Raw genomic sequence first — 113,240 nt, forward strand, 5'->3', positions numbered from 1 at the left:
AGCAGAACCAGAAGAGGACAAGGACTGATGAGTACCGCCACCACCGCATCGGTGTCCACGCACATCCTCGACACCAGCATCGGGCGCCCCGCCGAGGGCGTCGCCATCTCGCTCTCGGCCCGCTCGGGCCGCGACGCCGGGTGGGTGGCGCTCGGCGGCTCCGCGACCGACGCGGACGGGCGCTGCAAGGACCTGCCGGCGCTGCCGGAGGGAACGACCCACGTACGGCTCGACTTCGCCGTTGAGACGTACTTCGAAAAGAAGCAAGCCGAGGCGCAGCAGGACGCCCCCCGCGTAAGGGACAGCGGTGCGTTCTTCCCGGAGGTGGCGATCACGTTCGCCGTCGTGCCGGGCGAGCACTTCCACGTACCGCTGCTGCTCAACCCGTTCGGCTACTCCGTTTACCGAGGGAGCTAGCAGACATGCCCACGATTCTCGGCCAGAACCAGTACGGCAAAGCAGAGAACCGCGTCGTCAAGATCACGCGGGACGGCGACACCCACCACATCAAGGACCTGAACGTCTCGGTCGCCCTCTCCGGCGACATGGACGACGTCCACTACTCCGGCTCGAACGCGAACGTCCTGCCGACGGACACCACCAAGAACACGGTGTACGCGTTCGCCAAGGAGTACGGCATCGAGTCCGCCGAGCAGTTCGGCATCCACCTCGCCCGTCACTTCGTGACGTCGCAGGAGCCGATCCACCGGGCGCGCATCCGCATCGAGGAGTACTCCTGGGAGCGCATCGCGACCTCGGACAACAACTCCAGGTTCATCGGCTCGGACGAGGTCAACCACTCCTTCGCCCGCAAGGGCCAGGAGCTGCGCACCACCCAGATCACCTTCGACGGTGAGAACTGGGAGGTCGTCTCCGGCCTCAAGGACCTCACGGTCATGAACTCCACCAACTCGGAGTTCTGGGGTTACGTCAAGGACAAGTACACGACGCTGAAGGAGGCGTACGACCGCATCCTGTGCACCGACGTCTCCGCCGCCTGGCGTTACAACTGGACCAGCGACGAAGACCGGATGCCCAACTGGGAGAAGTCGTACGAGCAGGCCAAGAAGCACATCCTGCAGGCCTTCGCCGAGACGTACTCCCTCTCGCTCCAGCAGACCCTGTACCAGATGGGTTCGCGGGTGATCAACAGCCGCAGCGAGATCGACGAGATCCGCTTCTCGCTGCCGAACAACCACCACTTCCTGGTCGACCTCGAACCGTTCGGGCTCAAGAACGACAACGAGGTCTACTTCGCGGCCGACCGCCCCTACGGTCTGATCGAGGCCACCATCCTGCGGGACGGCGTCGAGCCGCGGATCCCGGTCGACATGACCAACCTCTGACGCGGAGCGCCCCCGGACTCCGCCGCCCGGGGGCGCTTTCCCTACTCGGCACCCGTGGGCCTCCCGGCCCCGGCACTCAAATCCTCTAGGGTCCTGCCGTGCCCACTCTCGTTTTCCAGTGAAAGAAGAGGAAGCACGATGGCACCATCGGCAGCCCAGCGCATCGTCATCGAGAACTGCGCGATCGCGACCGTAGACGCCGACGACACCGAGTACGCCTCGGGGTACCTCGTCGTCGCCGACAACACGATCGAGTCGATCGGCGCGGGCAGGGCCCCGGAGGGCCTTACGAACGTGGTCCGCCGCATCGACGGCACCGGTCACCTGGTGACCCCCGGTCTGGTCAACACGCACCACCACTTCTACCAGTGGATCACGCGCGGCCTGGCCACCGACCACAACCTCTTCAACTGGCTCGTGGCGCTCTACCCCACCTGGGCGCGCATCGACGAGCAGATGGGCCGCGTCGCCGCGCAGGGCTCGCTCGCCATGATGGCCCGCGGCGGTGTCACCACCGCGATGGACCACCACTACGTGTATCCGCAGAACGCGGGCGACCTCTCGGGCGCCATCATCGGTGCCGCGAGCGAGATGGGCGTACGGTTCACCCTCGCCCGCGGCTCCATGGACCGCAGCAAGAAGGACGGCGGACTGCCGCCGGACTTCGCCGTGGAGACCCTGGACGGAGCGCTCTCGGCGACCGCCGAGACCGTCGACCGGTTCCACGACGCCTCCTTCGGCTCGATGACCCAGGTCGCCGTCGCCCCCTGCTCGCCGTTCTCGGTCTCCACCGAACTCATGAAGCAGGGCGCCGAGTTGGCCCGCTCCAAGGGCGTACGGCTGCACACCCACGGGTCGGAGACCGTGGAGGAGGAGCAGTTCTGCAAGGAGCTGTTCGGCATGGGCCCCACCGACTACTTCGAGTCGACCGGCTGGCTCGGCCAGGACGTGTGGATGGCGCACTGCGTCCACATGAACGACTCCGACATCGCCGCGTTCGCCCGCACCGGCACCGGCGTCGCGCACTGTCCGTCCTCCAACGCACGCCTCGCGGCCGGCATCGCCCGCGTCCCCGACATGCTGAAGGCGGGTGTCCCGGTCGGTCTCGGTGTCGACGGAACCGCCTCCAACGAGTCCGGCGAGCTCCACACCGAACTGCGCAACGCGCTCCTGATCAACCGCCTCGGCGCGCACCGCGAGGCCGCCCTCAACGCCCGCCAGGCGCTGCGGCTCGGTACGTACGGCGGCGCCCAGGTGCTCGGCCGCGCGGCCGAGATCGGCTCCCTCGAAGCGGGCAAGCTCGCCGACTTCGTGCTCTGGAAGCTCGACACCCTGGCCCACGCCTCCATCGCCGACCCGGTGACCGCCCTGGTCTTCGGCGCCGCCGCCCCGGTGACGGCGTCGTTCGTCAACGGCAAGCAGATCGTCGAGGACAACCGCCTCCTCAACGTCGACGAGGACGCCATCGCCCGCGCCACGCGGGACGAGGCGCAGCGCCTCGCGCGGATCGCCGCGCAGGGCTGATCCGGCCCGGGATTCCCGCCCAGGAGTCCGGCCGAGGGGGACGGCCCTCGGCCGGTCGCCGTGGACCCGAGCGGGGTCCGCGGCAGCCGCGCCCGGTGGGTGCGCACCACATGGACGTGCGCACCCACCGGGACGGTGACCCGTGCCCATCCCCGCACGGTGCACCGCCGTTCCACGCCGCACGTCGTACCCGTACGAGACCCTGCCGTACGCCGTACGTAACACCGCCGCATCACGCACGCGTCACACTGCACCACCTCCCTGACACCCGCGTCACCGCCGACGCGTAACCGACCGGAGGAACCGCCCGTGGCCCCGCAGCCCAGGTTTCGCAACGATGCAGTCACTCCCGACCCCGCCAGTCAGAAGCACCCGGTCGACGAGACCCTGCCCCCACTGAAGATGTTCACCAGCGGCCTCCAGCACGTGGCCGCGATGTACGCGGGTGTGGTGGCCCCGCCCATGGTCGTCGGGCCCGCCGTAGGGCTCACCCCCAAGGAGACCGCGTTCCTGATCGGCGCGAGTCTCTTCACCGCCGGGCTCGCCACCCTCCTCCAGACCCTCGGGTTCTGGAAGGTCGGCGCCCGCCTCCCGTTCGTCAACGGCGTCTCGTTCGCCGGTGTCACCCCGATGATCGCCATCGGCAAGGACCGCGGCCATGAGGGCATGGCCGTCATCTTCGGGGCGGTGATCGTCGCCAGTGTGCTCGGCTTCGTGCTCGCCCCGTACTTCAGCAGGCTGCTCCGCTTCTTCCCGCCCGTGGTCACCGGCACCGTGATCACCCTGATAGGCGTCTCGCTGCTGCCGGTCGCCTTTCGCTGGGCGCAGGGCGGCAACGAGGCCGCCCACGACTACGGTTCGACGAAGAACATCGGCATGGCCGCGCTCACCCTGGTGATCGTGCTCGCGCTGCGCAGGCTGCTGCGCGGGTTCCTCCAGCAGATCGCGATCCTGCTCGGCCTGGTCGTCGGCACCCTGGTCGCCGTGCCGTTCGGCATGACCAGTCTGGACGCGATCCGGGGCGCGGACGCGGTCGGCTTCCCCACGCCGTTCCACTTCGGCGCCCCGCACTTCGAGGCCGCCGCCATCGTCTCGATGTGCATCGTGATGCTGGTCTGCATGACCGAGTCGACCGCCGACATGCTGGCGCTCGGCAAGATCGTCGGACGGCCGGCCGACGAGCGGACCATCGAGGGCGGACTGCGCGCCGACACCCTCGGCAGCGCGGTCAGCCCGCTCTTCAACGGCTTCATGGCCAGCGCCTTCGCGCAGAACATCGGCCTGGTCGCGATGACCAAGGTGCGCAGCCGCTTCGTGGTCGCCACCGGCGGCGGCATCCTCATCCTGCTGGGCCTGTGCCCGGTGGCCGCGTCGGTGATCGCGCTGGTGCCGCTGCCGGTGCTCGGCGGCGCGGGCATCGTGCTCTTCGGGTCGGTCGCGGCCAGCGGCATCCAGACGCTGGCCACGGCGGCCCTGGAGCAGGGCGAGAACGCCCTGATCGTCGCCGCCGCCCTCGGCATCGGGTTGATCCCGATCGCCGCGCCGACCTTCTACGACGCCTTCCCGGAGAACGTCCGGGTGGTGCTCGACTCCGGCATCTCCACCGGCTGTGTGGTCGCGATCGTACTCAACCTGGCCTTCAACCACCTTGGCCGGAAGGCGAGTTCGGAGGAATCCGCCGTGCTCGTGGAACCCGTGGTGGCCGCGCACTGAGCCCGCCGGCCCGGCCCGCGCGCGAGCGGCGCGTACGACACCTACCCGTGTCGTACGCGCCGCTCTGTCATGAGGCCCGATCAGCCGATGTGGTACGGGTCGCCGTAGACCTTCCAGTCCAGCGGGGTGTTCAGGTTGAGGTTGCCCTTCTTCAGGAACACCCGCTGCTCGGTGTCGACGCGGCTGGTGTCGCTGTGCGCCTCCTCCTGCTTCATCGCCCAGACGCGGGCGTCGAGGAAGGCGCCCAGGTATTTCGTCTCGTCGCCGCCCTGGGACGGCGGCTTCGCCTTGGCCAGCGCCTTCTTGCGGATGCTGCTGAAGCTGGTGGGGTCGGTGCCGTCGCCGTGCATGACGATGGCGTCGTAGTACATGAACTGCCCGAGCGTGCCCACTCCGTCGGCCTTGCCCTGCTTGACGGCCGGGTCGAAGTAGACCCGGTCCCGCTCGTCGTTCTGGGCGTTCTTGAAGGCGGTCTCCGAAGAGGCCGTCTTCCAGTCCTTGGTGAAGTTGGGGTCGAGCCCGGCGTGCGAGTCGCTCCCGTTCACCTTGCGCAGCGCGGGCAGGTACTTCTGGAGCACGTTCCCCGGCTCGCGGTCGGCGTAGAGCTCGACGAGGTCGAGCATGTCGCCGGTGCCGGAACAGAACCCGATGATGCCGGCGGTGTAGCCCCGGCCGTCGCCGATGTCCTCGATGTACTTGTACTGGGCCTTCCAGTTCAGTGAGGAGTTCTCCGCGCTGGAGACGAGCTCCATCGCTATTTCCTTCTTGGCCGGGTCGTCGAGCCCGGTCGCCGCTGCTGCCATGGGGGCATTGTGGCTGGTCGCGGCGGTGGCCGTGGCCGCGGGTACGGCGATCACGGCGGCGCCGAGCACGGCGGACGCGGTGATCCTGAGACGACGTGCGAGGGCGCTGTGGTGGGGGGTGAGCACCAGACCTCCTGGGGGGAGTTCGTCGTTCACTGTTTTGTTAGGAAACTTTCCTACCACTGGCCGGGCGGAGGCGTACAGCCTTGTGTCACAAGGAAGTTGAAGAATCCGGCCGCGTCGGGTTCAGTTCACCCGGTGAATGAATCGAGCCGGGTCGAGGCGTTCAGCGACGGCGTTTTCGCCATCGCGATCACCCTCCTGATCCTGGAAATCAAGGTGCCCCCGCACGCGGGCGACCACCTCTGGAGCGATCTGGGCCACCAGTGGCCCTCGTACGCCGCCTATGTGGTGAGCTTCCTGGTCATCGGCATCATGTGGGTCAACCACCACACGCTCTTCAGCTACGTGGTACGCGTCGACCGCACGCTGATGTTCCTCAATCTGCTGCTGCTCATGACCGTCGCGGCGATCCCCTGGCCGGCAGGGCTGATGGCCGAATACCTCAGGGAGGACAACGCGTCACACGTGGCCGCCGCCGTCTACAGCGGACTCATGGTCGTCATGGCCATCAACTTCCAGGCGCTGTGGTGGCATGTGACGCGGACCGGCCATCTCTTCGACGACCGCGTCGACTCCGCGGCCGCCCGGGCCACCCGCGCCCGCTTCGCGCTCGGCTCGCTCGCCTACCCGGCGACGGTCCTGCTCGCCTTCGTCTCGGCGCCGCTGACGCTCGCCGCGCACGGGCTGCTCGCGGTGTACTACGGCTTCAACCAGCTCAGGATCCCCACGAAGGAGGCGCAGAAGACCGGTTGAGGTTGCCCGGCCGGGAGGCCGCGGGCACGAGCGGGCCCGCGGCCTTCACCGTGCGCGGCACCGGGCCGCCGGGCTCAGGCTGCCCAGCCCGGATCCCGCCCGCTGAGCCCGACCACCCGGTCCAGCAGTGGGGCGTTCTTCGGCACCTCGACGACCGGCCCGAACGCGGGGGCGCGCATCGCGTCGTCCCGGCTCGCGTCGAAGAAGCCGTGCACCACCTCCAGGCTCGCGGCGCCCGGGTCGTACGGCTGGCCGGTGGCCCGGGCCAGGTCCCAGCCGTGGACGACGAGTTCGTTGAGCGCGACGACGCCCGCGATCGCGGCGGGGAAGGTGATGCCGCCCGCCTGGGTGTCCCCGTCCCAGGCGTCCGGCGCGCGCCACGCCTCGGCCAGTGCCGCCAGCCGCCCGGGCAGCCCGGTGCGCCAGTCCTCGGGCAGTACGGGCGTGACGGACCCGGGGTCGGTGGCGGTCGAGGGCCCGAACTCCTTGCGGGCGGCCGAGTCGAAGGCGGTGGTGAGCCCGGCGATGTGCCCGAGGAGCTCGCGTACGGAGTACTTCGGGCAGGGCGTCGGCGCCCCGAGCTGCTCGTCCCGTACACCGTCGAGCAAGGCGGCCACGGCGCGGGCGGCGGGGCCGAGGTCGGGCCGGGGGGTCTGCGTCTGGGTATCCATGACAGTGCAGACCGGCCCGGCGGCCGGAACTCATCGCGTCCGGCGCGACTTCCTTTACGGGAACGGTGCGACCGGAGTCGTCCGCCCTCTTGCCGAGCGCCGCCACCTGTGCGATATAGGTCTGGACCATCTCGTACGGAGGAGGGCCCGACTGTGCGACGCCCCACCGGATACGCCGTGTTGGTCTGCGCCGTCCTCGTCCTCGCCGCCTGCTCGGCCACCGCCGACGAACGGGACGGGCGGGCGCCGACGGTGCCGGGCACCGTGACCGCGCAGGCGAGCAGCGCCACCTCCGTGCACGTCATGTGGGAGGCGTCGGCCGACGACAAGGGAGTCACCGGGTACGAGGTCCTCCAGCGGGGCACCCGGGCCAAGGCGGTGCCGGGCGAGAAGCACATGATCGACGTCGACGGGCTCGCCCCGGCGACCGCCTACAGCTTCACCGTGCGCGCCCGCGACGCCGCCGGGAACCTCTCCGCCCCCAGCGCCCCCGTGGCCGTCACCACGCCCGCGCCCGGCCCCGCCGACCACGGGCCGCCCACCGCGCCGGGGGCGCCGCGGGGCCGGGCCGACGGGAGCCGCGCGGCGACGCTGAGCTGGCGGCGAGCCACCGACGACGTGGGCGTCACCTCGTACGACATCTACCAGGAGGACGTGCGGATCCACAGCGTCTCCGGGCGCGAGAGCGGCGCCCGGGTCACCGGGCTGCGGCCCGGGACCGTCTACAGCTTCACCGTGCGGGCCCGCGACGCCGCCGACAACTCCTCGCCGGACAGCGCCGCCGTCGACCTCACCACGGCTTCGGCTCCGGGCGCGCCCGCCAGTACGGCGCCCACCGGGCTGAGCGCGCGCTACGGGGAGGCGGCGGGGGTGCCGACCGTCGAGCTGTCCTGGCGCCCGCCGGACACGGGCGGCCCGGTCACCTCGTACCAGCTCTTCCTCGACGGACGCCTCACCACCACGATCGTGTTCGGCGCGTCGCCGCCCCCGGGCCGGGTGTCGTACGGCCTCACCGTCTCGGCCGAGAAGCCGGGCACCCGCTACAGCGTCAAACTCCGCGCCCAGCTGCCCGACGGGAAGTGGGGCGACTTCTCGGCCCAGCGCACGGTCGTCATCGGAGGCTGAGGCTCTACGAGTTGAGCTGCCGTCCGCCGAACGCGCCCGAGCCATCGGCCTGTTGCCACCACTTCTCCAGGCCGCTCTGGTCCATCGCGCTCCAGTCCGGCGTTTGCTCCACGAGGCCGAGGCCGAGTTGCCGGCCCAGTTCGACCATGGACCGGCCGGTCGCAGCCCGGCCCGTGTCGTACGCACTCAGCGCCGCCCGCCAGTCCGGTGCGGTGGTGAGGCACGCCTCCAGGGCGGTGGCGTCCTGGAGCGCCTTGACCGCGCCGCCGCCGGTGTGCGGGCGGGCCACCGTCGCCGCGTCGCCCGCGAGGACCAGCCGGCCGGTGGCGTAGTGCGGCGCGGTGAAGTCGTACATCGGCTGGACGAAGAGCTCGTCGGCTGTGGTCGTGCGCACCAACTGACCCCAGTAGGGCGCCAGTTGCGTGTCCGCGATGTGGGCGAGCCGGGTGTGCAGGGTCGCGGCGAGGGTGCCGGGCGGCAGGCTGGTCGGATTGTCGAAGCGCAGGTCGAGGTCCGGGGGAGGTGCGGTGTACAGCACCCAGTTGACCCGCAGCCCGCCCCGGCCGTCGGGGATGCGGTAGATGATGACGTGCCCGCCGGGGAACACGGCGTACACGCAGTCCTCGTCCGGCCACAGCTCCGGGGCCAGCAGCCGCTCGGCCGCGAAGGCGCCCCGCCAGGCCAGATAGCCCGCGTACTTCGGACGCACCTCGGGGCACGCGGCCGTGCGCACCGCCGAACGGTACCCGTCGGCGCCGATCACCAGGTCGAACCGCTCGCTCCTGCCGTCGGACCCGGTCGCCAGCTCCACGCCGTCCGGGGTGACCTCCACCGCGGTGACAGCCGTCCCGGACCGGAAGTCGGCCGACTCGGGTACCCGGTCGCGCAGTTCGTGCCACAGCGGGCCCCAGTTGTACGTACGGAACGGGAACGGCAGCACCCCGATGCGCCGACCCAGCGGCGCCGAGCCGTCCTTCACGTACCAGCAGCGCCGGTTCAGCTGGAGCCACGGCATCGCGGCTGCCATGTAACCGGCCGCCTCCAGCTCCGCGTACCGGCCGTTGTGCATGGCGAGTCCCACGCCCCGGTCCGCGAGATGGCCCGAGGCCCGTTCGAACACGGTGACTTCCGCCGCGCCGCCCCGGTGTGCGGCCAGCGCCGCGGCACACCCGGCGATACTGCCGCCGACTACGGCGACCCTGCCTCCACGTAACATCCGCTCATTCTGGCAGGGCGGACCCGGCGCGGGGCCGGAGGCGAAGGATTCGCCCCGGCCCCGCGTGGAGTGACGTCGGGTCAGCCGACCAGCTGCTCGTACGCGGGCAGCGTCAGGAAGTCCGCGTAGTCCGCGTCGAGGGAGACCTTCAGGAGCAGGTCGTGGGCCTGCTGCCAGCGGCCGGCCGCGAAGGCCTCCTCGCCGATCTCGGCGCGGATCGCGGCCAGTTCCTCGGCCGCGACCTTGCGGGCGAGGTCGGCGGTGGCGAGCTCGCCGTTCTCGAACACCACACCCGCGTTGATCCACTGCCAGATCTGCGAGCGGGAGATCTCGGCGGTGGCCGCGTCCTCCATGAGGTTGAAGATGGCGACGGCGCCGAGGCCGCGCAGCCAGGCCTCGATGTAGCGGGTGCCGACCTGGACGGCGTTGCGCAGACCGTCGTAGGTGGGCTTCGCGTCCAGCGAGTCGATGGCGATCAGGTCGCCGGGCGCCACCGAGACGTCCTCGCGCAGCCGGTCCTTCTGGTTCGGCCGGTCGCCGAGGACCGCGTCGAAGGAGGCCATGGCGATCGGGACGAGGTCCGGGTGGGCGACCCAGGAGCCGTCGAAGCCGTCGCCCGCCTCGCGGTCCTTGTCGGCCTTGACCTTCTCGAACGCGACCTTGTTGACCTCGGCGTCCTTGCGGGACGGGATGAAGGCCGCCATGCCGCCGATGGCGTGCGCGCCGCGCTTGTGGCAGGTGCGGACGAGCAGTTCGGTGTACGCCCGCATGAAGGGCGCCGTCATCGTCACGAGGTTGCGGTCCGGCAGGACGAACTTGGCGCCGCCGTCACGGAAGTTCTTGACGATGGAGAAGAGGTAGTCCCAGCGGCCCGCGTTGAGCCCGGCGGCGTGGTCGCGCAGCTCGTAGAGGATCTCCTCCATCTCGTACGCGGCCGTGATCGTCTCGATCAGGACGGTCGCGCGGACCGTGCCCTGCGGGATGCCGACGTAGTCCTGGGCGAAGACGAAGACGTCGTTCCAGAGGCGGGCCTCCAGGTACGACTCGGTCTTGGGGAGGTAGAAGTACGGGCCCTTGCCGAGCTCGATGAGGCGCTTGGCGTTGTGGAAGAAGTAGAGGCCGAAGTCGACCAGGGCGCCGGGCACCGGGCGGCCGTCGAAGCGCAGGTGGCGCTCCTCCAGGTGCCAGCCGCGCGGGCGCATCACGACGGTGGCGAGCTGGTCGGCGTCCTTGAGCGCGTACGACTTGCCGGACCTCGGGTCGGTGAAGTCGATCCTGCGCTCGTACGCGTCGATCAGGTTGAGCTGGCCCGTGACGACGTTCTCCCAGGTGGGGGCGGAGGCGTCCTCGAAGTCGGCGAGCCAGACCTTGGCGCCCGAGTTGAGCGCGTTGATGGTCATCTTGCGGTCGGTCGGGCCGGTGATCTCGACCCGGCGGTCGTTGAGCGCGGCCGGGGCCGGGGCGACCTTCCAGTCGCCCTCGCGCACGGCGGCCGTCTCGGGGCGGAAGTCGAGCGTGGAGGTGCGGGCGATCTCCTCGCGGCGCTCCTGGCGGCGGAGCAGCAGCTCGTCACGGCGGGGCGTGAACAGCCGGTGCAGCTCGGCCACGAAGGCGAGGGCCGCGTCGGTGAGCACCTCGTCCTGCCGGGGCAGGGGCTCGGCGTCGACGATGGCCAGCGGGGACGGCGCTGGTGCGGACATGTGCTGTCACTCCTTCGCGGGCGGTGCCCTCACCGGCCGCCGGAAGTCAGAAAAGGCACTCAGTGCCAGGACCCCGGAATGCGACTGGGGGCGCCGTCTCAATCAATCGGGCGCTTCTGAACAGTGGATACTAGTTTCCTCATAGTGGAAGTTCAATGGTTTGTTGATATCGAGATTCTCCGGGTCGACAGACCGTGGCGCTCGGTGCCACCGCGTTCACTCCAGGTGTACCGGAGGATCAGTCCAGGCGCCCGAGATCCGCCTCCGTGTCGATGTCGTACGGCTCGGCCACGTCCCCGCACTCGACGAGCGTGATCTCCGGCTCGTGCGCCGCGAGGTAGGCGCGCGCCCCGCGGTCGCCCCGCGCGCTCGTCGCCACCGGCTGCCACCGGTCGGCGCCGAAGAGCACGGGATGGCCGCGCCTCCCCTCGTACGCGGCCGCCACGAGCGAGGCCGGTGAGCGGTACGCGGCCCTGACGCGGCCGATCGCCTCCGCGCCGATGCCGGGCTGGTCCACCAGGCTCACCAGGGCGGCCCCGGCTCCCGTCGCGGCCAGCGAGGCGAGGCCCGCGCGCAGGGAGGAGCCCATGCCCTCGGGCCACTCCGGGTTGTCGATCAGCACGCAGCCGTCCAGCAGGGCGCGGGCGCGCACCTCGTCCGCGGCGGCGCCGAGCACCACGTGCACGGTGGTGCAGCCGCCCTCGCGCAGCACCCGTACCGCGTGCTCCACCAGCGGGCGGCCCCGGTGCGTCAACAGGGCCTTGGGCCTGCCGCCGAGGCGGCGTCCGCCGCCCGCGGCCAGCAGCAGGCCCACGACCTGCGGTTCGTCCTTCGTCGGTTGTGTCATGGCACCACGTATACCGAATGCTCCCCCCGAATTCCGTCCACACGGTGGCGCGCGCCCGGCGCGATGGCGTTAACTGGCCCGCAACTCCCGTCAGTTGACCTTCGCTGACGGGCTGTGAGCACCGGCACGAAGATGTGCGTGGGGAAGGAATTTTGTTGCGACGCGTGGAGCAGTGGCCCGTGACCGGCAGTGCGGATCCCAGGGTGGCGGGGCTGCGCGTTGCCGTGGCGCGGCTGCGGCGGGAGCTGGCGGGGTATCCGGGGGAGTTCCCGGACCGGGCCGTCGCGGAGGACGAGCTCGCGGCGCTGGATGCGATGGCGGTGTCCGGGGCGCCGGAGGTTTTGCGGCTGCGCCGCTCGCTGTTGCTGATCGCGGGGTCCATCGGCTCGGTGAGCGCGCTCTCCGTGGCCGTGAAGGCGGTTCGGGAGGCGGTGGACTTATTCGGGGAGCCGCGACGCTAGCGCGTTGGCCCGGGATTCGTCTGCGGGTTGTCTGTGGCTGGTCGCGCAGTTCCCCGCGCCCCTAAGAATGCCGCTGCGCGGCAATCCCCTGGGCGCCCCGAAGGGGCGCTTCAGGGGCGCGGGGAACTGCGCGACCAGCCCCCCCACTCACCCGCAGACGAACACCGGGCCGGCTACGCCACCCAGTGCGGGCGGTCGAGTTCCCTCGGGGTCGCGGGCAGGCCCGCGGACAGGGTTGCCGCGAGGCGGCGGACCGCCTCCCGCGTCACATCCGGCGGCATGCAGTACGGGATCCGCAGGCGATGCTCGTGCGTGCCCGGGTCCGCCGCGAAGCGGGCGCCGCCCTGGAGGCGTACTCCGTGGGCCAGGGCCGCCTGGCACAGGGCGCCCGCGATCGGGCGGCCCAGGTCGACCCAGAGCGTCAGGCCGCCCGGCGGCAACTGCCAGCGCCACTCGGGCAGGTGGTGGGTCAGGGCGTCCGCCAGGGCCGTGCGGCGCTCGCGCATCTGGGCCAGCCGTGCCACCAGCACCGCGTCCATCCCGGGCAGCAGCTCCAGCGCCACCAGCTGGTCCAGGACCGAGGACGCCATGTCCCGGTGGATCCGGGTGGCCGCCAGTTCGGTGATCAGCCGCGAACTCGCCCGCACCCAGCCGATGCGCAGCCCGCCCCAGTGCGTCTTGCTCAGCGAGCCGACCGTCACGATCTGCTCCGCCTCGCCGTGCCGCGCCAGCGACGCGAGCGGGACGGGCGCCGGGACGTCCAGCGCCATCTCCGCCATCGTCTCGTCGACCAGCAGCCACGTCCCGGTGGCGCGCGCCGAGCGCAGCAGCCGGGCGCGCTGCTCGGGCCCCATCAGGGCGCCGGTCGGATTGTGGAAGTCCGGGATCAGATAGGCGAGCCGGGGCGCGGTCTGCCGCAGCGCGCACTCCATCAGCTCGCCGTCCCAGCCGTCGTCCGTCACCGGCACGGGCGTCATGCGCAGCCCGGCGTACCGGATCGCGTCCAGGCCGTTGGCGTACGACGGGCTCTCGACCAGGACGCGGTCGCCGGGGCGCCCGAGCAGCCCAAGCACCAGTGAGAGGGCCTGCTGGGCACCGGTGGTGATCAGGATCTGGTCGGGGAGCGTCGGCAGCCCGCGCCGGGTGTACCGCTCGGCGACGGCCGCGCGCAGCTCGGGCAGGCCGAGCGGGTGGTAGCCCGGGGTGCGCAGATGGCCGGTCAGCCGCGCCCCGGCGAGCGCCAGCGCCTCGGCGTACTCGGCCTCCGGCGCGGCGGGCGCCGCCATCGCCAGGTCGATGGTGTCCGCGCCGTCCGGGAAGCTGGCCACATTGGCCGGGCGCTGGCCGGCCGGCAGCTCGGTCCAGGTGCCCGCGCCCCGGCGGCTCAGCGCGTACCCGCCCTCGCGCAGCAGGTCGTACGCGGCGGTCACGGTGGCCCGGCTCACCGCGAGGGCGACGGCCAGCTCCCGCTCGGCGGGCAGCCTCGTGTGCAGCGGAATACGCCCGTCGAGCAGGAGCGTGCGGACGCCCTGGGCGAGTGCGCGATAGCCGGGGCGCTCCCCGGCGGTGGCGGCGACCAGGGTGGCCAGCTGACGGCTGCCCAGTGTCCGGCTGCTGTCGGCCACGCCGCCCAAGGAGTGGACCGTTCCCATCCCTGCCATACCAACTCCCTTGGATTGGCCCTGCTGTCCAGGCCAATCACCCTACAGACTCAGGAGGTGTCAACGCATTGGTCTGGTACGGCTGGAAAGGACGAGAACCATGCAGGGCGAGGCGACGGTCATGGGCACAGTGACAGGCACGGTGACGGACCGGTTCGAGCGGGAGATGCAGCGGCGCAGCGAGGAGCGGCCGAGGCCGGTCTCCCTCGGCCGGCTGCGGGCCCTTCGGCTGTGGAAGGGGCGGGACGAGTGAACGGGCGGCACGGCGGGCCGGGCGCGGGGCGGGTGGTCGTGGGCGTGAGCGGTTCGCTCGGCAGCCTGGCCGCCCTGCGCGCCGCCGCCGAGGAGGCGCGGCGCGGCGGCCGCACCCTGCTCGCGGTGATCGCGTGGGAGCCGCCCGAGGGCGAGTATCTGTATCTGCGCCGACCCGACCCGGCATGGGCGGCGCACTGGGAGCAGGACGCCCGGCAGCGCCTCGACGAGGCCTTCGCGGACGCGTTCGGCGGGCTGCCGCCGGGCGTCGAGGTCCGCGAAGCGGCGGTGCGCGGGCGGCCGGGGCCCGCGCTGTGCGCGGTCGCGCACCGCCCGGACGACCTGCTGGTGGTGGGCGCGCGGACGCGGGCCCGGCGGGCCCGGGTGCGCCGGTACGTGCTGCGGCACGCGCGGTGCCCGCTGCTGGCCGTGCCGGCGCCGCGCGCCCCCAAGGGCGGGGTCCGGGAGCTGCGCCGGGCGACGGCACAGGACTTCGCGCTGCGGGTGTGAGCCCCCGGCGGCAGGGGGCTCACGGGCGGGAGCCCGAAGGGCGTCAGCCCCCGCCCCGGTCAGCCCCCGCCCCGGTCGTCCTCCGCCTCCGGCGGCAGCACGTCCTGCGGCGCGTTCCGGGCGAGCAGCGCGAAGAGCTCCGCCACCGGATACGCGCGGTTCGCCTCGATGCCCGGCGGTGCCGGGGCCGCCGGGACCAGGGTGTCCGAGGCGGGCGAGTGCAGCCAGACGGCGATCAGATGGACGGCCGGCAGGTGCAGCAGCCGCACCTCCGCGTCGCCCGGCTCACGCCCGGCGGCCGCCAGCGCGCCCGCCGTCCCGGCCACGAACGGCCCGTAGTTGAGCTGGCTGAAGACATGGCCGCCCGCCTCGTCCCGTACCGTCTCGGCGAGCGCGACCGGCCCCGAGTCGTGCTGGACGAGATAGCGCCAGGCGACCGGTTGGGCCCGGTCCAGGCCGCCCGGCAGATCGCCGAGCCCGATCACGTACATCTGCAGCGGATGCGCCAGCCGGAGCTCGTCGGCCGCGGCGGGCAGCAGCATCGCGGTGCGGACCCGGCCGAGGCCCGCGAGGAGCTCGACCCCGGCCTCGGCGGCCGAGCGCGACTCCTGGGGTGGCTGCGGTACTTGAAGCGCCATGGTCCGTCCCTATGCCCGGGTGTAGTAGCTGTGGGTCCAGGTTCCGCTGCCCTGGTAGTTGGTCGCGAGCGTGTTGTAGACCTGGTCGGAGCGGCCGTAGATCGGGTCGTCGACGGCCACGATCGCGTCCGAGCCGCTCTGCGGCGCGTCCACGCCCATCGCGGTGAGGAAGTGGCCGCCGCCGGTCGACCAGCCGATCCGGACGCACAGCGGGCGGCCCGCCTTGATCTCGGACTCGACGGTTGCGAAGTCCACCCGGTTGGAGACCATCCGGTCGAAGTGGCCGACGATCCTGAGCGGATTGTCCAGCGGCTGCTGCGAGTTGCAGCCCGCCCCGCTCGCCCCGCCGCCGCAGCAGTCGGTGCGCCCGGTCTGCGAGTTGGCCACCGCGCACTGGGTCCAGGTGCTGCCCGCGTTGTAGAACAGCGCGATGCTGGTCGACACGGCGGCCCAGCACCAGTTGGTCTGCTGCTGGCGCTGCATCGCAAAGGCCAACCGGCCGCCGTCCCACAGCCGGTAGACCGGCTTGTCGTCCAGGACCGTGATGTCGGTGACGATGTGCAGCCGGGCGCCCCAGTCGACGGTGACCACGAAGGTCACCCCGTGGTTGGGGTCGTACGGCGGCGAGTGCGGGCTGATGTTGCTGACCCGCACCGGCGCCGCGCCGAGGAACCGGGGGCTGTGCTTGAGGTCGTTGGGGTCGACGCTGTACTCGGAGACCGTGACCACGACCGTCGAGTCGTGGTCGATGATGCCCCAGTTGAAGTTCAGCGCGGTGCGGCCCTGGAGGCCGGCCCAGTACTGGCGTGCGGTACGCGGCATCGGCCCCCCTCAGCCGTTCTGGTACTCGATGGCGACCGGCGGGCCGTCCAGGACCGTGATGTCGGTGACGATGTGCAGCGGCGCGCCCCACTCCACGTTGACCGTGAATGTGACGCCGTGGTTCGGGTCGTAGGGCGGCGAGTGCGGGCTGATGTTCTCCACCGTGATCGTGGCGGCGCCGACGAACCGGGGGCTGTGCCGGGGATCGTTGTTGTCCACGCTGTACTCGGACGCGGTGATGATCACGGTCGAGTCGTGGTTGATGATGCCCCAGTTGAAGTTGAGTCTGGTGCGCCCTTGCAGATTCCACCAGTACTGGCGGGCTGTCTGTGGCATACGGGCCTCCGCGCGGGGTCAGGCCGGACACATGCCGCATGCATGCCCGCCCGGGGCGCCCGGGACGCGTGGGCGTAGAGGAAATCAGCCCGGCTGCCGGATCAGCCGGCGCGCGCCGGCCGCCGCGACCGCCGCCGTGCGCGACTCCACTCCCAACTTGGCGTAGATATGCACGAGATGGGACTTGACGGTCGCCTGGCTGAGGAAGAGCCGCTTGCTGATCTGCAGGTTGGAGAGCCCGTCGCCGACCAGTTGCAGCACCTCCAGCTCCCGGCGGGTGAGCGCCTCGGCCGGGGTGCGCATCCGGTCCATCAGCCGGTGCGCCACCGCCGGGGCCAGCGCCGACTGACCGGCCGCCGCCGTCCGTACGGCCGCTGCCAGCTCCTCCGGCGGCGCGTCCTTCAGCAGATACCCGGCCGCGCCCGCCTCCACGGCCGCCAGGATGTCGGCGTCCGTGTCGTACGTGGTGAGGACGAGCACCCGGGGCGCGCCCGGCCGGGCGGTGATCGCGGCGGTGGCGGCCGAGCCGTGCATCCCGGCGCCGAACTGAAGGTCCATCAGCACCACGTCGAAGCCGCCCGAGGCCGCCAGCTCCACCGCCCGCTCGGCGGTCGCGGCCTCCCCGGCCACCGTGAAGTCCGGCTCGGTGCCGAGGACGGCCCGCAGCCCCGCCCGTACGATCGGGTGGTCGTCGGCGAGCAGCAGCCTGATCGGCGAGGTGGTCACACCGCACCCCGTTCCGGCACCGGCAGCGGCAGGGTGATCGCGACCGCCGTGCCCTGGCCCGGCGCCGACTCGACGCTCAGGGTGCCGCCGAGCGAACGGGCCCGCGACCGCATCGCCGGCAGCCCGAAGCCGCCGGTGCCGGACGGGCGCTCGCGGCCCGGGTCGAAGCCCTTGCCGTCGTCGACGACATCCAGTGCCACCGAGGTGTCCATGAAGCTCAGCGTGATCTCCGCGCGCTGTGCCGCCGCGTGCCGGACCGTGTTGGCGAGCGCCGACTGGGCGATCCGCAGCAGCGCGACCTCGTACGGCGTGGGCAGCTCGACCGGTGTGCCGCTCACCCCGAACTGCACGGCGGGACCGGGCGTCGAGGCGCACAGGCGCTCCAGGGCGCCGGGCAGCGAGGCCCGCTCCAGACCGGGCGGGGTCAGCGCCCGTACGAAACGGCGGGCCTCCGCCAGGTTGTCCTGGGCGGCCGCACGGGCCTGCTCGACATGGGTACGGGCCGGGTCGTCCGGCGCGAGCGCGCGCTCGGCGGCCCGCAGCAGGAGCTGGATGGAGGACAGGCCCTGCGCCAGCGTGTCGTGGATCTCCCGGGCGAGGCGTTCGCGCTCGGCCAGCGTGCCCGCCGCGCGCTCCGCCCCGGCGAGCTCGGCGCGGGTCGACACCAGCTCCTCGATCAGCTCGCGCCGCCGCTCGCTCTCCCGGTACAGCGCGTCGTAGCCGAGGACCGTCGCCACCGCCACGGCCGCGCCGAGCGGCGGCCCGATGAAGGTGCCGGGCGTGACCTGCTCGCCGTGGAGCAGGAAGCTCGCGATGGCCGCGCCCGCCGTCGCCGCCACGGCGGGCAGGCCCCAGCGCTGCGGCAGCAGGTGCAGCTGGAGGAAGTAGAGGGGGAAGGCCACCCACAGGGCGTCCGGCGAGAGGGTGAGCAGCACCAGCCAGACCGCGCAGAGCGCCCCGAGCCAGACGGCGCCCGCGCGGGTGCGGGGCCGCACGGCGGGCGTCAGCACCCCCGCCGCGTACACCGCCGCCATCGCGCCCACCGCCGCCAGGACCACCGCGTCGCCCACCGCCCGTGCCGCGACGAGCGCGAGCAGCCCGGCGAGCAGCGCGTGCAGACACAGGCGCAGCAGCCGGGCGACCGGGGTGTGGGGGCGGGAGTCCATAGGTCTTCCAGCGTAAGCGGGCCCGGCCCCGGCCCGGTCAACCGAAAGTTTGATGTGCGCATCCGTCCTTCGATCCGGTCGATGTGTGCTGTGGCGCGATGTCCCGGCGCCCCTGGGCCGGAAGGCTGGAGCCATGTTCGTCGCATGGAGAGACCTCCGGTTCGCCAAGGGCCGGTTCGCGCTGATGGGCACGGTGGTGGTGCTCATCACCCTGCTCGTCGGCCTGTTGTCCGGGCTGACCGCCGGGCTCGCCCGGGACAACACCTCGGCCGTGGTCGGGCTGCCCGCCGACCGGCTCGCCTTCGCGGCGCCGCCGGGCGGCCGGGCCGTGTCGTTCACGAGCTCGGTCCTTCGCCCGTCCGCCTGGGAGGGGTGGGGCCGGGCGCCCGGGGTGCGCGGCGCCGAACCGATCGCGATCTCCACGGTGAACGCGAAGGCGGGGGAGCGGACGGAGGCGGTGTCGGTGTTCGCCGTCCGCCCCGGCTCGGGTCTGGCTCCGGTACGGGAGGGGGCCGTGGTCCTCTCGCGGGGCGCGGCGGACAAGCTGCGGGCCGGGGCCGGCGACAAGGTCCTCGTCAACGGGCGCGCGCTGACGGTCTCGGCGGTGCGCGGTGAGGACTCGTACAGCCACACCCCGGTCGTCTGGACGGCGCTCGCGCCCGGGGCCCCGGCCACGGTGGTGGCCCTGACCCTCGGCGACGGTGTGGACCTGGCGGCGGCGGACCGGGCCCTGGGCACCACGACCCGCACCCCGGACGGCGCGCTCTCGGCGCTGCCGTCCTACCGCGCCGAGAACGGTTCGCTCCAGCTGATGCGCGGCTTCCTCTTCGTCATCTCGGCGCTGGTCGTGGGCGCGTTCTTCACCGTGTGGACGATCCAGCGCAGCGGGGACATCGCGGTCCTCAAGGCGCTCGGCGCGTCCACGCCCTACCTCCTGAGGGACGCGCTGGGGCAGGCCGTGCTGATGCTGTGCGCGGGGACGGCGACCGGGACGGGGCTGGCGGCGGCGGTCGGCGGGCTCGTCGAGGGCGCAGTGCCGTTCGTCCTCGACGTACGGACCACGCTGATCCCCGCGCTCGTCCTGATCGTCCTCGGCGTGCTCGGCGCCGCCCTGTCCATCCGGCGGATCACCGCCGTCGACCCGCTGACCGCGCTGGGGAGTGCCCGATGACCGCGCCGCTGTTCCTGGACTCCGTGACGCTGACCTACCCGGACGGCGACGGGCGGCTCACCGCGCTCGACGAGGTGTCGCTGGCCGTGCCGCCCGGCACCCTGACGGCGTGCGTCGGGCCGTCCGGTTCGGGCAAGTCCAGCCTGCTCGCGGTGGCGGCGACGCTGATCGCGCCCGACCGGGGCCGGGTGGTGCTCGCCGGGGCCGAGACGGGGGAGCTGAGCGCGGCCGAGCGGGCGGCGCTGCGGCGCGAGCACGTCGGGATCGTCTTCCAGCAGCCGAACCTGCTGCCCTCGCTGACGGCCGCCGAGCAGCTCCAGGTGATGGCGCACCTGGCGGGTCGGCGGCCCGGGGCGGCCCGGGCGCGGGCCCTCGACCTCCTGGACGCGGTCGGTCTCGCCGACCGGGCGGACCGGCGTCCGCACCAGCTGTCCGGGGGGCAGCGGCAGCGGGTGAACATCGCTCGGGCGCTGATGAACTCGCCGTCGGTGCTGCTGGTGGACGAGCCGACCAGTGCGCTCGACCATGCCCGGGGGGCTTCTGTACTGGACCTGTTGGTCCGGCTCACCCGGGAGCGTGGCACGGCGACTGTGCTCGTCACGCACGACGTGGCCCACCTGTCTCGGGTGGACCACGTGGTGGAGATGGCGGACGGGAGGCTCGGTGTGGGGCGCGTGGTCGGCTGACGGTCGGTGGGGGCTGGTCGCGCAGTTCCCCGCGCCCCTAGGAGGTGCGGCGCCCCGTTGCTTTTAAGGGGCGCGGGGAACTGCGCGACCAGCCCCCACCGGCCCGCACCCGAAATGCCTAGCCCTGGCCCGTGTTCGCCAGTGCTGCGGACAGCTCCTCCGCAACCCCCTGCAGGATCGGCACGATCCGATCCGTGGCCGCCTCCGTCACACGGCCCGCCGGGCCCGAGATGGAGATGGCGGCGGCCGTGGGGGAGTTCGGCACCGACACCGCGAGGCAGCGGACTCCTATTTCCTGCTCGTTGTCGTCGATCGCGTACCCCGCGTGCCGCACCTGCTCCAGCGCGTCGAGGAAGCCGTCCGGGGTGGTGATGGTCTTCTCGGTCGCGGCGGGCATGCCGGTGCGGGCGAGCAGCGCCCGGACCTCCTCCGGCGGGGTGTGCGCGAGGAGCGCCTTGCCCACGCCCGTGGAGTGCGGCAGCACCCGTCGGCCCACCTCGGTGAACATCCGCATCGAGTGCTTCGAGGGCACCTGCGCCACGTACACGATCTCGTCCCCGTCGAGCAGCGCCATGTTCGCCGTCTCGCCGGTCTCCTCGACCAGACGGGCCAGATACGGCCGCGCCCAGGTGCCGAGCAGCCGGGACGAGGACTCGCCGAGGCGGATCAGGCGCGGGCCGAGCGCGTACCGCCGGTTGGCCTGCTGGCGTACGTAGCCGCAGGCCACCAGGGTGCGCATCAGACGGTGGATGGTCGGCAGGGGGAGGCCGCTGCTGGCGGAGAGCTCGCTGAGGCCGACCTCGCCCCCGGCGTCGGCCATCCGCTCCAGAAGGTCGAAGGCGCGCTCAAGGGACTGGACGCCACCGCTCGCGGCGGATGGCTTGGAGGCGTCGGTGGTGCTGGCGCTGGACGTCGGCACGGGCGCGGTCCTTTCAGCTGGCAGGCGAGGCAGCAGCCTACCTGTGTGTTCTCCGCCGTACAGTGCGTACGTAGGGCGTCCTTGCCGGTCAGAGTGGGTTTGTCCGTTCCGGTGGGGCACCCCGTGGCGATAGCTACATTCTGGGAAGCGAAATTCTAATTCCATTCTGTGGAAACCTCCAGACCCACGCCGTTGGCCGTCACCCGGACCCGGAGCACCCTTGACGGCTCCCTGATCGGCGTGAAGACTCCTTCAACAGTTCGTTGAATTTTTGCCGGCTGTACTCCGCCGAGGGAACGGTTCCCCCGCGCGGGTGCACCCCACCGCGGAAGTGAGGGCTCGGGTGTCCGACGTCAACCTGGTACTGCGCTCGTCGCGCGTCATCACGCCCGACGGCACCCGCCCGGCCTCCGTCGCCGTCGCCGGCGGCGTGATCGCCGCGGTGCTGCCGTACGACGCCGAGGTGCCCGCCGGGGCGCGCCTGGAGGACTTTGGCGACGACGTGCTGCTGCCGGGCCTCGTCGACTGCCACGTGCACGTGAACGACCCGGGCCGCACCGAGTGGGAGGGCTTCTGGACCGCCACCCGGGCCGCGGCCGCGGGCGGCATCACCACCCTCGTCGACATGCCGCTCAACTCCCTGCCGCCGACCACCACGGTGGCCAACCTCCGCGTCAAGCAGGACGTCGCCCGCTCCAAGGCGCACGTGGACGTCGGCTTCTGGGGCGGCGCGCTGCCGGACAACGTCAAGGACCTGCGGCCGCTCCACGACGCCGGTGTCTTCGGCTTCAAGGCGTTCCTCTCGCCGTCCGGCGTGGCCGAGTTCCCCGAGCTCGCCCAGGACCAGCTGGCCCAGTCGCTCGCCGAGATCGCGGGCTTCGACGGGCTGCTGATCGTGCACGCCGAGGACCCGCACGAGCTGGCGGCCGCGCCGCAGACGCCCGGCCCCAAGTACGCCGACTTCCTGGCCAGCCGCCCGCGCGTCTCGGAGAACACCGCCATCGAGTCCCTGATCGCCGCCGCCAGGCGGGTCGGCGCCCGGGTGCACATCCTGCACCTGTCGTCGTCCGACGCACTGCCGGTGATCGCCGCCGCCAAGCGCGAGGGCGTCCGGCTCACCGTCGAGACCTGCCCGCACTACCTCACCCTCACCGCCGAGGAAGTCCCGGACGGCGCGAGCGAGTTCAAGTGCTGCCCGCCGATCCGCGAGGCCGCCAACCAGGACCTGCTGTGGGCGGCGCTCGCCGACGGCACCATCGACTGCGTCGTCACCGACCACTCGCCGTCCACCGCCGACCTCAAGACGGAGGACTTCGCCACCGCGTGGGGCGGGATCTCCGGCCTCCAGCTGAGCCTCTCGGCCGTCTGGACGGAGGCGCGCAGGCGCGGCCACACCCTGGAGGACGTGGTGCGCTGGATGTCCTCCGCCACCGCGGGCCTGGTCGGCCTGGGGCGCAAGGGCGCCATCGAGGCCGGCCGCGACGCCGACTTCGCCGTGCTCGCCCCCGACGCGACCTTCACCGTCGACCCCGTGGAACTCCAGCACCGCAACCGCGTCACCGCGTACGCGGGCAAGACCCTGCACGGTGTCGTCAAGTCGACCTGGCTGCGCGGCGAGCGCATCCAGGAGAACGGCACCCTCACCGAGCCCACCGGCCGCCTGCTCGAAAGGAACAACTGAAACCGTGAGCGAACTGCATTCCATTCCTCTGGCTTCTTTCACCGGTGACGCCAGCCCCTACGGTGGCGGCGACCCCTACGCGGACTACCGCACGGCCGACTTCCCGTTCACGCGGTACGCGGACCTCGCCGACCGGCGCCTGGGCGCGGGCGTCACCGCCGCCAACGACGAGTTCTTCGCCGAGCGCGAGAACCTCCTCAAGCCCGACGCCGCCGAGTTCGACCCCGAGCACTTCGGCCACAAGGGCAAGATCATGGACGGCTGGGAGACCCGCCGCCGCCGCGGTGTCTCGGCCGCTCAGCCGCACCCCACCGACGACGACCACGACTGGGCCCTGGTACGCCTGGGCGCCCCCGGCGTGGTGCGCGGCATCGTCGTCGACACCGCCCACTTCCGGGGCAACTACCCGCAGGCCGTCTCCGTGGAGGCCACCTCGGTGGCGGGCTCCCCGTCGCCCGAGGACCTGCTCGCCGACGACGTGAAGTGGGTGACCCTGGTACCCCGTACGGCGGTCGGCGGCCACGCGGCCAACGGGTTCGCCGTCGACGTCGAGCAGCGCTTCACGCACCTGCGCGTCAACCAGCACCCCGACGGCGGCATCGCCCGGCTGCGCGTGTACGGCGAGGTCGCCCCGGACCCGGAGTGGCTCGCCGTCCTCGGCACCTTCGACCTCGCGGCGCTGGAGAACGGCGGGCAGGTCGAGGACGCCTCCGACCGCTTCTACTCGCCCGCCACCAACACCATCCAGCCGGGCCGCTCACGCAAGATGGACGACGGCTGGGAGACCCGCCGCCGCCGCGACAAGGGCAACGACTGGATCCGCTACCAGCTGGCCGCCCAGTCCGAGATCCGCGCGGTCGAGATCGACACCGCCTACCTCAAGGGCAACTCGGCGGGCTGGGCGGCGCTCTCGGTGCGCGACGGCGAGGCGGGCGAGTGGCGCGAGATCCTGCCCCGCACCCGTCTGCAGCCCGACACCAACCACCGGTTCGTGCTGGACGCCCCCGCGGTCGCCACGCACGTGCGCGTCGACATCTTCCCCGACGGCGGCATCTCCCGCCTGCGTCTGTTCGGCTCGCTGACGAGCGACGGCGCGGCGCGGCTGAACGCCCGCCACCAGGAGCTGGGCGGCTGACGACACCCGCCCCTGCGCGGGGAGCTCCGCTGGAAGTGCGGTGATTCGTCTGCGGACCGTGCTGGGTTGCTCGCGCAGTTCCCCGCGCCCCTGGAAGCGCCCCTCCGGGGCGCCCAAGGGGATTGCCGCGCAGCGGCATTTTTAGGGGCGCGGGGCTGTGACATTTGCGGCTCCGCCGCGCGGGCGCGACCAGCCCACCACCGGTCCGCAGACGAATCACCGCACTTCCAACCGCACTTCCAGCGGAGCGCCGTCGGCCTTCCGGCTCGTCCGGCGCGGCGAAAGTCTCGACCCGTACGACTTTGGTAGCGCGCCCCGGGCGGAACCCGCCACGCCACCCCTGACCTGCGTAGCTTGGGTGGCATGACACGTGCTGGTCCCGAATACCGCTGGCTGCTGCCGTCCGCCGTCGTCGCCCCCGAACTGCCGGGCGACCGGTCCGAGGGGAGCCGGCCGCGCCGTACCGTACGGGACTGGATCGTCGACACCTGCGCCTTCGTCGGCGCCGTGGTCATCGGCATGCTCGCCGCCGACGCCATGAGCCAGGCGTCCGACTACTCCGGGCCCCTCCAGGCCGCCGACCAGCTGGTGGGGGCCCTCGCGTGCTGCGCCGTCTGGCTGCGCCGGAGCCGGCCGGTGGGGCTCGCCGCGGCGCTGGTCGTCGTGACCACCGTGGCGCCGGTCGCCGTCGGGGCGCTGCTCGTCGCCCTCTTCAGCCTGGCCGTGCACCGGCCGCTCAAGCCCGCCGTCGCGATCGTCGGCGCCGCCGCCGTGGCCGGCTCGGTGGTGCAGCCGGTGATCCGCCCCGACCCGAGCATGGGCCTGGTGGCCAATGTCGTCACCGGCACGGTGATGGTTCTCCTCGTCATGGGCTGGGGCATGCTCGTACGCGCCCGGCGCCAGCTCGTCGCGGCGTTGCGCGAGCGGGCCGTGCGCGCCGAGGCGGAGGCGGCGCTGCGGGCCGAGAACGCCCAGCGGCTGGCCCGCGAGGCCATCGCCCGCGAGATGCACGACGTGCTGGCCCACCGGCTCACCCTGCTCAGCGTGCACGCGGGCGCCCTGGAGTTCCGCCCGGACGCGCCCCCGGCCGAGGTCGCCCGCGCCGCCGGGGTCATCCGCGACAGCGCCCACGAGGCCCTCCAGGACCTGCGCCAGATCATCGGCGTACTGCGCAGCCCCGACGAGGGCGCCGAGGACCGCCCCCAGCCGACGCTCGCCACCCTGGAGGCGCTGGTGGCCGAGTCCCGCGAGGCCGGGATGAAGGTCACCCTGGACAGCCGGATCGGGGATCCCGCCACCGTCCCCGCGGCCACCGGGCGCAACGCCTACCGCATCGCCCAGGAGGCCCTCACCAACGCCCGCAAGCACGCCCCCGGCGCCGAGGTCACGGTGACCGTCAACGGCCGCCCGGGCGACGGGCTCACCGTCGAGGTGCGCAACCCGGCGCCTGTCGGCGACGTACCGGAGGTGCCCGGGTCGGGGCAGGGGCTGATCGGGCTGACCGAGCGCGCCACGCTCGCGGGCGGCCGCCTGGAGCACGGGTGCACGCCCGGTGGCGGGTTCGAGGTCCGCGCCTGGCTACCGTGGCCCTCATGACCATCCGGCTGCTCGTCGTCGACGACGACCCCCTCGTCCGCGCGGGACTCACCTTCATGTTCGGCGGCTCCGACGACCTGGAGATCGTGGGGGAGGCTCCGACGGCTCCCAGGTCGAGGAGCTCACCGACCGGCTGCGCCCGGACGTGGTCCTGATGGACATCCGGATGCCGAACGTCGACGGGCTCACCGCCACCGAGTCCCTGCGCGCCCGCCCCGACGCCCCCGAGGTCCTGGTCCTGACGACGTTCCACGCCGACGAGCAGGTGGTACGGGCGCTGCGTGCGGGGGCCGCCGGATTCGTTCTGAAGGACACGGCGCCCGCCGAGATCGTCGCCGCCGTACGCCGGGTGGCGGCGGGCGAGCCGGTGCTCTCCCCGGCCGTCACCCGCCAGCTGATGCACCAGGTCGCGGGCGTACCGGAGGGATCCGGCGACCGGGCGGCCCGGGCCCGGGCGAAGATCGGCCAACTCGCCGAGCGGGAGCGGGAGGTGGCGGTCGCCGTCGGCCGAGGCCAGTCGAACGCGGAGATCTCCGCCGCGCTCTTCCTCAGCGTGCCCACCGTGAAGACCCATGTCTCGCGCGTGCTGGCCAAGCTGGGCCTCAACAACCGTGTCCAGATCGCGCTGCTGGTCCACGACGCCGGACTTCTCGACGAGGACGGCGACGTACGCTGAATCGAACAACTGGAGGGGGAACAGCGCCATGCCGCTCGTCGATCTGCGCGAACACGAGGACTTCACCGCCAACCCGTATCCGTACTACGCGAAGCTGCGCGCGGAGGGGCCGGTGCACCGCGTCCGCACCCATGAGTCGGACGAGGTCTGGCTGATCGTCGGGCACGACGAGGCGCGGGCCGCGCTCGCCGACCCCCGTTTCTCCAAGGACTGGCGGGCGATCGCCGCGGGGGACTACGAGTTCACCGCGGTCAGCGCCAACATGCTGGACTCGGACGCGCCGCAGCACACCCGGCTGCGCAAGCTGGTGGCGCGCGAGTTCACGCCGCGCCGGATCGAGGCGCTGCGCCCGCGCGTGCAGGAGATCACCGACGGGCTGCTCGACACCATGCTGGCCGCCCCCGGCCGCACGGCCGACCTGGTCGACTCGTTCGCCTTCCCGCTGCCGATCACGGTCATCTGCGAACTCCTCGGTGTGCCGGACCTGGACCGGGAGACCTTCCGCAGACTCTCCAACGAGGCCGTCGCCCCCACCCAGAACGACGGAACGAACACCTCCGCGCTGGAGATGAGCGCCTATCTGGTGGAGCTCATCGAGGACAAGCGCGCCACCGCCCCCGCCGACGACCTGATGAGCGCCCTCATCCGCACCCGGCACGAGGACGGCGACAAACTGTCCCCGGACGAGCTCATCGGCATGGCCTTCCTGCTGCTCGTCGCGGGCCACGAGACCACCGTCAACCTCGTCTCCAACGGGGTACGGGCGCTGCTCGCGCACCCCGAGCAACTGGCCGCGCTGCGCGCCGACTTCGACGGGCTGATCGACGGGGCGATCGAGGAGATGCTGCGCTACGACGGCCCGGTGGAGACGGCCACGTACCGGTTCACGCGCGAGAGCGTCGAGTGCGGCGGCACGGTCATCCCGGCCGGGGCGCCCGTCCTCGTCGCCCTCGCCTCCGCCGGACGCGACCCCGCCCGCCACCCCGACCCGGACCGCTTCGACATCCGCCGCGCCCCGCAGAGCCACCTCGGCTTCGGGCACGGCATCCACTACTGCCTGGGCGCCCCGCTCGCCCGGATGGAGGGCCGCATCGCGGTCCGTACGCTCCTGGAGCGCGCCCCCGGCCTCGAACTCGCCCCGGACCAGGGCCCGTTGGAGTGGCTGCCGGGGATGCTCATCCGCGGAGTGCGTCATCTGCCGGTGCGCTGGTGAGCGGCGCTCACGCCTTGCGGGCGGCCGCCGCCCTGCGGCGGTGCTCGCCGCGCAGCACCAGGCCCGGCCACTCGTCCCCGTACGCGCCGCAGGCGGAGACCGACCACAGCGACCACTGCTGCGGCACCGAGTAGTACGGCACCAGCATCCGCGCGGTGCGCAGCCGCGACACCTTCACCGGGACGAGCGCGGGCAGCACGTCCGGCTGCTGGCCCGCCAGGATCGCCTTGCGGCAGGACGGGCAGGCGGGACGGCGGTCGGCCGCCGCCTCGCGCGGGCCGGTCCGGCGGCGGGCCCGCTGCCGGTGCTGTTTGCGCGCGGGCGGCCCGCCGCTCCCGGCCGCCGTGTGCAGCGGGTTGTAGTAGCAGCGCTCGGGCGGTCTCGGCGCCGACTGCCCCGCGCGGCGGGCGTGCAGTGCGGCGAACCGGACCAGGGCGCGCTCGGCCAGGACCGCGGCGGCGGCCAGGTCCGGCAGGTCGGCCGCCTCGTCCAGGAGCTTGCCCGCGGCCTGGAACGCGTCGAGCACCCACGAGTAGTCGCGCTCGTCCTGGGCGTCCCCGCCGGGCCGCGGCGCGTCCGCATCGCCCCGCCCGACCGGGAGTTCGGCCGCGCGCAGCACGTCACCGACGGCCGTGACCCGGGCCGACACCAGCCGCTCCAGGCGCTCGCGGGCCGTCTCCCACTCGTCGAGGACCCGCTGCTGCTCCTCCTTCGACGGTTCCCACGTCCGCTGTGCGGGCATGGCCGGACGGAGCACCCCCATGAACCACCAACGCCTCAGCACCGAGCCTCCCCTCGCTGCGCCCAGGGTAGAAGCCCCCGAAGCTACTGGAGAGTTAGGGTGAGCAGCTCCGTCACGACGCCGTGAAAGGAACCGCGTTGACCAGCGATGCCATAGAGGACGCCGTCGTCGATCTCGCCGCTCTCGGTGACGGCTTCACCCGCGACCCCTACCCCGTCTACGCCGACCTGCGCGAGCGCGGCCCCGTGCACCGCGTCCGGATGCCCGAGGGCGCCGACGCCTGGCTCGTCGTCGGCTACGAGGCGGGCCGCGCCGCGCTCGCCGACCCGCGCCTGTCCAAGGAGTGGCGCAACGCCGCCCCCGACCTCGGGGTGAAGGCGGTCGCCTCCGGCACCACCATGCTCAGCTCCGACGCCCCCTCCCACACCCGGCTGCGCAAGCTGGTGACCCGGGAGTTCACCCCGCGCCGGGTCGAGCTGCTCGCCCCGCGCGTCCAGGAGATGACCGACGCGCTGCTCGACGCCATGCTGGAGCGGCCGGATCGCAGGGCGGACCTCGTCGAGGCGCTCTCCTTCCCGCTGCCGATCACCGTCATCGGCGAGCTCCTCGGGGTGCCCGCCCTCGACCAGGACAGCTTCCGCGAGTGGTCCAACACCTCGGTCTCCGCGCCCGCCCTCGCGGACCGGATGGCGGCGGCCAAGGCCATGTCGGAGTATCTGACCGCGCTCCTGGAGAGCAAGCGCGAGCAGCCCGGCGACGACCTGATGAGCGCGCTGATCAGCACGGCCGACGAGGACGGCGACCGGCTCTCGGGCCCCGAACTGCTCGGCATGGCCTGGCTGCTTCTGGTCGCGGGCCACGAGACGACCGTCAACCTGATCTCCAACGGCGTTCTCGCACTGCTCGGCCACCCGGAGCAACTGGCCGATCTGCGCGCCGACTTCGACGGGCTGATCGACAACGCGGTGGAGGAGATGCTGCGGTACGACGGCCCGGTGGAGACCCCGACGTACCGCTTCACCACCGAGCCGGTCGACATCGCCGGGACGGTGGTCCCCGGCGGCGGCCGGCTCGTCCTGGTCGCCATGGCCGACGCCAACCGCGACCCGGCCAAGTACGCCGAGCCGTCCCGCTTCGACATCCGGCGCGACGCCCGCGGCCATGTGGCCTTCGGCCACGGCATCCACTACTGCCTGGGCGCGCCGCTGGCCCGCCTGGAGGCGCGGATCGCCATCCGCTCGCTCCTGGAGCGCTGCCCGGACCTGGCGCTCGACATCCATCCGGCGGCGCTGACCTGGCGTTCGGGGATGCTGGTGCGCGGCCCGGAGAGCCTGCCGGTCAGCTGGTGAACGCCACCTCGTGAGCGTCAGCCGGTGAACTCCGCGACGGCGACCGGCCGGCGCTCGTGCCGCGAGCGCTCGCACGCCTCCGCGACGCGCAGCGCGTGCAGCGCCTCCCGGCCGTCGCAGGGGTTCGCCAGCTCGCCCCGTACGACCCGTACAAAGGCGTCGAGCTCGGCCCGGTAGGCGGGGGCGAACCGCTCAAGGAAGCCGGGCCAGGGCTTCGCGGCGGGTGCCGGCGCCCCCGGCTCGGCCGAGGTGAGCGGTGTGCGCTCGCCGAGCCCCACGGCCAGCTGGTCGAGGTCCCCGGCCACTTCCATCCGTACGTCGTACCCGGCCCCGTTGCACCGGGTCGCCGTCGCCGTGGCGAGGGTGCCGTCGTCGAGGGTGAGGAGGGCCGCGGCCGTGGCGACGTCACCGGCCTCGCGGAACATCGCGGGCCCGGCGTCCGAGCCGGTCGCGTACACCTCGATGACCTCACGGCCGGTCACCCACCGCAGACTGTCGAAGTCATGGACCAGACAGTCCCGGTAGAGGCCGCCGGAGAGCGGCAGATACGCGGCGGGCGGCGGCGCCGGGTCCGAGGTGATCGCCCGTACGGTGTGCAGCCGCCCGAGCCCGCCGGCCCGTACGCGCTCGCGGGCCGCCGCGTACCCGGTGTCGAAGCGCCGCATGAACCCGATCTGCAGGACCGTCCCCGCGCTCTCCACCTCGTCGAGGGCCGCCAGCGTCCCGGCCAGGTCGAGGGCGATCGGCTTCTCGCAGAAGACGGGGAGACCGGCGCGGGCCGCGCGGGCGATCAGGCCGGCGTGCGCGGCGGTCGCCGAGGCGATCACCACCGCGTCCGGGCCGGCCGCGAAAAGCTCGTCGACCGTGGCGGCCGTGGCGCCGGTCCGCGCGGCGGCGTGGGCGGCCCGCGCGGGGTCGGCGTCGGCGACGACGAGCTCGGTGACCGAGGGATGGCGGGCCAGCACTTCCGCATGGAAGGAGCCGATACGTCCCGTTCCGATGAGTCCGATACGCATGGCCAAAAGGTGACGGTGCCCGGACGTCCTGTCAAGAGTTTGTCCTGACAATCAGACTTCACGACTTCCCGTCAACATGGCCTGAGCACTACGCTCACCCCGTGTCCAAGCAGCCCAGAACCGCGCCGGATCCCGCCGTGCCGCTCCAGCTCAGCGTGGACCGCACCAGCCCGGTCCCGCTCTACTTCCAGCTGTCCCAGCAGCTGGAGGCGGCCATCGAGCGGGGCACCCTCACGCCCGGCAGCCTCCTCGGCAACGAGATCGACCTCGCGGGCCGCCTCGGCCTGTCCCGCCCCACCGTCCGCCAGGCCATCCAGGCCCTGGTCGACAAGGGCCTCCTGGTGCGCCGCAGGGGCGTCGGCACCCAGGTGGTGCACAGCCAGGTCAAGCGCCCGCTGGAGCTGAGCAGCCTCTACGACGACCTGGAGGCGGCCGGGCAGAAACCCGCCACCAAGGTGCTGCGCAACACCGTGGAACCGGCCACCGCGGAGGTGGCGGCGGCGCTCGGCGTGCCCGAGGGCAGCGACGTCCATCTGGTGGAGCGGCTGCGGTACGCCCACGGCGAGCCGATGGCCGAGCTGCGCAACTACCTGCCGCCCGGGCTGCTCGCGCTCGACACCGCACATCTGGAGGCCACCGGCCTGTACCGGCTGATGCGCGGCGCGGGGATCACGCTGCACAGCGCCCGGCAGTCGGTGGGGGCGCGGGCCGCCACCGCCGCCGAGGCGGAGCTCCTCGCCGAGGCCGAGGGCGCGCCGCTGCTGACCATGCAGCGCACCACGTTCGACGACACCGGGCGGGCCGTGGAGTTCGGCACGCACGTCTACCGGGCGTCGCGGTACGCCTTCGAGTTCCAGCTGCTCGTACGGCCGTGAGCGTGCGGCTCGTACCCCGTGCTCGTACACCGCATTCGTACATCACGTAAGAATGTTCGGACAAAGTATTGACGGGTGCGCGCGCCCGCCGCTAGAACTCACGTGCCGCAACCGGGCGGCCGGGACGGAAGGCGGACCCCATGCGCATACCCCGCACGGCAGCCACGGCGACAGCGGTCGTCGCCGCGCTCGCACTCGCGGTCGCCGGATGCAGCAGCTCGGGCGGCAAGAGCTCGCAGGACAAGGCCGAGGACGGCGCCTCGGGAGGCAAGGGCGTCTCCACGCCCCGGATGAAGATCGCGATGATCACCCATTCGGGCGAGGGCGACACCTTCTGGGACATCGTCCAGAGCGGCGCGAAACAGGCCGCCGCCAAGGACAACGTCAACTTCCTCTATTCGGCCAACAAGGAGGGCCAGCAGCAGTCGCAGCTGGTCCAGGCGGCCATCGACCAGAAGGTCGACGGGATCGTGGTCACGCTGGCCAAGCCGGAGGCGGTCCAGGACGTCGTCAAGAAGGCGGTCGCGGCGGGCATTCCGGTCGTCACCATCAACTCCGGTGCCCAGTACTCCAAACAGCTCGGCGCGATCGGCCACATCGGGCAGGACGAGGGCGTCGCCGGCGAGGCCGTCGGCGAGCAGCTGAACGCGGGCGGCAAGAAGAAGGCCGTCTGTGTGATCCACGAGCAGGGCAACGTATCGCTGGAGGAGCGGTGCGCCGGGGTGAAGAAGACCTTCAAGGGCTCGGTCGAGAACCTGAACGTCGACGGGACCAACACGCCCGCCGCCACGTCCTCCATCGAGGCGAAACTCCAGACCGGCTCCTCGGGAACGGCCATCGACGCGGTGGTCACGCTCGGCGCGCCGATGGCGGCCGCGGCGGTCAAGGCCAAGGCCGGCGCGAAGAGCTCCGCCGAGGTCGACACCTTCGATCTCAACGCGGCCGTGATCAAGCAGTTCAAGGCCAAGGAGATCGGCTTCGCGGTCGACCAGCAGCCCTATCTCCAGGGGTATCTGGCGGTCGACGAGCTGTGGCTCCAGAAGACCAACGGCAATGTCGTCGGCGGCGGCAGGCCGGTCCTCACCGGCCCCGCGATCGTCACCGAGAAGGACGTGCCGGCGCTGGAGAAGTACACCGCTCGCGGTACCCGATGATCCGCCGCCGACCTCACGTGACCCATACTTGGGCGGCCGGGGCAGGTCCGCACCAGTCCCGGACGCACCTGGGAGTACAGCAAGAGGAGCACGGCGTCGTGGCAAGGGTTCGGACAGGGGTACGCGCGATCGGCGCGGTGCTGGCGGCGGTGCTCGGAGCTTCCCTGGTGGGATGCAGCAGCACCGGGGGCAAGCGCGCCGAGGATGCGCGCAAGGCCGCCTCGGCGCAGGGCAAGGCGGCGGTGAACACCCCCCGCTGGAAGATCGCCATGATCACCCACTCGGGCGACGGCGACACCTTCTGGGACATCGTCCAGAGCGGCGCCAAGCAGGCCGCCGTCAAGGACAACATCGACTTCCTGTACTCGCACAGCGACCAGGGCCAGCAGCAGGCGCAGTTCGTGCAGGCGGCCATCGACCAGAAGGTCGACGGCATCGTCGTCACCCTCGCGAAGCCGGACGCGATGAAGGACGTCGTCGCCAAGGCCGCCAAGGCCGGCATCCCGGTGATCACGGTGAACTCGGGCTCCGAGAAGTCCAAGGACTTCGGCGCGCTCACCCACATCGGGCAGGACGAGACCATCGCGGGCGAGGCCGTCGGCGAGGAGCTCAACAAGCGCGGCAGGAAGAAGGCGCTCTGCGTCCTGCACGAGCAGGGCAACGTCGGCCACGAGCAGCGCTGCGCCGGCACCAAGAAGGCCTTCAAGGGCGACCTGCAGAACCTCTACGTCACGGGCACCAACATGCCCGACGTCCAGTCCTCCATCGAGGCCAAGCTCCAGGCGGACAAGTCCATCGACTCCGTGGTCACCCTCGGCGCGCCGTTCGCGGACACCGCCGTCAAGGCCAAGGACTCCGCGGGCAGCTCCGCCGAGGTCGACACCTTCGACCTGAACGCCAAGGTCGCCGCCGAACTCAAGGACGGCACCCTCGGCTTCGCCGTCGACCAGCAGCCCTACCTCCAGGGGTACGAGGCCGTGGACCTGCTCTGGCTCTACAAGTACAACGGCGATGTGCTCGGCGGCGGGCTGCCGGTGCTGACCGGACCCCAGATCATCACCAAGGACGCGGCCGCCGAGCTGGAGGAATACACGAAGCGGGGGACCCGATGACCGCCACCGCACCAGCGCCGGCGTCCACGAAGGACGAGCGGCTGATCCACCGGTCCGTGCTGCGCAAGCTGCTCGGCCGCCCGGAGCTCGGCTCGGTCGTCGGCGCCATCGCCGTCTTCATCTTCTTCTCGATCGTCGCGGACAGCTTCCTCCGCGCCTCCAGCCTCTCGACGGTCCTGTACGCGGCGTCGACCATCGGCATCATGGCGGTGCCGGTGGCGCTGCTGATGATCGGCGGCGAGTTCGACCTGTCGGCCGGTGTGCTGGTGACGACGTCGGCGCTCGTCTCGTCGATGTTCAGCTACCAGATGACGGCGAACGTCTGGGTGGGCGTCGGCGTCTCGCTGCTGACCACGCTCGCCCTCGGCGCCTTCAACGGCTTCATGCTGACCCGTACCAAACTGCCCAGCTTCATCATCACGCTCGGCACCTTCCTCATGCTGACCGGGCTCAACCTCGGCTTCACCAAGCTGATCAGCGGCACGGTCTCCACGAAGTCCATCGCCGACATGGAGGGCTTCGTCTCCGCGAAGAAGGTGTTCGCCTCTCAGCTGACCGTCGGCCCGGTCGACCTCAAGGTCACCATCCTGTGGTGGTTCGGCCTGGTCGCGCTCGCCACCTGGATCCTGCTGCGCACCCGCTTCGGCAACTGGATCTTCGCGGTCGGCGGCGAGGCCGACGCGGCCCGCGCGGTCGGTGTGCCGGTCTACAAGACCAAGATCGGCCTGTACATGGGCGTGGGCTTCGCCGCCTGGATCTCCGGCCAGCACCTGCTCTTCTCGTTCGACGTGGTCCAGTCCGGCGAGGGCGTCGGCAACGAGCTGATCTACATCATCGCGGCCGTCATCGGCGGCTGCCTGATCACCGGCGGCTACGGCTCCGCGATCGGCTCCGCGGTCGGCGCGTTCATCTTCGGCATGACCAGCAAGGGCATCGTCTACGCCGAGTGGAACCCGGACTGGTTCAAGTTCTTCCTGGGAGCGATGCTCCTTCTGGCCACCCTGCTCAACGCATGGGTACGCAAGCGGGCGGAGGCGACGGCATGACGGACGCGACCCTGGCCAAGAGCACCGAGAGCGCCCTCGTGGAGCTCGACGACGTCAGTAAGTACTACGGCAACATCCGCGCCCTCGAAGGCGTCTCCCTTGAGGTCCACGGCGGCGAGATCACCTGTGTGCTCGGTGACAACGGCGCCGGCAAGTCCACCCTCATCAAGATCATCGCGGGGCTGCACCGGCACGACTCCGGCGCCTTCCGCATCGAGGGCGAGGACGTCTCGCTCAGCAACCCCCGCGAGGCGCTCGACCGGGGCATCGCCACCGTCTACCAGGACCTCGCGGTCGTCCCGCTGATGCCGGTGTGGCGCAACTTCTTCCTCGGCTCCGAGCCGACCAAGGGCGCGGGCCCCTTCAAGCGCCTCGACGTCGACCTGATGCGCCGCACCACCCGCGCGGAGCTGCTGCGCATGGGCATCGACCTGCGCGACGTGGACCAGCCCATCGGCACCCTCTCCGGCGGCGAGCGCCAGTGCGTGGCGATCGCCCGCGCCGTCTACTTCGGCGCCAAGGTCCTGGTCCTGGACGAGCCCACGGCGGCGCTCGGCGTCAAGCAGTCCGGCGTCGTGCTCAAGTACGTGGCGGCCGCCCGGGACGCGGGCCTCGGCGTGGTCCTGATCACGCACAACCCGCACCACGCCTACCTGGTCGGCGACCGCTTCGTCCTGCTCAAGCGCGGCACGATGACCGGCAGCCATCTGCGCACCCAGATCACCCTGGACGAGCTCACCCGCCAGATGGCGGGCGGCAGCGAGCTGGAGGAGCTCAGCCACGAGCTCCAGCGGGCCCCCGAGCCGCACCTCGGCGGCCGGCCCGCCGACACCGCCGGGTAACGGCCGGGGCCACGGGGGCGGCAAGGGCACACGAGGTCGGGTCCCGGCCGGGGTGGCAGAATCGGGCACGGCGGGCGCCGTCCGCCGCCGGTCACCCCGGCCCCCGAGACCCCCAGGGACGACACCAGTCGTGCGAGCACTCCAGGACACCCCTCTCCCTCCGCGAAGGGGTGCGGCCCGATGAACACCTACCGAGGCTCCGCCCGGGCCACCGTCCTGCGCACCGTCGGCACCCGCGAGCGCCGCTCGCACCTGACCGCACCCCGTGTCCCCACCGTCGGCATCGACATCGGCGGCACCAAGGTGATGGCGGGCGTCGTCGACGCCGACGGCAACATCCTGGAGAAGATCCGCGCCGAGACGCCGGACAAGTCCAAGAGCCCCAAGGTCGTCGAGGACACCATCACCGAGCTGGTCCTGGACCTCTCGGACCGCCACGACGTGCACGCCGTCGGCATCGGCGCGGCCGGCTGGGTCGACGCCGACCGCAGCACCATCCTCTTCGCCCCGCACCTCGCCTGGCGCAACGAGCCGCTGCGGGACGCCCTGCAGTCCCGGCTCGCCGTCCCGGTCATGGTCGACAACGACGCCAACACGGCCGCCTGGGCCGAATGGCGGTTCGGCGCGGGCCGCGGCGAGGACCACCTCGTCATGATCACGCTCGGCACCGGCATCGGCGGCGCGATCCTGGAGGACGGCCGGGTCAAGCGCGGCAAGTTCGGTGTGGCCGGCGAGTTCGGCCATATGCAGGTCGTGCCCGGCGGCCACCGCTGCCCGTGCGGCAACCGCGGCTGCTGGGAGCAGTACAGCTCGGGCAACGCCCTGGTCCGCGAGGCCCGCGAGCTGGCGCTCGCCGACTCCCCGGTCGCGTACAACATCCTGGAGCGGGTCAAGGGCAACATCCCGGACATCACCGGGCCGCTGATCACCGAGCTCGCCCGCGAGGGCGACGCCATGTGCGTCGAGCTCCTCCAGGACATCGGCCAGTGGCTCGGCGTCGGCATCGCCAACCTGGCGGCCGCCCTCGACCCGTCCTGCTTCGTCGTCGGCGGCGGCGTGAGCGCGGCCGACGACCTGCTGATCGGCCCGGCCAGGGACGCGTTCCGGCGCCATCTGACCGGCCGCGGCTACCGGCCCGAGGCCCGTATCGCCAAGGCGCAGCTGGGACCCGAGGCCGGTATGGTCGGCGCCGCCGATCTGGCCCGCCTCGTCGCCCGCCGCTTCCGCCGCGCCAACCGCCGCCGCGTCGAGCGCTACGAGCGGTACGCCCAGGTCGCCGAGGCCGTACGCAAGTCGAGCTCCGCCCGCACCACTCAGGGATCGCCGTGATGACCCCCGCAGACCGGCCCGCCGTGCCGCGCCAGTCCCCGTCCCCGGACCAGCCCCAGGCCCCGGAGGACCACCGCCACATGATCCGCCGCCGCTGGCTCACCGCGGTCATCATCGTGCTGCTCATCGGGGTCCCGGCCGGGTATCTGGCCATCTCCGCCGGGCAGAGCCGTGACAGCGGCCGCGACAAGGAGAGCGAGGCCTCCGCGACCGGCTTGCAGAATGACTGGCCGTCCAAGACCCAGCGCCGCATCTACGACGTGCCGGTCCCCTCCTCCGCCACGGACGTCAAGTACTACGAGACCAACACCTGGGCGGTCAGCAAGCTGTACGTGCAGTTCCGAACCACCGCGGCCGGTCTCGCCGAGTTCCTGAAGGACTCCGGCACCGGTACGGCGGCGCTGCGGCCCGGTTCGGTGGCGATCGGCGCGTCCGACGCGAAGAAGGTCGGCTGGTCGTTCCCGTCGGGCCACGACTGGGCGGGCACCCGGCACGCCCAGAAGGACCCGCTGCCCACGCAGGACATCACGGTGGACGAGAGCGACCCGGACAACCCGGCCGTCTTCGTGGTCTCCACGGCGACGCCGTAGGGCGGCGGCGCGACCGGAAGGGGGCCTATCGCGACCCCCTGACCGGAGTGCGCCGGTCCGCTCACTAGTCTGGAGCGAGTGAGCGACGTGACTGAGACGCCTGTGACCCAGCAGCCCGAGCCGGCGAAGGCCCCGACCCTGCAGTACCGGATCGACGGCCCCGACGACGCGCCGGTACTGGTGCTCGGCCCCTCGCTCGGCACCACCTGGCACATGTGGGACCGCCAGATACCCGAACTCGCCGGGAGCTGGCGGATCGTCCGGTTCGACCTGCCCGGCCACGGCGGCGCCCCGGCCCACCCGGCGGTCTCGGTCGCCGAGCTCGCCGACCGGCTGGTCGCCACCCTCGACGAGCTGGGCGTACAGCGCTTCGGCTACGCGGGCAGCGCGATCGGCGCGGCCGTCGGCGCGGACCTGGCCCTGCGCCATCCGCAGCGGCTCGCCTCGCTGGCGCTGATCGCCGCCTCGGCCCGGTTCGGCACCGCCGACGAGTTCCGCCAGCGGGGCGTGGTGGTGCGCAGCAACGGCATGGACCCGATCGCCCGCGGCGTGCCCGAGCGTTGGTTCACGCCCGCGTACGCCGCGGCCCAGCCCGCCATCGTGGAGTGGGCCGTCCAGATGGTCCGCACCACCGACCCCGGCTGCTACATCGCCGCCTGCGAGGCGCTGGCCGCCTTCGACATCCGCGCCGACCTGGCCCGTATCGGCGTCCCCACGCTGGTGCTGGCCGGCGCCGAGGACCGGGTGACCGGGCCCGGCGACGCGCGCACCCTGGTCGCCGGGGTGCCCGACGCCCGGCTCGCGGTGGTGCCCGGGGCCGCGCACCTGGCGCCGGTGGAGCAGCCCGCCGCGGTCACCGATCTGCTCGTCCACCACTTCTCGACGGCCTGGCACGAGACGCTCCCGGCGATCCCGGTACCGGCCGCGCCGCCGGTCGCCGCCCTGCCGCAGTCGCCGCAGACCCTGCACGTCCCCGTCCCCATGGCCGCCGAGCCTGCACCGTCCCCGGCGCCCGTGGACGCCGGGCGGCCCGACCCGTACGAGCGGGGCATGAAGCTGCGGCGCGAGGTCCTCGGGGACGCGCGCGTGGACGCCGAGATGGCCGACGCCGACGGCTTCACCGGCGACTTCCAGGAGCTCGCCACCCGCTATGCCTGGGGCGAGGTGTGGGCCCGCGACGGGCTCGACCGGCGCACCCGGGCCGTCGTCGCGCTCGCCGCGCTGGTGGCGGGCGGCCACCTCGACGAGGTCGCGGCCCACACCCGCGCCGCGCTGCGGGCCGGGCTCACCCCCGACGAGATCGGGGAAGTGCTGCTCCAGACGTCCGTGTACTGCGGCCTCCCGGCGGCGAACGCGGCCTTCCGGGCGGCCGCCGTGGTCATCCGCGAGGAGACCACCCCGCAGCCCTGAGCCGTCCGGGCGGTACGGCGTCCGCCGTAGCAGGATGGGGCCATGAGCCTGAAGCTGACCAAGAAGACCCACGCGTGCGTCCGGCTGGAGAAGGACGGCCGGACGCTGGTCATCGACCCCGGCGCCTTCAGCGAGGCGGACGCCGCGCTCGGCGCGGACGCCGTCCTCATCACCCACGAGCACCCGGACCACTTCGCCGAGGACCGGCTGCGGACCGCTCTGGAGGCCAACCCGGCGGCCGAGATCTGGACCCTGCGCAGTGTTGCGGAGAAGATCTCGGCGGCCTTCCCCGGCCGCGTCCACACCGTCGGGCACGGCGACGCCTTCAGCGCGGCCGGGTTCGACGTCCAGGTCCACGGCGAGCTGCACGCGGTGATCCACCCGGACCTGCCGAGGATCACCAACGTCGGCTTTCTGGTGGACGGTTCGCTCTTCCACCCCGGCGACGCGCTCACCGTCCCGGACCACCCGGTGGACACGCTGATGCTGCCGGTGCAGGCGCCGTGGAGCAAGATCTCCGAGGTGATCGAGTACGTACGGGAGGTCGGGCCGCGCCGCGCCATCGACATCCACGACGCGCTCCTGACCGACCTCGCCCGGCCGATCTACGACACCCACCTCGGCAATCTGGGCGGGGCCGACCACGCCCGGCTGAGCCCCGGGGACTCGACGGACCTGTGACGCCGGTGAGTGTCAGACCCCGCCGTTAGGCTGTCGGACATGCGCATCGCGACCTGGAACGTCAACTCGATCACCGCCCGGCTGCCCCGTCTCCTGGCCTGGCTGGAGAGCACCGGCACGGATGTGCTGTGCATCCAGGAGACCAAGACCACCCTGGAGGGCTTCCCCGCCGCCGAGCTCCGCGAACTGGGCTACGAGTCGGCGGTCCACGCGACGGGGAGGTGGAACGGAGTGGCGCTGGTCTCCCGGGTCGGCCTGGACGACGTGGTGCTCGGCCTGCCCGGCGACCCCGGCTTCGAGGACACCCTGGAGCCCCGCGCCGTCTCGGCGACCTGCGGCGGAGTCCGCCTGTGGTCGGTGTACGTGCCGAACGGCCGGGAGGTCGGCCACGGCCACTACGCGTACAAGCTGGCCTGGTTCGAGGCGCTGAAGGCGGCCGTCGCCCAGGACGCGGCGGGGGAGCGGCCGTTCGCGGTGCTCGGTGACTTCAACGTCGCCCCGACCGACGAGGACGTCTTCGACGTGGCGTTCTTCGAGGGCCAGACCCATGTCACCGCGCCCGAGCGGGCCGCGCTCGCCGCGCTGCGCGAGGCGGGCCTGTCGGACGTGGTGCCCCGCCCCCTGAAGTACGACCGGCCGTACACGTACTGGGACTACCGCCAGCTGTCCTTCCCCAAGAACCGGGGCATGCGCATCGACCTGGTGTACGGCAACGGGCCGTTCGCCGAGGCCGTCAAGGACAGTTACGTGGACCGCGAGGAGCGCAAGGGCAAGGGCGCCTCCGACCACGCCCCGGTCGTCGTCGACCTGGAGATCTGAGAATCGCACTCCGCGTGCCCTGTGGTGCGCAGGTCTGTGCGAATGGGACGCTTGACGCCATGAACATCCTGGACAACTGGCGCAAGCGGCACGGCTCGCAGCGGACGCCGGCGCTCGCCGACGCGGTGGAGACCGATCCGGCGGGCGTGGGCGAGCTCCTCGCGGAGTGCGAGCTGCTCCGGGTCAGGGCCCAGCAGGCCGGGCTCGAACTCGACGACAGCCCAGCGTCGTTGGCGGCGCTCGACCAGCTGCCGCCGCACTGGCGGGACGACCCGGAGGAGCTGCCCTGGCTGGGCAACGACGCGGGGCTGTATCTGGGGACCGTGCTCGTCCGGACGGTCGAGGGCGCGTCCTGGCAGGTGTGGCCGGGCGGGGAGCCGGTGGTGCGGCTCGCCTCGGGGCGCGAGATCGACGTGGTGGGCGCCGGGGTCGAGTGGGCGGCGAGCGGTACGCCCGAGCTCTCGCAGGTGTACGCGGAGGCCTCCGAGGTCTGACCGTTGCGCACGCGGCGGCCCACGCGTCGGTGACCCGACCCACCGGTAACCCAAAATACGGTTTATGTCCTGTTCGTGCGTGTCGAGGTGAAGTCCCTTTCCGGGCTGGATAGTTTGCGCTGACCTCGACACAGCGATGAGTGGGCAGGACAGCGTATGGCCGTCGATCCGTTGATCGAGCTGCGTGACGTCAACAAGCACTACGGGAAGTTGCACGTCCTCCAGGACATCAACCTCACCGTCGGACGCGGGGAGGTCGTGGTCGTCATCGGCCCGTCCGGCTCGGGCAAGTCGACGCTCTGCCGGACGATGAACCGCCTGGAGACGATCGAGTCGGGGTCGATCTCCATCGACGGCAGACCGCTGCCCGAGGAGGGCAAGGGGCTGGCGGCACTGCGTGCCGAAGTCGGCATGGTCTTCCAGTCCTTCAACCTCTTCGCCCACCGGACCGTCCTCGCCAACGTCTCGCTCGCCCAGATCAAGGTCCGGGGCCGCAAGAAGGAGGAGGCCGACCGGCGCTCGCACGAACTCCTCGACCGGGTCGGCCTCGCCTCCCAGGCGGACAAGCTGCCCGCGCAGCTCTCCGGCGGCCAGCAGCAGCGCGTAGCCATCGCCCGCGCGCTCGCCATGAGCCCCAAGGTCATGCTCTTCGACGAGCCCACCTCCGCGCTCGACCCGGAGATGATCAACGAGGTCCTCGAAGTCATGCAGCAGCTGGCGCGCGACGGCATGACGATGGTCGTCGTCACGCACGAGATGGGCTTCGCCCGCTCCGCCGCCAACCGCGTCGTCTTCATGGCCGACGGAAAGATCGTCGAGGACCGTACCCCCGACGAGTTCTTCACCAACCCGCACAGCGACCGGGCCAAGGACTTCCTCTCCAAGATCCTCAAGCACTGAACGGGGAGTGGACGCAACCATGACGCGTACGCGACGCGCGCTGGCCGCCCTTGCACTGGTCCTGGCCGCCGCCGGGTGCGGCAAGTCGGGCAGCCCGCCGGTCAAGGGGCCCCAGTCCGACCAACTGCCCCACTACCAGGTCATGACGGGCTTCTCGCTGCCCGACTCCCCGGTGTGGCGGCGGGCGAAGAACCGCGGTCACCTGGTGGTCGGTGCCAAGGAGGACCAGCCGTACATGGGCGAGAAGGACCCGGCCACCGGCGTCTACTCGGGCTTCGACATCGAGATCGCCAAGATGATGTCCGCCTCGCTCGGCTTCGACCCCAAGACGATCGCCTTCAAGACCATCGCCTCCGCCAACCGCGAGACCGCCCTGCAGAACGGCCAGGTCGACTACTACGTCGGCACCTACACCATCAACGACAACCGCAAGAAGCTGGTCGGCTTCGCCGGGCCGTACTACCTGGCCGGCCAGGGCCTGCTCGTGCGCACCGACGAGGACGACATCAACGGGCCGCAGGACCTGGGCGGCAAGCGCGTCTGCTCGGCCGCGGGCTCCACCCCGTACCAGCGCATCCAGAAGGACTACCCGAAGGCCGATCTCGTCGCGTACGACACGTACTCCGTCTGTGTGGACAACCTGCTCACCTACCAGGTCGCCGCCGTCACCACCGACGACACCATCCTCAGCGGGTACGCGGCCAAGGTGCCCGACGAGCTGAAGGTGGTCGGCAAGCCCTTCTCGAAGGAGCCGTACGGCGTCGGTGTGCCGCGCAGCGACAACGCCCTGCGCTTCGCCCTCGACAACGCCATCGAGACCCACGAGAAGAACGGCGACTGGCAGAAGGCGTACGACGCGACGCTCGGCCTGTCGGGACGCAAGGCCGCGCCCGCCCCGCCCATCGACCGCTACCCGGCGAGCTGAGGCCCCGCATGGACGTAATGACCAAGAACTTCTCGCTGTACGGCAAGGGCTTCCTCGGCACCGTCGAGCTCACCGTCTACGCCTCGGCCGTGGCCCTCGTGCTCGGCTTCCTGATGGCCTCCTTCCGGGTCTCGCCGGTCGGCTCGTTCCGGGCGCTCGGCACCGTCTGGGTGAACGTGCTCCGCAACACTCCGCTCACGCTGCTCTTCTTCGCGGTGCTGCTCGGGCTGCCGCGCTTCGGCCTGGTGCTTCCCTTCAAGCTGTTCGCGGTGATCGCGCTCGGCTGCTACACCTCGGCGTTCATCTGCGAGGCGCTGCGCTCGGGCATCAACACCGTGCCCACCGGCCAGGGCGAGGCGGCCCGGAGCCTGGGGATGACCTTCGGCCAGACGCTCTCCGCCGTGGTCCTGCCGCAGGCCTTCCGCTCGGTGATTCCGCCGGTCGGCTCCACGCTCATCGCGCTCGCCAAGAACTCCGCCATCGCGGGCGCGTTCAGCGTCACCGAGCTGCTCGGCACGTACAAGACGCTCAGCGAGCTCGGCTACGACATCATCTGGACGTTCATCTGGATCGCCGTCGGCTATCTGATCATCACGCTCACCATCAGCGCCGTCTTCAACCTCCTGGAGAAGTACTGGGGAGTCGCCCGATGACCGCACAGCTGTCCCCAGAAGCCACCGCCCTCTACGACATCCCCGGCCCCAGGACCCGCCAGCGGCACCTGCTCTACGGGATCGTCTCGACGGCCCTGATCCTCGCCCTGGTCGGCTGGATCCTCTATCTCCTGTTCGACACCGACCAGTTCACCTCCACCAAGTGGACGCCCTTCGAGTACGAGGGGATCCAGCGGCTGCTGCTGCGCGGGCTCGGCAACACGCTCAAGGCGTTCGGGTTCGCGGCGCTGTTCTCGCTGGTGCTCGGCGCGATCCTGGCGACCGGGCGGCTCTCCGACCACCGGGCGGTCCGCTGGCTCGCCACCCTGCTGGTCGAGTTCTTCCGCGCCATGCCCGTCCTGGTCATGATCTTCTTCATCTTCGTGGCGCTGAAGGTGCAGCCGTTGCCGGCGCTGGTGGCCGGACTGACGCTCTACAACGGCTCGGTGCTCGCCGAGGTGTTCCGCTCCGGCGTCAACTCCGTGGAACGCGGACAGAAGGAGGCGGCATTCTCGCTCGGGATGCGCAAGACGCAGGTCATGACGTACGTGCTGGTCCCCCAGGGGATCCGGGCGATGCTGCCGACCATCATCAGCCAGCTGGTGGTCGCGCTGAAGGACACCTCGCTCGGCTATCTGATCACCTATGAGGAGTTCCTGCACGCGGGGAAGCTCATCGCTTCGAATCTCGACTACGATTTGCCGTTCATCCCCGTGGTGATGGTGATCTCGCCGATCTACATCGGGATGTGCATGCTGCTCTCCTGGTTCGCCACCTGGATGGCCAGGAGACAGAAGCGCAATCCCAAGACGGAGGCCGTGGAAGTCGCCCCGGCTGAACCAGGGACGCTGCTGCCAGGTGCGCAGTAGCAAGGGGGCAAGGCCCACCCGGCAGCAGCCGGTGATCACTCCTCGCGGAGAGGGACCGTCAGATACGACGGGTCTGACGCGGGTGAGGAGAAGGTCAGCTGCGCGCCGGTCGGGTTGTGCTCGATGTAGAGCGGGTCGACGGTGTCCACCACCAGTGCCAGACGGTGGCCGGCCGGTACGTCGTACGACGTGGAGAACAGCTCCAGGTCGACGGCGAACGGGCGGCCGGGCGTACGGCCGTGGAAGGTGTAGGGGGCGTTGCTGACCAGCTTGCCGAGGCCGAGCGGGCCCACGTCGTACAGGTACGCGACGAGGGTGCCGCTCTCCTTGGTGGGAGTGACGGTGGTGTGCAGCGCGGCCGTGCCCCGGATGCGGCGGGGCGTGTCGTACCGCTCCGACTGCCAGACCGCCGCGAACGCGCGCGGCAGCAGCGGGATCGAGGCCATCGGCGGGAGCTTGGTGAACTGGTCCAGGATGTTCGACAGGAACAGGATGCCGCCGTCGGCGCCCGAGTCGACGTTGGCGAAGATCCGCTTCGAGCCGCCCAGCGGCAGCTTCTCCTTGGCCGCCCCGACCGCCTGCCAGCTCGGATAGCCCTCGTAGGACCCGTCGGTGCGGGACTTGAGCTGGACCGGCTGCTCCTTGTCGATGCCGTTGGCGTCGCCCTTGAGGTAGTGGTCGAACCAGCGGTGGGCGTCCGTCCAGACGTCGTTGGGCAGGCCGAGCAGGCCCGTGGCCTCGGCGGTGGCGTGGTCGCCGGGGCGGAACTCCAGCCGCTTGGGGCCGGTCAGCTTCGTGTAGAAGTCGGCGTACTGGTTGGGCGGGAAGAGCGTGTCGCCCCAGGCGTTGCCCAGCATGATGGCGGCGCCGTTGCGGTTGATGTCGTCCAGATAGGTGATCGGCGAGCGCTTGCGGCCCCACTCGATCATGTCCTGTTCCTTGGCCAGGTTCGAGCCGAGGAAGTCCTTGAGGGTCTGCTGGAGTTCGGCGCCGGGGCGGCCGGTGAGGGCGCCGCTGACGCCCAGCATCGCGGCGGCCTCGAGGTGCTGGGTGCGGCCGCTGTAGATCGACTGGATGAGGTCGGCCCAGCCGCTCATCGCGACGACGGCCTTGATGCGCTTGTCGTGCGCGGCGGCGAGGAGGCTGATGCCCGCGCCGTAGGAGACGCCGCCCAGGCCGACGCGGTCCGGGTCGGCGGGGGTGTGGGCCAGCGCCCAGTCGATGACGGCCGAGACGTCGGCGCTGTCCTTCGGGCCCGCGACCTCGATCTCGCCGCCGGAGAGCCAGAAGCCCCGGGAGGTGTAACTGACCACGGTGTAGCCCGCGTCGGCGAGCTTCTGGGCCTGGGCGATGTATTCGATCTGCGGCGAGGCCCAGCTGGCCGGGAAGACGATCAGCGGGTAGCGCTCACCGGCCCTGGCCCCGGCGGGCGTGAAGACGTTGCCCTTGAGGGTGATCCCGCCCGACCCGGGAATGTCGTGGAAGGAGACACCGGCGGCCGCCACCGGCGCCGCCTTCACCGGCGCGGCCTGGGCCGATGGGGCGAGGCCGAAGGCGGCGCCGGCGAAGAGGGCCGCCGCCGTGACGGCTGCGGCGGTGGCCTTGCGCGGATGTCCCATGAGTCGCTCCCCGTTGCGTCGTTGCAAAGTAAACCGACGCTAACCGGGAGCCTTACCGGAAGTAACTGGTCGGTAAGTTACGCGTGGGTAACGATTGTTGGACGAGTTGTCAGCTGCTCGCGGCACCAGCGGTGCTTGCGGTGCCCGCGGTAGAAGCGCCGGTCAGGGCGCTCTTCTTCTGCCACTGCTCCCAGCTGAGGTTCCACTCGCCGTAGCCGTTGTTGACCGCCTGCGGGCCCTTGGTGTCGTCGCCGACGATCTCGAACGGGTCGCCGACCTGCACCGTGCCGTACAGCTCCTTGGCGTTGGCGTCGCTCATGCCGATGCAGCCGGAGCTGTGGTTGGTGTTGCCGAAGTACGCGGCGTTCCAGGGCGCGGCGTGCGCGTACATCCCGGACCAGGTCAGGCGCATCGAGTAGTCGACCATCTTGTTGTAGGCGTCGCCGAGGCCGACCGTCTCGGAGTTCATGTTGATCGTGCCCTCCTTCGACATCAGGACGGCCTTGCCGCGCCAGGACCGCTTGTCGCCGCCCGGCGTGCCCCCCGACACCGGGATCTCCTTGACCACGGCCCCGTCGCGGTACAGCTTGAGGCGGTGGTTGTCGAGGTCGACCTTGACGACCTGGTTCTTGCCGACGGTGAAGCCGGTCTTGTAGTCCTTGACGAACCAGCCGCCGCCCGAGTCGACGCCGTTGAGGTCCGCTTCGAGGGTGACCTTCGTCCCGGCCTTCCAGTAGTCCTTGGGCCGCCAGTCGACCCGGGACTTGCCCGAGTAGTCCTCCATCCAGCCCCAGGACCCCACGGTGTTGTCCGAGGTGGTCACCTTGAGCTGCTTCTCCACCGCCGCCTTGTTCTTCACCGGGTGGTCGAAGACGATCGACAGCGGCTGGGCGACGCCGACCGTGGTGTCCTTGCCGGGCGCGAGCGACAGCTTGTTCACCTTGTCGGCGGCGACGGTCGCGAAGCCGGCCTTGGCGGTGGAGCCCTTGTCGTCCTTGGCCTCGATCGCGTACGTGCTGCCGGGTGCGGCCACCCGGTCCGAGGTCCAGGTCCTGCCGTCGGCGGCTATCTTCCCCGCCAGCTTCCCGCCCTTGGCGTCGGTGACCGTGACCTGCTGGAGCTTCCCGGAGGCCAGCGTGACCTTGACCGGCTCGCCCGCCTTCGCCTGCTGCCCCGTCAGGTTCACCGAGATCTGGGCCTTCTTGGCGCCCGCCAGGTCGGCGGCGCCCCCCTTGCCGTCGCCGGAGCCGCCCGAGCCGCCGGAGCAGGCGGTGAGAGCCGCGGCGAGGACCGCGGTGCCGGCGATCACGGCGTTACGGACGGGGCGGCGGCGGGGCGGGGTGTGGCGGCGTATGCGGCTCAACTGGAAAACCTCCGTAGCAATGCTTCTCCGTAGGAGAGAGTCGGTAACTCGACTCTAGGTTGCGGAAAACGCCGGGAATCTCGGGAATTCCTTTGTGACGAGGACCGCAGAGGAACTGTCACCGTCCGGTCACATGCGCCGCGCGGCTCGGTCATGGACCGCTGTGAGCATCCTGTGCATCCCCGCGGCACCGACGGCGGGGCGTACTTGGAGGTCACCCACGTGTCCGCACTGCTCGTGACCGGCGACCGCGACCGCGACCAGGATTTGCGGGTGCGCGGTCTCTCCGTCGCCGAGTACCGGTCCTATCTGGCGGGCCGGACCGGCGTGAGTTTTCTGCAGCACCCTTCCTGGGCCGAGGTGAAGGACCAATGGTCTGCGGAAAGGGTCGGCTGGCACCTTGACACGGGTGAATTGAAGGGTGCGGCGCTCGTGCTCTACCGGCAATTCCCGGGCACCCGGAAATACTTCGCCTACCTCCCCGAGGGACCGGTCGCGGACTGGGCCGACCCCGAAATCGACCGCTGGCTGGGGCCGTTGCTGCGCCATCTGCGCCGGTCGGGCGCCTTCGCCGTACGCATCGGACCCTCGCCCGCCTACCGGCGCTGGGACGCCGCCCTGCTGAAGTCCGCGACCGGGCCCGGCCGCAAGGTCGGCGATGTGCTGGCCACCGAGGTGGACCCGCTCGGCTCGGCCGTCGCCGAGCGGCTGCGGGCGCGCGGCTGGCGGCGCTGCGGGGGCGACGACGGCGACGCCGACGCCCAGCCGCGCCATGTCTTCCAGGTGCCGCTGGCCGGGCGGACTCCCGACCAGCTGTGGTCCGGGCTCAACCAGGAGTGGCGCCGCAATGTGCGCACCGCCAAGAAGGCGGGCGTCGAGGTCGTCACCGCGGGCGCGGCCGATCTGCCCGAGTTCTACCGGCTGCTGCGGGTCACCGAGGAGCGCGACGGCTTCCGGCTCGGCCGGTCGCTGGCGTACTACGAGCGCCAGTACGCGGTGCTCAACGCCGAGCAGCCGGGCCGGATGCGCCTCTACCTCGCCGTCCACGGCGGCGAGGTCCTGGCCGCCCACACCATGATCACGGCCGGCCGGCGGGTCTGGTACCAGACCGGCGCCTCCGCCGACCACCGCCGCGAGGTGCGCCCCAGCAACGCCCTGCAGTGGCAGATGATGCTCGACGCCCACGCACTCGGCGCCGATGTGTACGACATGCGCGGGGTACCCTCCACCCTTGATCCACAAGATCGCCCGTTCGGCCTGCTGCGCTGGAAACTCGGCACCGGCGGGCAGGTGGTCGAGACCCTGGGGGAGTGGGAGACACCGATGAGCGGCACCACCAACCACGCGCTGTACCGCGCGTTCCAGGCCTATCTGGCGCGCCGGTGAGCGCCCCCGTCCACGCCGGGCCCCGCCACGCGGCCAAGGCGTCCCTGGCGCGCAGCGGCGCGGTGATGGCGGCCGGGTCGATCGTCTCGCGGGCCACCGGCTTCGTGCGGTCGGCGGTGGTGGCGGCCGCGCTCGGCGTCGGGCTCGTCGGCGACGGTTTCGCCGTCGCCAACAACATCCCCAACATCCTCTACACCCTGCTCATAGGCGGCACGCTCAGCGCGGTCTTCGTGCCCGAGCTGGTCCGCGCCGCCAAGGAGCACGCCGACGGCGGCGCCGCCTACACCGACCGGCTGCTCACCGCGTGCACCGCCGCCCTGGTGGCCATGACGGCCCTCGCGGTGCTCGCCGCACCGCAGATCGTCGACTTCTACACCGACTACACCGGCGCCCAGCGCGACCTCACGGTCGCCTTCGCCCGCTACTGCCTGCCGCAGATCCTCTTCTACGGCCTGTTCACGCTCTTCGGGCAGGTCCTCAACGCGCGCGACCGGTTCGGCGCGATGATGTGGACGCCGGTCCTCAACAACCTCGTCGTGATAGCGGTGTTCGGCCTCTATCTGGCGACCGCCGGGACCTCCGGCGCCACCTTGAGCGCCACCGACACCAAGATCCTGGGCTGGGGTACCACCGCCGGGATCGCCGTCCAGGCGCTCGCCCTGGTCCCCGCGCTGAGCGCGGCCCGGTTCCGCTGGCGGCCGCGGTTCGACTGGCGCGGCAGCGGTATCACCCGCCCGCTGCGCTCGGCGGGCTGGCTGATGCTCCTCGTCCTGACCAACCAGCTCGCGTACTGGGTGGTGACCCGGCTCTCCACCACCGCCGGGCAGCGCGCCCACGACCAGGGCGTCGCCGGCGGCGCGGGCTACACCGCGTACACCAACGCGTACATGCTCTGGGTGGTGCCGCACGGCATCGTCACCGTCTCGATACTCACCGCGCTGATGCCCCGGATGAGCCGGGCGGCCGCCGACCAGGACCCGGCGGCGGTGCGGCGCGACCTCTCCCACGGGCTGCGCACCAGCGCCGCGATGATAGTCCCGGCCGCCTGCGCGCTGCTCGCGCTGGCGCCCTGGGTGATGGGCGCCGCCTTCGGGTACGGCAGGACGGCCCCGGCGGACGTGAAGGTGATGGCGGGGATGCTGATGGCGTTCGCGCCCGGGCTGATCGCCTTCTCCGGGCAGTACGTGCTCTCGCGCGGGTTCTACGCGCTGAGCGACACCCGCACCCCGTTCGTCCTCAACCTGGTGATCGCCGGGTGCAACGCGGGCCTGTCCGCCCTCGCCTATGTGCTGCTGCCCGCGCGCTGGGCGGTCACCGGGATGGCCGGGGCGTACTCGCTCGCCCTGTTCGCCGGGTGGGCGGTCACCGCGTACACCCTCGACCGCAGGCTCGGCGGCGGCGTTGGGCTGCTGCGCTCGCCGACGCTCGCCGTCCACGGGCGGCTGCTGCTCGGCTGCGTCCCCGCCGCGCTGCTCGGGTACGCGGCGGCCCGCGCGGCCGAGGGGCTCGGCGACTTCGCGGCGACCGGGGCCGGAGCGGCCGTGCTGCTCGTGACGGTCGCGCTGCTCGCGCGGCCGCTGCGGCTCGACGGGATCAACGACGTGATCGGCAAGCTGCGGGGCGGCCGGAAACGCTGACCGGCCCCGCGGCCGCCCGCACATCCTCCGCGACCTCTGTGACCTCTGTGACAAGTGATACCTATGCGACATCCGAGACCCCTGAGACTCCTGGGATACTGACGCTCATGCCACGCGTGCTGCTCATAGAGGACGACCCCTCCGTACGGGAAGGGGTCGAGCTCGGCCTGCGCCGACGCGGTCACGAGGTGCGCGCGGCCGAGACGGGCGAGGCGGGGCTCGCGGCGCTCAAGACCTTCCAGCCCGAACTGGTCCTCCTGGACCTGATGCTGCCCGGCATCAACGGCGTCCAGGTCTGCACCCGTATCCGCGAGACCAGCCAGCTGCCGATCATCATGCTCACCGCGCGCGGCGACGACTTCGACGTGGTGGTCGGGCTTGAGGCGGGCGCCGACGACTACATCGTCAAACCCGCCCGCACCGAGGTCATCGAGGCCCGCATCCGGGCCGTGCTGCGCCGCCTCGCCGACCCCGGCGGGCGACCCGGCCTCGAATTCCACGACGAACTCGCCCTCGACCGGGCCGGCCTCACCGCCGCCAAGTCGGGCGAGCGGCTCCAGCTCGCGCCCTCCGAGCTGAAGCTGCTGCTGCACCTCGCGGCCTCGCCGGAGCAGGTCTTCAGCCGCCAGCAGCTCCTGGAGTCGGTGTGGGAGCACAGCTACCACGGAGACGCGCGGCTGGTGGACGCGTGCGTGCGGCGGCTGCGGAACAAGATCGAGGACGTGCCCGGCAGCCCCCGCTACATCCAGACCGTCCGCGGCTTCGGCTACCGCTTCGGGCCGCTGCGGTGATACGCGCGCTCAAGCGACTCCGGCGCATCGGGCTGCGGGCCCGGCTGGTGGCCGCCTTCCTCCTGGTCGCCGCGATCGCCGCGGGCACCACCGCCACCCTCATCTACCAGAAGGCCCGCTCGGCCATCCTCCAGCAGGCCCAGGACACCGCGGTCGACCAGCTGCGCGAACAGATCGGCGCCCAGAAGGTCACGCTGCCGATGACCCGTGACTCCCTGCGGCAGCTGAGCCTCACCGTGGGCCGCCAGGGCAAGCCGCACCCCTGGTACGTGTACGCCGAGTACGGCACGCTGCGCGGCTCCAACGTCAGCCAGACCACGTCCGCCATCCTCACCGAGGACCTGCGCCGCCGCGCCCGCGGCAATCCGCACGGCACCTTCCAGCGGGTGGTGAAGGACGGCAAGCCCTGGCTGACCATGGGAATGCCGGTGATGATCGGCGTGGAAGGGCAGCAGTCGACGAACCCCAGCGGGATCATGATGTACGCGGTGATGCCGCTCAGCACCGAGGAGGACACCGTCCAGGCGATGGTCAGCGCCGCCCGCGACGGAGCGCTGCCCGCGCTCGCCGTCGCCCTGGTGCCCGCGCTGCTCGCCGCGCGCAGTGTGCTGCGGCCGGTGCGCGATCTGCGCCGGGCCGCCAGCAGCATGGGCAAGGGGCGCCTCGACACCCGTATCGAGGTGAAGGGATCGGACGAACTGGCCGATCTGGCCTGGACGTTCAACGAGTCCGCCAAGGAGCTGGAGCGGTCCGTCGAGGAGCTCCAGAAGGCCGAGGCCAGGGCCCGCCGGTTCGCCGCCGACGTCTCGCACGAGCTGCGCACCCCGCTCGCCGGGATGCTCGCCGTCACGGAGGTGCTCGACGAGGACGCCGACGGGCTCGACCCCGACACGGCCGCCGCCGTGCGGCTCGTCTCCGCCGAGACCGGCAAGCTCGCCACACTCGTCGACGACCTGATGGAGATCTCCCGCTTCGACGCCAAGGCCGCCGAGCTCAACCTCGACGAGGTGGACGTGGCCGAGACCATCGCCAAGACGCTCCAGCGCAGACGGTGGGAGGAGGAGGTCGTCGTCGAACTCCCCGACGGGGTACGGGCGATGCTCGACCCCAGGCGCTTCGACATCGTCGTCGCCAACTTGGTCGGCAACGCGCTGCGGCACGGCGCCGCGCCGATCCGGGTGACCCTGCGCACCGAGGAACTCCCCGAGGGTCCGCGGGTGGTGACCGAGGTGCGCGACAGCGGCCCCGGGCTCGCCCCCGACGTGCTGCCGCACATCTTCGACCGCTTCTTCAAGGCCGACGCCGCCCGAACCCGCTCGGTGGGCAGCGGCCTCGGGCTCGCCATCACCCTGGAGAACGTCCGGCTGCACGGCGGCACGGTCCGGGCGGCCAACCACCCCGGCGGCGGCGCCGTGTTCACCGTCGCGCTGCCGCCGCGCCCGCCGGTCGCGGAGCCGGTGTCATGAGGTGGTCCAGGGCCGGCGCGATCGCGCTGCTGCTGCCCGCCGTGCTGGCGCCCGCCGGGTGCGGGGTGCGGCCCTCCGAGGTCGTGGAGGTGGGCGACCCGGCGAACGTGCAGACGGTGCCGGACTCCGCCCACGGCGGTGTTTTCGTCTACCTCAAGGGCTCCGACGGAGCGCTGCCCGTCACCCGGACCACCGACGAGGAAAGGGTGGCCGAGGGCGGGGTGCTCCTGATGCTCTTCGACGGTCCCACGGAAGCAGACCGGGCTGCCGGGCTGACGTCCGACGTGCCCAGTTACCACGGCGAAGTGGATGTCAGCACGAGCGGCACCACCATGAAGATCACGCTGACCCGCCCCGTACGCGACTTCTCCGCCGTGGCCCGGCAGCAGCTGGTCTGCACCGCGGCCCACTCGATGGAGGACAGCAGCGCGATCACGGTGGTCCTGCGGGGCAGCGACACCAGTCTCGATCCCGAGCCCTGCCGCTACTGACCCGGCCCGGGCGGCCTTGCCGCGGGCGTCCGGTTGCCGTCACCTTGGTGCGATGAGTGATCTGCCGGACGTCTTCGACCCGCGCCGGTACGCCGCCGGGCCGCCCCACGACGACTACCGGGAGCTGCGCGAGCGGCACCCGGTGGCCTGGCAGGAGGAGTACGAGGTGCTGGGCTGGCCAGCCGGACCCGGCTTCTGGGCGGTCACCCGGCACGCCGACGTCGTACGGGTGCTGAAGGACCCGGTCACCTACTCCTCCATGCTCGGCGCCACCCAGATCCGCGACCCCGACCCCGACGACCTGCCGTTCATCCGGCGCATGATGCTCAACCAGGACAGACCGGACCACGGCAGGCTGCGGCGCGTGGTGAGCCGTGCCTTCACACCCCGCCGCACCGACCGGTTCGCGGCGGCGATACGGGCCCGGGCACGCACCCTGCTCGGCGCGGCCCGCGACGGCGCCGAGGACGGGGTCCTCGACCTGGTCACCGAGGTCACCGACGACTACGCGCTGCTCAACCTCGCGGATCTGCTCGGGGTGCCCGGCAGCGACCGGGGCCTGCTCCTCGAATGGACCGAGCGGGTCATCGGCTACCAGGACCCGGACGAGCCGCTGGCCCTGGGCCCCGACGGGCGGCCGGTCAACCCGCGCTCGCCCGCGATGCTGCGTGAGATGTTCGCGTACGCCCAGGAGCTTGCCGCGTACAAGCGGCGCGAGCCCGCCGACGACATCATGACCGCGCTGGCGCACTCCGAACTGGCCGACGCCGAGCTGGAGATGGTCTTCTTCCTGCTGACCGTGGCGGGCAACGACACCGTGCGCAGTGCCGCGCCCGGCGGCTTCCTGGCGCTGGCCGAGCACCCGAAGCAGTGGCGGGCGCTGCGCGAGGGCGAGGCGTCCCCGGGCACGGCCGTGGAGGAGCTGCTGCGGTGGCACCCGCCGGTCCTCACCTTCCGCCGCACCGCCGCCCGGGACACCGTGCTCGCCGGGCAGCGGGTGCGCACGGGCGACAAGGTGGTGGTCTTCCACGCCTCGGCCAACCACGACGAGCGCGTCTTCACCCGCCCCCAGCGCCTGGACCTGACCCGTACGCCCAACCCCCACGTGTCGTTCGGGGAAGGCCCGCACATCTGCCTCGGCGCCCACTTCGCCCGGCTCCAGCTGCGCGTCCTGCACGAGGAGGCGCTGCGGCTGCTGCCCGGCGCGGCGCTCGCCGGGCAGCCGCGCAGGCTGGTCTCCAACTTCATCAACGGGGTGAAGTCGCTGCCGCTCCGGCTGTCGGGGCCGGGGTCAGGGCCGCGCGGGTGACGTCGGCGACGACCTCCACCACGTCCGGGCCGTACGCAAGGGAGTTGACGACCTTGAGGAGCAGGCAGAAGGTGCCGTTGCCGTGCTTGCGGGCCAGCTTCTCCTGGTTGCGGACGAGATAGCGGGTGGCCGCCTGGTTGGTTATCGCGCGCTGGCCGCAGAAGAGGAACACCGGCCGTCGGCCCTCGCCCGCGGTGACCCGGGCGAGGATCACATACTCGGTGACCCCGCCGTCCACCCGGTACTTCTCGCCGCCGATGGTCAACGAGCCCCGGTCCGGGCCGGGTTCGGTGTCCACGTTCATCGTCACACCGGGCAGCAGCGCGGAGAGATGCGCCGCCATACGGCGGTTGGAGTACGGGCCGCCCAGACAGAACTCGGTGCGCTCTCCGAAGCCCTGCTGCGTCAGATCGTGCTGGACGATCCGCGCGTGGGCCCCGCAGTCCGTGATGAGCGAGGCCAGTTCGAGGAGCGCGAACACGTCGAACCGGTGCACCGCGCCCTCGGCCCCCGCGTCCCGGTTGACGACGAGCAGGCACTCGGAGTGGGTCGGCAGACCGAAGAAGGCCTGCTTGCGGCGGAGCCTTCGGTTCCAGAGATAGGTGCGGGTGAGCCAGCCCAGGGCGGCGCTGATGCCCGCGGCGACCATTCCCAGCACGATGTTGCGCACGTCGTCGTTCATGGGCGGGCATGTTAGCGGGAGTCCGGCGCGGTGTTCGAGACGGTCCTGACGCGACGGCGGGCGCGGCGTTACGCTGCGCGGACATTCGCCCCCAGGAGGTACGCATGCGTCGCTCCGCCGTCCGCAGTCTCTCGTTACTGGCCGTCGCCGCGGCCGTGGCGACCTCGGTCGCGGCCGCCCCGCCGAGAACCGCGCCACCGCCCGTCAAGACGCCCGAGGCGATCGGCTACGGCGGCGCCGTCGCCAGCGTCGACGTGGACGCCACCGCCGCCGGCATCGACGTGCTCAAGCACGGCGGCAACGCGGTGGACGCCGCCGTCGCCACGGCCGCCGCCCTCGGCGTCACCGAGCCGTACTCGTCGGGCATCGGCGGCGGCGGATACTTCGTCTACTACGACGCCAAGTCCCGCACCGTGCACACCATCGACGGCCGCGAGAGCGCGCCGCACTCCGCGACCTCGTCCCTGTTCCTGGAGAACGGCAAGCCGCTCCCGTTCCCGGACGCGGTGACCAGCGGGCTCAGCGTCGGCACCCCCGGCACCCCGGCCACCTGGGACGCGGCCGTCGACGCCTGGGGTTCCAAGCCGTTGAGCCGGCTCCTGGAGCCCGCCGAGCGGATCGCGCGCGACGGCTTCACCGTCGACGGCACCTTCCGCCAGCAGACCGCCGACAACCAGGCGCGGTTCGCGGACTTCCCGGACACCGCGAAGCTCTTCCTGCCCGGCGGGCAGCTGCCGGTGGTCGGCTCGAAGCTGAAGAACCCCGATCTCGCCCGCACCTACCGGGAGTTGGGGCGCGCGGGCGTCGACGCCGTCTACCGCGGCGACCTGGGACGCGACATCGTACGGACCGTCCGCAAACCCCCCGTCGCGTCCGGCTCGACCCGCATCGCGCGCCCCGGCGACCTCACCGAGAAGGATCTGCGGTCGTACGCGGTCAAGCGCCAGGCCCCGACGAAGGTGGACTACCGGGGCCTGAAGGTCTACGGCATGGCGCCCTCGTCCTCGGGCGGCACCACGGTCGGCGAGGCGCTCAACATCCTTGAGCACACCGACCTGTCGCAGGCGTCCGAGGTGCAGTATCTGCACCGCTACATCGAGGCGACCCGGGTGGCCTTCGCGGACCGGGGCCGCTGGGTGGGCGACCCGGCCTTCGAGGACGTACCGACCAAGGGGCTGCTCTCGCAGAGGTTCGCGGACTCGCGGGCCTGTCTCATCAGCGACACCAAGGCTCTGACCAGCCCGCTGGCGCCCGGCGACCCCCGCCACCCGGCGCCGTGCGCCACCTCCGGCCAGGCCTCGCCCACCACGTACGAGGGCGAGAACACCACGCATCTGACGGTGGCCGACAAGTGGGGCAACATCGTCTCGTACACCCTCACCATCGAGCAGACCGGCGGCAGCGGCATCACCGTCCCCGGCCGGGGTTTCCTGCTCAACAACGAGCTCACCGACTTCTCGTTCGCCCCGGCGAGCCCGGCCGTCCACGACCCGAACCTGCCGGGCCCGGGCAAGCGGCCGCGCTCCTCGATGTCGCCGACGATCGTCCTCGACGGGCACGGGAAGCCGGTGATGGCGCTCGGCTCGCCGGGCGGCGCGACCATCATCACCACGGTGCTCCAGTCCCTCGTCGGGCACCTCGACCGGGGCCTGTCACTGGTCGACTCCATCGCGGCCCCGCGCGCCAGCCAGCGCAACGCGGCGAAGACCGAGCTGGAGCCCGAGCTCTACAACACCCCGCTCCGGGCCCAACTGGAGTCGCTGGGGCAGGCGTTCACACTCAACCCGGTGATCGGCGCGGCGACCGGGGTGGAGCGGCTCGGTGACGGCCGCTGGGTGGCTGCGGCCGAGAAGGTCCGGCGCGGCGGCGGTTCGGCGATGGTGGTGCGCCCAGCTGGGTGACACCTCGTCAGAATCCGTCCGCCGGGCGGGTGAAGCGGGCGCGGCCCTCGTCCCTCGGGGGACGGGGGTCGCGTTTCATTTGATGTGACCAGTGTTGACGCGCTCATGTAAACGGGTCAGATTGTTCGGGTCAGGTAAGGAAACTTTCCTAACAGAAGGGTCCCCACGTGCGTACGCGAACGCTCGCCCTCGCCGCCGCCTCCGGTGCCGCGCTGCTCGCCACCGCGGCCCTCCCCGCCACCGCCCAGAACACGGCCCGCGCCACCAACGCCCCCACCCGTACCGAGGAGGGCTCGGTCAGTGCGGCCGATCTGCTGGCCAAGGTGAAGAGCTGTTCGCAGATCTCCAGCGGCAAGTACAGGACCGACAGCGAGACCGCCGCGACGGTCCCGGTCTGCGGCAAGAACGGCGCCGTGTTCTGGAAGGCCGACCTGGACGTCGACTGCGACGGCCAGACGACCACCGCCTGCAACCGCGGCACCGACCCGTGGTTCCAGGGCGACACCGCCTTCCACCAGTCCAACGGCAAGCCGCTGAACGCCGAGAAGCTGCCCTACGTCGTCGTGCCGAGCTCCAGCTCGATCTGGAGCTACTCCTCGGCCGGGATGAAGGGCGGCGGTGTGGTCGCCGTCATCTACGGCAACAAGGTCGAGTACGCGGTGGTCGGCGACACCGGCCCCTCCAAGATCATCGGTGAGGCGTCCTACGCCACCGCCAAGGCGCTGGGGATGAACCCCGACCCGGCCACCGGCGGCGCCGAGTCCGGCGTCACGTACATCCTCTTCACGAACTCGCAGGCGAAGCCGATCGAGAGCCACAGCGCGGCGGTATCGCTCGGCGACGAGCTCGCCAAGCAGTTCGTCGCCGACAACTGATCGCCGACGACTGACGGGGTGCGGGTCGCCCGCTGTGTGCCGGGCGGCCCGCGTGCGTGCTACTTCGGCGGGCACACCTTCCACGAGAAGTGGTAGATGGTGTTGATGCTGGCATCGGTCGAGTCCATGCTGATGAAGCTGGTGGTGTTGGCCGTGTCGGAGGTGCCGGCCCCGGCCCGCAGTTCGGTGTTGATGTTCAGATAGCGCTCCTCACCGCAGGGCTTGTAGACGAGGGCGGAGACGTCCGTGGAGTCGTTGGTCTGCCAGTCGTCGGAGAACGGCCCCTTGAACGGGTGCGTGGCGGAGACCGTCTGGGGCATGCCCTGGAAGTAGTAGTTCGCCCGCTCCTGCGCGGTGGCGCCCTTCTCCAGATGGGCGAAGCCGCGGTAGTCGGCCGAGGCGATCGCGTAGGTGAAGCCCTGCGGGACGTGGACGTTCAGCGCGAGCTGGCAGTTCTTTCTGATGTCGGTCGGCGAGGAACCCTTGCCGACCTGCGCCAGGTAGGTGCTGTACGTGACGGTGAACGCGGTGTTGTCGGTTGAGACCGCGACGGCCGCCGTACCCGCCGGACACCCCGAGCCGTTGACGGTCACGAGGTCGATCACGATCTTGTCGGGCGGCGGGGTGCCCCAGCCGCCGGGGGTGTGGCCGGACGAGCTGAGTGGGGCGGCCAGAAGGACGGCGGACGCGCCGCCGATGGCCAGTGCGTTGAACATGACGCTCCTTTCGGTCATGTCGCCAGCCCGGTTCTCCTGTGGGGGGTTGGCGGGACCATGACAGCAGAACGTCACGTTCCGGGACAGGTACGGACCAGCCAGCGTGAGGCCGTTCCCGGGGGCGTTATTTGGCCCGAACCGGTTGCCCGGTTCGGGCCAAAAAGCTGCGCCTCACGCCGTCGTGACGGAACGTCGATGAAGGGCTCGGCTCACACGAGCGTCAGAATGCGCGGCCCGGAGTCCGTGATGGCCACCGTGTGCTCGGTGTGCGCCGCGCGGACGCCGGTGACCGTGCGCAGCGTCCAGCCGTCCGGGGCGGGGTAGTACCCGTCGGTGCCGTCCGCGATCAGCATCGGCTCGATCGCCAGGACCATGCCGTGCCGCAGCACCATGCCCCGGCCCGGACGGCCCTCGTTGGGCACCCCCGGGTCCTCGTGCATCTGGCGGCCGATGCCGTGGCCGCCGAAGTCCTCCGGGATGCCGTATCCGGCGCCCCGGCACACCTTGCCGATCGCGTGCGCGATGTCGCCGATGCGGTTGCCCACGGTCGCGGCCGCGATGCCCGCCTCCAGCGCCTCGTACGCCGTCGAGATCAGCCGGACGTCCTCGCTCCGCGCCCGGCCCACCGTGAAGCTGATCGCCGAGTCCCCGGCCCAGCCGTCCAGGACCGCGCCGAAGTCGACGCTGACCAGGTCGCCGTCGCGCAGCCGGTAGCCGTCCGGGACGCCGTGCACGATGGCGTCGTTGACGGAGACGCAGGCGACGGCGGGGAACGGCACCGGGGCGAAGTCCGGGTGGTAGCCGAGGAACGGTGAGGAGGCGCCCGCCGCGCGCAGCACCTCATGGGCCGCCGTGTCGATGTCCAGCAGGCTGACGCCGACGCCGGCCGCGTCCCGCGCCGCGGCGAGCGCCCGCGCCACCACCCGCCCGGCCTCGCGCATCGCGTCCATCTGTGTGTCCGTCTTGATCTCTACCATTCCAATTACTATACCGGTCGGGTGGAGCGGTCACGCAGGCGGCCGTACGGGTGACACGGGCTGAGGCGACGTCAGAGGGCTTCCAGGACCGTGGCGTTGGCGAGCCCACCCGCCTCGCACATGGTCTGGAGGGCGTAACGCGCCCCGCGCCGGTGCATCGCGTGCACCAGCGTGGTCATCAGCCGGGTGCCGCTGGCGCCCAGCGGGTGGCCGAGCGCGATCGCGCCGCCCTGCGTGTTGACCTTCGAGAGGTCGGCGCCGGTCTCCTGCTGCCAGGCGAGCACCACGCTCGCGAAGGCCTCGTTGACCTCGAAGAGGTCGATGTCGGAGAGGCTGAGTCCCGCCTTGCGCAGCACCTTTTCCGTCGCGGGGACGACTCCGGTGAGCATCAGGACGGGGTCGGAGCCGGTGACCGCGAAACTGTGCAGCCGGGCGAGCGGACGCAGCCCGAGCCTCGCCGCGGTCTCGCTGGAGGTGATCAGGACGGCGGAGGCGCCGTCGTTGGTGGGGCTGCTGTTGCCCGCGGTCACCGACCAGTCGATCTGCGGGAACCGCTCGGCGAAGTGCGGGTCCACGAAGGACGGCTTCAGCCCGGCGAGGATCTCCGGGGTCGTCGTGGGACGTACGGACTCGTCCCGCGTCAGCCCGGCGATCGGCGCGGTCTCGGCGTCGAAGAGCCCGGCGCCCCAGGCCGCGGCGGCCTTCTGGTGCGAGGCGGCGGCGAACTCGTCCATCCGCTCCCGCCCGATCGACCACTTCGCGGCGATCAGCTCGGCGCTGATGCCCTGCGGGACGAGGCCCTCGGGGAAGCGGGCGGCCACCCCCGGGCCGAACGGGTCCTTGCCGGGCGGCACGTTGGACCACATCGGCACCCGGCTCATCGACTCGACCCCGCAGGCCACGACCAGGTCGTACGCCCCCGAGAGCACGCCCTGGGCGGCGAAGTGGACGGCCTGCTGCGAGGAGCCGCACTGGCGGTCCACGGTCGTCGCGGGGACGGTGTCCGGGAACCCGGCGGAGAGCCAGGCGTACCGGGTGGTGTTCATGGCTTGCTCGCCGACCTGGTCGACGGTGCCGCCGATCACGTCGTCGACCAGTGCCGGGTCGACACCGCTGCGCTCGACGAGGGCGCGCAGGGTGTGGGCGAGCAGCTCGACGGGGTGCGTCTGGGAGAGCGCCCCGCCCGGCTTTCCCTTTCCTATCGGGGTACGGACGGCTTCCACGATCACGGCGTCACGCATCGCGTGCTCCTCGGCTCTGCTCGGTCCTGCTCGGGTCCTACCCGTGCCACTACCCGCGAGTAGGTTGGAAAACTGGATTCACTGTAGCTCGCTGGGTTGGAAAATCCAATGCACTGCCGGTCCTGGCTTACCGTGGAGCCATGACGACGTCGCAGAAGAACTCCCGCCCCTGCTCGATCGCCGACGCGCTCGGGGTCGTGGGGGAGAAGTACGCGCTGCTCGTCCTGCGCGAGGTCTTCTTCGGCGTGCACCGCTTCGACGCGATCGCCCGCAACGTGGGCGCCCCCCGCGACATCCTCACCGCCCGGCTGCGCCGGCTCGTCGACGCGGGCGTCCTGGAGAAGGTGCTCTACAACGAGCGGCCGGCCCGGTACGAGTACCGCGCCACCGAGGCGGGACAGGAGCTGCGCCCGGTGCTGCTGATGCTGATGCGCTGGGGCGACCGCCACCTCGCGGACGTGCCGCCCACGGTGTGGCGGCACACCTGCGGCGCGGACCTGGACCCCGCGATCATGTGCCGCTCCTGCGGCGAGGAGGTCCACCGGCGCGATGTGACTCCGCGGTTCCAGGTGGCGGGGTGGGATGCGGAGGGTGGCCCGGCGGGCTGAATCGCCGGTCGACCTGTCGAAGTGGGGTGAGCACGGCCCCCTAGGGGCGCGGGGAACTGCGCGACCAGCCACGCACGGTCCGCAGACGAACCGCCACCGGCGAAGTGCTTACGCCGCCAGCGGCGTGCAGTGCCCCGCGACCTCGTCCAGCGAGAGGCCGAGTACGGAGGCGAGCGCGGCCACGGTGAAGAACGCCGGGGTCGGGGCGCGGCCGGTCTCGATCTTGCGCAGGGTCTCGGCGGAGAGACCGGCGGCCGCAGCGATCTCGCTCATGCTGCGCCCGTCCCGCGCGGCCCGCAGCAACCGGCCGAGCCGCTCGCCGCGCTCGCGCTCTTCGGGGGTGAGAGGGGTGCGGACCATGAGGGCGAGTCTAGTCCCGTAGCCCCTTCGTTCGTCTGCGGACCGTGCATGGCTGGTCGCGCCCACGCGGCGGAGCCGCACATGTCACGGCCCCGCGCCCCTTAGGGGGACGTGCCTGAGCCGGGAGGCTCGGTCGGCCCAATAGATCCTGCGGCCCGCGCCGGGTGGCCCCACCGTGGAAGCGTGCTCAAGCAGCCCGCCCCGAAGTGGCCCCGCCGCGCCGCCGCCCTCGCCACCCTGGTCGCTTTCGGCGCCCTCGCCGCCTGTGCCCCCGCCTCCCGTGTCTCGGCCACCTCGGCCGGCCAGGACGCCGTGACCGCCTTCCACCACCCCGGTGTGGTGATCGGCAGGAGCCAGCTGGACGCCGTACGGGCGAGGGTGCGGGCCGGGCGGGAGCCCTGGCACGCGGCGTACGAGAAGATGCGGACCAGCCGGTACGGCTCGCTCGCGTACACCGCGCACCCCGCCGAGGTCGTCCCCTGTCCGCCGAACGCCGGGCCGCCCTCGTGTCTGGCCGAGCGCGAGGACGCGATCGCCGCGTACACCCAGGCGCTGCTCTGGTCCGTCGACGGCGACGAGGCGCACGTCCGCAAGGCCGTCGAGATCATGGACGGCTGGTCGAAGGTGATGAAGGAGCACACGGAGGGCAACGCGGGGCTGCAGACCGCCTGGGCGGGCTCCTCCTGGGCGCGCGCCGCCGACATCGTGCACGCGGGCTACCCGAAGTGGGGCGCCGCTAACGTCCAGCGCTTCAAGTGGATGCTGCGCAAGGCCTATCTGCCCGCCGTGACCGCCAAGGTCCCCGACTACAACGGCAACTGGGAACTGGCGATGACCGACGCGGCCATCGGGATCGCGGTGTTCCTGGAGGACCGCGAGCTGTTCACCCAGTCGCTGGACCGCTACCGGGCGCGGGTTCCCGCGTACTTCTACCTCGGTTCCGACGGGAAGCTGCCCAAGCCGCCGCCCGGCGGCACGATGAACACCCCGGAGAAGCTGGCCACGTACTGGTTCGGGCAGCGCACCTACACCGACGGGCTCGGCCAGGAGACCTGTCGCAACTTCATGCACATCGGCTATTCGCTGGCCGCCTCCGGGCACATCGCGGAGACCGCCTGGCAGCAGGGCGTCGACCTGTACGGGCCGACGGCCGAGCGGCTGCGGGCCGCCCTGGAGTTCCACGCCCGCTACCAGCTGGGTGAGGTGGCCCCGGCGTGGTTGTGCGGCGGCAAGGTGGAGCGCACGATGGGGCCGGACGTGGAGGTCGCCCTCAACCATCTGCGCAACCGGATGCACCTGAAGCTGCCCGAGACCGAGAAGCTCGCCGAGCGGCAGCGCCCGTCGGGGACGGACGACCTGTTCGTGGCCTGGGAGACGCTGACGCACGCGGAGAACCCGGGGCAGGGTTCGTCGGTGTGACGGGCGCGGGGGCGCGGAGGGCGCTGCCAGGGGGCGCGCGACTTCTTCCATCACCACCCCGTTCGGCGCGCGGCCATACGCCGGTATCGCGGCGAAGACCTCGGCGTAACACGGGCGCAATGCGGCGGGTATCGAATGCCCACGGACCGTGGGGGTTCAGTCGGCGGTTGGGGGATTGAGCTATGACAGTGAATCAACTCCCGGTGGACATCGGGGTGTTCGTGCAATACATGGGCCGGATGGCGGCCCTGCTCGACCGGTACGGCGGCTGGTCCGGCGTCTTCTGGCGGCGCGACCCCGGCGGCATGGCGGCCTGTCTCGACGGCAGCGAGATCCCGCCCTGGGACGTGGTCGAATCGCTGCTCCAGGACCTCGCGCCGACGCACGGCCCGGAGGCGGTGGCCCGGGAGACGGTACGGGCGCGGGCGCTGCACACCGCGGCCGCCACCGCGTACGACGCCCGCCCGGGCGGCCGCGAGGCACTGCGCGAACGGCTCGCCCTGATGCTCCGCGAGCAGGCGTACGCGGCCGACCGCCTGCCGGGCGCCGCCCCGGACGAACTGGCCTGGATCCAGGACGACCTGGCCCGGGCGACAGCGCGCTGCGCCGAACTGCGCGCCCGTATCGCCGCGTTGGGCCCGGAGGTCCCGAGGGGCTGGTTCAGCGATCGGGCGGTCGCGCGGCCCAGGGAGTCGGCCGAGGGGGAGGGCGGCCCGGGGGAACCCGGTGGCGGGTCCGCCGGGCCGGTTCTCCCCGCCGGACCTGCGGCAACCGACCCGGCGCCCCGGGTACCCGCACCCCGGCCCGCCGCGCGGCGCACCTCGCGCGGGGCCCGGTTCGCCGGGCTGGAGGACGGCGGGGCCGAGGCGGAGGACGGCGGGCCCTTACTGCCGCCGGTCGCCGCCACCGCGCCCACCGGCGCCCGGTTCGGCGGCGGTTGGCACACCCGCAGACAGCCCGGGCACGCCCGGGGAAAGAGCGAGCCGCAGCAGCGGGAGGAGCGGGCGGAGGACCGCGACCGGCGCCGGGGCGTGCGCGAAGCCGTCGTCCGACTCGTCCGGCTGCGCGCCAGGGGCCGCACCGGCGAGGCGCACGCCGTGCTGTGCGAGGCGGCCGCCGGGCCCGCCGCCCTGCTGCCGCTGTTCGCGGGCGAACTCCACCGCGCCGGCCTGGGCGCCGACTGGGCCACCCTGCTGTGGGAGGCGGCCTCGCTGCCGCCCGACCGGCTGGCCGCGGCGGCCGCCGCGCTCGCCGCCGCCGGGCAGGGCGCCGACTGCCACCGGCTGCTGCGCCAGGGCGTGTCCCGGCCCGCCGACCAGATCGCGGACGCGGTGCTCGCGCTGGGTGACGCCGGGCGCGAGCGCGAGGCGGACGCGCTGCTGAGCGCCTTCGTCCGGGTCCGCACGCCGGAGGACGCGGCGCATCTGGCCGCGCACGCCCCGGCGCGGCTGGGTCCGCAGCTGCTGGCCGCCGCCGGTGCGGTCTCCGAGGGGCGACGACGGGACGTCGTCCACGCCTTCCGGGTGGCCAGAATTGCAACAGAACGTTGAAAATGCTGGATTGAGGTGAGGGCGCGGCTGGGCAGGGTCCGTACCGATGGACATGGACTCCCGCACAGCCCAGCCGCGTACATGTGCGCCGCGTACGCCCACCGCCGCCGCGTTCTTCGACGTCGAGGGCACGCTCCTGGCCGTGCCCGAGTTGCCCGAGCCGCACCACGGCGGCCCCGGGCCGCCGCTCGGCCGCCTCTGGCACGCGCCGGTCCTCGCGGCGCTGCACGACCACGCCGCCCGGGGGCACCTGGTGGTCCTGGTGACGCCGTCGTCCGCCGCGGCCGTCGCGCCCGTCGCCCGCGAGCTGGGCGCCGACGCCGTGCTCTGCGCCCGGCCGAGGGCCCCGATGACCGGCCAGGGCAAGGGGTACGCGGCCCGCGCCCTGCTGCGCGAGCACGCCCTGCTCGCCGCCGACTGCTACGCGTACGCGGACGAGGCGGCCGACCTCCCGCTGCTCGCCGAGGTGGGCAACCCGGTGGTCGTCGGCGACGACCCGGTGCTGCTCAGGCACGCCCGGCGGGGCAACTGGGCCCGGCTGCCCGCCCCCGTACCGAGGGAAATGTGATCGACTTCGTGGCGTAATGGAGATGGTCTTGCCACGGTGCGTGACGGGCTTTACCGTCTCTCCACACGCAATCTACGCGTGTGGATGCCTGGCTGACGGCCCGTCTAAGGAGCAGCTCATGGCCACTGTTGTCCGCGCCGCACTGGTCCAGGCCAGTTGGACCGGCGATACCGAATCCATGATCGCCAAACATGAGGAACACGCCCGCGAGGCGGCCCGGCAGGGGGCGAAGATCATTGGGTTCCAGGAGGTCTTCAACGCCCCGTACTTCTGCCAGGTGCAGGAGGCCGAGCACTACCGGTGGGCGGAGCCGGTGCCGGACGGGCCGACCGTGCGGCGGATGCAGGAGCTCGCCCGCGAGACCGGGATGGTGATCGTCGTCCCGGTCTTCGAGGTCGAGGGCTCCGGTTTCTACTACAACACCGCGGCCGTGATCGACGCCGACGGCAGCTACCTCGGCAAGTACCGCAAGCACCACATCCCCCAGGTGAAGGGGTTCTGGGAGAAGTACTACTTCAAACCGGGCAACCTGGGATGGCCGGTCTTCGACACCGCCGTGGGCCGGGTCGGCGTCTACATCTGCTACGACCGCCACTTCCCCGAAGGCTGGCGGCAGTTGGGCCTCAACGGCGCCCAGCTCGTCTACAATCCGTCGGCCACCTCGCGTGGACTTTCGGCCTATCTCTGGCAGCTGGAACAGCCCGCCTCGGCGGTGGCCAACGAGTACTTCGTCGCCGCCATCAACCGGGTCGGCCGCGAGGAGTACGGCGACAACGACTTCTACGGCACCAGCTACTTCGTGGACCCGCGCGGCCAGTTCGTCGGCGAACCCGCCAGCGACAAGGAAGAGGAACTCCTCGTCCGGGACCTCGACTTCGGCCTCATCGACGAGGTGCGCCAGCAGTGGGCGTTCTACCGCGACCGGCGGCCCGACGCCTACGAAGGGCTGGTGAAGCCGTGACCTCCCTCTTCGACCGCCACCGCGCGGTCCTGCCCGACTGGCTCGCGCTCTACTACCGGCACCCGATCGAGATCACCCACGGCGAGGGCCGCCACGTCTGGGACTCCGAGGGCAAGCGGTACCTCGACTTCTTCGGCGGCATCCTCACCACGATGACCGCCCACGCCCTGCCCGAGGTCACCAAGGCCGTCTCCGACCAGGCCGGGCGGATCATCCACTCCTCGACGCTCTACCTCAACCGCCCGATGGTGGAGCTCGCCGAGCGGATCGCCCACCTCTCCGGAATCCCGGACGCCCGGGTCTTCTTCACCACCTCCGGCACCGAGGCGAACGACACCGCGCTGCTGCTCGCCACCGCCCACCGCGGCTCCAACCAGATCCTGGCGATGCGCAACAGCTACCACGGCCGCTCGTTCAGCGCGGTCGGCATCACCGGCAACCGCTCCTGGTCCCCGACGAGCCTGTCGCCGCTGCAGACGCTGTACGTGCACGGGGGCGTCCGCTCCCGGGGCCCCTACGCGGAGCTGAGCGACAGCCAGTTCATCAACGCCTGTGTGGCCGACCTCGAAGACCTGCTCGGCCACACCCGCGAGGTCGCCGCGCTCATCGCCGAGCCCATCCAGGGCGTCGGCGGCTTCACCTCGCCCCCCGACGGGCTCTACGCCGCCTTCCGCGAGGTCCTCGACCGGCACGGCATCCTGTGGATCAGCGACGAGGTGCAGACCGGCTGGGGCCGCACCGGCGACCACTTCTGGGGCTGGCAGGCGCACGCCGAGAACGGCCCGCCGGACATCCTCACCTTCGCCAAGGGCATCGGCAACGGCATGTCCATCGGCGGTGTGGTGGCGAGCGCCCGCGTCATGAACTGCCTGGACGCCAACTCCATTTCGACCTTCGGCGGCTCCCCGGTCACCATGGCCGCCGGCCTCGCCAACCTCTCGTACCTCGTCGAACACGACCTCCAGGGCAACGCGCGCCGCGTCGGCGGCCTGCTCATGGAGCGGCTGCGAGCCGTCGCCGCCCAGCTCCCCCTCGTACGCGAGGTGCGCGGCCGGGGCCTGATGGCGGGCATCGAACTGGTGAAGCCGGGCACCGACGAGGCGCACCCGGAGGCCGCGGCCACTGTGCTGGAGGCGGCGCGCGAGGGCGGACTGCTCATCGGCAAGGGCGGCGGGCACAGCACCAGCGTGCTGCGGATCGCCCCGCCACTGACGCTCACCGTCGCGGAGGCGGAAGAGGGCGCCGCGATCCTCGAACGCGCGCTGCGGAGCGTTTAGTTCCTGTACGTGTACGAAAGGGAGCACCACCCATGAGTACCCGCACCCTGATCACCGGCGGTCTGGTGATCACCGCCGCCGACGAGATCCACGCCGACGTACTGATCGAGGACGGCCGCATTGCCGCCCTCGCCGCGCACGGGTCGAGCGCGGCGCAGAGCTGGAGCGCCGACCGTACGCTCGACGCGACCGACAAGTACGTCATCCCGGGCGGAGTCGACGCCCACACCCACATGGAGCTCCCCTTCGGCGGGACCTTCGCCTCCGACACCTTCGAGACCGGGACCCGGGCCGCGGCCTGGGGCGGCACCACCACGATCGTGGACTTCGCCGTGCAGTCGCCGGGCCACGCGCTGCGTGAGGGCCTGGACGCCTGGTACGCCAAGGCGGACGGGCAGTGCGCGATCGACTACGCGTTCCACATGATCCTCTCCGATGTGAACGAGCACACGCTCAAGGAGATGGACCTGCTGGTCGAGGAGGGCATCACCTCCTTCAAGCTGTTCATGGCGTACCCCGGCGTCTTCTACAGCGACGACGGCCAGATCCTGCGGGCGATGCAGCGCTCGGCCACCAACGGCGGGCTGATCATGATGCACGCCGAGAACGGCATCGCGATCGACGTCCTCGTCGAGCAGGCGCTCGCCGCGGGCCGCACCGACCCGCGCCACCACGGCGAGGTGCGCCGCGCCCTGCTCGAAGCCGAGGCGACCCACCGGGCGATCCAGCTGGCCCGGGTCGCCGGGGCGCCGCTCTACGTCGTCCATGTGTCGGCCGAGGAGGCGGTCGCCGAGCTGGTGGCCGCCCGGGACAAGGGACTTCCGGTCTTCGGCGAGACCTGTCCGCAGTACCTGTTCCTCTCCACCGACAACCTGGCCGAGCCCGGCTTCGAGGGCGCCAAGTACGTCTGCTCGACACCGCTGCGGCCCAAGGAGCACCAGGCCGCGCTCTGGCGGGGGCTGCGCACCAACGACCTCCAGGTGGTCTCCACCGACCACTGCCCGTTCTGCTTCGTGGGGCAGAAGGAGCTCGGCCGGGGCGACTTCTCCAAGATCCCCAACGGTCTGCCGGGCGTGGAGAACCGGATGGACCTGCTCCACCAGGCGGTGCTCGACGGCCACCTCACCCGGCGCCGCTGGATCGAGATCGCCTGCGCCAGCCCGGCTCGGATGTTCGGGCTCTACCCGAAGAAGGGCACCATCGCACCGGGCGCCGACGCCGACGTCGTCATCTACGACCCGCACGCCGAGCAGACCATCTCCGCCGAGACCCACCACATGAACGTGGACTACTCGGCGTACGAGGGCAGGCGGATCACCGGCCGCGTCGAGACGGTCCTCTCGCGCGGCGAACTCGTCGTCCACGAGCGGCAGTTCACCGGGCGGGCCGGACACGGCGTCTACACCCCGCGGGCCACCTCCCAGTACCTCGGCCAGTAACCAGGAGCAGCACCACATGGACTTCGGACTCGTCCTGCAGACCGACCCGCCCGCCTCGACCGTCGTCGGCCTCATGCGCCGCGCGGAACGCAACGGCTTCCGCTACGGCTGGACCTTCGACTCCGCCGTCCTCTGGCAGGAGCCGTTCGTCATCTACAGCCGCATCCTGGAGCACACGCGGCAGATGCACGTCGGCCCGATGGTGACCAACCCGGGCACCAGGACCTGGGAGGTCACCGCCTCCACCTTCGCCACCCTCAACGACATGTACGGCAACCGCACTGTCTGCGGCATCGGCCGCGGCGACTCCGCGATGCGCGTCGCCGGGCGCAAACCCAACACCCTGGCCCGCCTCGGCGAGGCCATCGGCGTCATCCGCGACCTCGCGGAGGGCCGCGAGGCCGAGGTCGACGGGCAGCGGCTGAAGCTGCCCTGGGTCAGGGACGGCAAGCTGCCCGTCTGGATGGCGGCGTACGGACCGAAGGCGCTGGCCCTCGCCGGGCAGAAGGCCGACGGCTTCATCCTCCAGCTCGCGGACCCGTTCCTGACGGAGTGGATGGTCAAGGCGGTCCGCGCGGCCGCCGTGGAGGCCGGGCGCGACCCCGCCTCCGTGACCATCTGCGTTGCCGCCCCGGCCTACGTCGGCGACGACCTCGACCACGCCCGCGAGCAGTGCCGCTGGTTCGGCGGCATGGTCGGCAACCACGTCGCGGACCTGGTGGCCCGGTACGGCGAGCACTCGGGCCTGGTGCCGGACGCGCTCACCGACTACATCAAGGCGCGCCAGGGCTACGACTACAGCCACCACGGCCGCACCGACAACCCGGACACCGCCTTCGTCCCCGACGAGATCGTCGACCGCTTCTGCCTCCTCGGCCCCGTCGAGGCGCACATCGAGAAGCTGAAGGCCCTGCGCGACCTGGGCGTCGACCAGTTCGCGGTGTACGCGATGCACGACGCGCGGGAAGCGGTCATCGACGCGTACGGGGAGCGGGTGATCCCGGCGCTGAGCTGAGGAATCCAGGGGGCGCCCGGCCCGCACCGGGCGCCCCCGTTCCCGTAACCCGCCCCCACCCACGGCCCGTTCGCCCTCCCCCCTCGTCCCCCGAACGAATGGCCTGCGCATGACCGACACCGCCATACCGACGGACACCGCCCCGCCGGACAGCCGCTTCACCAACGACGACCTACGGCCGGTGCCGCCCGAGGAACGCAGTTGGACCACGTACAACTTCGCCGCCCTCTGGGTCGGCATGGCGCACAACATCCCCTCCTGGACGCTCGCCTCCGGTCTGGTCGCCCTCGGCATGGACTGGAAGCAGGCCGTGTTCACCATCGCGGTCGCCAATGTGATCGTTCTCGGGCCGATGCTGCTCACCGGGCACGCGGGACCGAAGTACGGCATTCCCTTCCCGGTGCTCGCCCGCGCCTCCTTCGGGCTGCGCGGCGCCAACCTGCCCGCGCTGATCCGCGCGGCGGTCGCCTGCTGCTGGTTCGGCATCCAGACCTGGATCGGCGGCCAGGGCGTCTTCGTCCTGCTCGGCAAGGTCTTCGGCGGCTGGGCCGACGCCTCCGAGATCGGCGGCGAGCCATGGACACTCTGGCTCTGCTTCGTCCTCTTCTGGGCCCTGGAACTGGCCATCATCCACCGGGGGATGGAGACCCTGCGCCGGTTCGAGAACTGGGCGGCGCCGTTCGTCCTGGTCGGGGCCGTGGTGCTGCTGATCTGGATCGCCCACAAGGCGGGCGGCCTCGGCCCACTGCTCGACCAGCCCTCCAAGCACGGCTGGGGGCGGGACTTCTGGCCGGTCTTCTTCCCGTCGCTGATGGGCATGATCGGCTTCTGGGCGACGCTGTCCCTGAACATCCCGGACTTCACCCGCTTCGGCAAGGGCCAGCGCGCCCAGGTCTGGGGCCAGACCCTCGGTCTGCCGACCACCATGACGGCCTTCGCGCTGCTGTCGGTGCTCGTCACCTCGGGCTCGCAGGCGGTGTACGGGGTGCCGATCTGGGACCCGGTGGACCTGGTGGCCCGGACCGACAACGTCTTCGGGCTGCTGTTCGCGCTGCTCACGGTCCTGATCGCGACGATCTCCGTCAACATCGCGGCGAACGTGGTCTCCCCGGCGTACGACCTCGCCAACCTGGCACCCCGCTTCATCAACTTCCGTACGGGCGCGCTGATCACGGGCGTCGTCGGGGTCGTGATCTTCCCGTGGAAGCTGACATCGACGCCCGAGCTGTACATCTTCACCTGGCTGGGAGTGGTCGGCGGCCTGCTCGGCACGGTCGCGGGCATCCTGATCGCCGACTACTGGATCATCCGCCGCACGGTCCTCGACGTGGCCGACCTGTACCGGCCGGGCGGCCGCTACTGGTACACGGCCGGCTGGAACTGGCGCGCGGTGGCCGCGTTCGCGGTCGGCGGCGTCCTGGCCGTCGGCGGCTCCTACTCCACGGTCGACCCCAAGGGCAAGAAGCTCGGCCCCTTCCCGGTGGACGGCCTGATCCCGGCCCTGAAGCCGCTGGCGGACTACGGGTGGGCCGTGGGGCTGGGGGCGGCGGTGGTGGTTTACACCGGGTTGATGGGGGCCGGGAGGCGTGAGGTCTGAGGGAGATGCGGTGCCGACTAGGGCCTGTCCGGCGGATCTGGTCGCCCGCGAAGTGCCTTCGCCTTTCGGTGCTGGTGAGCGGGGGTCTGGTGCGTCCAGCTGCAAGGCGGAGGAGGGCGTCGACGCGGAGCGTCGGCAACCGACGACAACGCGGCAGATGGGCGTGCCAGACCCCCGCGTCCCAGACAAGATCCGCCGGACAGGCCCTAGGGGACCCGCGCCGTCCACTCCTCGTGGGAGAACTTCGTCTCCGCCAGCTTGCGGGCGCGGGACATCTCCTCGTCCGTGACCTTTCCCTCGGCCAGCCCGTACCGCCCGCGGAACGAGGCGATCATCCGCTCGATGACCGCCTCGCGGGGCAGGCCCGTCTGGCGGCGCAGTGGGTCGACGCGCTTCTTCGCGCTCTTGGTGCCCTTGTCCGAGAGCTTCTCGCGGCCGATGCGGAGGACTTCCAGCATCTTGTCGGCGTCGATGTCGTACGCCATCGTCACGTGGTGCAGCACCGCGCCCTCGTCCGCGACCACCCGCTTCTGCGCGGCGCCCGCGATCTTGCCCGCGTCCGTGGCGATGTCGTTCAGCGGCTGGTACCAGGCCTTCACGCCCATGTCGCCGAGCGCGCCCAGGACCCAGTCGTCCAGATAGGCGTAGCTGTCCGCGAAGGACAGGCCCTGGACCAGGGCGTCGGGGACCGAGAGCGAGTACGTGATGGTGTTGCCCGGCTCGATGAACATGGCCCCGCCGCCCGACACCCGGCGCACCACCGTGATCCCGTGGCGCTCGGCGCCTTCCGGGTCGACCTCGTTGCGCAGCGACTGGAAGCTGCCGATCACCACTGCCGGTGCGCCCCACTCCCACACCCGCAGCGTGGGCGGGCGGCGCCCCGCCGCGACCTCGGCGGTGATCACCTCGTCCAGCGCCATGTGCAGGGCGGGGGACTGGGGGCCGTCGTGGATCAGCTGCCAGTCGTAGTCCGTCCAGTCCGTCGCGTGCGCGAGGGCGCGGCGGACCGCGACGCCGATCCCTTCCGACGTCAGTCCGTACATCGTCGTGCCCGGCGGCAGCGCCGCGTCGATACGGGTCGCGAGCCCGGCGGCGTCCGTGTCGGCCGGGGCGCCCTCCAGCGCGCTGTTGATCGCCAGGATCGCCTCGTCCGGTTCGAGGAAGAAGTCGCCCGCCACCCGCACACCGCTCAGGACGCCGTCCTCGACGTCCAGATCCACCACCACGAGCTTGCCGCCGGGGACCTTGTACTCACCGTGCACCGCTGCTCCTCCATCCGTTCCGAGCAGAATCAACGGTAGACGGGGGGTCTGACATTCCACGATGGGCGTCGCTAGCCTGCCCGGATGGCCGATCACATAGCCCATGCCTTCCATGTGCCGGAGACGCCGTTCACCACCCGGCCCACCCTCCAGGGCACCTTCGGGATGGTCTCCTCCACCCACTGGCTCGCCTCGCAGTGCGCCATGGCCGTCCTGGAGGACGGCGGCAACGCCTTCGACGCCGCCGTCGCCGCGGGCTTCGTCCTCCATGTCGTCGAGCCGCATCTGAACGGCCCGGCAGGCGAGGTGCCCGCCCTGCTCGCCCCGGCCGGGGGCGCGGTGCGGGTGCTCTGCGGCCAGGGGCCCGCGCCCGCCGGGGCGACGGCCGCCCACTACCGCTCGCTCGGCCTGGACCTGGTGCCCGGCACCGGCCCGCTCGCGGCCGCCGTTCCCGGCGCCTTCGACGCCTGGATGCTCCTGCTGCGCGACCACGGCACCAAGCCGCTCACCGACGTACTGAAGTACGCCATCGGATACGCCGAGGACGGGCATCCGCCCGTCGAGCGGGTCGGGGAGACCGTGGACGGCGTGCGTGCGCTCTTCGAGAGCGAGTGGCACTCCTCGGCCGAGGTGTATCTGCCGGGCGGCCGCGCCCCGCGCCCGGGGCGGCTGCTGCGCAACCCGGCCCTGGCGCGCACCTGGCGCCGCGTCCTCGCCGAGTCGGCCCCCACGCGCGCGTCCGCGACCGGTGACGGCCGGGTGCGGCAGATAGAGGCGGCCCGGCGGATCTGGCGCGAGGGGTTCGTCGCCGAGGCGTTGGTCGCGCAGGCGCACCGCCCCACCCTGGACACCAGCGGCGAGCGCCGCACCGGCACCCTGACGGCGGCCGACCTCGCCGGGTGGTCCGCGACGTACGAGGACCCGGTGACGTACGACTGGAACGGCTGGACCGTCTGCAAGGCGGGCGGCTGGAGCCAGGGCCCGGCGTTCCTTCAGCAACTGGCGCTACTTCCGGACGAGTTGCCGCCGTACGGCTCCGCCGAATACGTCCACCTCCTCGTCGAGGGGTGCAAGCTCGCCATGGCCGACCGGGAGGCCTGGTACGGGGACGCGACCGGGGTGCCGCTCGCCGAGCTGCTCTCGGACGACTACAACGCGGCCCGCCGCGCACTCGTCGGCGCGGCGGCCTCGTACGAGCTGCGGCCCGGCAGCCCGGGCGGGCGCCCGCCGCGGATCGCCCGCGAGGCACTACGCGCGCGTGGCCGCGACGCCGACGTACGGGCGGCGGGCGCGGGGGAGCCGACCGTGGCCCCGGACGGCGCCACCCGGGGCGACACCTGCCACCTGGACGTGGTCGACCGCTGGGGGAACATGGTCGCCGCGACCCCCAGCGGCGGCTGGCTCCAGTCCAACCCGGTCGTCCCCGAGCTCGGCTTCCCGCTCGGCACCCGGCTCCAGATGGCCTGGCTGGAGGAGGGGCTGCCGAACACGCTGACCCCGGGGCGCCGCCCCCGTACGACGCTGTCGCCCACCCTGGCGCTGCGCGACGGCGTACCGGTGCTGGCGTTCGGCACGCCCGGCGGGGACCAGCAGGACCAGTGGCAGCTGCACTTCTTCCTCGCCGTCGCCCTCGGCGCGGGCGAGCGCGGCGGCCTCGGCCTCCAGGGCGCGATCGACGCTCCGAACTGGCACAACGACTCCTTCCCGAGCTCGTTCTACCCGCGGGCGGCCCGGCCCGGCAGCGTCACGGTCGAGGCGCGGACCGCCGAGGAGGTGGTGGCGGGGCTGCGGCGGCGCGGGCACCGGGTCACGGTCGGCGGCGCCTGGTCGGAGGGGCGGCTGTGCGCGGTCGCGCGCGACCCGGAGACCGGAATCCTGTCCGCCGCCGCGAATCCGCGCGGGATGCAGGGGTACGCGGTGGGGCGGTGACCGGGGAGGGTGCTCGCCGACGTCACCTCGATGACGTCCGGGGTTGGGACCACGTTCGCCGATTGTCAGTGGGGCATGTTTTGCTGGACGCATGATCGAAGGGTTGCTCGCAGAGTTTCTGGAAGACCGGTCGTCCGACGTCGAAGAGGCGGTCCGCAAGGCGGCGGCCGTCGAGATCATGCCGCGCTTCCGCCAGCTCGCCTCGCACGAGGTCCTGGAGAAGAGCGGCCCGCACGACCTGGTGACGGTCGCCGACCGGCGTGCCGAGGAGTTCCTGACCCAGGCCCTGACCGAGCTGCTGCCCGGCTCGGCCGTCGTCGGCGAGGAGGCCGTCGCGGCCGACCCGTCGGTGTACGACGCACTGGGCGGCGACGCACCGGTGTGGATCGTCGACCCGGTCGACGGGACCCGCCAGTTCGTGCGCGGCGAGGAGGGCTTCTGCACGCTGGTGGCGCTCGCCCACCACGGCGAGGTGCTGGCGTCGTGGACGTACGGGGCGGCGCTCGACGTCATGGCGGTCGCGGTCCGCGGCCGCGGCGCGAGGCTCAACGGCGAGGCGATACGGTCCGGGGCGCCCGCGCCCGGCGCGGTGATCGAGGTCGCCACCTCCCACCCGGACTACACGACGGACGACCAGAAGCGCGCGCTGCTCGGGCTGCGCACCGACGGCGTCAGCCCGCGCCCGTGCGGCTCGGCCGGGCTCGAATACCTGGCGGTCGCGCGCGGCGGGCTGGACGCGGTCGCGTTCTCCTGGGAACTCGCCTGGGACCATGCGGCGGGCCTGCTCCTGGTGACCGAGGCGGGCGGGGCCCACACGACCCTGACGGGCGAGCCGTTCCGGATAACCGGCGGCAACGCGCTGCCGTTCACGGCCGCCCGGGACGCGGCGACGGCGGAGCGGGTGCGGGGACTGCTGGCGGGGGAGTGAGCGGGCGCGGTCGAACGCCCGGCCCCGGGTCGCCGCGCGGCCTCCTGGCGCAACCGCGCCCACCCCGGACCGGATTGTCCGTGGCCCGGAATATGCTGGGTGTCTTGGCCACAAGGGCGTGAGGAGTCCAAGGTGCCGTCGATGCTCGATGCCGTCGTCGTGGGGGCGGGGCCCAATGGACTGACCGCCGCGGTCGAACTGGCCAGGCGCGGTCTGTCCGTTGAGGTCTTCGAGGCCAAGGACACCATCGGGGGCGGTGCCAGGACCGAGGAGCTCACCCTCCCCGGCTTCCGCCACGACCCCTGCTCCGCCGTGCACCCGCTGGGCATCGGCTCCCCGGCCTTCCGCCGGATGCCGCTCGACCGGTACGGACTGGAGTGGCTGCACCCCGAACTGCCCATGGCGCACCCCTTCGACGACGGCACCGCGGCCGTGCTCGCCCGCTCGGTCGCCGAGACCGCCGCGTCGTTCGGGCCGCGCGACGCGGGCACGTACCGCAGGCTGGTGGCGCCGTACATCGGCAAGTGGGACGTCCTGGTGCGCGACTTCATGTCGCTGCCGCTGAGCGCGCTGCCGCGCGATCCGATCGGCCTCGCGCGCTTCGGCATCGACGGGCTTCCGCCGTACGCGTGGACGATGCGCCGCTTCCGGGACGACCGGGCGCGCGCCCTGTTCGCCGGGCTCGTCGGCCATGTCATCGCGCCGCTGAACGGGCTCGCGACCTCCGCCGTCGGCCTGGTCTTCGCGCTCGCCGCGCACGAGAACGGCTGGCCGCTGCCGCGCGGCGGCTCGCAGTCGATCTCGGACGCGCTCGCCGCGTATCTGCGCGACCTGGGCGGCTCGGTCCACACCGGCTTCGAGGTGAAGCGGCTCGACGACCTGCCGCCGGCCCGGGCGTACGTCTTCGACACCTCACCGACCGCGCTCGCCCGGATCGCGGGCCTGGGGCGGGCGTACGAGGGGTACAAGTACGGCGCGAGCGTCTTCAAGATCGATTACGCGCTCGACGGCCCGGTGCCGTGGACCGCGGCCGAGCCGCGCCGGGCCGGCACCGTGCAGATCGGCCCGTCCACCAGCGAAATCGGCGCCGCGCTGAGCCAGGCGTCCGGGGGCACCGCCCCCGAGACCCCGTTCCTGATCACCGCCCAGCCCAGCCTCGTCGACCCCTCGCGGGCGCCCGAGGGCAAGCACGTGTTCTGGGTGTACGGACACGTGCCGAACGGGTGGGACGGCGACCTCACCGACGCGATCGAGCGCCAGATCGAGCGCTTCGCGCCCGGCTTCCGCGACCGGGTCCTCGCGCGCGCCACGGCGGGGCCGCCGCAGCTCGCGGCGCACAACGCCAACTATGTGGGCGGCGACATCGCCTGCGGCGCGGCGCGCGGGCTCCAGCTGATGCTGCGGCCCACCCTGTCGCTGTTCCCCTACACGACCCGGCACCCGTCGGTGTTCCTCTGCTCCTCCGCCACCCCGCCCGGGCCCGGGGTGCACGGCATGTCCGGGCACAACGCGGCCAAGGCGGTCTGGCGGGCTCTGCGGAAGGCGGACCGGCGATGACCGGTGCGTCCGCCGCTCCGCGCCTTGAGATCGTGCTCGTCCGGGGCGACATCACGGACCAGTCCGTGGACGCGGTGGTCAACGCGGCCAACTCCTCGCTGCTGGGCGGGGGCGGGGTCGACGGCGCGATCCACCGCCGGGGCGGGCCGGAGATCCTGGCCGAGTGCCGCCGACTGCGCGCCTCCCACTACGGCAAGGGCCTGCCGACCGGGCGCGCCGTGGCCACGGCTGCCGGCCGGCTCGACGCGCAGTGGGTGATCCACACGGTGGGCCCGGTCTGGCAGCGCGACGAGGACCGCTCGGCCCTGCTCGCCTCCTGCTACCGCGAATCCCTGCGGGTGGCGGGGGAGTTGGGGGCGCGGACGGTGGCGTTCCCGGCGATCTCCACGGGGATCTACGGGTGGCCGCTGGACGACGGGGCGCGGATCGCTGTGCGCGCGGTGCGGGAGGCGGCTGTCGCCGCCGGGTCTGTGGAGGAGGTTCGGTTCGTGCTCTTCGACGAGGCGGCGTATCGGGCGTTCGAGGGGGCGGTGGGGTAGGCGGGGTAGTCGCTGTTCGGCTGCGGGCCGTATGTGGCTGATCGCGCAGTTCCCCGCGCCCCTGGGGGGGGTAGGCCTCGGGCTGGTCCTTGGGTGCGGCTGCCCGTCGCGGGGGTGGTTGCTTGGCTGCGGGCCGTGCGTGGCTGGTCGCGCAGTTCCCCGCGCCCCTGGGGGGTTGGGCCTCGGGCTGGTCCTGCGGCGCGGCAGCCCCTCCCGGGAGCGGTTGGTCGGCTGCGGGTGGGGGTGGGCTGGTCGCGCAGTTCCCCGCGCCCCTAGGGGCGCGGGGCTGGGGGGCTGCAATGCTCAGGAGCACGGGGTTGCTGCCCCCAGCCGCCCTTCGGTGGCCGGGGCTGCCCCCCAGCAGCCTGTCGATGGTCGGTGGTCCGGCCCCCACCAGCCTCTCGGTCGCCACGCCCCCAACCCCCTAGGGGCGCGGGGAACTGCGCGACCAGCCCCCACCCACCCGCAGCCGAAGACGCACCCGGGGGCGACCAGCTCAAGGTAGATGTCGGATTTCTGCCAGCCGCGCCCCCTCCCCGTAACCGATCCTTGAGCCATGAATTCCGCCGCCCCCGCGGCCCCCGCCGCCATGCACACCGATAACGAGCGCTGCGTGCGGGCCGTCCAGTCCAAGGACGCCCGTTTCGACGGCTGGTTCTTCACTGCCGTGCTCACCACCCGTATCTACTGCCGGCCCAGCTGCCCGGTGGTGCCGCCGAAGGTCGAGAACATGACCTTCTATCCGAGCGCCGCCGCCTGCCAGCAGGCCGGGTTCCGGGCCTGCAAGCGGTGCCGCCCGGACACCACGCCCGGCTCGCCGGAGTGGAACGCCCGCGCCGACTCCGTGGCCCGCGCCATGCGGCTCATCCGGGACGGCGTCGTCGACCGCGAGGGCGTGTCCGGGCTCGCCGTGCGGCTCGGATACAGCGCCCGCCAGATCGAGCGCCAGCTGCGCGCCGAGCTCGGCGCCGGACCCCTCGCCCTGGCCCGTGCCCAGCGTGCCCAGACCGCCCGGATCCTCATCGAGACCACCGCGCTCCCGATGGCCGACGTCGCCTTCGCGGCGGGCTTCGCCTCGGTGCGCACCTTCAACGACACCGTCCGCGAGGTCTTCGCGCTCGCCCCCACCGAGCTGCGTGCCCGCACCGCGCGGGGCGTCGCCCGCCGGGCCCCCGGCTCGATCGCCCTGCGGCTGCCCTACCGCGCCCCGCTCAACCCGGACAACCTCTTCGGGCATCTGGCCGCCACGGCGGTTCCCGGTGTGGAGGAGTGGCGCGGCGGCGCGTACCGCCGCACGCTCTCCCTGCCGTACGGGCACGGCATCGTCGAACTCACCCCCGGGCCCGACCACATCGGCTGTCTGCTCTCGCTCACCGATCTGCGCGACCTCACCATCGCCATCAGCCGCTGCCGCTGGATGCTCGACCTGGACGCCGACCCGGTCGCCGTCGACGACCGGCTGCGCGCCGACCCGCTGCTCGCCCCGCTGGTCGACAAGGCTCCCGGCCGCCGGGTGCCGCGTACCGTCGACGCGGCGGAGTTCGCGGTACGGGCGGTGCTCGGCCAGCAGGTCTCCACGGCCGCCGCCCGCACCCACGCGGCCCGCCTGGTGACCGCGCACGGCGAGCCCGTCGAGGATCCGGCGGGCGGCCTCACGCATCTGTTTCCGACATCGCAGGCGCTGGCGGGGCTCGATCCGGAGGCCCTGGCCCTGCCGCGCAGCCGCCGCGCCACCCTCACCACACTGGTCGCGGGACTGGCCGACGGCAGCATCCCCCTGGGCTTCGACACCGACTGGGACCGGGCGCGGGCCCAGCTCCTTGAGCTGCCGGGCTTCGGCCCCTGGACCGTCGAGGTGATCGCGATGCGGGCGCTCGGGGACCCGGACGCCTTCCTCCCCTCCGACCTGGGAGTGCGCCGCGCGGCCCAGTCGCTCGGCCTGCCCTCCTCGCCCGCCGCCCTCACCGCGAGCGCCGCCGCCTGGCGCCCGTGGCGGGCCTACGCCGTCCAGTACCTCTGGGCCACCGACGACCACCCCATCAACAACCTCCCTGCGTGAGGACGTTCACGATGACCACCACACATACCGTCACCGACAGCCCGTACGGCCCGCTCACCCTCGTCGCCGAGGACGGCGTGCTCAGCCGCCTCTACATGGAGAACCAGCGACACCGCCCGCCCCAGGAGACGTTCGGCGAACCCGATGACGGCGGCCCGTTCCCCGAGGTGATCCGCCAGCTCGGCGCGTACTTTGCGGGTGAACGCACCGAGTTCGACCTGGAGCTCGACCTGCGCGGCACCGACTTCCAGCGCGCGGTGTGGGACCAGCTGCGCCACATCCCGTACGGCGAGACCCGCTCGTACGGCGAACTCGCCCAGTTGCTCGGCAACCCCGGCGCCTCCCGCGCCGTGGGCCTGGCCAACGGCAAGAACCCGGTGGGCATCATCGTCCCCTGCCACCGCGTGATCGGCTCCACCGGGAGCCTGACGGGGTACGGCGGCGGCCTCGACCGCAAGCAGCGGCTGCTGGCCTTCGAGAAGGGGGCGGGGGAGGACGCACTCTTCTAGTGCCGCGATCCCCAGCTCTCAGTCGCTCACCAGCAGCGCGCCCAGGCGCAGGAACGCCTTGTACGTCTCCGGCGCCAGCCACGACAGCTCGACCGTGCTGCCGGTCGTCAGATGGCCGTCGCGGGGGATGGTGAGGACGCCCCGGCAGCGGGAGCTGAGGCTGCGGATGGTGGCCGCGTCCAGGGTCCAGCCGGCGGCCGGGCGGCTGTGGTTGAGGACGACCACGGCCTCCGCCACCAGGTCGGGGCGGCCCAGCGCCACCAGACGGTCGACGGCCTGCTGGGCCTGGGTGACCCCGGCCGGGTCGGCCCGGGAGACGATCACCACCCGGTTGGCGAGCTCCAGCATCGCCTGCGGGAACCTGTCCGTGTCGGCGAGCGTGATGTCGAAGTACGGCGCAGTCACCTCCGCCACCTCGCGGTACTCCTGGTCCGAGAACTGGCCGGCCGTCGGCGGATGGGACACCGAGTCGTTGGCGAGCACCATCAGCCCCGAGCGGTGCTGGGAGAGGAAGAGGCGCAGCACCTCGAAGCCGGTGATCTCGGGGGCGGAGTGGGCCAGCTCGGTCAGCCGGGCCGCGGTGGCCCGGTAGACCCGGCGCGCGAGGTGGATGTGGCTGCCCGCGTGCCGGTCCGTGTCGACGGCAAGGACACGCTCCTGGCGCTGCTCGGCCAGGATCGCCCCGAGCACGGTGGTGGTCGTGGTGCAGCCCGCCCGGTCCTTGACCCCGAGGACCGCGATCCGCAGCGGCTGGCGCAGCGGCGCCCGGATCGCCCGGATCCACTCCTCGCGGACCGAATCGTCCTCCGGGCCCTCATCGGCGTCGGCCGCTGCCTCGGCGTCGGCCTCGTCGTCCCACTCCACCGGCATCAGCATCAGCGCGCCGAACGCCTCGGCCATCTCCCGCGCGGTCGGCCGGGCCTCCGGCTCCTCGTCCACCGAGCGCAGCAGCAGATCGCGCAGACCCTCCTCAAGGCGGCGGAACTCCGGGTGGTGGCGCAGCACGTCGTGCTCGTACCAGCGCCAGTGCCGCCCGGTCACGGCTTCGAGCAGGATGGTGCCGACCGCGTACACGTCGCCGGCGGCGATCCGGGACTCGCTCCACGACGTCACCTCGGGTGCCCGGTAGGGCGAGTTGCTGGGCATGACCAGCGAGGACGCGCTGGAGGCGCCGTCGATCCGGGCCGACGCCCAGCTGATGATGTGCAGCGTCCGCTCGGTGACGAGGACCGTCCCGGGCGTGAGTGAGCCATGGACGAGCCCTCTGCGGTGGCAGCGGTTGACCGCCCGCGCCAGGCTCCAGCCCAGCCAGGCGAGGAGCGAGGAGTCGCGCAGCGGCCCGGCGGCCTGGAGCACCGCGCGCAGGGTCGGCGCGGGCAGCCCGGTGCTGAGGGTGTCGAGCCGCAGCGCGATCCAGGGCGTGGTCTCGTCGAGGTCGCTGGCGAGCACCCCCGGCGCGTACACCCCGTCCATCCGCCGCAGCGCCCGGTACTCGGTGGCGAGCAGCTCGCGGGCGACCGGCGGGTCCGAGGTGTGGGCGACCCGCAGCAGCGCCTCCTGGCCGTCGATGTCCGCGCCGATGTACGCGACGGGCTTGGTGCCGGTGTCCTGGCGCATCAGCAGCGTGTACGGGCCCAGCCCGTGCAGGTCCTGGAGCCGCAGCGGCAGCCAGGACGGCGCCCTGTCCAGACCGGACGGCAGCCGCACCTCCTCGTACTCGGTGACCGCCGGGGGCGGCGGCACCGACGCCATCGGACGGGCGCCCAGATGCGTGAGCAGCCGGTCCTCAAGCCAGGCGAACGGCCTTGTCCCCGGCAGGAGTTCGCCCGTCCCCGACGGATGGGCGAGCCAGGCCGGGAAGTCGGGGGAGCGGCCCACCAGCGTGGCCAGGCGGTCGGTCACCGCTCGGGTGGTGCGCAGCAGGTCGATCGGGGAGGCGGTGTCGAGCAGGATCTCCTGGACGCCGTCGAGGAAGCCGAAGCGGCGGTGCTGGGCGGGGAGTCCGGCGCCGGGCGGGTCGGCCTGGCGCATCAGTCCGCCGAGGAACACCTCGGCCAGGTGTGCGGTGTCCGAGCGCCACGGCACGGCCGCCTGCACCAGCCGCATCACCGGCACCGTCAGCGGCGAGATGGCCGCGAGGTGCGCGGCGAGCCGGTACGCCTGCGGGGACGCCGCGTCCCGGAACCGCAGCACCGCGTCGGCCGGGTCCGTGCCCCGGGTGGCCGCCTCGCCCCGGAGGCCGCGCGCGCCCGGCGGCGCGAGCAGCGGCAGCTCCGCGCTGGCCCCGGGCGAGGCCACCAGACGCGCCCAGGTGGCGACGGCAGGGGGATACGGCTCCAGTACGGGGACGGGCACCCCCGGGAAGCGGTCGCCGAGGCCGGGCGGCAGCAGCGGGTCGGTCACCTCCCAGGTGTGGTTGGCCGCGCCGCGCCGCCGCGTCGTCACCGACCACTGCTCCGAGCGGATGCCCGAGGCGTCCCACATGTGGGAGGGCAGCGCGTGCACCACCGCCGTCGGGCCCTGCCTGGCCCAGCGCTCCAGGGCGGTGTGCATCCGCCCGTCCCGCCAGCACGCCCCCACCCCGTCGCTGATCACCAGGACCAGGGTGCGGCCCGACGGGTCGGCGGCGGACGCGGGGGAGAGCAGCGGCCCGCCGGGGTCGAAGGGGCGCACCTTGAGGCCGGGGGCGGTGTCCGAGCGGGCGTCCAGACCGTGCACCCGGATGTCCCGGAAGGCGCCCAACCGCTCGAAGACGGACCGCAGTTCGGTGGCGAGCCTGCGCCACAGCAGCATCGAGAGGCCGTCGTCGATGAGCAGGGTGAGATCGAGCCAGCGCCGCCGCGCGGGCCGCAGCACCACGTCGGGCAGGCCGCTCTCGGCCATCGCGGTGGCGGTCGCCTCCTCGTCGAACTCCCAGAAGTGCGAGCCCGGATGGGGCTGCTTCAGCAGTCGCAGGGACCGGCTCAGACGGAGTTCCCCGTCGCCGAGCGCCTTCGCCTCGGGGACCCGTACCGGCAGCGCCCCGGCGCCGCGTTCCGGGCGGCGCGGGGAGGCGCTCGCGCCGGTGAACTCGGGGGCGCTGCGGGCGGCCGCCGCCGCGTGCAGGGCGCCCAACAGCTGGGTGGGGAGCGGTGGTTGGGAGCCCGCCCCTTCCTTCGCGGCGCCGTCCCCGGCCCCGGGCACCACCGCCGTGCCTTCGGGCGGTGTCGGCGGCCCCGCCCACGCCTCCGGGCCCGGCTGCCGCGCGCGGTCCGGGGCCAGGGCGCTCGCCAGCGGGGCGTCGGCACCGCTCGGCAGCCGGGCGGCCAGCCACAGCGTGTCCAGGAGCTCGTGCGTGGACAGCTCGTGGCCCACCAGGGCGGCGAGTCCCGCCAGGGCGTCGGAGGGCTCCGCGCGCGGCACGGCTAGACCGATCCGCCCAGCCGGTGGAGCACCGCGTCCAGCAGGCCCTCGGCGTTCAGGTTCACCCCGCCCTTGCGCAGGAACACCGCGTTGAGCAGCTGGTCCGTGGCGAGCTCGCCCGGCGCCCGGCGGTTCAGGAACGCGTGCAGCAGGTCGTCGACGCCTTCGAGGGCGTGCTCGCCCAGGTGCGCGGCCACGATGTCCCGCAGCCGCTCCTCGTCCGGATCCGGCAGATCGAGGCGGACGCAGCGCCGCAGGAACGCGGGCGGGAAGTCCCGTTCGCCGTTGCTGGTGATCACCACCACCGGGAACTCGCGGCAGCGCACCACACCGCGGGTGATCGTGACCCGCCCGCCCTCGGGGTCATGGGTGAGCACCGGCACCTCGGACTGCGCCTCCGGCAGCCGTGACAGCTCGGGGATCTCGAACTCGCCCTCCTCGAACACCGTCAGGAGGTCGTTGGGAAGATCGACGTCGCCCTTGTCGAGCTCGTCCACCAAAAGGACCCGCGGTCGCTCGCGCGGCACGAGCGCGGTGCCCAGCGGTCCCAGGCGGACGAAGGTGCCGATGTCGGGCTCGGGCGCGCCGCGCTCCTGGCGCAGATGGGTCTCGCGCAGCCGCCCGATGGCGTCGTACCCGTACAGCGCGTCCTTGAGCACCGACCGGCTGTTGACCGGCCACTGGAGCACCGGGCCGAGCGACAGCTCGTGCGCGACGGCGTGCGCCAGCGAGGACTTGCCGGTGCCGGGGTGCCCGGTGACCAGGAGGGGGCGGCGCAGATGCAGCGCGGCGCTCACCACGTCGGCCTCGGTGCGGCCGATCAGATACGGGCGGTGGCGCACCCGCGTCCCCGGGGCGCCGTTGGCGAACTGCCGCCACGGCGGCGCCTCGGGGAAGGCCACCTCCCGGGCCGTGCGGTCGCCGCGGAAGAGCCGCCACCCGTCGTTCTCCGTCATGTCGCCTGATCCGTTCCTTCCGAGGGGCGGGCGGTTCCTTCCGGTCCCAGCGAGGGGTCGGCGAGCTGCAGCTCGTCGGGGAGCGGCAGCTCGGCGTCCTCCCACACCAGCGCCGGCCGTGCGGGCACCTCCGGGTCCATATAGGCGCGGACCCTGAAGTGCCGGACTCTTTCGGGGAGTTCGTCGACGGGGCCGTACGGACCCGCCCCGTCGAGCCGGGCGGCGTCACCCGGCTCCCCGGCCGCGCGGTCCCACAGGACGATCGGCACCCCCATCGCCAGACAGAAGTGCAGCAGCCGGGTCCGGCTGCCGGGGGGCCCGTGCACTATGACGCGGGCGGCGTCGTAGTGGGTTGTCTTGAGCAGCCGGATGAGCTCCATCTCGTCGGAGATCCGGTGGTCCGCGACGAGCGGTTCGCTCTGGTGCCGGGCGCCCCAGCGGCGCTTCAGGTCGCCCGCGCCGGTGCGCGAGCGGCGTCTGATCTGCGGACAGCGCAGTACGAGGTGGAAGTCCTCGCCCAGCGGCGCCGGGAAGAACTCGTCGGCGCTCGCCCCGTCCCACTCGTCCACCGCCAGGTGCAGCGCGTCCGGGGCGACGGACACCGCGACCAGCGCCACGTTCTGCCCGGCGCCCTCCGCGCCGCCGGCCACCTCGCGCACCAGACGGGCGATCTCCCGCCCGGTGCGCGGCCGTTCGGTGCCGGTGGCGGTGCGGGCCGCCGTGCCGTCGGCGCGCATCCGCCACACCGCGCACCGGTAGCGGTCGGCCGGGTCTTTGGGGTGGCGGCTGAGCTCCACCAGGACGCGGACTCCGGCGCCGGCCGACCGGTTCGACCAGCGCGCCGCGTCCGCCCGGCGCTCACCCAGGGCCGCGGCGTGGATGCCGAGCCGGGCCGCGACCCGGCCGCTCCACTCCTGGAGCGCCTGGCAGGCGATGCCGCCGGTCTCGGCGGCCGCGTACTCCACGACCCGCAGCAGCGCGGGCAGCCGGGGCGTCTCGTCCGGCACCGGCGAGCCGTCGCCGGGCCACTCCTCCAGCTCGCGCACCGCGCCGGGCACGTCGTCGGGGTCGAGCCGCGCGGCCGTCAGTGAACGGGGCAGATCCACATAGGGCAGCGCCGCCGTCGCTGCCCGGGGGAGCAGCCCCGGGTCCTGTCGGGTGAGATGGTCCCACTTCACCAGCAGCGCCCGGTGTTCGGCGACGGAGAGCAGCCCGGCCGCGTCGGTGAGCCGGCCGAGCGCGAGCAGCCGGTCCAGCTGGGTGCGGCCCCGCGCGTCCGTCAGGGACGGGGCGAGCGACTCGGCCAGCGTGGGCAGCGCGCGCTCGACCGTGCACAGCAGCACCGCCAGCTCCTCCACCGACGGCGCCGTCCCGTCCGCCCGGGTGCGCAGACCGAGGGCCGCCCCGAGCGCGGTGGAGTGCGCCGCCCGTACGGTCGGATCGCCCAGCAGGGCGTGCAGCGGGCCGGCCATCATGTCCCGCACCGACTCGTCGCCCGCCGCACCGGCGGACTCGCCCGCACCCGGCGGCGCCGGGTCCGGGGCCGCCCCGACCCGTAACAGCTCCTGCCGGACCGACTGCCAGGTCAGGCCCCAGCTGCGGCGCACGGTGTGCTGGGTGTCGAACGACCCGCCCGGCGGGGTGATCCTGCCCATCACCAGGCCCACCGCGGCGCCGTCGGCAGGTGACCACAGGGGCCCGCCGCTGTACCCGTCGTCGACGGCCGCGCCGGAGAGCTTGCCGTCGAGATAGCCGATCCGCCCGTCGCACGAGCCGACCTGGACGTCCGCGTACGAGAAGGGCTGGCCGCCGCCGTACCAGGCCCGCACCAGCTGCCCCGCCCGCATGTCCAGCCAGCGCACCGGGCCGACCGGGGGCGGCGGTTCCTCGTCCAGCTCCAGTACGGCCAGGTCGCCGCCCCACTCCAGGGAGCCGTCGGCCACCGGCCCCTGGTGGTGCGCGGCGCGCGGCGGCACCCAGGCCACCAGGCGCGCCTGCCGGGCGCCCGCCGTGCCCGCGGCCAGCGCCGGGAAGGAGACGTCGAGGGTGACCGCGCCCGGGTCGCGCGGGCTCAGCATCCGCAGGCCCAGCGCCGCGTTGACGACGTGTGCGCAGGTCAGCAGTCTGCGGCCGGCGAGATAGACGCCCGCGCCCGCGGTCCGCCCCCGGTCGGCCGAGAGCACCCGCACCAGCGCGCCGCGCGCGTCGGCCGACGGGTCCGCGCCCGGCGCCTTGAACCAGCCCACGGCTCAGTTGCCGCCGTCGGCGCCTTCGGCGCCGTCGGGCCGCAGCTGCCAGGTCGCCGAGACGGTCATGCTGGCCTGGCCGTTGACGCCGACGATCCCGAGCTTGAGGTCCTGGCCGATCTGGAGGCCGAAGCCGACGTCGAGGGAGTCGGGCGGGTCGGGGATGCCCCGTACGGAGTCGTGGACCTGCTGGAGGAAGGGCCCCAGCGGTCGCAGTACGGCCGCGAGCGTGTCCGTGGCGAGCGCGGCGACCCGCTCGCCGCCGCGCCCGACGGGTGTCGACCCGCCGATCCCGCCCGGTAGGTCGTCGTCCGCTGCCGGGGCGGTCCGGGGCCCGCCGACGGGTGTCAGTTCGACTCTGACCCGGGCCCCGTCGTCGAGGATGAGTTCCATGTAGTCGTCATGCGGCACGGAGATATTGTGGGGCCAACTGGCGTTCGGGGCAGCATGGTTGACGGAATGCGCCGAGGGAGCCGTTGCCGCCGTCAGCCCACTGTCCGGCCGTTCTCCAGCTCCGCCGCGCCCGCCCCCGCCGTGAGCACGTCGAGCGCGGCGAGCACCCGATGGCCCAGCTGGCCCGGCAGATACGCGGTGATCTCCTCGCGCGGGACCAGCCGCCAGTCGAGCAGCTCCTCCTCCTGGAGGCGGATCGCCTTCAGCCGCTCCTCGGTGAGGACGCCGCCGTCGTACACGTACGCGGCGATCGGGGGCCGGTCCGGGCCCGGCACCCAGTCGACCGCGAGCAGGCGTCCGGGGCTCAGGTCCAGACCGATCTCCTCCAGCGTCTCGCGCCGGGCCGCCTGGCGGGGGGTCTCGCCCTGGTCGGACTCGATGGTGCCGCCGGGGAGGGCCCAGCCGTCACGGTAGTTGGGCTGGACGAGCAGTACGTGGCCCCGGTCGTCGCGGATGAGGGTGGCTGCGCCGGCGAGGATGCGGGGGAGGGCGGCGATGTACTTTGCGTAGTCGTCGGTGGTCACGCGTGACAGGGTAGGTGCGGTTGTTCGGCCGCGGGTTGTCTGTGGCCGGTCGCTCGGTTCCCCGCGCCCACGCGGCGGGGCCGCACCATGCCACAGCCCCGCGCCCGTCATCCTTCCGGGGTACCCGACGGTGTGCCGGAACCGCCTTCACCCGTACGGTACTTGGCCGTACGGCGACCCTGCTCGGTGAGGGCCTCGCCCACCATGGCCCGCACCGCGTCCCGTACCCCGTGCAGTGCGTGGCCGCGCGCGGGCCCGGCGCCCGGGTCCTCGCGCAGCTCCTTCAGGAGCGCCCAGCACAGCGCGAGCATCACCAGGACGAACGGCAGCGCCACCAGGATCGTGGCCGTCTGGAGCGACTTGAGGCCGCCCGCGACGAGCAGCACGGCCGCGACCGCCGCCATCAGCACACCCCAGAGCACCACCAGCCAGGTCGGCGGGTGCAGCGAACCCCGGCTGGTCAGCGAGCCCATCACCAGGGAGGCCGAGTCGGCGCTGGTGATGAAGTACGTCATGACCAGGACCATCGCGAGGTAGGACGTCACCGTGCCGATGGGCAGCGCGTCCAGCATCGCGAAGAGCGAGGCCTCGGCGCCGTCCTTCACCTTGGCCGCCAGATCGGCCGTGCCCGTGGAGTCGAGGCGGATCGCGGACCCGCCCATCACACAGAACCACAGGACGGTCGCCCCGCTCGGCACGAGCAGCACCCCGACCAGGAACTCGCGGATGGTGCGGCCGCGCGAGATCCGGGCGATGAAGGTCCCCACGAACGGCGCCCAGGACAGCCACCACGCCCAGTAGAAGATCGTCCAGGCCCCCAGCCAGGCCCGGTCGGTGAAGGCGCCCGTGCGGCTGGCCATCGGCAGCAGTTGGTGCAGATAGCCGCCGACGGACGCCGGGATCGTGTCCAGGACGTACACGGTCGGCCCGAGCAGGAACACGAACAGCATCAGCGCGGCGGCGAGCACGATGTTCAGCGTGGACAGCCACTTCACGCCCTTGTGCAGCCCGGAGAACGCCGACAGGACGAACGCGGCCGAGAGCGAGGCGATGATGACCAGTTCGGTGGTGGTGGAGTCGTCGACGTCCGCCGTGAGGTTCAGGCCCTTGGCGACCTGGAGCGCGCCGAGGCCGAGGCTGGTCGCGGTGCCGAAGACGGTCGCGAAGACCGCGAGCAGGTCGATGCACCGGCCGGGCCAGCCGTCCGCGCGCCGGGCGCCGATCAGCGGCACGAAGGCGGCGGAGAGCCGGTTGCCGCGCCCCTTGCGGAAACCGGCGTACGCGAGGGCCAGCCCCGCCGTGCCGTAGATCGCCCAGGGGGTGAGCGTCCAGTGGAAGAACGAGTACTCCAGGGCCGTGCGCGCCGCGTCGCCGGTCCGGGGCGCCGCGCCACTGGACGGCGGCGGGGTGAGGTAGTGCGTGAGCGGCTCGCCCACCCCGTAGAACATCAGGCCGATGCCCATGCCCGCGCTGAACATCATCGCGATCCACGCGAGGTTGGTGAACTCGGGCTCGGAGTCGTCGGCGCCGAGCCGGATCCGCCCGTACCGGCTGATCGCGAGTACCACGCACAGGACGAGGAACGTATCGGCGGCGATCACGAACAGCCAGGCGAAGTTGGCGAGCACCCAGGCCAGGGCCGTGGCGGAGGCGCTGTCGAAGGAGTGCTTGCCGAGCGCGGCCCAGGCGACCACGGCCACCACCGCGGCCACCCCGATCGCGACGACGGTGAGGTCGGGGGCCGGGTTCTCCGGGTCGCCGGGCGGGGCGCCGGAGCCGGAACGATCGATCGAATCCGTGCTCATGGCGCCCCACTATGGTCCGCACTATGGAGGTTTCGTGGGGTGGCACGCCGTCCCGCCGTACATGACACCTATGGGCAGGGGCGCGCGCGGCGGATAGGGTCGGAGCGGCGCGACTGCCTGTTCGATAGCAAGGGATTAGCAAGTGACGGACGGAGCAGTTTTGGAAGCCGCGCGCGTGCTGGTGGCGGCGGACAAGTTCAAGGGCTCGCTCACGGCCGTACAGGTCGCGGAGCGGGTGACGGCCGGGCTGCGGCGGGTCGTCCCCGGTCTGGCGGTGGAGACCCTGCCGGTCGCCGACGGCGGCGACGGCACGGTCGCGGCGGCGATCGCGGCCGGGTTCGCCCGCCGCGAGGCCCGGGTCACCGGCCCGCTCGGCACCCCGGTCACGGCGGCCTTCGCGGTACGGGACGGGGTGGCCGTGGTGGAGATGGCGGAGGCGTCCGGCCTTCAGCACCTCCCCGACGGTGTCTTCGCCCCGCTGACCGCCACCACGTACGGCTCGGGCGAGCTGCTGCTCGCCGCGCTCGACGCGGGCGCGCGGACCATCGTGTTCGGGGTGGGCGGCAGTGCCACCACGGACGGCGGCGCGGGCATGCTCTCGGCGCTCGGCGCCCGCTTCCTGGACGCGGCGGGCGAGCCCGTGGCGCCGGGCGGCGGCCCCCTGGCGACGCTGGCGACGGCGGACTTCTCCGGCCTCGACCCCCGTTTCGCCTCGGTCGACCTGGTCCTGGCCAGCGACGTGGACAACCCGCTCACGGGGCCCAAGGGGGCGCCCGCGGTGTACGGGCCGCAGAAGGGCGCCACGCCCGAGGACGTGGCGACCCTGGACGCGGCACTCGGCCACTTCGCCGAGGTCCTGGAGGCGTCCGTGGGCGCCCGTGCGGCCGAGGCGGCCCTCGCCCCGGGCGCGGGCGCGGCGGGCGGTATCGGCTACGGCGCGCTGGTCGCCCTGGGGGCCACGTTCCGGCCGGGCATCGAGGTCATGCTGGACGTCCTCGGCTTCGCCCCGGCCCTGGCCCGGGCCACCCTGGTGATCACCGGCGAGGGCTCGCTCGACGAGCAGACCCTGCACGGCAAGGCCCCGGCGGGCGTGGCGGCGGCGGCCCGGGCGGCCGGCATCGAGGTGGTCGCGGTCTGCGGCCGCCTGGCCCTGCTCCCGGAGGCCCTCGGTACGGCGGGCATCCGCCGGGCGTACCCCCTCACGGCCCTGGAGCCGGACCCGGCGCGCTGCATGGCGGAGGCGGGGCCGCTGCTTGAGCGCGTGGCGGAGCAGATCGCGAAGGACTTCTTGGCCTGAGCCGAGCGGCCGCCTGCGGACCGTAGCGGGTTGCTCACGCAGTTCCCCGCGCCCCCTGAGGCATGCCGGCCGGCCCGGAACCCCCTAGGGGCGCGGGGAACTGCGCGCTCGGCCACGCACGGTCCGCAGCCGCAAGGGTTGTTCTTCGTCCGCCGCCCGGTGGGGGCTGGTCGCGCAGTTCCCCGCGCCCCTGATGGGCACCCCAGCCGCCCGGCACGACACGAAGGGCCCCGGACCAAGTGGTCCAGGGCCCTTCACGTACAGGCACAGCGCCCAGCGCTACGGCAGCTGCGCCGCCCGCGCCTCACGGCGGTTGTCGCGGATCGAGTTCACCCGGCGGGCCGTGGCGAACAGGGGGATCACCGCGCCCAGCACGACCTGCAGCACGCAGCCCGTCTGGAGCAGCAGCTGACCGCCCGGCGCTTCGAACGCCCACGCCGCGAGCAGCCCCATCGCGCCGACGATCCAGCTGAGCATGGCCACCGCGAGGATGCCCCGCGGCTTCGGGTACTCGACCCGGCTGACCATCAGCCACGCGACCCCTATGACGGCGAGCAGCGTCGGGACGAACGGCAGCTCAAGGAGCACGATCGAGACGACCGTCAGCGCGCCGAAGGGGCTCGGCATGCCCTGGAACATGCCGTCCTTCATCGTCACGCAGGAGAACCGCGCGAGTCTGAGCACCACCGCGAGCAGCACCGTGATCGCCGCCACGGCCGCGACCCGCTGGTGTGCGTCGTCGGCGACCATGCCGTACACGAGGACGAAGTACGCCGGGGCGAGCCCGAAGCTGATCAGGTCCGAGAGGTTGTCCAGCTCGGCACCCATCGGCGAGCTGCGCAGCTTCCGCGCGACCAGGCCGTCGCAGAGGTCGAAGATCGCCGCGAGCAGCATCAGGATCACGGCGGTCGCGGCGGAGTGCCGCGCCATGCCGGTCTCGGAGCTGCCCGACAGGTGCGGGATGAGGATTCCGGTGGTGGTGAAGTACACCGCCATGAACCCGCAGGTCGCGTTGCCGAGCGTCAGGGTGTCCGCTATCGACAGCCGCAGGGAGAGGGGCATCTCCTCCGCGTCGTCGTCGGCGTCCGCGCCCGGCACCCAGTCGGCCTGGGTGTCCGGATCAATCACGGTCAATTCGAGTCACCCCCGCAGTGGTCTTCTGCCCGACCTCGACAGCGACCTCGACCCCCTCCGGAAGATAGATGTCGACGCGGGAGCCGAACCGGATGAGACCGATGCGCTCGCCCTGCTCCACCTTGGTGCCCTGGGGGATGTAGGGGACGATCCGCCGCGCCACCGCACCCGCGATCTGCACCATCTCGATGTCGCCGAGCTCGGTGTCGAAGTGCCAGACAACGCGCTCGTTGTTCTCGCTCTCCTTGTTGAACGCCGGAACGAACCCGCCGGGCACGTGCTCGACGGACGTCACCGTGCCGGCCAGGGGCGCGCGGTTGACGTGGACGTTCAGCGGGCTCATGAAGATCGCGACGCGGGTGCGTCCGTCCTTCCACGGCATGATGCTCTGCACCACGCCGTCGGCGGGGGAGATGACCCGCCCGGTAGCGATCTCGCGCTCGGGGTCGCGGAAGAACCACAGCATGCCCGCCGCGAGCGCGGTGGCGGGTACGGCCACGGCCTTGGCGGCGCCGGAGCGGCGCGCGCGGGCGAGGCTGAGGGCTGCGGTGGCGACGGTCGGCAGAAGCCACGGCGATGCTCCGCGAGCAAGACGTCCCTGGAGGAAACCGTCGCGAGATGCAGAGGTTTGGCTGTGGGGCATGGATGACCTTCGTAGCGGATGATGCCGCGCTGGCAAGTGGGGGACGGCGGCTGGTTTACCAGCGATGGTATCGGTTGCGAGCCGCAACTGGGAAAGCCAGAAGCCGAGTCGGTCGGCCGGAAGCCCTCGGAAAACGCCTACAGGGTGTGATGTTCTTCGCGGCCGAACCGACCTAAAAGCGGCAATCAACCCTGGAATCGGTACTCTTCGAGAAGCCGACGCCCAATGATCATTTTTTGGATCTCGGCGGTACCTTCACCGATGAGCAGCATCGGCGCCTCGCGGTACAGGCGCTCGATCTCGTACTCCTTCGAGAAGCCGTAGCCACCGTGGATACGGAAGGCGTCCTCCACGACCTCCTTGCAGTATTCGGAGGCGAGGTACTTCGCCATCCCTGCCTCAAGGTCGTTTCGTTCCCCGGAGTCCTTTTTGCGTGCTGCGTTGACCATCATGGCATGAGCGGCCTCGACCTTGGTAGCCATCTCGGCCAGCTTGAACTGAATCGCCTGGTGCTGGGCGATCGCTTTGCCGAAAGTGTGACGTTGCTGGGCATATGAGACACCCAGTTCGAATGCACGCTGAGCGACTCCGCAGCCACGCGCCGCGACGTTGACGCGGCCGACCTCGACTCCGTCCATCATTTGGTAAAACCCTCGGCCGGTGACCCCGCCGAGGACCCGATTGGCCGGAATGCGCAGTCCGTCCATGATGAGTTCGGTCGTGTCGACGCCCTTGTAACCCATCTTGTCGATCTTGCCGGGGATGGTCAGGCCGGGCCGGACCTCTCCGAAGCCGGGCTCCTTCTCCACCAGGAAGGTCGTCATCGACTTGTGGGGGGCGGTGCCCTCCGGGTGTCCTTCGTCACTCCGGCACAGAACGGCGACGAGCGATGACGTTCCGCCATTGGTCAGCCACATCTTCTGGCCGTTCAGGACGTACTCGTCGCCGTCCTTGACGCCCTTGGACGTGATCGCCGACACATCCGAGCCGAGCGCCGGCTCCGACATCGAGAACGCGCCGCGCACCTCGCCCAGCGCCATCCGGGGCAGGAAGGTGTCCTTCTGCTCCTGGGTGCCGTGCTGCTTGAGCATGTACGCCACGATGAAGTGCGTGTTGATGATGCCGGAGACCGACATCCAGCCACGCGCGATCTCCTCGACGCAGAGCGCGTACGTCAGGAGCGACTCGCCCAGACCGCCGTACTCCTCGGGGATCATCAGCCCGAACAGGCCGAGCTCCTTGAGGCCTTCGACGATCTGCGTCGGGTACTCGTCCTTGTGCTCCAGCTGCGTCGCGACCGGAATGATCTCCTTGTCGACGAAGTCCCGGACGGTGGCCAGGATTTCCTGCTGGACGTCGGTCAGACCTGCGGTCTGCGCGAGACGGGCCATGGCTACTTCTCCTGCGACTTGATCTCCGGGCGGCCGGGCTGCTCGCCGCCGCGCTCCTTGATGTACGTCTCGGTGGGGACCATCACCTTGCGGCGGAACACGCACACCAGCGTGCCGTCCTGCTTGTAGCCCTTGGTCTCGACGTAGACGATCCCGCGGTCCGACTTGGACTTGGAGGGCGTCTTGTCGAGGACCGTCGTCTCGCCGTAGATGGTGTCGCCGTGGAAGGTCGGCGCCACGTGCTTGAGCGACTCGACCTCCAGGTTGGCGATCGCCTTGCCGGACACGTCCGGCACGCTCATACCGAGCAGCAGCGAGTAGATGTAGTTGCCCACGACGACGTTCTTGCCGAAGTCGGTCGTCTTCTCCGCATAGTTGGTGTCCATGTGGAGCGGGTGGTGGTTCATGGTGAGCAGACAGAACAGGTGGTCGTCGTACTCGGTCACCGTCTTCCCGGGCCAGTGCTTGTACACGTCGCCGACGGTGAACTCTTCGTAGGTGCGGCCGAACTGCATGGTGTTACGCCTCCGGGATCTCGAACTTCGACGTGCGCTGCATACCGGCCGCCCGGCCCTTGCCCGAGATGACCAGCGCCATCTTGCGGCTGGCCTCGTCGATCATCTCGTCGCCGAGCATCGCCGAGCCCTTCTTGCCGCCCGCCTCGGAGGTGAAGTACTCGTACGCGTCGAGGATGAGCTCGGAGTGGTCGTAGTCCTCCTGCGAGGGCGAGAAGACCTCGTTGGCCGCCTCGACCTGGCCGGGGTGCAGCACCCACTTGCCGTCGAAGCCGAGGGCGGCGGCGCGCTGGGCGACCGCCTTGTAGCCGTCGATGTTCTTGATCTGGAGGTAGGGGCCGTCGATCGCCTGGAGGTTGTTGGCGCGGGCGGCCATCAGGATCTTCATCAGGATGAAGTGGTAGGCGTCCGCCGGGTAGCCGGGCGGCTGCTCACCCACGACCAGCGACTTCATGTTGATCGACGCCATGAAGTCGGCCGGGCCGAAGATGATCGTCTCGACGCGCTGGGAGGCCGTCGCGATCGCGTTGACGTTGTTCAGACCCTGGGCGTTCTCGATCTGCGCCTCGATGCCGATCTTGCCGACCTCGAAGCCCATCGTCTTCTCGATCTGGGTGAGCAGCAGGTCCAGCGCGACGATCTGCTCGGCGCTCTGCACCTTCGGCAGCATGATGCAGTCCAGGTTCTGCCCCGCGCCCTCGACGACCGTCACGACATCGCGGTACGTCCACTCGGTCGTCCAGTCGTTGACCCGCACGACCCGGGTCTTGCCGGTCCAGTCGCCCTCGTTCAGGAACTTGACGATGGTGTGCCGGGCCTCCGGCTTGGCGAGCGGCGCACAGGCGTCCTCCAGGTCCAGGAAGACCTGGTCGGCGGGGAGGCCCTGCGCCTTCTCCAGGAAGCGCGGGTTCGAGCCCGGAACGGCGAGGCACGAACGGCGCGGGCGGAGACGGTTCACAGTCATGCGGGGACCTCCAGAGGGTCGAGCTTGTTCGCTTTCCGGATCTCGTCGACGATACGGCCGATGATCTCCGTGATACCGAAGTCCTTCGGGGTGAATACGGCGGCCACACCCGCCTTGCACAGCTCCTCGGCGTCCGCCGGCGGGATGATCCCCCCGACGATCACCGGGATGTCGGGGGCGCCGGCCTCGCGCAGCCGCGCCAGCACGTCCGGGACCAGCTCGGCGTGCGAGCCGGACAGGATCGAGAGGCCCACGCAGTGCACATCCTCCGCCAGGGCGGCGTTGACGATCTGCTCGGGGGTCAGCCGGATCCCCTGGTAGACCACCTCGAAACCGGCGTCACGCGCGCGTACGGCGATCTGCTCGGCCCCGTTGGAGTGCCCGTCGAGCCCCGGCTTGCCCACCAGGAGCCGCAGCCGGCCCGCTCCCAGCTCATCGGCCGTACGGGTCACCTTCTCGCGCACCAGCGCCAGCGGCGTGCCCGCCTCGGCCGGGACCGCGACCGGGGCCGAGGAGACCCCGGTCGGCGCCCGGAACTCGCCGAAGACATCGCGCAGCGCCCAGGACCACTCGCCCGTGGTGACGCCCGCGCGGACGCACTCCAGGGTCGTGGCCATCAGGTTCTCGGACCCGGCGGCCGCCTTCTTCAGGGCCGCCAGCGCCTCCGAGGCCCGGGTCTCGTCCCGGTTGTCGCGCCACTCGTGGAGCTTGGCCACCACCCGCGCCTCGTTCGCCGGGTCGACCGTCATGATCGCGGTGTCCAGGTCGGAGGTGAGCGGGCTGGGCTCGGTCGACTGGTAGCAGTTGACGCCGATGATCTTCTCCTCGCCGCTCTCGATGCGCGCCCTGCGCTCGGCGTGCGAGGAGACCAGCTGCGACTTGAGGTAGCCGGACTCGACGGCTGCCATCGCGCCGCCCATCTGCTGGATCCGCTCGATCTCGGCCAGGCACTCCTCGACCAGCGAGTCCACCTTGGCCTCGATGACGTGCGACCCGGCGAAGATGTCCTCGTACTCCAGGAGGTCGCTCTCGTGCGCGAGGACCTGTTGGATCCGCAGCGACCACTGCTGGTCCCAGGGGCGCGGCAGGCCGAGCGCCTCGTTCCAGGCGGGGAGCTGGACGGCCCGCGCGCGGGCGTCCTTGGACAGCGTCACGGCCAGCATTTCGAGCACGATCCGCTGGACGTTGTTCTCCGGCTGCGCCTCGGTCAGACCCAGCGAGTTGACCTGGACGCCGTAGCGGAAGCGGCGCTGCTTGGCGTCCTCGATGCCGTACCGCTCGCGCGTGACCTTGTCCCAGATACGGCCGAACGCCCGCATCTTGCACATCTCCTCGACGAACCGGACACCCGCGTTCACGAAGAACGAGATCCGCGCGACCACCTCGCCCTTGCGGTCCTCGGGCACCTGCCCGGACGCGAACACCGCGTCGAGCACGGCGATCGCGGTGGACATCGCGTACGAGATCTCCTGGACCGGGGTGGCCCCCGCCTCCTGGAGGTGGTAGCTGCAGATGTTGATCGGGTTCCACTTGGGGATGTGGTTGACCGTGTACGTGATCATGTCGGTGGTCAGCCGCAGCGACGGACCGGGCGGGAAGACGTGCGTCCCGCGCGACAGGTACTCCTTGACGATGTCGTTCTGCGTCGTGCCCTGCAGCCTGGTGATGTCGGCGCCCTGCTCCTCGGCGACCACCTGGTACATGGCCAGCAGCCACATCGCGGTGGCGTTGATGGTCATCGAGGTGTTCATCTGCTCCAGGGGGATGTCCTGGAACAGCCGCCGCATGTCACCGAGATGGGACACCGGGACCCCGACCCGGCCCACCTCGCCGCGGGCGAGGATGTGGTCCGGGTCGTAGCCGGTCTGCGTCGGCAGGTCGAAGGCGACCGACAGGCCGGTCTGGCCCTTGGCGAGGTTGCGCCGGTAGAGCTCGTTGGACGCCTCGGCGGTCGAGTGACCGGCATACGTCCGCATGAGCCAGGGCCGGTCCTTTTGACGCTCAGTCATATGTCGCTCCGTGCTCAGATGTTTCGGAAGCGGTTGATGGCGTCGAGGTGCTGGGCGCGGAGCTCGTGGTCGCGGACGCCGAGGCCCTCACGGGGGGCGAGGGCGAGGACGCCGACCTTGCCCTGGTGGAGGTTGCGGTGGACGTCGTAGGCGGCCTGCCCGGTCTCCTCCAGGCTGTAGACCTTGGAGAGGGTGGGGTGGATCTTGCCCTTGGCGACGAGGCGGTTGGCTTCCCAGGCTTCGCGGTAGTTGGCGAAGTGCGAGCCGACGATCTTCTTCAGGCTCATCCACAGGTAGCGGTTGTCGTACTCGTGGTTGAAGCCCGAGGTGGAGGCGCAGGTGACGATGGTGCCGCCCTTGCGGGTGACGTACACGGAGGCGCCGAAGGTCTCGCGGCCCGGGTGCTCGAAGACGATGTCGACGTCCTCGCCGCCGGTGAGCTCGCGGATGCGCTTGCCGAAGCGCTTCCACTCGCGCGGGTCCTGGGTGTGCTCGTCCTTCCAGAACTTGTAGCCCTCGGCGTTGCGGTCGATGACCGCCTCGGCGCCCATCGCCCGGCAGATCTCCGCCTTCTCCGGACTGGAGACGACACAGATCGGCGTGGCACCGCCCGCGAGTGCGAACTGGGTGGCGTACGAGCCGAGTCCGCCGCTGGCGCCCCAGATCAGGACGTTGTCGCCCTGCTTCATCCCGGCGCCGTTGCGGGAGACGAGCTGACGGTAGGCGGTGGAGTTCACCAGACCGGGGGCCGCGGCCTCTTCCCAGCTCAGGTGGTCCGGCTTGGGCATCAGCTGGTTCGACTTGACCAGCGCGATCTCGGCGAGGCCGCCGAAGTTGGTCTCGAAGCCCCAGATGCGCTGCTCGGGGTCGAGCATCGTGTCGTTGTGGCCGTCGGAGGACTCCAGCTCCACCGACAGACAGTGCGCCACGACCTCGTCGCCGGGCTTCCACGCGTTCACGCCCGGGCCGGTGCGCAGGACCACGCCCGCCAGGTCCGAACCGATCACGTGGTACGGCAGGTCGTGGCGCTTGGTCAGCTCGCTGAGCTTGCCGTAGCGCTCCAGGAAGCCGAACGTCGAGAGCGGCTCGAAGATCGACGTCCACACCGAGTTGTAGTTGACCGAGGAGGCCATGACGGCCACCAGGGCCTCGCCGGGGCCGAGTTCGGGGACCGGCACCTCGTCGAGGTGCAGCGACTTGCGCGGGTCCTTGTCCCGGGTGGCGAGCCCGGCGAACATCTCCGTCTCGTCCTTGTGCACGGTGATCGCGCGGTACGACTCGGGGATGGGCAGGGCCGCGATGTCTGCGGCCGTACTGTCCTGCGACTGAATCGCGTCCAGGATTTCCTTCACGGTGTTGCCTCCGGCGAAGCGCGTTGGGAACGCTGAGGGGACTGCTGCTGTGGAGGTGTGCCGTCGGTTCGGCGGTACTACGGGATCGGCGGCGCCTGGTGGGCGCGGGAGGGTGCCTGTGACGCAGGCGTCCGGGCGCGCTCGCTGGGGAAGCTTGCGGGGACAGCCGGCGTACGAAAGGTCTCTGCACGCCGGCCGCCCGGACAACATCAACGTATGGCACCCGGTGCCAGTCGGCAAGACACTGCGTGCCAACAATTTCTCTCAATTGCGTAATGACCTGCACGGATGAGCGATGATCGATCGATTCCGCTTCCGGCGGCGCTCCAGAAACGACGAAAGCCGCCCTGGTGGGGCGGCTTTCATCCGTTGTATTCGGGTTACGTACTGTTTCAGCGCTGCCGGAGCGCCTTCTTGATCGACTGCATGATCTCGTCCAGCGGCGCGTCCGTACGCGCCACCGCGACCAGCACCTCGTCGCTGGTGGAGACGGACGCGGCGGGGGGCTTCGGCTCGGCGGTGCGCCCCGCCCCGATCCCGGAGCCGAAGGTGTCCCGGACGATCGCGAAGGCGTGGTCGAGCTGGGTCTCCACATCGCCCTGGCCGCCCGCCCGCAGCCAGCGCCGCAGCACGTGGTTGTGCGCGGTGACGACCGCGGAGGCGGCCACCTCCGCGAGCAGCGGATCGTCGTTCCCGGCGTGGTGGTCCTTCTCGTCGAAGTGACCGAGCAGATAGCGCGTGAAGAGCCGCTCGTAGCGGGCCACCGAGGCGATCTCGGCCTCCCGCAGGGTGGGCACCTCACGGGTCAGCTTGTAGCGCGCCACGGAGACCGAGGGGGAGGAGGCGTACATCTTCATGACCTCCTTGATCCCCCGGCACACCGTGTCCAGCGGATGCTCGTGCGGGGGCGCGGCGTTGAGCACCGCCTCGGCCCGTACGAGGGTGTCGTCGTGGTCGGGGAAGATCGCCTCTTCCTTGGAGCGGAAGTGGCGGAAGAAGGTGCGGCGGGCGACCCCGGCGCGGGCCGCGATCTCGTCGACCGTGGTGGCCTCGTACCCCTTGGCCGAGAAGAGCTCCATTGCCGCGGCCGCCAGCTCGCGGCGCATTTTGAGCCGCTGGGCGGCCGCGCGGCTGCCGGCGGCACTTTCCGGGGCGTCGGACGTGGCGGACGTTCGGGTCGGCCGTTTCGATGAGGCAGCGGGCTGGGGCATGGACCGAACGTACTGCATATGTGCAGGAAGTCGCGCTCGCGGGGGCGGACCGCCCGACGGATCGAGCAGGCCGCCCCAGCCCTCCCCCGGCCGGTGGACGGGGGAGCCCCACGGGTCAGCGGCGGGCATACTCGCGGAATCCACGACCCGTCTTGCGGCCCAGGCACCCGGCCGCGACCAGGTGCTCCAGGAGCGGGGCGGGTGCGAGTCCCGGGTCGCGGAACTCGGCGTGCAGCACCTTCTCGATGGCCAGGGAGACGTCGAGGCCGACCACGTCGAGGAGTTCGAACGGCCCCATCGGGTAGCCGCCGCCGAGCCGCATCGCCGCGTCGATGTCGTCGAGCGTGGCGTAGTGCTCCTGGACCATCTTGATCGCGTTGTTGAGGTACGGGAAGAGCAGCGCGTTCACGATGAACCCGGCCCGGTCCCCGCAGTCCACCGGGTGCTTGCGGATCTTCGCGGTGACCTCGCGGACGGTGGCGTGCACCTCGTCCGAGGTCAGGACCGTGCGGACCACCTCGACCAGCTTCATCGCGGGCGCCGGGTTGAAGAAGTGCATCCCGATGACGTCCTGCGGGCGCGAGGTGGCGCGGGCGCAGGCGACGACCGGCAGCGAGGAGGTGGTGGTGGCAAGCACCGCGCCCGGCTTGCAGATCTTGTCCAGGGACGCGAACAGCTGCTGCTTGACCCCCAGGTCCTCGGCCACCGCCTCGACGGCCAGGTCCACCTCGGCGAAGGCCTCAAGGGCACCGGCCGGGGTGATGCGGGCGAGCGTCTCGTCGCGGGCCTCGGCCGTCATCCGGCCCTTGTCGACAGAGCGCGAAAGGGACTTGGCGATACGGGACTTGGCGGTCTCGGCCTTCTCCAGGCCGCGCGCGGCGAGCACCACGGCGTACCCGGCCTTGGCGAAGACCTCCGCGATGCCCGAGGCCATGGTCCCGGACCCGGCCACGCCGACCGAGCGGATCTCGCGGCCCGCGCTCGTGCCCGCCGCCGTGGCGCGGGTCTGCGCGTCCGGCACCACGACCGAGCTGCCCGGGCCCTCGTACGTGTAGAAGCCGCGGCCCGCCTTGCGGCCGGTCAGGCCCGCCTCCGCGAGCTGGCCGAGGATGGGCGCGGGGGCGTGCAGCCGGTCCTGCGAGTCGGTGTACATCGCCTCCAGGACCGTGCGGGCGGTGTCGATGCCGATCAGGTCGAGCAGCTCCAGGGGGCCCATCGGCAGTCCGCAGCCCAGCTTCATGGCCGCGTCGATGTCCTCGCGGGAGGCGTACTTCGACTCGTACATCGCGGCGGCCTGGTTGAGGTAGCCGAAGAGCAGCCCGTCCGCGACGAAGCCCGGGCGGTCGCCGACCGCGACCGGCTCCTTGCCGAGGTCGAGGGCGAGCCGGGTGACCGCCTCCACGGCGGGCGGCGCGGTCAGCACCGAGGAGACCACCTCGACGAGCTTCATCGCCGGGGCCGGGTTGAAGAAGTGCAGGCCCAGGACGCGCTCGGGGTGCGTCGACTCGGCGGCGAGCCGGGTCACGGAGAGGGCGTTGGTGCCGGTCGCCAGGATCGCGGTGGGCGCGACGATGGCGTCGAGCGCGGCGAACACCTGCTGCTTGAGCTCGTACGACTCCGGCACGACCTCGATGACCAGGTCGGCGTCGGCCGCCGCCTGGAGGTCGGTGAAGGTACGGAACCGGGCGAGGATGTCGCGCCGCTCCTCCTCGGTGATGCGCTCGCGGGCCACGGCCCGGGCGGTGGACGCCTCCAGGGAGGCCACGGCCCGGTGGGCGGCCTGCTCGCTGATGTCGATGCCGATGACCTCGCGGCCCGCGCGGGTGAGCACGTCGGCGATGCCGGTGCCCATGGTGCCGAGACCGACCACGGCGACGGTGTTCAGGGGGGTGTCCATCACGGGACTCCAGGGTGAGTGACGACTGAGGAGAGGGCGCACGCGACCGGCATCCGGCTGTCGCGAAGGCGTCAACGAAGACGCGGGTGCGCAGAGCGGCGCACGGCGTGCGGGAGGTGTGTCGTGGTGGTGCTGAGGGCCGACGGACCCGGTCCCGGGGCCACGCCGTGAAACTGCCGAACCGACGAACACTCGCGGTGGCTGCGTCACCAGGCCACCGGAGTTCGCGGGGGGTACCCGCTCACTTGAGATTAACTGGTGAGTAACGAGCGCGCCATAGGGCGGAGGTAAGGAGTCCATGTGATCTGGCTCGCGTCGGGCGCGGCCGCCGTCCGCCTGCGGACCGTGGTGGGTTGCGCGCGCAGTTGCCCGCGCCCCTAGGCATTCAGGGGCGCGGGCAACCGCACGGCCGGCCCGCCACGGCCCGCAGGCGACGCACTCCACCCCCCGCGCCCGCAGACGACGCACTCCCCATACTCCACGCCCCGCGGAGCGCCTACGCTTCCCGCATGGACGAGGAGCTGCGGTCCCTGGCGGATCGGCTGCGGGACGAGGCCAGGGCGTCGGACGCGGTGTCCGCGTACGAGCGGCTGCTCTCGACCCGTGACCAGGACGAGCTGGCGGCGGTGCTCACCGAGCGCGAACGACCCCTGTGGGCGCGGGAGATCGCGGCCTTCCGGCTCGGCTGCGCGGGGGACCGGCGCGCCTTCGAGGCGCTGGTGCTGCTGCTCAACCACCGGGACCCGGAGCGCTGTGTCTCCGCCGCGCACGCCCTGGCCCGGCTCGGCGACCCGCGCACGGCACGCGCGGCGGCCGCGCTCGCCACCAACCAGCTGCGCACCGCGTACGCCCTGCACCCGGTGCGGCTGCTCACCGCACTGCGCGCCCCCGAATCCGTACCGGCGCTGATCACTACCCTGCGGCCGCTGCTCTCGCCCGACACCCCTTACTGGCGGGTGGCGCTTGCCTGTGTGGAGGGGCTGGGTGAGCTGGGTGACAAAAGGGCGGTCGAGGCCCTGGAAACGGCACTGGCCCGCCCCCGCCTGGCCTCGGCCGCAGCCGTGGCACTCAGACGCATCGCGTAGCGCACCTCGGGCACCGCGACCCCGTCCACGACGAAGTCCTCCCCGGCGCCGTCCGGGACGAAGCCGGCACGCCCGTAGAACCGCCGGGCCCGGTCGTTGGCCTTCAGGACCCACAGCAGCAGGCGCGGATACCCGGCGTCGGCCGCGGTCATGTCCCGTATGCGTGCGGGGGCGCTCAACGGTCGGCGACCACCGCGAACGCCTCGATCTCCATCAGGAGTTCGGGGCGGAACAGCGCCACCACCTGCACCGCCGAGCTGGCGGGGAGACGGCCGCTGTCGAGGTGTTCGTCCCGCGCCTCGCGGATCGCGGGCAGATGGGCGATGTCGGTGACGAAGACGGTCAGCTTCACCACGTCGTCGAAGGTCGCCCCGGCGGCCTCCAGGCAGCGGCGCAGATTCTCGAAGATCTGCCGCGCCTGCGCCACCGGGTCGCCCTCCCCGACCACGTTCCCCTTCTCGTCGAAGGCGCACTGGCCGGATATCGCGATGAACCGGCCGGTGCCCCAGACCACATGGCTGTAGTTGACGCCGGGTGCGACGCCGTCGGGGGTGGCGATGTGCGTGAGCGAGGTCATGCGTCCATCCTGACCCATGCCACTGACAATCGGGCATCCGGTTCCGGTCAGAGCAGGGTGAGCTGGGTCGGTCCGGCCGGTTCCGGCTCCACGCGCTGCGGAACGCGCCGGGCCGCGCCCCGGTGCGCCGGTCCGATGCCGAACTCGGTGGCCAGGTCGTGTACTTGGCGGGTGATCCGGCGCTGGTACCACTTCGGCGCGTACGCACCCTCCGCGTACAGCCGCTCGTACCGCCGCACCAGATGCGGATGGTGCTCGGCGAGCCACCCCATGAACCACTCGCGCGCCCCCGGCCGCAGATGCAGCACCAGGGGCGTCACCGAGGTCGCGCCCGAGGCGGCGATCGCGCGGACGGTGGCGCGCAGTTGGTCGGGGTGGTCCCCGAGGAAGGGGATGACCGGCGCCATCAGGACCCCGCAGCCGATGCCGTGCCCGGTCAGCGTCCGTACGACGTCGAGGCGCCGCTCGGGCGCCGGCGTGCCCGGCTCGACCGTGCGCCACAGCGCGTCGTCCACGAACCCCACGGAGACGGAGATCCCCACCTGGGTGACCTCGGAGGCCTGCTGGAGCAGCTCCAGATCGCGCAGGATCAGCGTGCCCTTGGTGAGGATGGAGAACGGGTTGGCGTGGTCGCGCAGCGCCTCGATGATCCCCGGCATCAGCCGGTAGCGGCCCTCGGCGCGCTGATAGCAGTCGACGTTGGTGCCCATGGCGATGTGCGCGCCCTGCCACCGCTTGGAGGCGAGGTGACGGCGCAGCAGCTCGGGCGCGTTGACGTTGACGACGATCTGCGAGTCGAAGCCGAGCCCGGTGTCGAGGTCGAGATAGCTGTGCGTCTTGCGGGCGAAGCAGTACACGCACGCGTGCGTGCAGCCCCGGTACGGGTTGACGGTCCACTCGAACGGCATCCGGGACACCCCGGGCACCCGGTTGACGATCGAACGCGCGCGGACCTCGTGGAAGGTGACCCCGCGGAACTCGGGGGTAACGAAGATTTGTAAAGGCACTCCAAAATCCGTATAATACGGACATATGTAAACGGAGTGCCTGGAAATGCTCACAGCGGATACCGCATGGGCTGTAAAAGTCAAGGAGTTCCCGGACGGACGTGGTGGGTATGCCCGCGTCTCGATGAATCGGAACGGTCAAAGCGTGAGTGTCGTCAACCAGTTTGGCGATGTTCGCTTGACCTTCGATGACCAGGGCTGGCCGGTAAGCGAAGGGCTTCTGTTCTCGGACGACGATATTTCGGCGTCGGAGTTCTCGACCAAAGAACGTCCGGGTTTCATCTTGCTGCGCGAGGCAATCCGGCAGCGTCGTCTATGGCTGATCGTGGTCACGGAAGTTGCGCGCATCACGCGCAATATGGAAGTGGCGATCGACTTCGTCAAGCTCCAGAAGGCGGCTGGTGGCGTGGTCGTCATGACCACGGACGGGCGGACGTTTGACCTGAAGACGCAGACTGGAATCCACGATTTCTATGCTGCTGTGGTCGAGGCGAGCCGGGAATCTGGCGTCAAGTCCGACCGGATGAAGCGAAACAAGCGCAACGTCTCGGCGAGCGGCCGCTACCACGGTGGTCGTCCCCGCTATGGTCGCGTGCGCGCGGTCAAGGACGAGTTTGGCCGCGTGGTCAACACTGGCAAGGTCGGCCACGACATCGTGGAGGAAGAGGCTGAAATCCTGCGCGAGACGATTGACCGGATCTGCGAGGGGTGGCCGCTGGCGTCAATTGTGCGCGACCTGAAAGAGCGCGGCATCGTCGGGGTGAACGGTGAGCCTTTCCAGCGGACTGTTCTGCGCAAGGCGATCTCCAGCAAGCACCTGATCGGTGTCCAGGAGTCGAAAGGCCGAGAGTACCCGGGGGCGTTCCCTCCTATCATCACGGATCGTGCGAAGTGGGAGAAGGCGATGGCTATCCTGCGCGCCCGGGGACGTACAAACAGCGAGGCAAGGTCGTACCTCACCAAAGCACGCTGCGGTAAGTGCGAGGGAGAGATGACTGGCCACTACCGCGACAACCGACGCACGTACCAGTGCCGCGCCTACAACGACCATGGCCAGAAGATCGGGTGCGGTATGCAGCGCATCGCTGATCCGGTGGAGTTGCTCATCCTCGATGCAGTCCAGTACCGCTACAACACCCCGGGGTTCATCGAAGCACTGCGCCGCGCCTACCAGGAAAGTAGCGAGCACGATGAGCTTGGGAAGCTCATCGACCAAGTCCGACAGATTCAAGGCCGCTTGGATGAGTTGGAAGACGCTTGGACGAAAGGAACTGAGGGCCTCGACCTGACGTCGATGCTGCGGATGAAGGCGACCATGCAGAGCGAACTCAAGATGGTGAACGCCAGGATGGAGCGGAGCGCTGCGGGTCAGATGGTTGCTGCGATCACGACGGGCGGCATCAAGGCGGCCTTCGACAAGGCCGACATGGCGCAGCTGCGCGTGTACGTCGATCTCATCGTTGAAGAGGTGCGGATTGAACCAATCGCGGACACGAGCACACGACCGCGTTGGAAGCATGAGGCAACTGGCAGGTCATGGCTGTTCGACTACAGGCTCGTAAAGATTAAGTTCAAGTACTAGTCGTCTTCGACGATAGAGGCCGTTAACTGAGCGGCCTGAGCAAGTATGGCGGCGTCTTCGACGAACTCGGGGACGCCGCTTTGTTTTGCTTGCTCCCGGACGTACTCGGCTAGGTCAAAATCTTCTTCCATTGGTTGGTTCTCCGTCTATGTTTTTATTGTACGTCAACCTCCGGTATTTGTATTCGTGTCGGTGTTGTGCTTTGTGCTGAACCTATGGAACTGGCCGGCTCACGCTGTCATAAATGGGAGTAGGCCGAGGGGATTCCCCGGCCCGAACCCCACATGAAGGAGCGTGAAGCAGCATGGCTATTGTGAGTCGTAAGGTCTCAGACCTGAGTGGCAACGAGGGAAGCGACGAAGAGTTTGCCGCTGTCGTTGTCCGGCAACACCCCAAGCTGGACCAGCCCAAGGCGCTGGATGTGTTGCTGCCTGAACTGGAGCAGTTCAAGGACATCAGTGGCGACCTTGTGATCCTGGAGGTCACTATGCCCGACAACCGTAAGCGTGACCTCTACGTGAGGCTCGCTGAGTTCAACAAGGTGTCGGCGAAGATGGATGACATCCTCGACAATGCGCGTGGCACACGTGGACGAGTGCCTGGCACCCGCGTTGGTGGCAACGGGTCGTAGATTTCCGCTCCTTCACCCACTCCGCCTCGTACCGGATGGTTCTGGTGGTTGAGGTGGTGGTTCCCCGTCCTGGTGGCCTGAGAAGGGTTGCTGGGGCGGGGGTTTTCATCGCACCATCCATCCCGTAGCCACTATTCGCACTAACGTGCGAGCTTTGGAAATGTTGAGTCCCCACGGACCCGTTGTCCTGTGCCGCCTTTGGCTGTCATAATTATTGGATCTTTATATGCGTGAAAAGAGGGTTGCATGTTGGATTTGAGTTTACTGGGGCTCCTGAGCATTGTTGCGGGAGCGGTCATTTCATCAACTATTGGCCTCTTCTTAGGGAGTACGTTGGAGTATCTCGCCGCGCGTACAATCGGAAGCATATGGCATGGCGGCGAGTATGATGTGCGTGGAAGGTGGAAGTCGACCTACACTTACAGGAGTAGGGGATCTAGCCACGTTGGCGAGCAGATTATGCAGTTCTATCAGGTTGGGCATTCCGTATACGCAAAGAATACAGGAGGGTCGTCCCCCCATCGGCACTTTCTGAAACTTAAGATAGATGGTGCCTTCCTGACGGGTTCCTGGAGGAACACGGCGCGAAATGCAAATCACTATGGCGTCGTACAGCTCAGGATCACGGCAGACGGTATTGAGATGACTGGCAAGTGGGTCGGCTTTGATAGCAGCAGCCTGATCCAGGCGGGTAGCTGGAAACTAACGCGACAGTAGGATGACCGTGGCTATTTGGAATCCTTCTAAAGGTGATTTACCTAGCATCGAGATTGCTAAGCTAGCCGAGTCCTGGCGTTTTTATTCAGTTCTCGATGTGGGGTGTGGATGGGGCCGCAATCTCGTCCCCTTTACGAACGTGGCGGAGATTCTACACGGATTTGACCTGGATGAACAGGCAGTCTGTGCGGCCCGGATGCAACTCAAGGAATCATCGGCTGAAGTGTCCGTTTGGCAAAGTGACCTCCTTTCTGTCGAATTAGATCACTCCTACGATCTGGTCATTTGCTATGGGGTGATGCATTTTCTCAAACGACAGCAACGTATGAGGGCCTATAGCCGCCTGCGCTCATGGGTGAAGCCAGGCGGATTGCTAGCAGTCGCTTCATTTAATGCACTCGTCCCGATCCCGGCGGACCTGCAACCTCTTATCGCTGAGCCGCCAGAGGATAGCAGCGAGTTGTACGAGCAGTTCTCGGGATGGGATACTTTATTTGCTCGTAGCTACGTGTATGAGGATGAGCACGAGGGTGGGATTAAGCACACCCACTCGATTGATCGTCTCATGGTGCGAGCCCCAGCGTAGCCCTACCGTCAGAATGAGTTTTCGGCAGATTCGATGCCGAGCTCATTGAAGCCAGTATCTTGGTCGAATCGACGGTAGAATCTGAACTGACGGTCTTCTGCTAAGACTACCTCTGCGGTAAGCCGGACAATGCAGCCCTCAGAGAGGTGTCCGCCTTTCACGTTTCCATGGATGTCCGACATGGATACATGAATATGGCAACCGTTTGGAGAGAGAGTTCCCTCAATCGACACGATTTCATAGTCTCCCTCAAGGTGCTCGAATGTCTTTGCTCCGGGCATGCGAAGTACAGCACCCGAGAATCCGCCGACGCAGGTAATAACGTATCCTGCCTGGATTTCTTGTGCTGTGACATAACTTTCGATGCTCTTTTTGAGGTCGTCTCCGTTGAGTAGGCGAAATGCGTGAGTCTTCATATGCATATAATAAGCTCCATTTCGATTTAGGTCAATCGTCGAGCCGGGCTCCACGCCTTATCTTCGCAATCTTGTGCAATATCCTTATTGAGCTCCAGTGCTGTCGCCCGGCAGGTAAACATTACCCGGAGTTTTGGATCTTTAATCATTGAGAAGCGCGACATTTTTCCAGGATTATGCCGCGAGAGTCTGATTTACTCGATTCTTCTCAATCTGATTGAATCATCGAAATTCTATCGGATGGCAATTTGAACCCTCAGCTATTACATGCCTCCCTCTAATCCGCCCCCGCCATACTGGAGCATGGGCGACGTTCCACTGGTGTCTAACCGCTGTCAGGCGCATTCGCCTCGCTGTTGTACAAAAAGCCAAACCCATTGAAGTAACCCCTACCTGTTCTCCATAGTGGAAGTAAGAGCGAGCCAGGTTGGCAATAAATGCCACGGACAGCAGCTCAAGACTTCCGCCACAAAGTTAGCGTGCGTTCAGCGCAAATGCCCACGACGGTCTGTCGTGAGGTTTGTTCTGTGTTCCCAACTTTCGGAGGTCGTGTAACTAAAAGGAGGGGGAACCATGACAAGAAACAACAGTCCACCAACGCGAGAGAGAACGTCTCCCAGATCTGAACTGAGCTGGTTCGAGGTGCACTTCCCGCACGAGCTGAGCGTGGCCCAGGTGACTCGGGTGCTTCAACCACTCGCCTACCGGCCGCTGCTGGGTTGGCGCAGGCGTACGCCGGTCGTCGTCTTTGAACTGCGGGCTGACGCCGACGCCGTCCGCTGGCTTGTCGGCATCGACAACCGCATCAGCGGGGAGCTGCCTGGTCAGCTCGTCGCCCAGCTCCCCGGCCTGGTGCTTGCTCGGCTCAATCGAACTTCGCAGCCTTCCCCGCTGCTCATCTCCGACATCCGACCCGTGGGTCTGTCGCAGCCGCTGCGGGTGGAGATGGCGGCTGGTGTCACGGCCGGGCTCCTGGAAGTCATGAATGCACTCACCAAGGGCGAGTCAGCCGTGGTGCAGTGGGTTGTTGGCTCGTCGCAGCAGCGCCGCACTAGACCGGAGACGTTCAGCGTGAGGCGCGCCCTCGGCTTGGTCGCTGTCACCGGGGAGACGCCGGAGCAGCGACGTGGATGGAAGCAGAAGGCGGCCGAGCCACTGCTGGCTGTTCATGGTCGGATTGGTGCACGCGCAGCCTCGCCTGAAATGGCGGCGGCCATCGTGCGCATGCTGGGCGAGGCGCTTCGCCTCACCAACGCGAGTCATGCCGAGCTGCGGGTCGGGCGCCCTACAGTGCGCCGTGCCCACCAGGTCGATGTCGTGAAGACAGCGGATCTTCGGTGGTCGGGCATCCTCAATGCTGCCGAGCTGGCCGCCGTCATTGGGTGGCCGGTAGATGGGGTGGCGTCTCTTCGCACTGCCCACGGCCGTCAGTACCCGGCGCCTTCCTCGCTGCTTCGGCCGGTAGATGGGCGGCATCTGCTGTCGGAGCGTGTGCTCGGCGCCGGCCTGCATGGAGGCCAGCGCGACCAACTGGTGACGATGCCGGTGGAGAGTGCCCTCCACCACCTGCACGTTGTTGGCCCCACGGGGAGTGGCAAGTCGACGCTGCTAGCGCGGCTGCTTCAAGCGGACATCCACGCCGGGCGAAGTGTCTTCGTCTTAGAGCCTCGGGGCGATCTCGTAAGTGAGGTCCTGGCCGGCGTGCCCGCGGAGCGCAGAGAAGACGTCGTCATCATCGAGCCGGGGGCGACCGATGAAGTTGTTGGGTTCAACCCGCTGGCCGGTGCACCCGTCGATGCTGAGCGCTTAGCCGACCACCTACTGCACCTGTTTCACGAGCTGTATGGCAGCAGCATTGGCCCGCGAAGCAGCGACGTTCTTTTGCACGCCTTGGTGGCGCTGGCCCGCAGCGACGAAGGGACGCTTGCGGATCTGCCGGTGCTGCTGACGAATGGTGCCTTCCGGCGCCGTACCCTCGCCGGTGTTACTGACCCGCTCGTCCTGGCGCCGTTCTTCGCCTGGTACGACGGGCTGTCGGAGGCAGAGCGGCAACAGGTGGTCGCGCCCGTCCTCAACAAGACCCGTGCTTTTTTGAGCCGGACGGCGATCCGAAGACTGCTTGGTCAAGCGAGGCCGCAGTTCCAGATGGACGAGCTGTTCAACCGTCCGCGGATCGTGCTGGTGAACCTCAACGCAGGCGTCGTTGGTGCCGAGACGGCTCAGCTCCTGGGTGCACTGCTGGTGACGCAGCTTTGGCAAGCCATGCAGCGGCGGGCGGTGGTGCCGGTGGGTATGCGTCGGCCGGTCACGGTCGTGATCGACGAGGTGCAGAACTACCTGAAGCTCCCGGTAGACCTTGGCGACATGTTCGCCCAGGCGCGCGGACTTGGTGCCTCGCTCACCGTGGCGCATCAGCACCTGGCCCAGCTGTCGCCCAAGATGCGTGCGGGGCTCCTTGCCAACGCCCGTTCGCGGGTGGTGTTCCGACCCAGTGTTGAAGATGGCCCCGCCTTGGCGGCGGCGCTCGGCGACGGGTTGGTTGCGAGCGACCTCGCGCTTCTTGGTGCACATGAGGCGTACGCCAAGATTCTTGTCTCCCAGCAGCCGGGCCGGCCGTTCTTGATTCGAACGCTTCCACCAGACGGCCGGGCGCTGGGAGGTGCCGACGACCTTCGCCGCGAAAGTGCGGCGAGGTATGGCGTCGATGGCGCTGAGCTCGATCAGGAGCTGCGGAGGCGGTGGCACGGTGAGGACCGGCCGCCCACTGGACCCATCGGGCAGGTGCCACGGAGGACCGTATGACGGCCTCGTGCTCTGGTTCGTGTCGCCCTTCGCATCGTGTTGTTCGCGGTGGTCGCGGCTCCTCTGTCAGGACGGACCAAGCGCCAACGAATGTCTTATCGCGAAGAGGACTCTTGCGATGAGCGCTCTTGGTCTTCACGCCGCCCGGGTGGAGGGGTTGCGCCAACGACTTAGCCAGCGTGACCTTGCTGTCCTTGGCGCACTGCATCGGGTGCGGCTGCTGAGTCTGAACCAATTGCAGCGCCTCGTGGTTGCTGATGGATCGCCAGCGGCACGTACTCGCCGCGCTCAACTCTTGATGCAGCGGCTTCATCGGCATGGCCTGGTGGTGCGGTTGTCCCGCGTTGTTGGCGGCATCCGGGCTGGATCATCTGGCTACATCTACGGCCTAACTGGGCTTGGGCAAGCAGTCATCGATGCGGGCGGGCCGCTCGGTGGCAGGCGTCGCCGGATCTGGGAGTCGAAGCCGTACTTCCAAGACCACTTGCTGGCCGTGAGTGAGTTGTACGTCCAACTGGTGGAGCAGCATCGGCTTGGGGAGGCGGACCTACTGGCCTTCGACGCCGAGCCGGGGTGCTGGCGCCACTTCACCGGCTCCGGCGGCGAGTTGGTCGTGGTCAAGCCGGATGCGTACGTACGGCTTGGTGTAGCCGCTGTCGAGCGCAGTGCGTTCATCGAGGTTGATCTGACGACGGAGACACTGCCGACCATCCGGCGCAAGTGCGATCGGTATGTAGCGTATTGGCGCTCCGGCGTCGAGCAGCAGTGGCGGGGTGTCTTCCCGAAGGTTGTTTGGCTGGTACAGAACGAGCGACGAGCGGAGCGGATTGGCAGCGTGATTCGGAAGCTCGCCAGCGATGCACAGACTCTGTTTGAAGTCGGCCTTCTCAGCGGGGCGTCCGGTTTGCTCAGCGGGATACCTCAAGGAGCTGCTGCCTGATGACGAAACGACAACCTCGCGGCCCACCGTGGGTGTTAACAAATTTGCGACTTTGAGTTTAACTAAGGAGGAAGATTATGAAGGAAGAAATGAATTACATCGAGGAGCGCCGTGGGGGAGATGGTATGCCGGAGCTTCTTACGGTGCGGGAGGCGTACGGGAAGCTGCGTATTAGCAAGTGGATGCTGTACCGCTTGATCCGCTCCGGCAAACTTGTGTCGATCCGTATTGGAAGACGGCGGCTTATACCGGCTCGGGCTGTTTCTGAGCTTGTGGAGCAACTTTCGCGGGAGTCTATGGTCTGATGGCTCGCCGTAATGCGAATGGTGAGGGATCGATTTACCGGCGGAGGGATGGGCGGTGGGTTGGTTCGACCTACGTCCAAACAACAAGCGGCAACGCAAAGCGGGTCTATGTCTATGGCGCGACGCGCGGCGAGGTTCATGGGAAGTTGACCGAGTTGAAGGCGAGGGATGCTCGGGGAATTCCGACGGCAGACAAGAGCTGGAAACTCGGGGCTTACTTAGATTATTGGCTAGCGGAAGTGGTGAAGCCGAACTTACGGCTATCCACCTACGAGCGGTACGAGAGTGGCGTACGTCTCTACTTGAAGCCAGGACTGGGCGCAAACATGCTCACCCGCTTATCCGTGCCGATCGTGCAGACATTTATGAATGAGCGGTTAGCCGCTGGGATGTCGGTGCGTAGCGTTCAAATCCTTCGCGAGATCCTGCGCTCCGCTCTAACGCGGGCACACGAGGAGGAGCTTGTCAGTCGTAACGTCGCTCGCT

The 113,240-nt window shown here is 71.0% G+C and carries 104 protein-coding genes and 2 pseudogenes (2 of these 106 only partly in view); 65 read left to right on the plus strand and 41 right to left on the minus strand.

Annotated features, from left to right (window positions below; translation table 11 throughout):
* The 5 genes from uraD to OG965_RS31505 form a co-directional block, all read left to right on the plus strand.
* Nucleotides 1-28: the end of a 2-oxo-4-hydroxy-4-carboxy-5-ureidoimidazoline decarboxylase gene (uraD, locus tag OG965_RS31485; protein WP_371655431.1), read on the plus strand. 497 nt of this gene lie to the left of the window's left edge; only the last 28 of its 525 coding nucleotides appear in the window; the start codon falls outside the window, past its left edge; the stop codon is at nt 26-28.
* Nucleotides 28-417, plus strand: a complete 390-nt coding sequence (uraH, locus tag OG965_RS31490; RefSeq protein ID WP_371655432.1) for a hydroxyisourate hydrolase — start codon at nt 28-30, stop codon at nt 415-417. The genes uraD and uraH overlap by 1 nt, the downstream gene beginning before the upstream one ends.
* Nucleotides 418-422: 5 nt before the next feature.
* Nucleotides 423-1,346 carry a factor-independent urate hydroxylase gene (pucL, locus tag OG965_RS31495; RefSeq protein WP_371655433.1) on the plus strand — a complete coding sequence of 308 codons (924 nt, stop codon included), beginning with the start codon at nt 423-425 and terminating at the stop codon, nt 1,344-1,346.
* Between the two features lie 138 nt (nt 1,347-1,484).
* Entirely contained in the window at nt 1,485-2,870 is a 1,386-nt protein-coding gene (locus OG965_RS31500) for an 8-oxoguanine deaminase (RefSeq protein WP_371655434.1), read from the plus strand.
* A 309-nt stretch (nt 2,871-3,179) separates the two neighbouring features.
* Nucleotides 3,180-4,583, plus strand: coding sequence for a nucleobase:cation symporter-2 family protein (locus OG965_RS31505; protein ID WP_371655435.1), 1,404 nt, complete (start codon nt 3,180-3,182; stop codon nt 4,581-4,583).
* A gap of 80 nt (nt 4,584-4,663) precedes the next feature.
* Here OG965_RS31505 and OG965_RS31510 read toward each other — a convergent pair whose 3' ends face one another.
* Nucleotides 4,664-5,512, minus strand: a complete 849-nt coding sequence (locus OG965_RS31510; protein ID WP_371655436.1) for a chitosanase — start codon at nt 5,510-5,512, stop codon at nt 4,664-4,666.
* 132 nt (nt 5,513-5,644) lie between these two features.
* Between OG965_RS31510 and OG965_RS31515 the strand changes: the two genes are divergently transcribed.
* Entirely contained in the window at nt 5,645-6,262 is a 618-nt protein-coding gene (locus OG965_RS31515) for a TMEM175 family protein (protein ID WP_371655437.1), read from the plus strand.
* Between the two features lie 74 nt (nt 6,263-6,336).
* Here OG965_RS31515 and OG965_RS31520 read toward each other — a convergent pair whose 3' ends face one another.
* The gene (locus OG965_RS31520) at nt 6,337-6,933 is read right to left on the minus strand and encodes a TIGR03086 family metal-binding protein (protein WP_371655438.1); all 597 of its coding nucleotides are present in this window, start codon (nt 6,931-6,933) and stop codon (nt 6,337-6,339) included.
* A gap of 153 nt (nt 6,934-7,086) precedes the next feature.
* Here OG965_RS31520 and OG965_RS31525 point away from each other — a divergent pair, with 153 nt between their 5' ends.
* Nucleotides 7,087-8,058: a fibronectin type III domain-containing protein gene (locus OG965_RS31525; RefSeq protein ID WP_371655439.1), complete on the plus strand. Its 972-nt coding sequence runs from the start codon at nt 7,087-7,089 to the stop codon at nt 8,056-8,058.
* Nucleotides 8,059-8,062: 4 nt separating this feature from the next.
* Here OG965_RS31525 and OG965_RS31530 read toward each other — a convergent pair whose 3' ends face one another.
* The 3 genes from OG965_RS31530 to OG965_RS31540 form a co-directional block, all read right to left on the minus strand.
* Entirely contained in the window at nt 8,063-9,274 is a 1,212-nt protein-coding gene (locus tag OG965_RS31530) for an FAD-dependent monooxygenase (RefSeq protein WP_371655440.1), read from the minus strand.
* A gap of 80 nt (nt 9,275-9,354) precedes the next feature.
* Nucleotides 9,355-10,974 carry a malate synthase A gene (gene aceB, locus OG965_RS31535; RefSeq protein ID WP_371655441.1) on the minus strand — a complete coding sequence of 540 codons (1,620 nt, stop codon included), beginning with the start codon at nt 10,972-10,974 and terminating at the stop codon, nt 9,355-9,357.
* 238 nt (nt 10,975-11,212) lie between these two features.
* Entirely contained in the window at nt 11,213-11,821 is a 609-nt protein-coding gene (locus OG965_RS31540; RefSeq protein ID WP_371655442.1) for an NTP transferase domain-containing protein, read from the minus strand.
* Between the two features lie 152 nt (nt 11,822-11,973).
* Here OG965_RS31540 and OG965_RS31545 point away from each other — a divergent pair, with 152 nt between their 5' ends.
* Complete coding sequence (locus OG965_RS31545; RefSeq protein ID WP_371655443.1) at nt 11,974-12,282, plus strand: DUF5955 family protein; 309 nt, start codon at nt 11,974-11,976, stop codon at nt 12,280-12,282.
* 173 nt (nt 12,283-12,455) lie between these two features.
* Here the strand turns inward: OG965_RS31545 and OG965_RS31550 are convergent, their stop codons facing one another.
* Nucleotides 12,456-13,943 (minus strand): PLP-dependent aminotransferase family protein, encoded by a 1,488-nt coding sequence (locus OG965_RS31550; protein WP_371655444.1) that lies wholly within the window; start codon nt 13,941-13,943, stop codon nt 12,456-12,458.
* A gap of 121 nt (nt 13,944-14,064) precedes the next feature.
* Here OG965_RS31550 and OG965_RS31555 point away from each other — a divergent pair, with 121 nt between their 5' ends.
* Together OG965_RS31555 and OG965_RS31560 are read left to right on the plus strand one after the other, a co-directional pair.
* Nucleotides 14,065-14,196 (plus strand): hypothetical protein, encoded by a 132-nt coding sequence (locus OG965_RS31555; protein ID WP_371655445.1) that lies wholly within the window; start codon nt 14,065-14,067, stop codon nt 14,194-14,196.
* A complete protein-coding gene (locus OG965_RS31560; protein ID WP_371655446.1) occupies nt 14,193-14,705 on the plus strand; it encodes a universal stress protein in 513 nt (170 codons plus the stop codon). The genes OG965_RS31555 and OG965_RS31560 overlap by 4 nt, the downstream gene beginning before the upstream one ends.
* 59 nt (nt 14,706-14,764) lie before the next feature.
* On the opposite strand, the gene OG965_RS31565 is transcribed toward OG965_RS31560, so the two are convergent.
* From OG965_RS31565 to OG965_RS31585, 5 genes are all read right to left on the minus strand, one after another.
* Nucleotides 14,765-15,343, minus strand: a complete 579-nt coding sequence (locus OG965_RS31565) for a hypothetical protein (protein WP_371655447.1) — start codon at nt 15,341-15,343, stop codon at nt 14,765-14,767.
* Nucleotides 15,344-15,352: 9 nt separating this feature from the next.
* Nucleotides 15,353-16,165: a papain-like cysteine protease family protein gene (locus tag OG965_RS31570; RefSeq protein ID WP_371655448.1), complete on the minus strand. Its 813-nt coding sequence runs from the start codon at nt 16,163-16,165 to the stop codon at nt 15,353-15,355.
* 9 nt (nt 16,166-16,174) lie between these two features.
* On the minus strand, nt 16,175-16,501 hold the full coding sequence (locus OG965_RS31575) for a hypothetical protein (protein WP_067161647.1): 327 nt from the start codon (nt 16,499-16,501) through the stop codon (nt 16,175-16,177).
* Between the two features lie 84 nt (nt 16,502-16,585).
* Nucleotides 16,586-17,227, minus strand: a complete 642-nt coding sequence (locus OG965_RS31580; protein WP_371655449.1) for a response regulator — start codon at nt 17,225-17,227, stop codon at nt 16,586-16,588.
* Nucleotides 17,224-18,393 (minus strand): sensor histidine kinase, encoded by a 1,170-nt coding sequence (locus OG965_RS31585; protein ID WP_371655450.1) that lies wholly within the window; start codon nt 18,391-18,393, stop codon nt 17,224-17,226. Before OG965_RS31585 ends, OG965_RS31580 begins: the two co-directional genes overlap by 4 nt.
* A 133-nt stretch (nt 18,394-18,526) precedes the next feature.
* Between OG965_RS31585 and OG965_RS31590 the strand changes: the two genes are divergently transcribed.
* On the plus strand, nt 18,527-19,564 hold the full coding sequence (locus OG965_RS31590) for an ABC transporter permease (protein ID WP_371655451.1): 1,038 nt from the start codon (nt 18,527-18,529) through the stop codon (nt 19,562-19,564).
* Nucleotides 19,561-20,250 carry an ABC transporter ATP-binding protein gene (locus tag OG965_RS31595; protein ID WP_371655452.1) on the plus strand — a complete coding sequence of 230 codons (690 nt, stop codon included), beginning with the start codon at nt 19,561-19,563 and terminating at the stop codon, nt 20,248-20,250. The genes OG965_RS31590 and OG965_RS31595 overlap by 4 nt, the downstream gene beginning before the upstream one ends.
* Before the next feature lie 118 nt (nt 20,251-20,368).
* On the opposite strand, the gene OG965_RS31600 is transcribed toward OG965_RS31595, so the two are convergent.
* Nucleotides 20,369-21,169, minus strand: a complete 801-nt coding sequence (locus OG965_RS31600) for an IclR family transcriptional regulator (protein WP_371655453.1) — start codon at nt 21,167-21,169, stop codon at nt 20,369-20,371.
* A gap of 343 nt (nt 21,170-21,512) precedes the next feature.
* On the opposite strand from OG965_RS31600, the gene allB reads away from it, so the two are divergent.
* From allB to OG965_RS31625, 5 genes and pseudogenes are all read left to right on the plus strand, one after another.
* Nucleotides 21,513-22,850 carry an allantoinase AllB gene (gene allB / locus OG965_RS31605; RefSeq protein WP_371655454.1) on the plus strand — a complete coding sequence of 446 codons (1,338 nt, stop codon included), beginning with the start codon at nt 21,513-21,515 and terminating at the stop codon, nt 22,848-22,850.
* Nucleotides 22,851-22,863: 13 nt separating this feature from the next.
* On the plus strand, nt 22,864-23,985 hold the full coding sequence (alc, locus tag OG965_RS31610; RefSeq protein WP_371657112.1) for an allantoicase: 1,122 nt from the start codon (nt 22,864-22,866) through the stop codon (nt 23,983-23,985).
* 363 nt (nt 23,986-24,348) lie between these two features.
* A complete protein-coding gene (locus tag OG965_RS31615) occupies nt 24,349-25,581 on the plus strand; it encodes a sensor histidine kinase (RefSeq protein WP_371655455.1) in 1,233 nt (410 codons plus the stop codon).
* A pseudogene (locus OG965_RS31620) lies at nt 25,578-26,257 on the plus strand (response regulator). Before OG965_RS31615 ends, OG965_RS31620 begins: the two are co-directional and overlap by 4 nt.
* Before the next feature lie 28 nt (nt 26,258-26,285).
* A complete protein-coding gene (locus tag OG965_RS31625) occupies nt 26,286-27,470 on the plus strand; it encodes a cytochrome P450 (RefSeq protein WP_371655456.1) in 1,185 nt (394 codons plus the stop codon).
* Nucleotides 27,471-27,477: 7 nt separating this feature from the next.
* On the opposite strand, the gene OG965_RS31630 is transcribed toward OG965_RS31625, so the two are convergent.
* Complete coding sequence (locus tag OG965_RS31630) at nt 27,478-28,212, minus strand: hypothetical protein (protein WP_371655457.1); 735 nt, start codon at nt 28,210-28,212, stop codon at nt 27,478-27,480.
* A 137-nt stretch (nt 28,213-28,349) separates the two neighbouring features.
* Between OG965_RS31630 and OG965_RS31635 the strand changes: the two genes are divergently transcribed.
* Nucleotides 28,350-29,561, plus strand: coding sequence for a cytochrome P450 (locus OG965_RS31635; protein ID WP_371655458.1), 1,212 nt, complete (start codon nt 28,350-28,352; stop codon nt 29,559-29,561).
* Nucleotides 29,562-29,578: 17 nt separating this feature from the next.
* Here OG965_RS31635 and OG965_RS31640 read toward each other — a convergent pair whose 3' ends face one another.
* The gene (locus OG965_RS31640; protein WP_371655459.1) at nt 29,579-30,577 is read right to left on the minus strand and encodes a Gfo/Idh/MocA family oxidoreductase; all 999 of its coding nucleotides are present in this window, start codon (nt 30,575-30,577) and stop codon (nt 29,579-29,581) included.
* 155 nt (nt 30,578-30,732) lie between these two features.
* On the opposite strand from OG965_RS31640, the gene OG965_RS31645 reads away from it, so the two are divergent.
* The 15 genes from OG965_RS31645 (at nt 30,733) to OG965_RS31715 (ending at nt 44,276) form a co-directional block, all read left to right on the plus strand.
* Entirely contained in the window at nt 30,733-31,452 is a 720-nt protein-coding gene (locus OG965_RS31645) for a GntR family transcriptional regulator (protein WP_371657113.1), read from the plus strand.
* 140 nt (nt 31,453-31,592) lie between these two features.
* Nucleotides 31,593-32,606, plus strand: a complete 1,014-nt coding sequence (locus OG965_RS31650) for a substrate-binding domain-containing protein (protein ID WP_371655460.1) — start codon at nt 31,593-31,595, stop codon at nt 32,604-32,606.
* Between the two features lie 98 nt (nt 32,607-32,704).
* Entirely contained in the window at nt 32,705-33,718 is a 1,014-nt protein-coding gene (locus OG965_RS31655; protein WP_371655461.1) for a sugar ABC transporter substrate-binding protein, read from the plus strand.
* Entirely contained in the window at nt 33,715-34,764 is a 1,050-nt protein-coding gene (locus OG965_RS31660) for an ABC transporter permease (protein ID WP_371655462.1), read from the plus strand. Before OG965_RS31655 ends, OG965_RS31660 begins: the two co-directional genes overlap by 4 nt.
* Nucleotides 34,761-35,606: an ATP-binding cassette domain-containing protein gene (locus tag OG965_RS31665; protein ID WP_371655463.1), complete on the plus strand. Its 846-nt coding sequence runs from the start codon at nt 34,761-34,763 to the stop codon at nt 35,604-35,606. The genes OG965_RS31660 and OG965_RS31665 overlap by 4 nt, the downstream gene beginning before the upstream one ends.
* A 180-nt stretch (nt 35,607-35,786) precedes the next feature.
* Nucleotides 35,787-36,935, plus strand: a complete 1,149-nt coding sequence (locus OG965_RS31670; protein WP_371655464.1) for an ROK family glucokinase — start codon at nt 35,787-35,789, stop codon at nt 36,933-36,935.
* Nucleotides 36,935-37,525, plus strand: coding sequence for a hypothetical protein (locus OG965_RS31675; RefSeq protein ID WP_371655465.1), 591 nt, complete (start codon nt 36,935-36,937; stop codon nt 37,523-37,525). The genes OG965_RS31670 and OG965_RS31675 overlap by 1 nt, the downstream gene beginning before the upstream one ends.
* A 78-nt stretch (nt 37,526-37,603) precedes the next feature.
* Nucleotides 37,604-38,935 carry an alpha/beta fold hydrolase gene (locus tag OG965_RS31680; RefSeq protein ID WP_371655466.1) on the plus strand — a complete coding sequence of 444 codons (1,332 nt, stop codon included), beginning with the start codon at nt 37,604-37,606 and terminating at the stop codon, nt 38,933-38,935.
* 42 nt (nt 38,936-38,977) lie between these two features.
* Nucleotides 38,978-39,616, plus strand: a complete 639-nt coding sequence (locus OG965_RS31685) for an MBL fold metallo-hydrolase (protein ID WP_371655467.1) — start codon at nt 38,978-38,980, stop codon at nt 39,614-39,616.
* Between the two features lie 39 nt (nt 39,617-39,655).
* Entirely contained in the window at nt 39,656-40,435 is a 780-nt protein-coding gene (locus OG965_RS31690; protein WP_371655468.1) for an exodeoxyribonuclease III, read from the plus strand.
* Nucleotides 40,436-40,494: 59 nt separating this feature from the next.
* Nucleotides 40,495-40,929 (plus strand): DUF6278 family protein, encoded by a 435-nt coding sequence (locus OG965_RS31695; RefSeq protein ID WP_371655469.1) that lies wholly within the window; start codon nt 40,495-40,497, stop codon nt 40,927-40,929.
* A 156-nt stretch (nt 40,930-41,085) separates the two neighbouring features.
* Nucleotides 41,086-41,829, plus strand: a complete 744-nt coding sequence (locus tag OG965_RS31700) for an amino acid ABC transporter ATP-binding protein (RefSeq protein ID WP_371655470.1) — start codon at nt 41,086-41,088, stop codon at nt 41,827-41,829.
* A 19-nt stretch (nt 41,830-41,848) separates the two neighbouring features.
* On the plus strand, nt 41,849-42,754 hold the full coding sequence (locus OG965_RS31705) for a glutamate ABC transporter substrate-binding protein (RefSeq protein WP_371655471.1): 906 nt from the start codon (nt 41,849-41,851) through the stop codon (nt 42,752-42,754).
* An 8-nt stretch (nt 42,755-42,762) separates the two neighbouring features.
* On the plus strand, nt 42,763-43,407 hold the full coding sequence (locus OG965_RS31710; RefSeq protein WP_371655472.1) for an amino acid ABC transporter permease: 645 nt from the start codon (nt 42,763-42,765) through the stop codon (nt 43,405-43,407).
* The gene (locus tag OG965_RS31715; RefSeq protein ID WP_371655473.1) at nt 43,404-44,276 is read left to right on the plus strand and encodes an amino acid ABC transporter permease; all 873 of its coding nucleotides are present in this window, start codon (nt 43,404-43,406) and stop codon (nt 44,274-44,276) included. The genes OG965_RS31710 and OG965_RS31715 overlap by 4 nt, the downstream gene beginning before the upstream one ends.
* Before the next feature lie 35 nt (nt 44,277-44,311).
* On the opposite strand, the gene OG965_RS31720 is transcribed toward OG965_RS31715, so the two are convergent.
* The gene (locus OG965_RS31720; protein ID WP_371655474.1) at nt 44,312-45,895 is read right to left on the minus strand and encodes a CocE/NonD family hydrolase; all 1,584 of its coding nucleotides are present in this window, start codon (nt 45,893-45,895) and stop codon (nt 44,312-44,314) included.
* A 109-nt stretch (nt 45,896-46,004) separates the two neighbouring features.
* On the minus strand, nt 46,005-47,258 hold the full coding sequence (locus OG965_RS31725) for an Ig-like domain-containing protein (protein WP_371655475.1): 1,254 nt from the start codon (nt 47,256-47,258) through the stop codon (nt 46,005-46,007).
* Between the two features lie 222 nt (nt 47,259-47,480).
* Between OG965_RS31725 and OG965_RS31730 the strand changes: the two genes are divergently transcribed.
* The 6 genes from OG965_RS31730 to OG965_RS31755 all read left to right on the plus strand — a co-directional run bounded on the left by OG965_RS31730 (nt 47,481) and on the right by OG965_RS31755 (nt 54,338).
* The gene (locus tag OG965_RS31730; protein WP_371655476.1) at nt 47,481-48,644 is read left to right on the plus strand and encodes a lipid II:glycine glycyltransferase FemX; all 1,164 of its coding nucleotides are present in this window, start codon (nt 47,481-47,483) and stop codon (nt 48,642-48,644) included.
* Complete coding sequence (gene murJ, locus OG965_RS31735; protein ID WP_371655477.1) at nt 48,641-50,281, plus strand: murein biosynthesis integral membrane protein MurJ; 1,641 nt, start codon at nt 48,641-48,643, stop codon at nt 50,279-50,281. The genes OG965_RS31730 and murJ overlap by 4 nt, the downstream gene beginning before the upstream one ends.
* Before the next feature lie 107 nt (nt 50,282-50,388).
* Nucleotides 50,389-51,072, plus strand: a complete 684-nt coding sequence (locus OG965_RS31740) for a response regulator (protein ID WP_371655478.1) — start codon at nt 50,389-50,391, stop codon at nt 51,070-51,072.
* On the plus strand, nt 51,069-52,538 hold the full coding sequence (locus tag OG965_RS31745; RefSeq protein ID WP_371655479.1) for an ATP-binding protein: 1,470 nt from the start codon (nt 51,069-51,071) through the stop codon (nt 52,536-52,538). Before OG965_RS31740 ends, OG965_RS31745 begins: the two co-directional genes overlap by 4 nt.
* Nucleotides 52,535-53,029 carry a hypothetical protein gene (locus OG965_RS31750; RefSeq protein WP_371655480.1) on the plus strand — a complete coding sequence of 165 codons (495 nt, stop codon included), beginning with the start codon at nt 52,535-52,537 and terminating at the stop codon, nt 53,027-53,029. The genes OG965_RS31745 and OG965_RS31750 overlap by 4 nt, the downstream gene beginning before the upstream one ends.
* 52 nt (nt 53,030-53,081) lie before the next feature.
* Nucleotides 53,082-54,338 (plus strand): cytochrome P450, encoded by a 1,257-nt coding sequence (locus OG965_RS31755; protein ID WP_371655481.1) that lies wholly within the window; start codon nt 53,082-53,084, stop codon nt 54,336-54,338.
* On the opposite strand, the gene OG965_RS31760 is transcribed toward OG965_RS31755, so the two are convergent.
* Complete coding sequence (locus OG965_RS31760) at nt 54,277-55,020, minus strand: hypothetical protein (RefSeq protein WP_371655482.1); 744 nt, start codon at nt 55,018-55,020, stop codon at nt 54,277-54,279. The two genes, OG965_RS31755 and OG965_RS31760, sit on opposite strands and share 62 nt — an antisense overlap.
* Before the next feature lie 104 nt (nt 55,021-55,124).
* On the opposite strand from OG965_RS31760, the gene ggt reads away from it, so the two are divergent.
* Both ggt and OG965_RS31770 read left to right on the plus strand, forming a co-directional pair.
* Nucleotides 55,125-56,921, plus strand: a complete 1,797-nt coding sequence (gene ggt, locus OG965_RS31765) for a gamma-glutamyltransferase (protein ID WP_371655483.1) — start codon at nt 55,125-55,127, stop codon at nt 56,919-56,921.
* 167 nt (nt 56,922-57,088) lie between these two features.
* Nucleotides 57,089-57,796: a glycoside hydrolase family 75 protein gene (locus OG965_RS31770; protein WP_371655484.1), complete on the plus strand. Its 708-nt coding sequence runs from the start codon at nt 57,089-57,091 to the stop codon at nt 57,794-57,796.
* A 59-nt stretch (nt 57,797-57,855) separates the two neighbouring features.
* Here OG965_RS31770 and OG965_RS31775 read toward each other — a convergent pair whose 3' ends face one another.
* The 3 genes from OG965_RS31775 to OG965_RS31785 form a co-directional block, all read right to left on the minus strand.
* On the minus strand, nt 57,856-58,512 hold the full coding sequence (locus OG965_RS31775; RefSeq protein WP_371655485.1) for a DUF4360 domain-containing protein: 657 nt from the start codon (nt 58,510-58,512) through the stop codon (nt 57,856-57,858).
* 209 nt (nt 58,513-58,721) lie between these two features.
* Complete coding sequence (gene map / locus OG965_RS31780) at nt 58,722-59,489, minus strand: type I methionyl aminopeptidase (RefSeq protein ID WP_371655486.1); 768 nt, start codon at nt 59,487-59,489, stop codon at nt 58,722-58,724.
* Between the two features lie 71 nt (nt 59,490-59,560).
* Complete coding sequence (locus OG965_RS31785; RefSeq protein WP_371655487.1) at nt 59,561-60,730, minus strand: acetyl-CoA C-acyltransferase; 1,170 nt, start codon at nt 60,728-60,730, stop codon at nt 59,561-59,563.
* A 140-nt stretch (nt 60,731-60,870) separates the two neighbouring features.
* Here OG965_RS31785 and OG965_RS31790 point away from each other — a divergent pair, with 140 nt between their 5' ends.
* On the plus strand, nt 60,871-61,338 hold the full coding sequence (locus OG965_RS31790; protein ID WP_371655488.1) for a winged helix-turn-helix transcriptional regulator: 468 nt from the start codon (nt 60,871-60,873) through the stop codon (nt 61,336-61,338).
* 108 nt (nt 61,339-61,446) lie between these two features.
* Here the strand turns inward: OG965_RS31790 and OG965_RS31795 are convergent, their stop codons facing one another.
* A complete protein-coding gene (locus tag OG965_RS31795; protein ID WP_371655489.1) occupies nt 61,447-61,698 on the minus strand; it encodes a helix-turn-helix domain-containing protein in 252 nt (83 codons plus the stop codon).
* 183 nt (nt 61,699-61,881) lie between these two features.
* On the opposite strand from OG965_RS31795, the gene OG965_RS31800 reads away from it, so the two are divergent.
* The 8 genes from OG965_RS31800 to OG965_RS31835 all read left to right on the plus strand — a co-directional run bounded on the left by OG965_RS31800 (nt 61,882) and on the right by OG965_RS31835 (nt 71,524).
* A complete protein-coding gene (locus tag OG965_RS31800; RefSeq protein WP_371655490.1) occupies nt 61,882-63,117 on the plus strand; it encodes an alginate lyase family protein in 1,236 nt (411 codons plus the stop codon).
* 182 nt (nt 63,118-63,299) lie between these two features.
* Nucleotides 63,300-64,667, plus strand: coding sequence for a hypothetical protein (locus tag OG965_RS31805; RefSeq protein ID WP_371655491.1), 1,368 nt, complete (start codon nt 63,300-63,302; stop codon nt 64,665-64,667).
* Nucleotides 64,668-64,719: 52 nt separating this feature from the next.
* On the plus strand, nt 64,720-65,235 hold the full coding sequence (locus tag OG965_RS31810) for an HAD family hydrolase (protein ID WP_371655492.1): 516 nt from the start codon (nt 64,720-64,722) through the stop codon (nt 65,233-65,235).
* Nucleotides 65,236-65,353: 118 nt separating this feature from the next.
* Entirely contained in the window at nt 65,354-66,196 is an 843-nt protein-coding gene (locus tag OG965_RS31815; protein ID WP_371655493.1) for a nitrilase-related carbon-nitrogen hydrolase, read from the plus strand.
* Nucleotides 66,193-67,473, plus strand: a complete 1,281-nt coding sequence (locus OG965_RS31820; protein ID WP_371655494.1) for an aspartate aminotransferase family protein — start codon at nt 66,193-66,195, stop codon at nt 67,471-67,473. Before OG965_RS31815 ends, OG965_RS31820 begins: the two co-directional genes overlap by 4 nt.
* 32 nt (nt 67,474-67,505) lie before the next feature.
* Nucleotides 67,506-68,912, plus strand: coding sequence for a dihydropyrimidinase (gene hydA / locus OG965_RS31825; RefSeq protein ID WP_371655495.1), 1,407 nt, complete (start codon nt 67,506-67,508; stop codon nt 68,910-68,912).
* A gap of 16 nt (nt 68,913-68,928) precedes the next feature.
* Nucleotides 68,929-69,927, plus strand: a complete 999-nt coding sequence (locus OG965_RS31830) for a TIGR03842 family LLM class F420-dependent oxidoreductase (protein ID WP_371655496.1) — start codon at nt 68,929-68,931, stop codon at nt 69,925-69,927.
* Nucleotides 69,928-70,036: 109 nt separating this feature from the next.
* Nucleotides 70,037-71,524, plus strand: coding sequence for an NCS1 family nucleobase:cation symporter-1 (locus tag OG965_RS31835; RefSeq protein WP_371655497.1), 1,488 nt, complete (start codon nt 70,037-70,039; stop codon nt 71,522-71,524).
* Nucleotides 71,525-71,730: 206 nt separating this feature from the next.
* On the opposite strand, the gene OG965_RS31840 is transcribed toward OG965_RS31835, so the two are convergent.
* Entirely contained in the window at nt 71,731-72,786 is a 1,056-nt protein-coding gene (locus OG965_RS31840; RefSeq protein WP_371655498.1) for a biotin/lipoate A/B protein ligase family protein, read from the minus strand.
* A gap of 84 nt (nt 72,787-72,870) precedes the next feature.
* Here OG965_RS31840 and OG965_RS31845 point away from each other — a divergent pair, with 84 nt between their 5' ends.
* The 6 genes from OG965_RS31845 to OG965_RS31870 all read left to right on the plus strand — a co-directional run bounded on the left by OG965_RS31845 (nt 72,871) and on the right by OG965_RS31870 (nt 80,307).
* On the plus strand, nt 72,871-74,715 hold the full coding sequence (locus OG965_RS31845; RefSeq protein ID WP_371655499.1) for a gamma-glutamyltransferase family protein: 1,845 nt from the start codon (nt 72,871-72,873) through the stop codon (nt 74,713-74,715).
* 91 nt (nt 74,716-74,806) lie between these two features.
* Entirely contained in the window at nt 74,807-75,643 is an 837-nt protein-coding gene (locus tag OG965_RS31850) for an inositol monophosphatase family protein (RefSeq protein ID WP_371655500.1), read from the plus strand.
* 141 nt (nt 75,644-75,784) lie between these two features.
* Nucleotides 75,785-77,200, plus strand: coding sequence for a phytoene desaturase family protein (locus OG965_RS31855; protein ID WP_371655501.1), 1,416 nt, complete (start codon nt 75,785-75,787; stop codon nt 77,198-77,200).
* Nucleotides 77,197-77,739, plus strand: a complete 543-nt coding sequence (locus tag OG965_RS31860) for an O-acetyl-ADP-ribose deacetylase (RefSeq protein ID WP_371655502.1) — start codon at nt 77,197-77,199, stop codon at nt 77,737-77,739. Before OG965_RS31855 ends, OG965_RS31860 begins: the two co-directional genes overlap by 4 nt.
* A 589-nt stretch (nt 77,740-78,328) precedes the next feature.
* Nucleotides 78,329-79,798 (plus strand): AlkA N-terminal domain-containing protein, encoded by a 1,470-nt coding sequence (locus OG965_RS31865; protein WP_371657114.1) that lies wholly within the window; start codon nt 78,329-78,331, stop codon nt 79,796-79,798.
* Between the two features lie 11 nt (nt 79,799-79,809).
* Complete coding sequence (locus tag OG965_RS31870; RefSeq protein WP_371655503.1) at nt 79,810-80,307, plus strand: methylated-DNA--[protein]-cysteine S-methyltransferase; 498 nt, start codon at nt 79,810-79,812, stop codon at nt 80,305-80,307.
* An 18-nt stretch (nt 80,308-80,325) separates the two neighbouring features.
* Here OG965_RS31870 and OG965_RS31875 read toward each other — a convergent pair whose 3' ends face one another.
* The 6 genes from OG965_RS31875 to OG965_RS31900 all read right to left on the minus strand — a co-directional run bounded on the left by OG965_RS31875 (nt 80,326) and on the right by OG965_RS31900 (nt 89,693).
* A complete protein-coding gene (locus tag OG965_RS31875) occupies nt 80,326-83,709 on the minus strand; it encodes an SAV_2336 N-terminal domain-related protein (protein WP_371655504.1) in 3,384 nt (1,127 codons plus the stop codon).
* A gap of 2 nt (nt 83,710-83,711) precedes the next feature.
* Nucleotides 83,712-84,665: an AAA family ATPase gene (locus OG965_RS31880; protein WP_371655505.1), complete on the minus strand. Its 954-nt coding sequence runs from the start codon at nt 84,663-84,665 to the stop codon at nt 83,712-83,714.
* Complete coding sequence (locus OG965_RS31885) at nt 84,662-86,911, minus strand: trypsin-like peptidase domain-containing protein (protein ID WP_371655506.1); 2,250 nt, start codon at nt 86,909-86,911, stop codon at nt 84,662-84,664. Before OG965_RS31885 ends, OG965_RS31880 begins: the two co-directional genes overlap by 4 nt.
* Before the next feature lie 3 nt (nt 86,912-86,914).
* Nucleotides 86,915-87,322: a CU044_2847 family protein gene (locus tag OG965_RS31890; protein WP_371655507.1), complete on the minus strand. Its 408-nt coding sequence runs from the start codon at nt 87,320-87,322 to the stop codon at nt 86,915-86,917.
* 74 nt (nt 87,323-87,396) lie between these two features.
* Nucleotides 87,397-87,888: an NUDIX domain-containing protein gene (locus tag OG965_RS31895; RefSeq protein ID WP_371655508.1), complete on the minus strand. Its 492-nt coding sequence runs from the start codon at nt 87,886-87,888 to the stop codon at nt 87,397-87,399.
* 107 nt (nt 87,889-87,995) lie between these two features.
* Nucleotides 87,996-89,693, minus strand: a complete 1,698-nt coding sequence (locus tag OG965_RS31900) for a BCCT family transporter (protein ID WP_371655509.1) — start codon at nt 89,691-89,693, stop codon at nt 87,996-87,998.
* Between the two features lie 142 nt (nt 89,694-89,835).
* Between OG965_RS31900 and OG965_RS31905 the strand changes: the two genes are divergently transcribed.
* Nucleotides 89,836-90,990: a glycerate kinase gene (locus OG965_RS31905; protein WP_371655510.1), complete on the plus strand. Its 1,155-nt coding sequence runs from the start codon at nt 89,836-89,838 to the stop codon at nt 90,988-90,990.
* 279 nt (nt 90,991-91,269) lie between these two features.
* On the opposite strand, the gene pssA is transcribed toward OG965_RS31905, so the two are convergent.
* The 9 genes from pssA to OG965_RS31950 all read right to left on the minus strand — a co-directional run bounded on the left by pssA (nt 91,270) and on the right by OG965_RS31950 (nt 102,106).
* On the minus strand, nt 91,270-92,124 hold the full coding sequence (gene pssA, locus OG965_RS31910) for a CDP-diacylglycerol--serine O-phosphatidyltransferase (protein WP_371655511.1): 855 nt from the start codon (nt 92,122-92,124) through the stop codon (nt 91,270-91,272).
* Entirely contained in the window at nt 92,111-92,767 is a 657-nt protein-coding gene (locus OG965_RS31915; RefSeq protein WP_067166206.1) for a phosphatidylserine decarboxylase, read from the minus strand. Before OG965_RS31915 ends, pssA begins: the two co-directional genes overlap by 14 nt.
* 185 nt (nt 92,768-92,952) lie before the next feature.
* Entirely contained in the window at nt 92,953-94,158 is a 1,206-nt protein-coding gene (locus OG965_RS31920) for an acyl-CoA dehydrogenase family protein (RefSeq protein ID WP_067166208.1), read from the minus strand.
* Between the two features lie 2 nt (nt 94,159-94,160).
* A complete protein-coding gene (locus OG965_RS31925) occupies nt 94,161-94,673 on the minus strand; it encodes a MaoC family dehydratase (RefSeq protein ID WP_371655512.1) in 513 nt (170 codons plus the stop codon).
* 4 nt (nt 94,674-94,677) lie between these two features.
* On the minus strand, nt 94,678-95,637 hold the full coding sequence (locus tag OG965_RS31930; protein WP_371655513.1) for a CoA ester lyase: 960 nt from the start codon (nt 95,635-95,637) through the stop codon (nt 94,678-94,680).
* Nucleotides 95,634-97,646 (minus strand): protein meaA, encoded by a 2,013-nt coding sequence (locus OG965_RS31935; RefSeq protein ID WP_371655514.1) that lies wholly within the window; start codon nt 97,644-97,646, stop codon nt 95,634-95,636. Before OG965_RS31935 ends, OG965_RS31930 begins: the two co-directional genes overlap by 4 nt.
* A 14-nt stretch (nt 97,647-97,660) precedes the next feature.
* Complete coding sequence (gene ccrA, locus OG965_RS31940; protein ID WP_371655515.1) at nt 97,661-98,998, minus strand: crotonyl-CoA carboxylase/reductase; 1,338 nt, start codon at nt 98,996-98,998, stop codon at nt 97,661-97,663.
* Between the two features lie 392 nt (nt 98,999-99,390).
* Nucleotides 99,391-100,209, minus strand: coding sequence for a TetR family transcriptional regulator (locus OG965_RS31945; protein WP_371655516.1), 819 nt, complete (start codon nt 100,207-100,209; stop codon nt 99,391-99,393).
* A gap of 115 nt (nt 100,210-100,324) precedes the next feature.
* Nucleotides 100,325-102,106: a 3-hydroxyacyl-CoA dehydrogenase family protein gene (locus OG965_RS31950; protein WP_371655517.1), complete on the minus strand. Its 1,782-nt coding sequence runs from the start codon at nt 102,104-102,106 to the stop codon at nt 100,325-100,327.
* A gap of 509 nt (nt 102,107-102,615) precedes the next feature.
* On the opposite strand from OG965_RS31950, the gene OG965_RS31955 reads away from it, so the two are divergent.
* Nucleotides 102,616-103,191 carry an adenylosuccinate lyase gene (locus tag OG965_RS31955; protein WP_371655518.1) on the plus strand — a complete coding sequence of 192 codons (576 nt, stop codon included), beginning with the start codon at nt 102,616-102,618 and terminating at the stop codon, nt 103,189-103,191.
* Here the strand turns inward: OG965_RS31955 and OG965_RS31960 are convergent.
* From OG965_RS31960 to OG965_RS31970, 3 genes and pseudogenes are all read right to left on the minus strand, one after another.
* Nucleotides 103,176-103,328 (minus strand): annotated as a pseudogene (locus OG965_RS31960) (GNAT family N-acetyltransferase); the annotation flags it as partial. The gene OG965_RS31955 and the pseudogene OG965_RS31960 sit on opposite strands and share 16 nt — an antisense overlap.
* 38 nt (nt 103,329-103,366) lie before the next feature.
* Nucleotides 103,367-103,768 carry a RidA family protein gene (locus OG965_RS31965; protein WP_371655519.1) on the minus strand — a complete coding sequence of 134 codons (402 nt, stop codon included), beginning with the start codon at nt 103,766-103,768 and terminating at the stop codon, nt 103,367-103,369.
* Nucleotides 103,769-103,815: 47 nt separating this feature from the next.
* Nucleotides 103,816-104,775: an Rv2578c family radical SAM protein gene (locus OG965_RS31970; RefSeq protein WP_371655520.1), complete on the minus strand. Its 960-nt coding sequence runs from the start codon at nt 104,773-104,775 to the stop codon at nt 103,816-103,818.
* A 46-nt stretch (nt 104,776-104,821) separates the two neighbouring features.
* Between OG965_RS31970 and OG965_RS31975 the strand changes: the two genes are divergently transcribed.
* The 3 genes from OG965_RS31975 to OG965_RS31985 all read left to right on the plus strand — a co-directional run bounded on the left by OG965_RS31975 (nt 104,822) and on the right by OG965_RS31985 (nt 108,291).
* On the plus strand, nt 104,822-106,357 hold the full coding sequence (locus OG965_RS31975; RefSeq protein WP_371655521.1) for a recombinase family protein: 1,536 nt from the start codon (nt 104,822-104,824) through the stop codon (nt 106,355-106,357).
* Between the two features lie 304 nt (nt 106,358-106,661).
* On the plus strand, nt 106,662-106,988 hold the full coding sequence (locus OG965_RS31980; protein WP_371655522.1) for a hypothetical protein: 327 nt from the start codon (nt 106,662-106,664) through the stop codon (nt 106,986-106,988).
* A gap of 724 nt (nt 106,989-107,712) precedes the next feature.
* Complete coding sequence (locus OG965_RS31985; RefSeq protein WP_371655523.1) at nt 107,713-108,291, plus strand: class I SAM-dependent methyltransferase; 579 nt, start codon at nt 107,713-107,715, stop codon at nt 108,289-108,291.
* A gap of 8 nt (nt 108,292-108,299) precedes the next feature.
* Here OG965_RS31985 and OG965_RS31990 read toward each other — a convergent pair whose 3' ends face one another.
* Nucleotides 108,300-108,707 (minus strand): PPC domain-containing DNA-binding protein, encoded by a 408-nt coding sequence (locus OG965_RS31990; RefSeq protein ID WP_371655524.1) that lies wholly within the window; start codon nt 108,705-108,707, stop codon nt 108,300-108,302.
* 573 nt (nt 108,708-109,280) lie between these two features.
* Here OG965_RS31990 and OG965_RS31995 point away from each other — a divergent pair.
* The 4 genes from OG965_RS31995 to OG965_RS32010 all read left to right on the plus strand — a co-directional run.
* Nucleotides 109,281-111,509, plus strand: coding sequence for a type IV secretory system conjugative DNA transfer family protein (locus OG965_RS31995; RefSeq protein ID WP_371655525.1), 2,229 nt, complete (start codon nt 109,281-109,283; stop codon nt 111,507-111,509).
* A gap of 118 nt (nt 111,510-111,627) precedes the next feature.
* Complete coding sequence (locus OG965_RS32000) at nt 111,628-112,449, plus strand: replication-relaxation family protein (RefSeq protein WP_371655526.1); 822 nt, start codon at nt 111,628-111,630, stop codon at nt 112,447-112,449.
* A gap of 77 nt (nt 112,450-112,526) precedes the next feature.
* Complete coding sequence (locus OG965_RS32005) at nt 112,527-112,754, plus strand: helix-turn-helix domain-containing protein (protein ID WP_371655527.1); 228 nt, start codon at nt 112,527-112,529, stop codon at nt 112,752-112,754.
* Nucleotides 112,754-113,240: the 5' portion of a tyrosine-type recombinase/integrase gene (locus OG965_RS32010; protein ID WP_371655528.1), read on the plus strand. The gene runs 920 nt beyond the window's last position; the window shows 487 of its 1,407 coding nt (coding positions 1-487); it begins with the start codon at nt 112,754-112,756; the stop codon falls past the right edge of the window. The genes OG965_RS32005 and OG965_RS32010 overlap by 1 nt, the downstream gene beginning before the upstream one ends.

This window comes from Streptomyces sp. NBC_00224 (assembly GCF_041435195.1).
GTDB lineage: Bacteria > Actinomycetota > Actinomycetes > Streptomycetales > Streptomycetaceae > Streptomyces.

What these genes read in the sequence shown, in the direction of transcription:
- OG965_RS31530 (WP_371655440.1), bottom strand. Translation starts at nt 9,274, where the DNA reads ATGTTACGTGGAGGCAGGGTCGCCGTAGTCGGCGGCAGTATCGCCGGG.
- OG965_RS31995 (WP_371655525.1), top strand. Translation starts at nt 109,281, where the DNA reads ATGACAAGAAACAACAGTCCACCAACGCGAGAGAGAACGTCTCCCAGA.
- OG965_RS31880 (WP_371655505.1), bottom strand. Translation starts at nt 84,665, where the DNA reads ATGACGGAGAACGACGGGTGGCGGCTCTTCCGCGGCGACCGCACGGCC.
- OG965_RS31670 (WP_371655464.1), top strand. Translation starts at nt 35,787, where the DNA reads ATGAACACCTACCGAGGCTCCGCCCGGGCCACCGTCCTGCGCACCGTC.
- OG965_RS31865 (WP_371657114.1), top strand. Translation starts at nt 78,329, where the DNA reads ATGCACACCGATAACGAGCGCTGCGTGCGGGCCGTCCAGTCCAAGGAC.
- OG965_RS31830 (WP_371655496.1), top strand. Translation starts at nt 68,929, where the DNA reads ATGGACTTCGGACTCGTCCTGCAGACCGACCCGCCCGCCTCGACCGTC.
- OG965_RS31690 (WP_371655468.1), top strand. Translation starts at nt 39,656, where the DNA reads ATGCGCATCGCGACCTGGAACGTCAACTCGATCACCGCCCGGCTGCCC.
- OG965_RS31965 (WP_371655519.1), bottom strand. Translation starts at nt 103,768, where the DNA reads ATGACCTCGCTCACGCACATCGCCACCCCCGACGGCGTCGCACCCGGC.
- OG965_RS31660 (WP_371655462.1), top strand. Translation starts at nt 33,715, where the DNA reads ATGACCGCCACCGCACCAGCGCCGGCGTCCACGAAGGACGAGCGGCTG.
- OG965_RS31950 (WP_371655517.1), bottom strand. Translation starts at nt 102,106, where the DNA reads ATGGACACCCCCCTGAACACCGTCGCCGTGGTCGGTCTCGGCACCATG.
- OG965_RS32005 (WP_371655527.1), top strand. Translation starts at nt 112,527, where the DNA reads ATGAAGGAAGAAATGAATTACATCGAGGAGCGCCGTGGGGGAGATGGT.
- OG965_RS31935 (WP_371655514.1), bottom strand. Translation starts at nt 97,646, where the DNA reads ATGACTGAGCGTCAAAAGGACCGGCCCTGGCTCATGCGGACGTATGCC.
- OG965_RS31650 (WP_371655460.1), top strand. Translation starts at nt 31,593, where the DNA reads ATGCGCATACCCCGCACGGCAGCCACGGCGACAGCGGTCGTCGCCGCG.
- OG965_RS32000 (WP_371655526.1), top strand. Translation starts at nt 111,628, where the DNA reads ATGAGCGCTCTTGGTCTTCACGCCGCCCGGGTGGAGGGGTTGCGCCAA.
- OG965_RS31630 (WP_371655457.1), bottom strand. Translation starts at nt 28,212, where the DNA reads ATGCCCGCACAGCGGACGTGGGAACCGTCGAAGGAGGAGCAGCAGCGG.
- OG965_RS31550 (WP_371655444.1), bottom strand. Translation starts at nt 13,943, where the DNA reads ATGGCAGGGATGGGAACGGTCCACTCCTTGGGCGGCGTGGCCGACAGC.
- OG965_RS31835 (WP_371655497.1), top strand. Translation starts at nt 70,037, where the DNA reads ATGACCGACACCGCCATACCGACGGACACCGCCCCGCCGGACAGCCGC.
- OG965_RS31700 (WP_371655470.1), top strand. Translation starts at nt 41,086, where the DNA reads ATGGCCGTCGATCCGTTGATCGAGCTGCGTGACGTCAACAAGCACTAC.
- OG965_RS31705 (WP_371655471.1), top strand. Translation starts at nt 41,849, where the DNA reads ATGACGCGTACGCGACGCGCGCTGGCCGCCCTTGCACTGGTCCTGGCC.
- OG965_RS31790 (WP_371655488.1), top strand. Translation starts at nt 60,871, where the DNA reads ATGACGACGTCGCAGAAGAACTCCCGCCCCTGCTCGATCGCCGACGCG.
- OG965_RS31695 (WP_371655469.1), top strand. Translation starts at nt 40,495, where the DNA reads ATGAACATCCTGGACAACTGGCGCAAGCGGCACGGCTCGCAGCGGACG.
- OG965_RS31615 (WP_371655455.1), top strand. Translation starts at nt 24,349, where the DNA reads ATGACACGTGCTGGTCCCGAATACCGCTGGCTGCTGCCGTCCGCCGTC.
- OG965_RS31850 (WP_371655500.1), top strand. Translation starts at nt 74,807, where the DNA reads ATGATCGAAGGGTTGCTCGCAGAGTTTCTGGAAGACCGGTCGTCCGAC.
- map (WP_371655486.1), bottom strand. Translation starts at nt 59,489, where the DNA reads ATGGTAGAGATCAAGACGGACACACAGATGGACGCGATGCGCGAGGCC.
- OG965_RS31955 (WP_371655518.1), top strand. Translation starts at nt 102,616, where the DNA reads ATGGACGAGGAGCTGCGGTCCCTGGCGGATCGGCTGCGGGACGAGGCC.
- OG965_RS31750 (WP_371655480.1), top strand. Translation starts at nt 52,535, where the DNA reads ATGAGGTGGTCCAGGGCCGGCGCGATCGCGCTGCTGCTGCCCGCCGTG.
- OG965_RS31640 (WP_371655459.1), bottom strand. Translation starts at nt 30,577, where the DNA reads ATGCGTATCGGACTCATCGGAACGGGACGTATCGGCTCCTTCCATGCG.
- OG965_RS31500 (WP_371655434.1), top strand. Translation starts at nt 1,485, where the DNA reads ATGGCACCATCGGCAGCCCAGCGCATCGTCATCGAGAACTGCGCGATC.
- OG965_RS31665 (WP_371655463.1), top strand. Translation starts at nt 34,761, where the DNA reads ATGACGGACGCGACCCTGGCCAAGAGCACCGAGAGCGCCCTCGTGGAG.
- OG965_RS31775 (WP_371655485.1), bottom strand. Translation starts at nt 58,512, where the DNA reads ATGTTCAACGCACTGGCCATCGGCGGCGCGTCCGCCGTCCTTCTGGCC.
- OG965_RS31915 (WP_067166206.1), bottom strand. Translation starts at nt 92,767, where the DNA reads ATGCCCCACAGCCAAACCTCTGCATCTCGCGACGGTTTCCTCCAGGGA.
- OG965_RS31810 (WP_371655492.1), top strand. Translation starts at nt 64,720, where the DNA reads ATGGACTCCCGCACAGCCCAGCCGCGTACATGTGCGCCGCGTACGCCC.
- OG965_RS31815 (WP_371655493.1), top strand. Translation starts at nt 65,354, where the DNA reads ATGGCCACTGTTGTCCGCGCCGCACTGGTCCAGGCCAGTTGGACCGGC.
- OG965_RS31760 (WP_371655482.1), bottom strand. Translation starts at nt 55,020, where the DNA reads ATGAACGACGACGTGCGCAACATCGTGCTGGGAATGGTCGCCGCGGGC.
- OG965_RS31565 (WP_371655447.1), bottom strand. Translation starts at nt 15,343, where the DNA reads ATGGCGCTTCAAGTACCGCAGCCACCCCAGGAGTCGCGCTCGGCCGCC.
- OG965_RS31575 (WP_067161647.1), bottom strand. Translation starts at nt 16,501, where the DNA reads ATGCCACAGACAGCCCGCCAGTACTGGTGGAATCTGCAAGGGCGCACC.
- OG965_RS31755 (WP_371655481.1), top strand. Translation starts at nt 53,082, where the DNA reads ATGAGTGATCTGCCGGACGTCTTCGACCCGCGCCGGTACGCCGCCGGG.
- aceB (WP_371655441.1), bottom strand. Translation starts at nt 10,974, where the DNA reads ATGTCCGCACCAGCGCCGTCCCCGCTGGCCATCGTCGACGCCGAGCCC.
- OG965_RS31740 (WP_371655478.1), top strand. Translation starts at nt 50,389, where the DNA reads ATGCCACGCGTGCTGCTCATAGAGGACGACCCCTCCGTACGGGAAGGG.
- OG965_RS31710 (WP_371655472.1), top strand. Translation starts at nt 42,763, where the DNA reads ATGGACGTAATGACCAAGAACTTCTCGCTGTACGGCAAGGGCTTCCTC.
- OG965_RS31845 (WP_371655499.1), top strand. Translation starts at nt 72,871, where the DNA reads ATGGCCGATCACATAGCCCATGCCTTCCATGTGCCGGAGACGCCGTTC.
- OG965_RS31625 (WP_371655456.1), top strand. Translation starts at nt 26,286, where the DNA reads ATGCCGCTCGTCGATCTGCGCGAACACGAGGACTTCACCGCCAACCCG.
- OG965_RS31870 (WP_371655503.1), top strand. Translation starts at nt 79,810, where the DNA reads ATGACCACCACACATACCGTCACCGACAGCCCGTACGGCCCGCTCACC.
- OG965_RS31675 (WP_371655465.1), top strand. Translation starts at nt 36,935, where the DNA reads ATGACCCCCGCAGACCGGCCCGCCGTGCCGCGCCAGTCCCCGTCCCCG.
- OG965_RS31590 (WP_371655451.1), top strand. Translation starts at nt 18,527, where the DNA reads ATGTTCGTCGCATGGAGAGACCTCCGGTTCGCCAAGGGCCGGTTCGCG.
- OG965_RS31540 (WP_371655442.1), bottom strand. Translation starts at nt 11,821, where the DNA reads ATGACACAACCGACGAAGGACGAACCGCAGGTCGTGGGCCTGCTGCTG.
- OG965_RS31785 (WP_371655487.1), bottom strand. Translation starts at nt 60,730, where the DNA reads ATGCGTGACGCCGTGATCGTGGAAGCCGTCCGTACCCCGATAGGAAAG.
- uraH (WP_371655432.1), top strand. Translation starts at nt 28, where the DNA reads ATGAGTACCGCCACCACCGCATCGGTGTCCACGCACATCCTCGACACC.
- OG965_RS31920 (WP_067166208.1), bottom strand. Translation starts at nt 94,158, where the DNA reads ATGGCCCGTCTCGCGCAGACCGCAGGTCTGACCGACGTCCAGCAGGAA.
- OG965_RS31520 (WP_371655438.1), bottom strand. Translation starts at nt 6,933, where the DNA reads ATGGATACCCAGACGCAGACCCCCCGGCCCGACCTCGGCCCCGCCGCC.
- OG965_RS31805 (WP_371655491.1), top strand. Translation starts at nt 63,300, where the DNA reads ATGACAGTGAATCAACTCCCGGTGGACATCGGGGTGTTCGTGCAATAC.
- OG965_RS31685 (WP_371655467.1), top strand. Translation starts at nt 38,978, where the DNA reads ATGAGCCTGAAGCTGACCAAGAAGACCCACGCGTGCGTCCGGCTGGAG.
- pucL (WP_371655433.1), top strand. Translation starts at nt 423, where the DNA reads ATGCCCACGATTCTCGGCCAGAACCAGTACGGCAAAGCAGAGAACCGC.
- OG965_RS31990 (WP_371655524.1), bottom strand. Translation starts at nt 108,707, where the DNA reads ATGAAGACTCACGCATTTCGCCTACTCAACGGAGACGACCTCAAAAAG.
- ggt (WP_371655483.1), top strand. Translation starts at nt 55,125, where the DNA reads ATGCGTCGCTCCGCCGTCCGCAGTCTCTCGTTACTGGCCGTCGCCGCG.
- OG965_RS31795 (WP_371655489.1), bottom strand. Translation starts at nt 61,698, where the DNA reads ATGGTCCGCACCCCTCTCACCCCCGAAGAGCGCGAGCGCGGCGAGCGG.
- OG965_RS31570 (WP_371655448.1), bottom strand. Translation starts at nt 16,165, where the DNA reads ATGCCGCGTACCGCACGCCAGTACTGGGCCGGCCTCCAGGGCCGCACC.
- OG965_RS31900 (WP_371655509.1), bottom strand. Translation starts at nt 89,693, where the DNA reads ATGAGCACGGATTCGATCGATCGTTCCGGCTCCGGCGCCCCGCCCGGC.
- OG965_RS31980 (WP_371655522.1), top strand. Translation starts at nt 106,662, where the DNA reads ATGGCTATTGTGAGTCGTAAGGTCTCAGACCTGAGTGGCAACGAGGGA.
- OG965_RS31715 (WP_371655473.1), top strand. Translation starts at nt 43,404, where the DNA reads ATGACCGCACAGCTGTCCCCAGAAGCCACCGCCCTCTACGACATCCCC.
- OG965_RS31595 (WP_371655452.1), top strand. Translation starts at nt 19,561, where the DNA reads ATGACCGCGCCGCTGTTCCTGGACTCCGTGACGCTGACCTACCCGGAC.
- OG965_RS31855 (WP_371655501.1), top strand. Translation starts at nt 75,785, where the DNA reads ATGCTCGATGCCGTCGTCGTGGGGGCGGGGCCCAATGGACTGACCGCC.
- OG965_RS31945 (WP_371655516.1), bottom strand. Translation starts at nt 100,209, where the DNA reads ATGCCCCAGCCCGCTGCCTCATCGAAACGGCCGACCCGAACGTCCGCC.
- OG965_RS31975 (WP_371655521.1), top strand. Translation starts at nt 104,822, where the DNA reads ATGCTCACAGCGGATACCGCATGGGCTGTAAAAGTCAAGGAGTTCCCG.
- OG965_RS31930 (WP_371655513.1), bottom strand. Translation starts at nt 95,637, where the DNA reads ATGACTGTGAACCGTCTCCGCCCGCGCCGTTCGTGCCTCGCCGTTCCG.
- OG965_RS31585 (WP_371655450.1), bottom strand. Translation starts at nt 18,393, where the DNA reads ATGGACTCCCGCCCCCACACCCCGGTCGCCCGGCTGCTGCGCCTGTGT.
- OG965_RS31925 (WP_371655512.1), bottom strand. Translation starts at nt 94,673, where the DNA reads ATGCAGTTCGGCCGCACCTACGAAGAGTTCACCGTCGGCGACGTGTAC.
- hydA (WP_371655495.1), top strand. Translation starts at nt 67,506, where the DNA reads ATGAGTACCCGCACCCTGATCACCGGCGGTCTGGTGATCACCGCCGCC.
- OG965_RS31555 (WP_371655445.1), top strand. Translation starts at nt 14,065, where the DNA reads ATGGGCACAGTGACAGGCACGGTGACGGACCGGTTCGAGCGGGAGATG.
- OG965_RS31860 (WP_371655502.1), top strand. Translation starts at nt 77,197, where the DNA reads ATGACCGGTGCGTCCGCCGCTCCGCGCCTTGAGATCGTGCTCGTCCGG.
- OG965_RS31720 (WP_371655474.1), bottom strand. Translation starts at nt 45,895, where the DNA reads ATGGGACATCCGCGCAAGGCCACCGCCGCAGCCGTCACGGCGGCGGCC.